The sequence below is a fragment of the Bosea sp. PAMC 26642 genome, from assembly GCF_001562255.1.
Lineage (GTDB): Bacteria > Pseudomonadota > Alphaproteobacteria > Rhizobiales > Beijerinckiaceae > Allobosea.
In genome coordinates this window covers 5,287,560-5,401,084 of record NZ_CP014301.1, presented here as the reverse complement: position 1 = coordinate 5,401,084, position 113,525 = coordinate 5,287,560, and the positions used below count along the sequence as shown (strand labels likewise).

General features: G+C 63.9%; 106 protein-coding genes, 1 tRNA gene and 1 riboswitch (2 of these 108 cut by a window edge). Of the genes, 47 read left to right on the top strand and 60 right to left on the bottom strand.

What is annotated here, in order from left to right; translation table 11 throughout:
• A protein-coding gene (locus AXW83_RS25805; protein WP_236841774.1) for a hypothetical protein crosses the window boundary here: on the bottom strand, nt 1-888 show its 5' portion. Its footprint begins 171 nt before the window's first position; 888 of the gene's 1,059 nt are visible here — the first part of the coding sequence; its start codon is at nt 886-888; its stop codon lies beyond the left edge, outside the window.
• 373 nt (nt 889-1,261) lie between these two features.
• Here AXW83_RS25805 and AXW83_RS25800 point away from each other — a divergent pair, with 373 nt between their 5' ends.
• The 3 genes from AXW83_RS25800 to AXW83_RS25790 all read left to right on the top strand — a co-directional run bounded on the left by AXW83_RS25800 (nt 1,262) and on the right by AXW83_RS25790 (nt 4,653).
• A complete protein-coding gene (locus AXW83_RS25800; protein ID WP_066621286.1) occupies nt 1,262-3,748 on the top strand; it encodes a ligase-associated DNA damage response DEXH box helicase in 2,487 nt (828 codons plus the stop codon).
• Nucleotides 3,749-3,789: 41 nt separating this feature from the next.
• Complete coding sequence (gene pdeM / locus AXW83_RS25795) at nt 3,790-4,452, top strand: ligase-associated DNA damage response endonuclease PdeM (RefSeq protein WP_066621283.1); 663 nt, start codon at nt 3,790-3,792, stop codon at nt 4,450-4,452.
• A 126-nt stretch (nt 4,453-4,578) separates the two neighbouring features.
• Nucleotides 4,579-4,653, top strand: a tRNA-Thr gene (locus AXW83_RS25790).
• A gap of 165 nt (nt 4,654-4,818) precedes the next feature.
• On the opposite strand, the gene AXW83_RS25785 is transcribed toward AXW83_RS25790, so the two are convergent.
• Complete coding sequence (locus tag AXW83_RS25785) at nt 4,819-5,184, bottom strand: hypothetical protein (protein ID WP_066619264.1); 366 nt, start codon at nt 5,182-5,184, stop codon at nt 4,819-4,821.
• A 179-nt stretch (nt 5,185-5,363) separates the two neighbouring features.
• On the opposite strand from AXW83_RS25785, the gene AXW83_RS25780 reads away from it, so the two are divergent.
• The gene (locus tag AXW83_RS25780; RefSeq protein WP_236841772.1) at nt 5,364-5,528 is read left to right on the top strand and encodes a hypothetical protein; all 165 of its coding nucleotides are present in this window, start codon (nt 5,364-5,366) and stop codon (nt 5,526-5,528) included.
• 104 nt (nt 5,529-5,632) lie between these two features.
• Here the strand turns inward: AXW83_RS25780 and AXW83_RS25775 are convergent, their stop codons facing one another.
• On the bottom strand, nt 5,633-6,310 hold the full coding sequence (locus tag AXW83_RS25775) for a hypothetical protein (protein WP_066619259.1): 678 nt from the start codon (nt 6,308-6,310) through the stop codon (nt 5,633-5,635).
• 279 nt (nt 6,311-6,589) lie between these two features.
• Between AXW83_RS25775 and AXW83_RS25770 the strand changes: the two genes are divergently transcribed.
• Genes AXW83_RS25770 through AXW83_RS25755 form a run of 4 tightly spaced genes read left to right on the top strand, consistent with a single transcriptional unit; the run spans nt 6,590 to nt 11,824 of the window.
• Complete coding sequence (locus tag AXW83_RS25770; RefSeq protein ID WP_156640446.1) at nt 6,590-6,940, top strand: hypothetical protein; 351 nt, start codon at nt 6,590-6,592, stop codon at nt 6,938-6,940.
• A 29-nt stretch (nt 6,941-6,969) separates the two neighbouring features.
• Nucleotides 6,970-8,418, top strand: coding sequence for a hypothetical protein (locus AXW83_RS25765; protein ID WP_066619251.1), 1,449 nt, complete (start codon nt 6,970-6,972; stop codon nt 8,416-8,418).
• Nucleotides 8,418-11,537, top strand: a complete 3,120-nt coding sequence (locus tag AXW83_RS25760) for a hypothetical protein (RefSeq protein WP_066619250.1) — start codon at nt 8,418-8,420, stop codon at nt 11,535-11,537. The genes AXW83_RS25765 and AXW83_RS25760 overlap by 1 nt, the downstream gene beginning before the upstream one ends.
• 2 nt (nt 11,538-11,539) lie before the next feature.
• On the top strand, nt 11,540-11,824 hold the full coding sequence (locus AXW83_RS25755; RefSeq protein ID WP_156640444.1) for a hypothetical protein: 285 nt from the start codon (nt 11,540-11,542) through the stop codon (nt 11,822-11,824).
• 195 nt (nt 11,825-12,019) lie between these two features.
• Here AXW83_RS25755 and AXW83_RS25750 read toward each other — a convergent pair whose 3' ends face one another.
• Entirely contained in the window at nt 12,020-12,508 is a 489-nt protein-coding gene (locus AXW83_RS25750) for a hypothetical protein (protein ID WP_066619248.1), read from the bottom strand.
• Nucleotides 12,509-12,730: 222 nt separating this feature from the next.
• Nucleotides 12,731-12,982, bottom strand: coding sequence for a hypothetical protein (locus AXW83_RS25745; RefSeq protein ID WP_066619245.1), 252 nt, complete (start codon nt 12,980-12,982; stop codon nt 12,731-12,733).
• 59 nt (nt 12,983-13,041) lie between these two features.
• Here AXW83_RS25745 and AXW83_RS25740 point away from each other — a divergent pair, with 59 nt between their 5' ends.
• The 4 genes from AXW83_RS25740 (at nt 13,042) to AXW83_RS25725 (ending at nt 16,188) form a co-directional block, all read left to right on the top strand.
• Entirely contained in the window at nt 13,042-13,527 is a 486-nt protein-coding gene (locus tag AXW83_RS25740) for a LexA family protein (protein WP_236841771.1), read from the top strand.
• Nucleotides 13,524-14,804 carry a Y-family DNA polymerase gene (locus AXW83_RS25735; protein ID WP_066619239.1) on the top strand — a complete coding sequence of 427 codons (1,281 nt, stop codon included), beginning with the start codon at nt 13,524-13,526 and terminating at the stop codon, nt 14,802-14,804. Before AXW83_RS25740 ends, AXW83_RS25735 begins: the two co-directional genes overlap by 4 nt.
• Nucleotides 14,804-15,094, top strand: coding sequence for a hypothetical protein (locus AXW83_RS25730; RefSeq protein ID WP_066619238.1), 291 nt, complete (start codon nt 14,804-14,806; stop codon nt 15,092-15,094). The genes AXW83_RS25735 and AXW83_RS25730 overlap by 1 nt, the downstream gene beginning before the upstream one ends.
• A gap of 368 nt (nt 15,095-15,462) precedes the next feature.
• Entirely contained in the window at nt 15,463-16,188 is a 726-nt protein-coding gene (locus AXW83_RS25725) for an SOS response-associated peptidase (RefSeq protein ID WP_066619236.1), read from the top strand.
• A 10-nt stretch (nt 16,189-16,198) separates the two neighbouring features.
• On the opposite strand, the gene AXW83_RS27440 is transcribed toward AXW83_RS25725, so the two are convergent.
• The 4 genes from AXW83_RS27440 to AXW83_RS26865 all read right to left on the bottom strand — a co-directional run bounded on the left by AXW83_RS27440 (nt 16,199) and on the right by AXW83_RS26865 (nt 17,875).
• Nucleotides 16,199-16,588, bottom strand: a complete 390-nt coding sequence (locus AXW83_RS27440) for a hypothetical protein (protein WP_156640442.1) — start codon at nt 16,586-16,588, stop codon at nt 16,199-16,201.
• A gap of 61 nt (nt 16,589-16,649) precedes the next feature.
• Nucleotides 16,650-17,135: a hypothetical protein gene (locus tag AXW83_RS25720; protein WP_066619234.1), complete on the bottom strand. Its 486-nt coding sequence runs from the start codon at nt 17,133-17,135 to the stop codon at nt 16,650-16,652.
• Between the two features lie 122 nt (nt 17,136-17,257).
• Entirely contained in the window at nt 17,258-17,593 is a 336-nt protein-coding gene (locus tag AXW83_RS25715; protein ID WP_082767410.1) for a DUF1810 domain-containing protein, read from the bottom strand.
• Between the two features lie 33 nt (nt 17,594-17,626).
• Entirely contained in the window at nt 17,627-17,875 is a 249-nt protein-coding gene (locus AXW83_RS26865; RefSeq protein WP_156640440.1) for a hypothetical protein, read from the bottom strand.
• Between the two features lie 788 nt (nt 17,876-18,663).
• Here AXW83_RS26865 and AXW83_RS25705 point away from each other — a divergent pair.
• A complete protein-coding gene (locus tag AXW83_RS25705) occupies nt 18,664-19,551 on the top strand; it encodes a dihydrodipicolinate synthase family protein (RefSeq protein ID WP_066619229.1) in 888 nt (295 codons plus the stop codon).
• On the opposite strand, the gene AXW83_RS25700 is transcribed toward AXW83_RS25705, so the two are convergent.
• The 4 genes from AXW83_RS25700 to AXW83_RS25690 all read right to left on the bottom strand — a co-directional run bounded on the left by AXW83_RS25700 (nt 19,552) and on the right by AXW83_RS25690 (nt 24,610).
• Nucleotides 19,552-21,282, bottom strand: a complete 1,731-nt coding sequence (locus tag AXW83_RS25700) for a cation:proton antiporter domain-containing protein (protein WP_066619226.1) — start codon at nt 21,280-21,282, stop codon at nt 19,552-19,554.
• 278 nt (nt 21,283-21,560) lie between these two features.
• Nucleotides 21,561-22,676: a thioredoxin family protein gene (locus tag AXW83_RS26860; RefSeq protein WP_082767408.1), complete on the bottom strand. Its 1,116-nt coding sequence runs from the start codon at nt 22,674-22,676 to the stop codon at nt 21,561-21,563.
• A 171-nt stretch (nt 22,677-22,847) separates the two neighbouring features.
• Entirely contained in the window at nt 22,848-23,267 is a 420-nt protein-coding gene (locus AXW83_RS26855; protein ID WP_082767551.1) for an Ohr family peroxiredoxin, read from the bottom strand.
• 119 nt (nt 23,268-23,386) lie between these two features.
• Nucleotides 23,387-24,610, bottom strand: a complete 1,224-nt coding sequence (locus AXW83_RS25690; protein WP_066619221.1) for an epoxide hydrolase family protein — start codon at nt 24,608-24,610, stop codon at nt 23,387-23,389.
• Nucleotides 24,611-24,801: 191 nt separating this feature from the next.
• Here AXW83_RS25690 and AXW83_RS25685 point away from each other — a divergent pair, with 191 nt between their 5' ends.
• Together AXW83_RS25685 and AXW83_RS25680 are read left to right on the top strand one after the other, a co-directional pair.
• On the top strand, nt 24,802-27,669 hold the full coding sequence (locus AXW83_RS25685; RefSeq protein ID WP_066619217.1) for an ATP-binding protein: 2,868 nt from the start codon (nt 24,802-24,804) through the stop codon (nt 27,667-27,669).
• A gap of 352 nt (nt 27,670-28,021) precedes the next feature.
• Complete coding sequence (locus tag AXW83_RS25680; protein WP_066619214.1) at nt 28,022-28,516, top strand: DUF427 domain-containing protein; 495 nt, start codon at nt 28,022-28,024, stop codon at nt 28,514-28,516.
• A 3-nt stretch (nt 28,517-28,519) separates the two neighbouring features.
• Here the strand turns inward: AXW83_RS25680 and AXW83_RS25675 are convergent, their stop codons facing one another.
• The 5 genes from AXW83_RS25675 to AXW83_RS25655 form a co-directional block, all read right to left on the bottom strand.
• Nucleotides 28,520-29,191, bottom strand: a complete 672-nt coding sequence (locus AXW83_RS25675) for a hypothetical protein (protein ID WP_066619212.1) — start codon at nt 29,189-29,191, stop codon at nt 28,520-28,522.
• Between the two features lie 438 nt (nt 29,192-29,629).
• On the bottom strand, nt 29,630-32,032 hold the full coding sequence (locus AXW83_RS25665; protein ID WP_082767407.1) for a bifunctional DNA primase/polymerase: 2,403 nt from the start codon (nt 32,030-32,032) through the stop codon (nt 29,630-29,632).
• Entirely contained in the window at nt 32,029-32,349 is a 321-nt protein-coding gene (locus tag AXW83_RS27435) for a helix-turn-helix transcriptional regulator (protein WP_156640438.1), read from the bottom strand. The genes AXW83_RS25665 and AXW83_RS27435 overlap by 4 nt, the downstream gene beginning before the upstream one ends.
• 178 nt (nt 32,350-32,527) lie before the next feature.
• Nucleotides 32,528-33,886 (bottom strand): integrase family protein, encoded by a 1,359-nt coding sequence (locus AXW83_RS25660; RefSeq protein ID WP_082767406.1) that lies wholly within the window; start codon nt 33,884-33,886, stop codon nt 32,528-32,530.
• Between the two features lie 266 nt (nt 33,887-34,152).
• Nucleotides 34,153-35,280, bottom strand: coding sequence for a zinc-dependent alcohol dehydrogenase family protein (locus AXW83_RS25655; RefSeq protein ID WP_066619203.1), 1,128 nt, complete (start codon nt 35,278-35,280; stop codon nt 34,153-34,155).
• A gap of 606 nt (nt 35,281-35,886) precedes the next feature.
• Here AXW83_RS25655 and AXW83_RS25650 point away from each other — a divergent pair.
• On the top strand, nt 35,887-36,282 hold the full coding sequence (locus tag AXW83_RS25650; RefSeq protein ID WP_066619201.1) for a carboxymuconolactone decarboxylase family protein: 396 nt from the start codon (nt 35,887-35,889) through the stop codon (nt 36,280-36,282).
• Nucleotides 36,283-36,650: 368 nt separating this feature from the next.
• Here the strand turns inward: AXW83_RS25650 and AXW83_RS25645 are convergent, their stop codons facing one another.
• Nucleotides 36,651-37,415, bottom strand: coding sequence for an IclR family transcriptional regulator (locus AXW83_RS25645; RefSeq protein WP_066619199.1), 765 nt, complete (start codon nt 37,413-37,415; stop codon nt 36,651-36,653).
• A gap of 478 nt (nt 37,416-37,893) precedes the next feature.
• Here AXW83_RS25645 and AXW83_RS25640 point away from each other — a divergent pair, with 478 nt between their 5' ends.
• Nucleotides 37,894-38,397 carry a PLP-dependent aminotransferase family protein gene (locus AXW83_RS25640; RefSeq protein ID WP_066619197.1) on the top strand — a complete coding sequence of 168 codons (504 nt, stop codon included), beginning with the start codon at nt 37,894-37,896 and terminating at the stop codon, nt 38,395-38,397.
• Between the two features lie 102 nt (nt 38,398-38,499).
• Here the strand turns inward: AXW83_RS25640 and AXW83_RS25635 are convergent, their stop codons facing one another.
• From AXW83_RS25635 to AXW83_RS25590, 9 genes are all read right to left on the bottom strand, one after another.
• Nucleotides 38,500-39,267 (bottom strand): SDR family oxidoreductase, encoded by a 768-nt coding sequence (locus AXW83_RS25635; protein ID WP_066619195.1) that lies wholly within the window; start codon nt 39,265-39,267, stop codon nt 38,500-38,502.
• A 14-nt stretch (nt 39,268-39,281) separates the two neighbouring features.
• Nucleotides 39,282-40,277, bottom strand: a complete 996-nt coding sequence (locus AXW83_RS25630; protein WP_066619193.1) for an ABC transporter substrate-binding protein — start codon at nt 40,275-40,277, stop codon at nt 39,282-39,284.
• Nucleotides 40,274-41,029, bottom strand: a complete 756-nt coding sequence (locus tag AXW83_RS25625; RefSeq protein WP_066619183.1) for an ABC transporter permease — start codon at nt 41,027-41,029, stop codon at nt 40,274-40,276. Before AXW83_RS25625 ends, AXW83_RS25630 begins: the two co-directional genes overlap by 4 nt.
• Complete coding sequence (locus tag AXW83_RS25620; protein WP_066619180.1) at nt 41,026-41,787, bottom strand: ABC transporter ATP-binding protein; 762 nt, start codon at nt 41,785-41,787, stop codon at nt 41,026-41,028. The genes AXW83_RS25625 and AXW83_RS25620 overlap by 4 nt, the downstream gene beginning before the upstream one ends.
• Complete coding sequence (locus AXW83_RS25615) at nt 41,777-43,225, bottom strand: acyl-CoA reductase (protein WP_066619176.1); 1,449 nt, start codon at nt 43,223-43,225, stop codon at nt 41,777-41,779. The genes AXW83_RS25620 and AXW83_RS25615 overlap by 11 nt, the downstream gene beginning before the upstream one ends.
• A 3-nt stretch (nt 43,226-43,228) precedes the next feature.
• Nucleotides 43,229-44,305, bottom strand: a complete 1,077-nt coding sequence (locus AXW83_RS25610; RefSeq protein ID WP_210179631.1) for a LuxE/PaaK family acyltransferase — start codon at nt 44,303-44,305, stop codon at nt 43,229-43,231.
• Nucleotides 44,306-44,407: 102 nt separating this feature from the next.
• Nucleotides 44,408-44,535, bottom strand: a riboswitch (TPP riboswitch).
• A gap of 604 nt (nt 44,536-45,139) precedes the next feature.
• On the bottom strand, nt 45,140-45,922 hold the full coding sequence (locus AXW83_RS25600; protein ID WP_066619168.1) for an inositol monophosphatase family protein: 783 nt from the start codon (nt 45,920-45,922) through the stop codon (nt 45,140-45,142).
• Nucleotides 45,923-45,924: 2 nt separating this feature from the next.
• Complete coding sequence (gene iolG / locus AXW83_RS25595) at nt 45,925-46,923, bottom strand: inositol 2-dehydrogenase (RefSeq protein WP_066621280.1); 999 nt, start codon at nt 46,921-46,923, stop codon at nt 45,925-45,927.
• Between the two features lie 46 nt (nt 46,924-46,969).
• A complete protein-coding gene (locus AXW83_RS25590; RefSeq protein WP_066619166.1) occupies nt 46,970-47,767 on the bottom strand; it encodes an SDR family oxidoreductase in 798 nt (265 codons plus the stop codon).
• Between the two features lie 118 nt (nt 47,768-47,885).
• Here AXW83_RS25590 and AXW83_RS25585 point away from each other — a divergent pair, with 118 nt between their 5' ends.
• From AXW83_RS25585 to iolB, 5 genes are all read left to right on the top strand, one after another.
• On the top strand, nt 47,886-48,761 hold the full coding sequence (locus tag AXW83_RS25585) for a MurR/RpiR family transcriptional regulator (RefSeq protein WP_082767550.1): 876 nt from the start codon (nt 47,886-47,888) through the stop codon (nt 48,759-48,761).
• A 14-nt stretch (nt 48,762-48,775) separates the two neighbouring features.
• Nucleotides 48,776-50,686 (top strand): bifunctional 5-dehydro-2-deoxygluconokinase/5-dehydro-2-deoxyphosphogluconate aldolase, encoded by a 1,911-nt coding sequence (locus AXW83_RS25580; protein ID WP_066621274.1) that lies wholly within the window; start codon nt 48,776-48,778, stop codon nt 50,684-50,686.
• 9 nt (nt 50,687-50,695) lie between these two features.
• On the top strand, nt 50,696-52,534 hold the full coding sequence (iolD, locus tag AXW83_RS25575; RefSeq protein WP_066619164.1) for a 3D-(3,5/4)-trihydroxycyclohexane-1,2-dione acylhydrolase (decyclizing): 1,839 nt from the start codon (nt 50,696-50,698) through the stop codon (nt 52,532-52,534).
• A gap of 187 nt (nt 52,535-52,721) precedes the next feature.
• Complete coding sequence (iolE, locus tag AXW83_RS25570) at nt 52,722-53,621, top strand: myo-inosose-2 dehydratase (RefSeq protein ID WP_066619161.1); 900 nt, start codon at nt 52,722-52,724, stop codon at nt 53,619-53,621.
• A gap of 14 nt (nt 53,622-53,635) precedes the next feature.
• Nucleotides 53,636-54,445, top strand: a complete 810-nt coding sequence (gene iolB, locus AXW83_RS25565) for a 5-deoxy-glucuronate isomerase (protein WP_066619158.1) — start codon at nt 53,636-53,638, stop codon at nt 54,443-54,445.
• Nucleotides 54,446-54,455: 10 nt separating this feature from the next.
• Here the strand turns inward: iolB and AXW83_RS25560 are convergent, their stop codons facing one another.
• Entirely contained in the window at nt 54,456-55,388 is a 933-nt protein-coding gene (locus AXW83_RS25560; protein WP_066619155.1) for a LysR family transcriptional regulator, read from the bottom strand.
• 82 nt (nt 55,389-55,470) lie between these two features.
• A complete protein-coding gene (locus AXW83_RS25555) occupies nt 55,471-55,896 on the bottom strand; it encodes a DoxX family protein (RefSeq protein ID WP_066619153.1) in 426 nt (141 codons plus the stop codon).
• Between the two features lie 196 nt (nt 55,897-56,092).
• On the opposite strand from AXW83_RS25555, the gene AXW83_RS25550 reads away from it, so the two are divergent.
• Nucleotides 56,093-57,025 carry a ring-cleaving dioxygenase gene (locus AXW83_RS25550; RefSeq protein ID WP_066619145.1) on the top strand — a complete coding sequence of 311 codons (933 nt, stop codon included), beginning with the start codon at nt 56,093-56,095 and terminating at the stop codon, nt 57,023-57,025.
• 68 nt (nt 57,026-57,093) lie between these two features.
• Complete coding sequence (locus AXW83_RS25545) at nt 57,094-57,714, top strand: alpha/beta hydrolase (RefSeq protein WP_156640436.1); 621 nt, start codon at nt 57,094-57,096, stop codon at nt 57,712-57,714.
• Between the two features lie 187 nt (nt 57,715-57,901).
• On the opposite strand, the gene AXW83_RS25540 is transcribed toward AXW83_RS25545, so the two are convergent.
• Genes AXW83_RS25540 through AXW83_RS25530 form a run of 3 tightly spaced genes read right to left on the bottom strand, consistent with a single transcriptional unit; the run spans nt 57,902 to nt 60,920 of the window.
• Nucleotides 57,902-59,080, bottom strand: a complete 1,179-nt coding sequence (locus AXW83_RS25540) for an ABC transporter substrate-binding protein (RefSeq protein ID WP_066619141.1) — start codon at nt 59,078-59,080, stop codon at nt 57,902-57,904.
• Nucleotides 59,081-59,126: 46 nt separating this feature from the next.
• Nucleotides 59,127-60,167, bottom strand: a complete 1,041-nt coding sequence (locus AXW83_RS25535; protein WP_066619139.1) for an N-acetylglucosamine-6-phosphate deacetylase — start codon at nt 60,165-60,167, stop codon at nt 59,127-59,129.
• A 9-nt stretch (nt 60,168-60,176) separates the two neighbouring features.
• Nucleotides 60,177-60,920: a glucosamine-6-phosphate deaminase gene (locus tag AXW83_RS25530; RefSeq protein ID WP_066619137.1), complete on the bottom strand. Its 744-nt coding sequence runs from the start codon at nt 60,918-60,920 to the stop codon at nt 60,177-60,179.
• A gap of 115 nt (nt 60,921-61,035) precedes the next feature.
• On the opposite strand from AXW83_RS25530, the gene AXW83_RS25525 reads away from it, so the two are divergent.
• A complete protein-coding gene (locus tag AXW83_RS25525; protein ID WP_066619135.1) occupies nt 61,036-62,220 on the top strand; it encodes an ROK family protein in 1,185 nt (394 codons plus the stop codon).
• A gap of 18 nt (nt 62,221-62,238) precedes the next feature.
• Here AXW83_RS25525 and AXW83_RS25520 read toward each other — a convergent pair whose 3' ends face one another.
• The 9 genes from AXW83_RS25520 to AXW83_RS25480 all read right to left on the bottom strand — a co-directional run bounded on the left by AXW83_RS25520 (nt 62,239) and on the right by AXW83_RS25480 (nt 71,723).
• The gene (locus AXW83_RS25520; RefSeq protein ID WP_066619133.1) at nt 62,239-63,285 is read right to left on the bottom strand and encodes a histone deacetylase family protein; all 1,047 of its coding nucleotides are present in this window, start codon (nt 63,283-63,285) and stop codon (nt 62,239-62,241) included.
• A gap of 122 nt (nt 63,286-63,407) precedes the next feature.
• Nucleotides 63,408-64,064, bottom strand: coding sequence for an ATP-binding cassette domain-containing protein (locus tag AXW83_RS25515; RefSeq protein ID WP_066619131.1), 657 nt, complete (start codon nt 64,062-64,064; stop codon nt 63,408-63,410).
• Nucleotides 64,061-65,737: an ABC transporter permease gene (locus AXW83_RS25510; protein WP_066619129.1), complete on the bottom strand. Its 1,677-nt coding sequence runs from the start codon at nt 65,735-65,737 to the stop codon at nt 64,061-64,063. Before AXW83_RS25510 ends, AXW83_RS25515 begins: the two co-directional genes overlap by 4 nt.
• Nucleotides 65,737-66,345 carry a TIGR04282 family arsenosugar biosynthesis glycosyltransferase gene (locus tag AXW83_RS25505; RefSeq protein ID WP_066619127.1) on the bottom strand — a complete coding sequence of 203 codons (609 nt, stop codon included), beginning with the start codon at nt 66,343-66,345 and terminating at the stop codon, nt 65,737-65,739. The genes AXW83_RS25510 and AXW83_RS25505 overlap by 1 nt, the downstream gene beginning before the upstream one ends.
• Nucleotides 66,346-66,348: 3 nt before the next feature.
• Nucleotides 66,349-67,047 carry a TIGR04283 family arsenosugar biosynthesis glycosyltransferase gene (locus AXW83_RS25500; protein ID WP_066619125.1) on the bottom strand — a complete coding sequence of 233 codons (699 nt, stop codon included), beginning with the start codon at nt 67,045-67,047 and terminating at the stop codon, nt 66,349-66,351.
• A gap of 146 nt (nt 67,048-67,193) precedes the next feature.
• The gene (locus AXW83_RS25495) at nt 67,194-68,426 is read right to left on the bottom strand and encodes an ABC transporter substrate-binding protein (protein ID WP_066619123.1); all 1,233 of its coding nucleotides are present in this window, start codon (nt 68,424-68,426) and stop codon (nt 67,194-67,196) included.
• Between the two features lie 174 nt (nt 68,427-68,600).
• Nucleotides 68,601-69,668 (bottom strand): radical SAM/SPASM domain-containing protein, encoded by a 1,068-nt coding sequence (locus AXW83_RS25490; protein WP_066619116.1) that lies wholly within the window; start codon nt 69,666-69,668, stop codon nt 68,601-68,603.
• An 86-nt stretch (nt 69,669-69,754) separates the two neighbouring features.
• Nucleotides 69,755-70,375 (bottom strand): TetR/AcrR family transcriptional regulator, encoded by a 621-nt coding sequence (locus AXW83_RS28120; RefSeq protein WP_066619114.1) that lies wholly within the window; start codon nt 70,373-70,375, stop codon nt 69,755-69,757.
• Between the two features lie 166 nt (nt 70,376-70,541).
• A complete protein-coding gene (locus tag AXW83_RS25480) occupies nt 70,542-71,723 on the bottom strand; it encodes an acyl-CoA dehydrogenase family protein (protein WP_066619106.1) in 1,182 nt (393 codons plus the stop codon).
• Between the two features lie 257 nt (nt 71,724-71,980).
• Here AXW83_RS25480 and AXW83_RS25475 point away from each other — a divergent pair, with 257 nt between their 5' ends.
• Both AXW83_RS25475 and AXW83_RS25470 read left to right on the top strand, forming a co-directional pair.
• Complete coding sequence (locus AXW83_RS25475; RefSeq protein ID WP_066619105.1) at nt 71,981-73,555, top strand: acyl-CoA carboxylase subunit beta; 1,575 nt, start codon at nt 71,981-71,983, stop codon at nt 73,553-73,555.
• 163 nt (nt 73,556-73,718) lie between these two features.
• A complete protein-coding gene (locus AXW83_RS25470) occupies nt 73,719-75,707 on the top strand; it encodes an acetyl/propionyl/methylcrotonyl-CoA carboxylase subunit alpha (protein ID WP_066619104.1) in 1,989 nt (662 codons plus the stop codon).
• A gap of 9 nt (nt 75,708-75,716) precedes the next feature.
• Here the strand turns inward: AXW83_RS25470 and AXW83_RS25465 are convergent, their stop codons facing one another.
• Genes AXW83_RS25465 through AXW83_RS25450 form a run of 4 tightly spaced genes read right to left on the bottom strand, consistent with a single transcriptional unit; the run spans nt 75,717 to nt 79,875 of the window.
• Nucleotides 75,717-76,469 (bottom strand): SDR family NAD(P)-dependent oxidoreductase, encoded by a 753-nt coding sequence (locus tag AXW83_RS25465; RefSeq protein WP_066619103.1) that lies wholly within the window; start codon nt 76,467-76,469, stop codon nt 75,717-75,719.
• Nucleotides 76,469-77,758 (bottom strand): ABC transporter substrate-binding protein, encoded by a 1,290-nt coding sequence (locus AXW83_RS25460; RefSeq protein ID WP_066619101.1) that lies wholly within the window; start codon nt 77,756-77,758, stop codon nt 76,469-76,471. Before AXW83_RS25460 ends, AXW83_RS25465 begins: the two co-directional genes overlap by 1 nt.
• 55 nt (nt 77,759-77,813) lie before the next feature.
• A complete protein-coding gene (locus AXW83_RS25455; protein ID WP_066619099.1) occupies nt 77,814-79,109 on the bottom strand; it encodes an ABC transporter substrate-binding protein in 1,296 nt (431 codons plus the stop codon).
• Nucleotides 79,081-79,875, bottom strand: coding sequence for a FadR/GntR family transcriptional regulator (locus tag AXW83_RS25450; protein WP_168166156.1), 795 nt, complete (start codon nt 79,873-79,875; stop codon nt 79,081-79,083). Before AXW83_RS25450 ends, AXW83_RS25455 begins: the two co-directional genes overlap by 29 nt.
• A 100-nt stretch (nt 79,876-79,975) precedes the next feature.
• Here AXW83_RS25450 and AXW83_RS25445 point away from each other — a divergent pair, with 100 nt between their 5' ends.
• The 7 genes from AXW83_RS25445 to AXW83_RS25415 all read left to right on the top strand — a co-directional run bounded on the left by AXW83_RS25445 (nt 79,976) and on the right by AXW83_RS25415 (nt 86,718).
• Nucleotides 79,976-81,100 carry a mandelate racemase/muconate lactonizing enzyme family protein gene (locus AXW83_RS25445; protein WP_066619094.1) on the top strand — a complete coding sequence of 375 codons (1,125 nt, stop codon included), beginning with the start codon at nt 79,976-79,978 and terminating at the stop codon, nt 81,098-81,100.
• Between the two features lie 181 nt (nt 81,101-81,281).
• On the top strand, nt 81,282-82,157 hold the full coding sequence (locus tag AXW83_RS25440; RefSeq protein ID WP_066619093.1) for a carbohydrate ABC transporter permease: 876 nt from the start codon (nt 81,282-81,284) through the stop codon (nt 82,155-82,157).
• A complete protein-coding gene (locus AXW83_RS25435; protein ID WP_066619091.1) occupies nt 82,150-82,983 on the top strand; it encodes a carbohydrate ABC transporter permease in 834 nt (277 codons plus the stop codon). The genes AXW83_RS25440 and AXW83_RS25435 overlap by 8 nt, the downstream gene beginning before the upstream one ends.
• Nucleotides 82,984-82,987: 4 nt before the next feature.
• Nucleotides 82,988-83,875, top strand: coding sequence for a DUF6772 family protein (locus AXW83_RS25430; RefSeq protein WP_442855209.1), 888 nt, complete (start codon nt 82,988-82,990; stop codon nt 83,873-83,875).
• Nucleotides 83,875-84,210, top strand: a complete 336-nt coding sequence (locus AXW83_RS25425) for a hypothetical protein (RefSeq protein ID WP_066619087.1) — start codon at nt 83,875-83,877, stop codon at nt 84,208-84,210. Before AXW83_RS25430 ends, AXW83_RS25425 begins: the two co-directional genes overlap by 1 nt.
• Before the next feature lie 73 nt (nt 84,211-84,283).
• On the top strand, nt 84,284-85,486 hold the full coding sequence (locus AXW83_RS27430) for a diaminopropionate ammonia-lyase (RefSeq protein WP_066619084.1): 1,203 nt from the start codon (nt 84,284-84,286) through the stop codon (nt 85,484-85,486).
• Complete coding sequence (locus AXW83_RS25415; protein WP_066619080.1) at nt 85,483-86,718, top strand: Zn-dependent hydrolase; 1,236 nt, start codon at nt 85,483-85,485, stop codon at nt 86,716-86,718. The genes AXW83_RS27430 and AXW83_RS25415 overlap by 4 nt, the downstream gene beginning before the upstream one ends.
• Nucleotides 86,719-86,752: 34 nt before the next feature.
• On the opposite strand, the gene AXW83_RS25410 is transcribed toward AXW83_RS25415, so the two are convergent.
• Nucleotides 86,753-87,841 (bottom strand): LacI family DNA-binding transcriptional regulator, encoded by a 1,089-nt coding sequence (locus AXW83_RS25410; protein ID WP_082767548.1) that lies wholly within the window; start codon nt 87,839-87,841, stop codon nt 86,753-86,755.
• Nucleotides 87,842-87,952: 111 nt separating this feature from the next.
• Between AXW83_RS25410 and AXW83_RS25405 the strand changes: the two genes are divergently transcribed.
• The 9 genes from AXW83_RS25405 (at nt 87,953) to AXW83_RS25365 (ending at nt 98,268) form a co-directional block, all read left to right on the top strand.
• Nucleotides 87,953-88,969: a TRAP transporter substrate-binding protein gene (locus AXW83_RS25405; protein WP_066621266.1), complete on the top strand. Its 1,017-nt coding sequence runs from the start codon at nt 87,953-87,955 to the stop codon at nt 88,967-88,969.
• A 57-nt stretch (nt 88,970-89,026) separates the two neighbouring features.
• Entirely contained in the window at nt 89,027-90,913 is a 1,887-nt protein-coding gene (locus AXW83_RS25400; RefSeq protein ID WP_066619078.1) for a TRAP transporter large permease, read from the top strand.
• Nucleotides 90,914-90,946: 33 nt separating this feature from the next.
• Nucleotides 90,947-91,486, top strand: coding sequence for a VOC family protein (locus AXW83_RS25395; RefSeq protein WP_066619076.1), 540 nt, complete (start codon nt 90,947-90,949; stop codon nt 91,484-91,486).
• A gap of 108 nt (nt 91,487-91,594) precedes the next feature.
• Nucleotides 91,595-92,866, top strand: a complete 1,272-nt coding sequence (locus AXW83_RS25390; RefSeq protein ID WP_156640434.1) for a ribulose-bisphosphate carboxylase large subunit family protein — start codon at nt 91,595-91,597, stop codon at nt 92,864-92,866.
• Between the two features lie 8 nt (nt 92,867-92,874).
• Entirely contained in the window at nt 92,875-94,155 is a 1,281-nt protein-coding gene (locus tag AXW83_RS25385) for a four-carbon acid sugar kinase family protein (RefSeq protein WP_066619070.1), read from the top strand.
• Between the two features lie 204 nt (nt 94,156-94,359).
• Nucleotides 94,360-95,112: a FadR/GntR family transcriptional regulator gene (locus tag AXW83_RS25380; protein ID WP_066621247.1), complete on the top strand. Its 753-nt coding sequence runs from the start codon at nt 94,360-94,362 to the stop codon at nt 95,110-95,112.
• A gap of 37 nt (nt 95,113-95,149) precedes the next feature.
• Nucleotides 95,150-96,121 carry a sialic acid TRAP transporter substrate-binding protein SiaP gene (locus tag AXW83_RS25375; protein WP_082767402.1) on the top strand — a complete coding sequence of 324 codons (972 nt, stop codon included), beginning with the start codon at nt 95,150-95,152 and terminating at the stop codon, nt 96,119-96,121.
• Between the two features lie 154 nt (nt 96,122-96,275).
• Nucleotides 96,276-96,854, top strand: a complete 579-nt coding sequence (locus AXW83_RS25370) for a TRAP transporter small permease (protein ID WP_066619067.1) — start codon at nt 96,276-96,278, stop codon at nt 96,852-96,854.
• 7 nt (nt 96,855-96,861) lie between these two features.
• On the top strand, nt 96,862-98,268 hold the full coding sequence (locus tag AXW83_RS25365; protein ID WP_066619065.1) for a TRAP transporter large permease: 1,407 nt from the start codon (nt 96,862-96,864) through the stop codon (nt 98,266-98,268).
• 349 nt (nt 98,269-98,617) lie between these two features.
• Here the strand turns inward: AXW83_RS25365 and AXW83_RS25360 are convergent, their stop codons facing one another.
• The 9 genes from AXW83_RS25360 to AXW83_RS25330 form a co-directional block, all read right to left on the bottom strand.
• Entirely contained in the window at nt 98,618-101,305 is a 2,688-nt protein-coding gene (locus tag AXW83_RS25360) for a DEAD/DEAH box helicase family protein (RefSeq protein WP_066619062.1), read from the bottom strand.
• Nucleotides 101,305-102,534: a DNA methyltransferase gene (locus AXW83_RS27610; RefSeq protein ID WP_250636915.1), complete on the bottom strand. Its 1,230-nt coding sequence runs from the start codon at nt 102,532-102,534 to the stop codon at nt 101,305-101,307. The genes AXW83_RS25360 and AXW83_RS27610 overlap by 1 nt, the downstream gene beginning before the upstream one ends.
• A 37-nt stretch (nt 102,535-102,571) precedes the next feature.
• Nucleotides 102,572-103,006 carry a DNA methyltransferase gene (locus AXW83_RS28000; RefSeq protein WP_250636919.1) on the bottom strand — a complete coding sequence of 145 codons (435 nt, stop codon included), beginning with the start codon at nt 103,004-103,006 and terminating at the stop codon, nt 102,572-102,574.
• Nucleotides 103,007-103,162: 156 nt separating this feature from the next.
• Nucleotides 103,163-103,546, bottom strand: a complete 384-nt coding sequence (locus AXW83_RS27960) for a hypothetical protein (protein WP_236841770.1) — start codon at nt 103,544-103,546, stop codon at nt 103,163-103,165.
• Nucleotides 103,547-103,709: 163 nt separating this feature from the next.
• On the bottom strand, nt 103,710-104,648 hold the full coding sequence (locus tag AXW83_RS25350) for a hypothetical protein (protein WP_082767401.1): 939 nt from the start codon (nt 104,646-104,648) through the stop codon (nt 103,710-103,712).
• Nucleotides 104,649-104,701: 53 nt separating this feature from the next.
• Nucleotides 104,702-105,808: a tyrosine-type recombinase/integrase gene (locus AXW83_RS25345; protein ID WP_066619057.1), complete on the bottom strand. Its 1,107-nt coding sequence runs from the start codon at nt 105,806-105,808 to the stop codon at nt 104,702-104,704.
• A 45-nt stretch (nt 105,809-105,853) separates the two neighbouring features.
• Nucleotides 105,854-106,288, bottom strand: a complete 435-nt coding sequence (locus AXW83_RS25340) for a helix-turn-helix domain-containing protein (protein WP_156640431.1) — start codon at nt 106,286-106,288, stop codon at nt 105,854-105,856.
• A 3-nt stretch (nt 106,289-106,291) separates the two neighbouring features.
• Nucleotides 106,292-106,501 (bottom strand): hypothetical protein, encoded by a 210-nt coding sequence (locus AXW83_RS25335; protein WP_066619051.1) that lies wholly within the window; start codon nt 106,499-106,501, stop codon nt 106,292-106,294.
• Nucleotides 106,502-106,637: 136 nt separating this feature from the next.
• Nucleotides 106,638-108,644: a hypothetical protein gene (locus AXW83_RS25330; RefSeq protein WP_156640429.1), complete on the bottom strand. Its 2,007-nt coding sequence runs from the start codon at nt 108,642-108,644 to the stop codon at nt 106,638-106,640.
• Nucleotides 108,645-108,906: 262 nt separating this feature from the next.
• Here AXW83_RS25330 and AXW83_RS27415 point away from each other — a divergent pair, with 262 nt between their 5' ends.
• On the top strand, nt 108,907-109,074 hold the full coding sequence (locus tag AXW83_RS27415) for a hypothetical protein (protein ID WP_156640427.1): 168 nt from the start codon (nt 108,907-108,909) through the stop codon (nt 109,072-109,074).
• A gap of 177 nt (nt 109,075-109,251) precedes the next feature.
• Nucleotides 109,252-110,772 (top strand): Shedu immune nuclease family protein, encoded by a 1,521-nt coding sequence (locus AXW83_RS25325; RefSeq protein ID WP_066619044.1) that lies wholly within the window; start codon nt 109,252-109,254, stop codon nt 110,770-110,772.
• On the opposite strand, the gene AXW83_RS28350 is transcribed toward AXW83_RS25325, so the two are convergent.
• The 3 genes from AXW83_RS28350 to AXW83_RS25320 form a co-directional block, all read right to left on the bottom strand.
• Complete coding sequence (locus AXW83_RS28350; RefSeq protein WP_082767400.1) at nt 110,747-110,950, bottom strand: DUF4113 domain-containing protein; 204 nt, start codon at nt 110,948-110,950, stop codon at nt 110,747-110,749. The two genes, AXW83_RS25325 and AXW83_RS28350, sit on opposite strands and share 26 nt — an antisense overlap.
• 84 nt (nt 110,951-111,034) lie before the next feature.
• On the bottom strand, nt 111,035-111,196 hold the full coding sequence (locus AXW83_RS27410; protein ID WP_156640424.1) for a hypothetical protein: 162 nt from the start codon (nt 111,194-111,196) through the stop codon (nt 111,035-111,037).
• The gene (locus tag AXW83_RS25320) at nt 111,196-111,579 is read right to left on the bottom strand and encodes a hypothetical protein (protein WP_156640422.1); all 384 of its coding nucleotides are present in this window, start codon (nt 111,577-111,579) and stop codon (nt 111,196-111,198) included. The genes AXW83_RS27410 and AXW83_RS25320 overlap by 1 nt, the downstream gene beginning before the upstream one ends.
• 104 nt (nt 111,580-111,683) lie before the next feature.
• Here AXW83_RS25320 and AXW83_RS25315 point away from each other — a divergent pair, with 104 nt between their 5' ends.
• The gene (locus AXW83_RS25315) at nt 111,684-112,385 is read left to right on the top strand and encodes a hypothetical protein (protein WP_156640420.1); all 702 of its coding nucleotides are present in this window, start codon (nt 111,684-111,686) and stop codon (nt 112,383-112,385) included.
• Nucleotides 112,386-112,699: 314 nt separating this feature from the next.
• Here AXW83_RS25315 and AXW83_RS25305 read toward each other — a convergent pair whose 3' ends face one another.
• A complete protein-coding gene (locus tag AXW83_RS25305) occupies nt 112,700-112,924 on the bottom strand; it encodes a hypothetical protein (RefSeq protein WP_066619032.1) in 225 nt (74 codons plus the stop codon).
• A gap of 446 nt (nt 112,925-113,370) precedes the next feature.
• Here AXW83_RS25305 and AXW83_RS25300 point away from each other — a divergent pair, with 446 nt between their 5' ends.
• Nucleotides 113,371-113,525: the 5' portion of a UvrD-helicase domain-containing protein gene (locus AXW83_RS25300; RefSeq protein WP_066621233.1), read on the top strand. It continues 2,617 nt past the right edge of the window; 155 of the gene's 2,772 nt are visible here — the first part of the coding sequence; the start codon lies at nt 113,371-113,373; the stop codon falls past the right edge of the window.

Sequence of the window (113,525 nt, the reverse complement as noted above, 5' to 3'; positions counted from 1 at the left end):
GAGGCCGGCGGGCACCCCCGTCAACCGACGCTTGAGCGCCGGCAGGAATTGGACATCGCGGGTATGATCGGCGGCGATCGCGATGATGATCGCCATGATCAGGGCATGACCGATCAGATCGATGCGCCCGAAGGGATAGACTGCGGCATTGAAGATGATGAAGAGCGCGAGCGCCGACAGCCGCCGCACGAGCGGGGTCCAGATCATGCCGAAGCCCATCGTGAACTCGGCCACGCCGGCCATCGGGATGAAGACGTCGCGCGGCAGCCCGAAGGTCAGAAACGGCTTCTCGACGACGAGGGGGTAGAACCAGTCCGGATAGGCGAACTTTTCCAGGCTCGACCACATCAACGCGATGGCGACACCCCAGCGCAGAACCTCGAACCGGTGTTTGCGCCACTCTGCGTTCGCCGAGGCCTCGAGAACGAGATAGGCGGCGACGCCGACACCGAGCGCGAGGTAATCGAGCAGGTGGAAGATGTCGTAGTCGCGCAAGGCCAGGAGCCAGAGGCCGATGATGCCAGCAGCGGCGACCGGGCGCGTCGCTCGCGGAATGACCAGCGCCGCGATCAGCAGCTGGGCCCACGAAACCCATTCTGCCGGTGTCTTCAGGTCCGGCGTCAGGTAGACGCCACCGACTGCGAAGATGGCCACGAAGAACGCGCCGATGACGAGGCATACGGACTCGTCGAGGTGTTGCCAGAGCGGGTCGGTGATCCGGTCCATTCCGGCGAGCACGGTCTCACCGACCGGCGATTTCTCGATGGCCCGGGTCGCCAGGAAGAAGACCAGGACGAGTGCGATGCCCGTCCAGAACCACAGATTGGTCAGGGTGGCGAGAATGGGTTGCGGCGGGGCGCCGACGATGTAGGGCGCGAACCATTTCACATGGGCCTCAGCGGGCACCGACCCGCCAGCCAGCGCAGCGAGGGCGCCTCCTGCAGCGACGCAAAGGCTGCGTCCGGGGGAAATCCTGCGGATGGCGGGTGGGAGCGAGAGGGGGCGCATGGTCACTCGCAAGTTTGGGTTAAGGACCGTTCCGCGTAGATCGCTGGCGGCTTCTGCGGAAGGTCGCCTTCAGTTCGGGATCACGTATCGCATCCTGCCGTGACGGTTTGACCGGCCGCAAGTGGTGACCTCCAATCCTGACAGAAGGACACGAAGGCTTCCCCTCATGGAGACCGAGATCGTCGATCTCAGCGGGCTGAAGCTTCTCGATTCTCCTTTCGTTCTCCCGAATCACATCCTATCTCTGGAGCGCATGGCTGCGCCCTCCTCCCTCCCCCCCGCCTTCTCCGCCTGGTTCGCCAGCCGTGGCTGGCAGGCGCGGCCGCATCAGCTCGCGCTGCTGGCAGAAGCCCGCGCCGGGCGCTCGACGCTGCTGGTCGCGCCCACCGGCGCCGGCAAGACGCTAGCCGGTTTCCTGCCCTCGCTGGTCGAGCTGACCGAGCGCGGGGCCAAACGCAACGGCCTGCACACGCTCTACATTTCGCCGCTGAAGGCGCTCGCGGTCGATATCGCCCGCAATCTGGAAATGCCGATCGCCGAGATGGGGCTGGCGATCAAGGTCGAGACCCGCACCGGCGATACCTCGGCCGCCAAGCGCACGCGCCAGATCGCGCGACCGCCCGACATCCTGCTGACGACGCCGGAACAGCTCGCGCTGCTCGTCTCCCATCGCGATGCCAAACCGTTCTTCGAGAACCTGCGCCATATCGTGCTCGACGAGTTGCACGCGCTGGTCACCTCCAAGCGCGGCGACCTGCTCTCGCTCGATTTGGCGCGGCTGCGAACGCTCGCGCCACAAGTGAGCGCGGTCGGTTTGTCTGCGACGGTGCGCGAACCTGCCGACCTGCAACGCTTCCTGGGCGGCGCGGAGACGCCCGCTGGGCTGGTTACCGTGACCGGAGGGGCTGCCGCGCGCATCGGCATCCTGCAGACGGCGACGCGGTTGCCGATGGCAGGGCACACCACTGGTCACGCGATGGCCGAGATCTATAAGGCCATAACCGCGCACAAGTTGACGCTGGTCTTCGTCAACACGCGCATGCAGGCCGAGTTCGCCTTCCAGGCGCTCTGGAGCGTCAACGACGACAATCTGCCGATCGCGCTGCATCACGGCTCGCTCGATGCCGGGCAGCGCCGCAAGGTCGAGGCCGCGATGGCGGCGGGCAAGCTCAAGGCCGTGGTCTGCACCGCGACGCTCGATCTCGGCATCGACTGGGGCGATGTCGATCTCGTCGTCAATATCGGCGCGCCCAAGGGCGCCAGCCGGCTGATGCAGCGGATCGGCCGCTCGAACCACCGCATGGACGAGCCCTCGCAGGCGCTGCTGGTGCCCTCCAACCGCTTCGAACTGCTGGAATGCCGCGCAGCGCTCGACGCGGTCGCAGAGGCAGCTCAGGACACGCCCGAGCCGAGGCTCGGCGGTCTCGACGTGCTGGCGCAGCATGTGCTGGGCGTCGCCTGCTCGGACGGCTTTCACGCCGACGCGCTCTATGACGAGATCCGCACCGCCTCGCCTTATGCAGCGCTCGACCGCGCCGATTTCGACGCGGTGGTGAACTTCGTCGCGACCGGCGGGTATGCGCTGCGCTCTTACGAGCGTTTCGCCAAGCTTCGTCAGGACAAGGCCGGACTGTGGCGCGCAAGCGATGCGAAGGTCATCCAGCAATACCGCATGAATGTCGGCACGATCGTTGAATCGACGATGCTGAAGGTTCGGCTCGGCCGGGCGCGGGGCGGCAAGGCCGGCCAGCCATCGCGGATCATGACCGGCGGGCGGGTGCTCGGCGAGGTCGAGGAGTATTTCGCCGAGACGATGACGCCCGGAGACACCTTCGTCTTCGCCGGCGAGATCCTGCGCTTCGAGGGCATCACCGGCAACGAGGCCGTTTGCTCGCGCGCCGCACCTGGCACCGACCCGAAGATTCCGTCCTATGCCGGCGGCAAGTTTCCGCTCTCGACCTTCCTGGCCGCGCGCGTCCGCGCCATGCTGGCGAACCCGAAGGAATGGAAGACGCTGCCCGACGAGGTCTCCTCCTGGCTGCAGGCGCAGCGGCTGAAATCGCGCCTGCCAAAGCCGGGCGAACTCCTGATCGAGACCTTTCCCCGGGCCGGGCGCTTCTACCTCGTCGCCTATCCGTTCGAGGGGCGGCTCGCCCACCAGACGCTGGGGATGCTGCTGACGCGGCGGCTGGAGCGGGCCCGGATGCGGCCGCTCGGCTTCGTCTGCAACGATTACGGCATCGCCTGCTGGACGCTGGGCGACATGAGCGCGGCGATCGCACGAGGAGCGCTCAGCCTCGACGATCTGTTCGCCCAGGACATGCTCGGCGACGATCTGGAGGAGTGGATGGCCGAGTCGGCCCTGATGAAGCGGACCTTCCGGCAATGCGCCGTGATCGCCGGGCTGATCGAGCGGCGCTTTCCGGGCCAGGAGAAGAACGGGCGGCAGGTCACGATGTCCACCGACCTCGTCTACGACGTGCTGCGCCGGCACGAACCGGAGCACGTGCTTCTCAAGGCCGCACGCCAGGATGCCGCCACGGGCTTGCTCGACATCAGGCGGCTTGGTCAGATGCTGACACGAATCAGCGGCCATATCGTGCACCAGCCGCTGGACAGGGTTTCGCCGCTCGGTGTTTCGGTGATGCTCGAGATCGGCCGCGAGACCGTCTATGGCGAGGCCGCCGACGAGATCCTGGCGGAAGCCGAAGCGATGCTGACGGAAGAGGCGATGGCGTGACGATTGCGGCCGCAAGGATCGAGACGGAACGGGTGGCCTTCATGCTGGGCCGGCTTGCGCTCGTGCCGGATCTGTCGGGCGCGCTCTGGCTGCCCGACGAACGCACGCTGATCGTCGCCGATCTGCATCTCGAAAAGGGCTCGGCCTATGCGGCGCGCGGCGTTTTCCTGCCTCCTTACGATTCGCGCGCGACGCTGGCTGCGTTGACCGCCGCCGTCCTGCGCCATCAGCCTGCCCGCGTGATCGCGCTCGGCGACAGTTTTCACGATCGCGGCGGACAGACCCGGCTCGATGCCGCGTGCCTTGCGGCCCTGTTCGGCCTGCAACAAGGCCGGGACTGGCTCTGGCTGACGGGAAACCACGATCCGCAGATCGCCGCCGCGCTCGGTGGCGAGAGCGCGGCGGCGATCTGCCTCGCCGGCGTGGCGCTGCGGCACGAGCCGGACGCGGATGAAAAGGGGTTCGAGATCGCCGGGCATCTCCATCCTGCCGCCAAGGTCAGGATGCGCGGGCGGGCGCTGCGCCGGCGCTGCTTTGCGCTCTCCCAGCGCCGCTGCGTAATGCCGGCGATGGGGGCCTATGCCGGCGGCCTCAACCTGCGCGACCGGGCCTTCGCGCCGCTGTTTCGCGAGGGTCTGAGCGCACATCTCATCGGCGACGGGCGGCTTTTCCGCATCGACCAGCGCCTGCTGCTCGCCGACTGAGAACTATTGCCGGTCCCGGGTTGCGTCGGCACCGGCCTTGTGGCATCAGGACGCCGCTTCGGAACGACGCCCGCGCTGTCAATCGCCCATCGCGAATGCTCAGACGCATCACGGCCCATCGATCCTGCTGCGGTAGCTCAGTGGTAGAGCACTCCATTGGTAATGGAGAGGTCGAGAGTTCAATCCTCTCTCGCAGCACCAGCCTTTCCCATTGAAAAATAAGCAAGATTTTGCTTCGCTCATAGTGAGCACCTCCGCCCCTTTTCAACTCAGGTAACACATCGGTAACACGCCGCGCGCGATCGTGCTCCCGAAACGAAAAAGGCCGGCCCCGAAGGACCGGCCCTTTAGCTGCCTTGTGCGGCTTCACTCGCCAGAGGTCGGGTCGATCATGGGATTGAGGCCGGCGAACTTCAGCAGCAGGCGACGGGCCATCGCGTTGTGCCAATCCAAATCTTCATCGTCACCGAGCCAGCTTGCCGGCATGACGTGGTTCAAAAGAATGCGGACCTGCGCCGCGCGATCGGCATCGGTCTCGGCTGGCAGAGCCAGGGACATTTCAACCAGAGCTGAATGCGCCACTAGATTTGCGTCGTGGCCGTCGTCGTCATCCTCCGCAATGTCATCAACTGCACCATCCAGCTCAAGCAGCTGATTTTCTGCCAGGGAGAGCATCGACGAGGTCATGTTGGCGACAGGGGCGAAGGAAGCGAGGGAGAGCTGAGCGGTCATGGCGTTTGTCCCTGGGGGTTGCGATAATCAGACAACCTGATTACCCTGTAAACATGCTCCAACATGTTTACCGTGTCAACAGGTAGGAAATGAAAATCTCACCTAGCCAATGCCGAATGGCGCGAGCAGCCCTACAAATTGGAGTACGCGACCTCGCAGAAATGTCGGGCGTGTCTGCCATGACAATCACCCGGTTCGAGAACGGCCACTCCAAAGGCTACCCTGATACATGGGAGCGGCTGGGCCAGGCGCTCGAGGTCGCCGGGCTTGAGTTCATCCCAGAGGATGCGAAGGGCGCGGGCGTTCGCTACCAGCGGCCAGGCGAGCCGACCCCTGCCCCCTAAAACGTAAAACCACCCCCTGGGGAGGGGGCGGCCCGGTTTCTCCACGCAGCCCGATGGCCGCTCGCCAAATTTTTGAATTTCCGAAAACCTCGGATGGCCAACTCCTACCCGAGCTTTCGAGCCAGGATCAAACGGCGCGACATTGTTCGCTGCACGAGCGCCCACGGCCCGAGCTCCCCAACTCTTCTTCTCGATTTCGTCGTCTGGATCGGCCTCATCAGCTGGCGGTAAGTCATGTGTGTCGGGTCAACGTTCAAGGTGATGTCCGGCATGTCATATTCGATTATCCTCTGCCACCTCCTAGCGTATCGCGCGATCTTTCTGAGTAATTGTAGCTCTTTTCGAATTTGATAGTGGATTTCGCGCAGCTGAATCTCATTAGTATTGTCGTTAGCCAGTTCTAAAATGCGGCCTTCGGCGTACAGAAGGCAGTCTTTATCTCGAATTTCCTGCAAGGATTTTTGGCCAAACCCATTTATCAACTTCAAGTATATCGCAATTTTTTCATCTGAATTATCAGTTTTCATGTCGGGCGCAGACATAAAATCAGAAATGGCTCGGTGCACCGACATACCCATGACAGGCCGCGGCGCAGAAATCGTTCCTTGCTCCAATTCCTCAAAGAGCCACCAATAATACAGCTTTCTCGCCGCGTCCTGATTGTCAGTTTTCAAATCTATCAGCGCAAAATCGTGAACCCTACGATCGAAGAAACGTATATTCCACCACTTTCCCTCCCTGGTTGTCAGTCTGGCAATCTTCCTATCTTGATCCGGCTTCATCGTCGCCGCCCCGATTATCTCCGATTTTACCCCTCTAGGATTTCTGTTATTCCGAGTCAACACGCTTACAAATATCTTTAATGTCTCTTTTTCCGCTTTTTACTTGAATACATCTTGCTAAACAAGCGACAAGGCGGAGCGTTCTGTCTCCTGCCCTCGCCTTCGCAGAATCCCATGGGTGGGAGTTTCTTCCCACCGGCAGGCATGTTACCCTAGTTGCAGTGGGCGTTCTCTCTGGTTTCGCCGCGCCAGGTCCTGAGTCGACAGGCGAGAAATCCCATGACGCAGCCGACACCCGACGGTCCCCGATGCAGGGCCCCCTTAGCAGTGGACTATGAGGCGCTAGGCGACCGCTTCGGCCGCAACCTTGCCTTGGACTTCCTGGAGCTCGGAAACGGCAAGGGCATGGAGTTTACCGACCAATGGCAGACCGGCGAGCACGCGCTCTTTCTTGAGCGCTTGGCCTTTTTGGTCCGCCTGGGAGCTTCGGTTTCGGACATCACCACGTTTGCCGATGCCGTCTCTGTCGGCCTGCATCGAACATTTCGGGAAGCCGATGCGGCCCGGGCTGAAAGGGTAGCGGGCAAGTCGAGCCGCATCTTCGTTCCCGAAACAAACTATCGCCAGTGACCGCCGCAGCGTTCCAGAGGGTCTAAACCATGGTCAATATCATCGGCCGCCGTGTCGGCATTCAGGAGAGCGGAGCTGCGGCGCCGGATGACAGTCTCGGCAAGGTCTTTGCGCAGCTTGGCAAAACGCTGGGGGCCGATCAGCTCGCCGCGGACTACAAGCGGCAGGCCACACTCAAGCTCGCCGATGAGAACGAACTGCGGAAGTTCGCGGTCGACAACATCGGCGCCGACGGCAATTTCGTTGATCCGCGATCGTCGTCGATCGCTGCTGCGTTCGGGGCAATCGACCCGGCCAAGCTCGGCCGGATGCAGGCGATCGAAGGCTACCGCACGGGAGGGCTCGACTCGCAGGCGGGCCAGCGCGCCTCCGCGGGTCTCGGCGAGTTCAACCAGACGGCGACGCATCAGCAGCGGTCGCTGCAGAACGCACTCGCGCTCAAAGACCGCGAGGAAGCCACCAAGCTGACGCTGGCCGACAACCTGCCCGAGACCGTCATGGTCGAGGGTGTCCCGACCATCGTCCCACGTAGCCAGGCCTATGGCGCTCCGGCGGTCCAGTCGAGCGACCAGGTCAAGGCTCAAACGCAGCAGCGCCTCCTGCCGACCATCCCGCAGGAGCGGCAGCAGGATTTCGCTTTCGGCGCGCAGAGCCCCGGCGAACTCGGCGTCGCGTCGGTTGGCGGCAAGACCGTCCCGGCGTTCGTGCGCCAAGGCGGCATCTATGGCGCGCAGGACGGCCAGCGCATCGAGCAGCCGGTGGAGTCATTCGGCAAGCTGACGGCGGCGAAGAGCGACGACCTCAACCCGAGCGGTGGCGACAAGAGCAAGCTGCTGGAGACGCGCGTCTCGTCGCGCACGGCCATGTCCGCCATCGACAATCTCGACAAGCTTCTGTCGACCCCGACGGCCGGCGCCGCCATCGGCGTCATCGGTCAGGGTGCCTCGATGTTCAACAATCTGCGCGCGCAGGTCGAATCGGCGAGCAAGCTGATTTCGCCCGGCTTCGCGGCGGAAGCCAACGCGCCCGGTGTGCAGCAGGCCGTCGATGGCGCCATGAGCCGTCTGTTCTCGGATCAGCGGTTCAATTCCCGCGCGCAGGCGCTCGGCGTCGAAGCCAATGTGCTGCGCTCGCAGGTACTGGACCTCGCCTACACCTTGGCCAAAGCCAAGGGCAACACGAACATCTCGAATCAGGACATCAACCACTCGACGGAGATCATCGGCGGCTCGTTGATGGACCCGATCGCGGGCCGTCAGGTGCTGGCCAACATCCGCGGCCAGATCGAGCAGGGCCAAGGCATCCGTGAGCAGGAGTACGAGCGCATGTTCGGCGCGCCGCAAGGCGCTCAGCCTGCGTCGGCGGCTCCGCACCCGGGCGTGCAGAAACAAGACGCACAGCCGCGGCAGGCACCCGATGGGAACTTTTATGTCCCCGATCCGCAACGCCCCGGCAAATATCTCATGGTGAAACCCTGATGGCTGAGCTCATTCCGGTCGATCACGATCCCTTCGCGCAGGCGTCAGCCGGCCCGCAGCTCATTCCGGTCGATCACGACCCGTTTGCCCTTGCGGTTGATCCCGCCCAGGCCCCCGCGCCACCGTCAGGCCCGTCCGCCCCCCTCGCAGCATTCCAGCCGCCGAACTTCGCGCCGCAGCCATCGCCGCAGCAGCGCGCGACGGATCCATTCTGGCAGAACTCCACACGACGCGCCGAGGAGGCGCGGCAGGACGACGCGAAGTACGAGGCCCTCGGCCAAGGGCCGCGCAAAGCTTCCAGCGTGCCGCTCGATCAGCGCGGCTATGCGCCTGTCGAGGCCGCGATCCAAGGCGGCGCTCGCACCGCGGCTGACCTCGCGGGAATGCCAGTTGATCTTATTACGATGCTGCACAATGCCGCTCGTGGCGTCATCAACACGCCCGGCGCCATCAAAAGCGCGATCACCGGCCAGCCAGACAAATCGAAGCTCTCTTTTATCGAAAAGCCTCCCGGTGGCAGCGATTGGTTCGCCGATCGCGCCTCCGAAGTCGCTTCCGCGGCCGGCGTCGAGCCGCTCGACTATGACAGCATGGATGCGCGCGGAAAGACCGCCTACCAGGCTACCCGATTCGGGCTCGCTGGCGCCCTGCAGGGATTCGGCCTCCGCGGCGTGGCTGCAGCCCGTGCTCCGTCCGACAAGCCCCGCATCGCCGATGTGCTGCTGGACGCCTATGAGGGGCAGCACGCGGGCAAAGCCGTCGCGCGGGATGCCGTCGCTGGCGTAGGAACCGGCACCGGCATCGCCGCGGCTGACACGATGTTGCCGGAGGACTATCGCGGGCCATTCACGTCGTTGCTAGCCGGCCTCACAGGCGGCGTTGGCGCCACGACGCTGAGCGATGCGCTCACGCTCGGCCCCAAGGCAACCTACGCCTGGGCAACTGCCGGCCGACCTGATCGCGACATCACCTTTAACCCCGACGGCTCCTATGTCAGCAAGGCGACGTCCCGCGACGCTGCGAAGTTCCTGCAAGCTGAAGCTGGCGGCCCGACGGCTGCTCGCGAGGCCGCCGACACCATCGGCCGCAACGCCGACGAGTTCGTCGCGATGGGCGCGCCCGTGCCCACGACAGGCCAAATTTCCGAGAACGCCGGCTTGGCGCGCGTCGAGCGCGGTGTGCGCAACACGTCCACCCCGGCCGCAACGCCGATTTTCGAACGCGATCGCGCGATCAACACCTATGCCGGTCAGCAGATCCGCGGGATGGGGCCAGAAGGCGCCGATCCGAACCAGTTCCCGAACGCAGCCGGCCAGGTCGCCGCCGACATGCGCCGCCCCGTCGAAGCCGACCTTGCCCGCACGCAGGCTGGCCAGGAGAGCATCGGCGCTCAGCGGTTGGCCGAGGGCGCTGCTCTGGCCGACGGAGCTGCGACCCGCCAGACGACGGCGAGCCAGCAGATGGACAACGTCATCACCGGCGACATGCGGAATCTGCGCTCCGAGCGGGCCGACGCTCTCCGCTCCTCGACCATCGACCCGACCAACGAAGTCCGGCTCGACGCCAACCCGATCTACGACGCGGCCGATCGCGCGCTCGAGGCCGGCGTGAACCTGCCCGATGCATTCCGCAAGCGAGTGCCAGGCGCATCGGAGCTTGCCGGCAGGCGCCCGCACGACGTCACCGTCGAGAGCCCGATCCTCGACGCCAGCGGCGCACCGATCACGCGCACGGAGACGCGCGGCGTCGCCGACATGTCCCTTACCGAGCTCAACGTTCTGCGGCCTGAGCTGGCGCAGTTGTCGGACACCTACGCAAAGGCGATCGGCAATGGGAACACGTCGGCGATCAAGCAGCGCGAAGCCGTGGACGGGCTCCGCACCGCGATCAATCATCAGCTTCGCGGCTATGCAGAGACCGGCGGGACGCCGCAGTCGGAGCGTCTGGCGAAGGGGCTGCAGGCCGGCGACGAGTTCAACGCGCGCTATCGCACGCCCGGCCCCGGCGACCCGGTCGTCGAGCTATACGGCGACATGCGCAAGGAGCGCGGGGACCTCGCCGGCCGCACTCTTACGCCGCCGGAGCAGACGGCCGGCCGCTTCATCAAGCCGCCGGCGCAGGGCGGCATCCAGGGGATGCAGTCGCTCAACCGCGTCATGGAGACGTCGAGCGACCCGATGACAATCGTGCAGGCGCGTCGCGACTTTCTGGTCGGACTTGCAGCGCAGAAGATCGTCGAGAACGGCAAAGTCAGCCCGAAACGGCTCGGCAGGTTCATCGACGAGTACGGCCCTGTGCTGGCCCATGCTCCCGAGAGCAAAGTGCAGTTCGACTCCATGATCGCCAGCGCTCGCGCCGGCAAAGCGCTGGAGGACGGCTTCACGCAGGCGGTTGAGGCGGTGAAGGGGCGGCTCAAGCTGACCGATGCCGAGATCGCCGACAGCGCGCTGGCCACGGTGATGGGCACGAGCGGCCGCAAGGGCGTCCAGGCCATCATCGGCAGCCGCAATCCGCCGGCGCAGATGGCGGACCTCGCCGCGCGCATCGAGAAAGTGCCCGGCGGCACCGACAGCCTTCGCCGCGCTTTGGCCGATTATCTGGCCGATCGCGTCACAAACACCAACCGCCAGGCGACGACCGATGGCGGGCTCCCTCCGTCCTATTCCAAGCTCGTCGGGCTCGAGAAGGACCCCGACCTCGATCGCGTCATCGCCGCGGCGTGGAAGGACGACCCTTCGGCCATGCAGGCGCTGCAGCGGGCTCGCCGCGTGCTCGAGCCGCGGGAGTTCCTCGCGACAGTCCAAGGCACCTCCGGCTCGCCGACGGCCAGCAACATGGCGGCTGCGATGCGCGTGCTCGAGCTCGGCCTGCGCACGGTCCAGGGGGGCTTCCGCGGCGGAAACACGGCCCGCAACATCAAGGTCGGGCTTGGCTCGCTTCTGAAGGGCCGCGACGAGGAGGTTGTGAACCTGGTGGCGCGCAGCCAGGTCGACCCCGCGGTGGCGCGTCATCTCTTGTCGAAGGAGCTTCCGGAGAATCCGGAGCTGTGGGCTTCCAAGATGCGCAAGATCCTGAATTGGGAAGAGGCCGCGCGCCAGACCAACGAAGAGGACGAGTGACCATGTCCACCGCAACAGACCGCCAGCGGGCTTATATGGCGCGAGGCCGTCGTTTTCGAACCATGCCGCTGGCCGATCTGACGACGCTCTTCGTCGCCGGTTATCACGCCTGGATCGAGACGTTCCCCCGCCGCGACGACTCGGTCGACGACGTCCAGGCCGAGTTCGAACTGCGCGGCGAGGCCGTGCCGTTCGATCTTGTGGAGAAGCAGATCGAGGAGATCGCAGCCCTTGTCACAGAGCTGTCTGGCTTCGCGCAGTGCGGCGCGGAGTTCATGTTGGCTTGAGATTGCAGAATGGCTTCGCGGCCATTACGCGCAATACGCTCCACCATATCGGGTCGACGATTTCAGCGACTTGTATGCTTCAGCGTCCGGCAATGACCGAACGATGAAATGGCAACAAATCGCATTTCGTGTCGCGCGAACAATCAAATGGCATCGGACGAACAATCAAATGGCAACAGATTGGTTTTTGGCTCGCTAGGTCTCCTCGGAACGCAAGGCTCGTCGCGCTAGCCGCTCAAGTTCCCGTCGGGTCTCGTCGATGAGATCCCGAGCAGCCTGAAAGCGCTCCTGCCGGATGGTCGTGTCGGCGTCCAGCTCTTTCATTTTGACGCCAAAGGCGTCGTAGACGCGCAAGAAATCCGCGGCCAATACCACTCGGTTCTTCGCCACGTGGCGACGGGCGGCCGCGGCGTGCTCATTCCATCTGCCGACGGAGGCGGAAACCGCCTCGGCTGGCCAGTGCCGGGGATCGACATGGTCAATGACATGAATGATCTCGTCGGTGTGTGCCAACGTCTCGGTCAACGCAGAAATGATCTCGCCGTATGCTTCACGGCGGATGTCCCACAAGCGCTCGCGCATAGTGCGGCGGCCAGTCAGCCACATCGTCAGAACGACAGCGCCGAGCGTTCCGGTGATTGTGCTCGCGCCTGTAACCACCGCAGCCCATGGAAACTCGGTCATAATGCCTCCCAAATAGCCGATGGATTAGCCGCTGACGACTACCTCCCGCACCCGCTTCGTCTGCCCGACCCCGTCCACCTGATAACTCAGTTCGACCGCTTTGATCGTCGCCCATGCAAAGAGCGCGCGCACCTCGGGCACCTCGTTCGGGGATAGGATGAAGCGGCCTTAAAGGCGTTGTAAACTGGCGCTCGACAGTTAGAAATCCGATTGGTCGAACTCTCACAAAGCCCTGATCTGCTCTTCGAATTCCTCCGGGATGGCCCCGTGGCGCGCCAGCACCTCGATCGAGCTGACCTCTCCGGTGTCGTCGTCAGCGACCACATGGACGACCGCCAGGCCCTCCGCCGTGCGGCCGAGGCGCTCGCCGTCCCGTAGGGCGTGATGCTTGGTCTTGGACGCCACGCGCTGGCTAGGGACCAGCCGTTTCCGGTGCGTCTTGAAGGGCTGCAGAAAGAAGGTATCGACGTTCATGGCTTGACTCCCCGGCCGGCTGTGTTCTCATTACGTTCTCATTTCAGGGAACGCAATCGATGTCTGCTCAAGCCGTCCGATACATGACCGACGGGGATCGCGTAGGGGCGATTGCGAAGCCGTGGACTGCATCGCCGGTCCATGTCGGGCCCCCCATCCTCCTCGCCGTGTACCTGCGCGCGGTTCGCGCCGGATTCCCCTCGCCAGCCGACGACTATCTCGACGCCCCGATCGACTTGACGCAGACGCTGATTCACAACGCGCCAGCGACCTTCATCATGACGGTGGCGGGCGATAGCGCGATCGACGTCGGCATCTTCGACGGCAGCCTGATCACGGTCGATCGCAGCCTGGTCCCGCGGGATGGCGATGCAGTGGTCGTCGATGTGAACGGCGAGCGCTCGATCAAGATATTTCGGATTGCCGGAGGGCGGTCGTCCCTCACTTTCGGCAACCGGCGCTATCCTGAGTACGAGCCCGGATCGGATGCCGAGATCGATATCTTCGGCGTTGTCACGAACACGGTGCGGCGCTTCCGTCGATGAGCCAGAGCTTCGCCCTCATCGATGGCAATAGCTTCTATTGCTCATGCGAGCGTGTGTTCGACCCCAAGCTGCGGCGCCGGCCGGTCATCGTCCTGTCGAACAACGATGGCTGTGCCGTCGCCAGGACGGCAGAGGCGAAGGCGCTCGGGATCAAGATGGGCGCGCCGATGTTCACAATCCGCGACCTCTGCAAGCGCGAGGGCGTGGTCGTCTTCTCGTCGAACTACACGCTCTATGGCGACATGAGCCGGCGGATGAACACGGTCTACGAGCGCTTCGCATCGGACATCGAGGTCTATTCGATCGATGAGAGTTTCCTGGATATGACACCTGTGCCACCTGAGCAGCGAGAGGAACTTGGCCGCGATCTGCGGACCACCGTCTCGACCTGGACGGGCGTGCCGACCTGCGTTGGCATCGGTCCGACAAAGACGCTGGCCAAGCTCGCCAACAAGATTGCCAAGAGCACCCCGCAGCTTCGCGGTGTCTGCGACCTCACGACTGACGAGGCCCGTCGTGAGTCGCTACCTCTCGTCGCACTCGATGATGTCTGGGGCATCGGGCGAACGAGCCAGGTCAAGCTGAACGCCTTCGGCTGCAAGACCGCTGCAGATGTGGCCGCCCTCGATCCCAAGCTCGCCAGGAAGACGCTGACCGTTGTCGGTGAGCGCATCATCCATGAGCTGCGTGGCCAGCCCTGCATCGATCTGGAGACTGTGGCGCCCACGCGGAAGGGCTGCGCGGTGACCAGGTCATTCGCCGGCCGCGTCGAGAGCCTGGACATGATGCAAGAGGCCATCGCAGCCCACGCGACCCGGCTCGGGGAGAAGCTGCGCCACCACGGCTTGGCGACAGATCACGTGACGGTGTTCTTTCACACCTCGCCGCATGATCGAGGGCCGGCCCGATCGGTCTCGACCACGGTCGAATTCCCCGAAGCCAGCAATGACACGCTGGTCCTGGTCCGCGCAGCGAAATGGGGCGCCCGCCGGATCTGGAAAAGCGGCTATCGGTACGCCAAGGCCGGCCTGATGACCGTGGACATCGTGCCGCTCGAGACATCGCAGCGCGCTCTGATCGGCGCGCTTGATCGCGAGAAGAGCGGGCGGCTGATGGACGCCCTTGACGCCTGCAACCAGAAACACGGCCGGGGCACGGTATTCTCCGCCGCAGCCGGCATAGCGCGCCAGAAGAAAGCATGGATCACGAAGTTCGATATGAGATCGCCGCGATACACGACGCGGCTCGAGGAAGTGCCAGTCGTAGGGAGGGCGTAATGACGTTCGCGTACCAGGTGGAATTGAAACTTGATCCAACGGCAGACGGTGAACGACTAAGTCGGATCGAGAGCTGGTGCACGGAATGGCAGCTTGGGTTCCGGATATTGCAGACACTCGACCGCACCGTGCGAGTAGCATTCGAAGACCCACGCTACGCCAGGGCGTTTCACTCGCAATTCGGCGGGGCCGTGGTTCCGATCGACGACGTGAACCGGGCAATGGGAGCCGATGCCGATGCGGAGGACGCTTACGACCGGCTGGCCAACGAATACGACTTCCAAGCCTGATCGTATCTTCGTGTGCACGCCTAGACAACGACGCCGAATGAACGCCTATCAATCCGTTTCCGGCCCGGCCTACATGCCGATCACTTTACTGTCCGTGCGGCGATCTCGCGGGCAACTGCACCCCAAAAGCGGTCAGCCTTTTCATTCCGCTCTGTGCGGGCTTTGCGACTGAGCCTTCTGGCGGCAAAGTATGCGCCGTCGTCCTCGTCGCGGATGAGTATGCCCGCGGACAGCGAGACCGCGCTTTTCCAGGCCCTTCGTTTGGCAAGTATTTTTGACGCAAGACCGAACATACACCGATGTGATCGACTGCAAACATCGGGTCAATTCCATCCCGAAGTTCATAATAATCGTTAGGCTTACCTCTCATGTGCAACCTGTACAGCATGACCAAGGGCCAGCAGGCGATCCGCGACCTCGCTAGGGCCATGCGGGACACCACGGGAAACCTGCCGCTGCTGCCTGGCATCTTTCCGGATTACCCGGCGCCCATCGTGCGCAACGCGCTCGATGGCGTCCGTGAGCTCGCCATGGTGCGGTGGGGGATGCCGTCGTCCAAGAGGGCGATCTACGACGCCGCGACCAAGCGCGCCGACAAGCTCCGTGCGAAAGCCAAGCCGGTCGACTTCGACGAGCTGCTGCGCATGGAGCCGGATGGCGGCACGACGAACGTCCGCAACACGACGTCTTCGCACTGGAAGCCATGGCTCGGCGTCGCCAATCGCTGCATCGTGCCTCTCACTTCGTTCTCAGAGTTCGATCACGCGGCCAAGCAAGACGTGTGGTTCGCCCTGGGCGAGGACCGGCCGCTCGCGTTCTTCGCCGGCATCTGGACGCCGCAATGGACTGGCGTGCGCAAGATCAAGAACGGGATCGAGACGACCGACCTCTTCGCCTTCCTGACCACGACACCGAATGCGGAGGTCGGTGCGATCCATCCCAAGGCAATGCCGGTCATCCTGACGAAGGCGGAAGAGATCGAGACGTGGATGTCGGCGCCATGGTCTGATGCGGCAGCGCTTCAGCGCCCGTTGGCAGATGGCGCACTGGTCGAGGTAGCGCGCGGCGTGAAAAAGGACGAGATAGCAACGTGACGCGCCTGAACTACAAAGGTATTTCGCCAGCAAATTTGTCTTTATTCGCCCATATACTGATTTTTATGCGAACTCGATCAATAAATGTAGGTATATAGGCTGTCATTTCAAATAAATACCATTGAGGCCGGTCATATTCATTGCGTTTTTCTTTGGTAGTAAACTTGGATATGTGCCACGTTCGATCGGGCGAGACTGAAACTAGGTATACCCCTCTTCGGCTCGCATCTATTTCAGCGAGAGTACGGATACTCGTCACGGCAATTGGCCTTGGGTTCCCTGCTTCATGCAACGCGGCGCCAGCCATATATGCAAACCAATAGGGCGCCCCGTGATAGCGCTTGCCGTACCAATCTTCTTCAGGTGTTCCGTCCCAACCAGCCTGCATGTGATCGAGCATTTTGGCCGCACCCTTCCCTTCCGTAGCGTCAAGCTAGCTGAAACGGGAGGATGGCGAAACATCAAGCCAACGGATCGATCTCCTCGACCTCGTCAGCGTCGATAACGACGCCGTCGATCTGCTTGCCCTCCTCCAAGGCACGTTTCTCCTCGAGCGTCGCGACCAAGCGCTCGAGCTCCTCGACGGTGTACTGGCTCAGCAATCGATCGTCGGGGCCTGATGGCTTCGCCGCGGAGGAGAAGCCGGCGCGATCTAGCACGGCCTTGGCGGCGTCCACGCGCACCCGGCCAGCCACCTTTTCGTCAAGCATGATTTCGCTCAAAACCTTGATGGCCTTTGGCGCCAGGTCATCGGCCAAGAACTTCGACAGCGACTGCCGCAGGACCAGGGAGAACTCCTGCGTCTTGGCGAAATTATAGGTTCGAACCGAGTTGGGCAGGCCTGCTCGCTTTGAGGCTTCCTCGGGGCTGCAGCCTTTGGCGATCCACCAGCAGAGCTCTCGCTGCGTTGCATCGTCGAGGCCGGTTCGGCTCGGGGGGCGGGGCATTTTTCGGATCTCCGGACTGGATACTTAACCACAAGGTTAAATCATAACGGATCCGAAACGATTTGGCCAGAACTGTGGACCTGGTGAACTTGTTCTGAGGCACTGAGGTGCCGTTTTCGGGCCTAGGCGAGCTGGTGGCCCAAAAGCAATTCTGTTCGACCGTCGGTTCTGCCGTCGCAATAGCGATCGATAGCCCGCTGGAATGAATTGGCGCTGTGAGCCGAGGCCGCGGCGAAGAGCGTCATGCTCGAGCCAAACTTCATATCGTCGGGCGAGCCGAATATCTGCTGGAGCGTCCGTCCCTCGATCGAGAGCACGACGTCGGTGCACGCGATGAGCCGACGGCCTAGCAGCGGGTGCGCGAGATAGGCGCGCGCTTCCGCCAGATCGACGATCCCGTAGCGCTGCGCGGTCGGGGAAACGCCGAGCCCGCGGAGCTGCGGGAATACGAACCACATCCAGTGGATGCGCTTCTGCCCGGCGCCAGACTTTCAGACCTTGGCGTGCCGCCGTGAACCGGACGTTCGTTCGATCGTCCAGCCATCGCGCGGGGTTGGCATCACATGTGTCATCCAGGCCCTGGGCAAATGGAAAAAGTTGGAGACTTTCAGATCACGCGCGATGATGTCGACACGGGCGATGGCGCGTTCGCAACCAGTTGAGGTGTCCCGTGAGGGCCTGCGCTTCGCCAGGCGCATCGCTCGCAACAAACTGCCCACGATACAGATGTTTTCCGGCAAGAGGGCCTCGTGGGGGAACTCGGTCGCAAACGGCGATATGTCAGCACATCCTATGGGTCACAACCGCGAGGCCCGGCTTACGGCAATTGCCGAAAACTCATGGGCAAAACCGTCTAATTATCTGCCGGCTTACCTCGCCCTCCATGGACGAAAAAAGCATGCCGGACGAAGGATCGAACATGAACTCCGAGAACTCGGTGTACATACCCATTCCGTTCTTTGAATTTATGAATCCGCATACATGGCCATCTGAGTTGCGGATCGACCGGAATTTAGACGAGTCGCTATCCGAAATTGACAGCTCAAGTTTCCTTAAAAGCTTGGAGCGATCATCGTTATGTAACAGCTCGAGCGAGCCATCAACATCTTCCACCGCTATAAGCGGCGTTGCCACAAACAGAGTCGCCAACGCTCCCGCCGCTGTCCTTCCCATAACAACTCTCCTGCCGTTGTGGCCACGAAGGCTAGCACGCAACACGCTTTGCGGTGGCTCGGCCGGCTCCTACCGGCGGCTGTGCGCGTAACTCCCTTGAACCTAGTAGATCTTCCAAGACCGGACGACCAAGCGGCCAAAAATCTGCTCCCGTTTGACGCCCGTGCGGCCAAACTGGCGGTCAAAAGCTGAATCGAGAAATGCCTCCGAACTGTGACAGATGTCGCACGCGCGACATCTGGATGTGCGCCGTCCTCACCTTATGGCCGCCCTTTGTAGATTGGTTCATAATGGGGCTGCATTCAAGCATGAACTACTTGACGCCCAATTCATGCGAGCACAGCGGGGGTGAGCTATGGAAGGTATTATTGCGTATCCCGTCACCCCCTTCGACCAGGCTGGCATTGGGGTCGACAAAGCCGCGCTGCTGGCAGTCACCGAGAACTTGCTTCGCACGTGTCCGGCGGCAATCGCGTTCTTGGGGAGCGCTGGAGAAAGCGCTTACCTTTCGGATGACGAATGGTATAGCGCGGCGCACTGGGGGATTTCGATCGTTTCGGGCAGGGTGCCTGTCATTATTGGTATCGCGGAGCTGACAACGGCGTCAGCGGTTGCCAAGGCGCGATATGCTGAAGCTGTCGGAGCAGACATGCTCATGGTCATCCCAGTCTCGTATTGGAAACTGTCGGATGCGGAGATATTCGAACATATCTCCGCCATCGCGTCTGCAACGGCTTTGCCGATAATGTTATATAATAATCCCGTCACAAGCGGAGTCGACATGCTTCCGAATTTGCTTGTTCGGCTTGTCCAGGAATTGCCCAGTGTAAAATCCATAAAGGAGAGCAGCGGGGATATAAATCGAATGCATTCTATACGTAAGATCTCTGGAGACGCGATCCCATTCTACAACGGTTCCAATCGACTGGTGTTCGATGCGTTGCAGGCGGGCGCCAGCGGGTGGTGCACCGCCTCGCCGAACTTGCTCGACACCAAGCCAGCGGAACTTTTTCGGCTGTTCAGGGCGGGTAAATTATCGGAAGCCCGCTCGCTGTTCGACGCCATCTTTCCTGTTCTCGAATTTTTGGCCGCTCGCGGGCTTCCTGCTACTGTTAAGTCAGGTTTGGCGCTGCGCGGCCTCAATGTCGGAGAACCGAGAAGGCCATTGCATCCCTTAAGCGCAGGGGAACTCATGCTGCTGCAGCGCCATCTTTCGACGCTGGCAATCGCTCAAATTGGTTGATCACGTGGCATGCGGTGAAGCCCGCGTGCCCATATGCATCCGCTCTGCTGCCGAGGCAGTGAACACGTCGCGCAAGTCTGGGTGCCTTGCAATGAAGCGGGCAAAGTCACGACTCTCGAGAATGAGGAACTGGCTGTAATCGAGCGTGGTGATATCAGCCGTCCGTCTCGAGCCTGTCATCAACGCCAGGGCGCCGAAGAATTCACCCGAAGACAATACGATAGGTCCGCCTGGCATGGATACCTCTACGGAACCCGACGAGATGAAGTACATTGCATCTGCTCGGTCGCCCTTGCGAAGTATTTTAGTTCCGGGTGGGCATGATATCGGCGTGAACAATAAACGGAGTTCATCCTGTTCAGCGCGGACGAGGTTCGCCAGTATCGGAAACAAGGCGAAAAGCGATCTCAGTTCCAACGCTTTTGCTGTCGCACGATCTTCAACGCCTTTGCGGACGGTCGCCAATTCACGCTTAAGCTCAATCAACCCGCGGTGTCCATAAGCGCTGACGCTGGCCGGCAAAGCCGTTTCAACCTTTTCTCCAAGACGCGTTGCAAAGCGGAAGACGAGCGGATTGAGCGCGATCGAGATCAGGGCACCCGCTAATACAAGGTCGCGACCCTCGGTAGGGAGCAATCCGAGGGTCAGGCCCAGGCCGACAAGAATGAACGAGAATTCTCCAACTTGGGCGACGCCAGCAGCAACGATCAGGCCTAAGGAAATCGGGAGGCGCAGCATTGCCACGAGCGCCATTGCCGATATGCTCTTGCCGACGATAATCAGCGCTACCAGTGAAAAAACGGCGAAAGGCTGCCGTATCAGAACACTTGGATCGAACATCATTCCAACGGAGACGAAGAACAGGACCGAGAATGCATCTTGGAATGGCAAGGAGTCCGAAGCCGCGCGATGACTGAAGTCGCTCTCGCTAAGAACGACGCCGGCAAAAAATGCTCCGAGTGCAAACGAGACGCCGAAAATGTGTGCGGATCCAAAAGCTATGCCGAGCGCTGTGGACAGGACTGCTAGCGTGAAGAGTTCGCGCGATCCTGTCCTAGCTACCTTTGTCAGAAGCCAAGGCAGTACTTTCGGTCCAACATAGAAAGAGAGCGCTCCGAAGGCGATCAACTTGCTTATTGTTAAGGCGATGCTTAGAATTAGCCCATCTCCGAAAGGCGCCGCAGGAACTCGATCCGGCGCGTGGCCACTTAGAGCCGGCGCCAAGATCGGAAGGATGATCAGGACGAGAACCATCGCCAGATCCTCGACGATGAGCCACCCGACCGCAACGCGTCCTGCGGGGGAGTCGATCAGGCTCCGCTCCTCGAGAGCCTTGAGAAGCACGACTGTGCTCGCTACGGCAATGCTGAGCCCCATTACAAGACCAGCTCCGGTGGGCCACCTCCAGATGAGTCCAGTCCAGACACCAATGGCCGTCATCCCGATGATTTGGCCGATTGCGCCAGGTATGGCGATCTTGCGGACAGCCAGGAGGTCAGCGGTCGAAAAATGCAGGCCAACGCCGAACATCAGGAGTATGACCCCTATTTCGGCGAGCTGTTCTGTTAAAGCGGCATCCGCCACGAACCCAGGCGTAAATGGGCCGACGCAGATCCCGGCAAAGAGGTAGCCGACCAGCGGCGGCAACCGCAGTCGGTCGGCGATGCAGCCTAAGGCAAATGCCAGCATGAAGCAGACGGCGATTGTCGTGATTAGTCCGACGTCATGCATGTGTCCTACTCCCAACAAGACATCGGCTGGCGCCCTACCTATGCAGGAATTGCGCGTATCTGATATTTGGCGCACCTCGCCAACGGCACTACGTTTCGCCGACGCGAGCGGACAAAAGAGCCGCATTCGCGATCTTGGGCGGCTAAGTACACCGTCCCGCCGCGCGAATGTACGCCCCAATAATCAGAGGCGGTCACTGCCTAAAATATTCAACACGGGCGTCTTTTGTGAAGTGGCATCCAACATAGACTAGCCCAATCACCCCACTTCCATTGGGCTCAGCCAAAGGTAAACGCAAAGACCTCAACGGAAGGGCCGAGAAATTCAATTTCGAATTGTCGATCGGTGATGTGTCCGGGCTGCCGGATCAGCTGATAGAGACGCTGCTCGTTCACTGTCCCGTTGCCATCTTCGTCAATGTCAGCCCCGTGAGTGCCACCCGGTCGCTGTCCATCGATCCGCACACGAAATTTCACAGGTTGCCCTGCTTCGCTACGGCCCATCACAAGATGAAGATCCCGAGCGTGAAAGCGGTATGCAATCGAGCCTGTTGGCGAATTTAAAGCTGCAGCTTCGTTTTTCACCGTCCAGTCGCCAGACAGCCCCCATTCGTTCAGCCGCAATATTTCAGGCAACCGGTAGTGGTGGGGCATGTTCCGCGCCACTGTGCCAGTTGAGATGAAGCCCTGCGCCCGCCCATACCCCACATAACGCTCCGCCGATTTCAGGCTGCCCCAGTCAGCGGCAGCTTCAATACCGCTTGGATCGACTGCGACGATTTTCCGATCGGTCTCGGTCCCAGCCTCGGCCAGTAGTTGTTGAATTACCATCTCTGACTGTTCGTATGAGCCCTCGCCGAAGTGATGATGCCGAACGCGGCCTTGCGCATCAATGAAATATAGCGCCGGCCAGTAGTTGTTCCTGAACGCTCTCCATATGGTATGATCATTATCGACTACTACAGGGTAATCGACCCGCATTTCTTTCACGGCCCAACGAACATTGGCTATGCTTTTTTCAAAGGCGAACTCGGGCGCATGAACGCCGATCACCACTAGTCCCCGATCTTTGTATTTTGCGGCCCAAGCACGAACATAGGGGAGTTGTCGAAGCCAATTGATGCACGTGTAGGTCCAGAAATCGATAAGGACGACTTTTCCCTGTAGGGCGGCCGCTGTAAGGGGCGGTGAATTCAGCCATTCGTTTGCACGTTCGAGAGAAGTGACTTCGGTGCGATCGCCGGTGCGACCTAGGCCAAGACCGTGAAGGAATGGAACCTTGATTTCTGCTGATGTGATCGGCGACGACAATTTCTTTTCCTCTGCAAAACCCGCGGTCGGTGGCAGGAAATATGAAGCGATTAAGGTGGCAACTATCTGATGGCTCCTGTTCATCGATCAAAGCCTTCTAAATTAAGAGAGACGTGCCCAATGGTTCGATGACACTGTCGGGATACAGGGTGGGAGCTTTCCTAGGGCTGCGGGAAAAGGCTGGTCTGACCTGCATCGCTACCCCTTGAAGACTCATGCTTGTTCTCTCTTCGTGTCGCTGGGATCAGTTTGTCATCAGGCCAGATCCAGCGTCACATCGAGGCGGAGAGAAAAAGCTTTCGAGAATGGGCAAATCTGGCGGGCATCATTTGTTAAATTCTGGCCGACAGATCTTTCAATGCCGGGCAAGCTAACGTACAGTCGTGCCGTAAGAGTGTAACCATCCGGTTCAAAAGTTAAATCTACTTCAGCACGGATGCTCACCTCGGCCGGAAGCGCCACCTTCCTCTTTAAGGCGACAAGCGCGATCGCGCTGGCGAGAGATGCCGACCATCCCGCTGCGAGAAGTTGTTCGGGATTGGTTCCGATGCCGGTCGAGCCTGGCGCGGAAAAACGAATATCGAGAACCCCGTCCGAACTTCGCGCGATGCCACTTTCTCGGCCACCAACTGTGTCCGTCCTCGCTATGTATATCACCATCGGAGTATTGCTCACCGGCAATCCCCTAGATTTCCGCAGGATGGCGCGGGACAATGCCTGAGTGCGACGACGATATTTTCGGCCGACGGCGCACTCTGGATGCGGTGTGTTTCTCTCTGTCAGCTTAGGTCGATCTAATTTGTACGGAGCGACTTGAAGCCGACGCGCAGTTCTTCTGTAAGAATTTTTGGTTGCTCCCAAGCCGCAAAGTGCCCGCCCTTGGCAACCTTGTTGTAATGAATAAGATTGGGATAAGCTTTTTCCGCCCAGCTTCGCGGGGTCTGGTATAGTTCGTCGGGGAACACGCTGACGGCCACAGGAACCTTGACCCCCTTGGGACTAAAGAAGGCCAGCTTGTTTTCCCAGTAGAGGCGAGCTGCCGAGACGCCAGTGTTCGTGAGCCAGAACAGCGTGACGTTGTCGAGGACGTCATCGGGCGTCAGCCCCTCCGGCGTTCCATCGAACGATCTTGCGATTAAATCCAGGCTGCGGGCGTCGTGGTCGATCATGAAAGTCGCAAGACCGATCGGCGAGTCCGCGAACGCTGCCGCAGTTTGCGGACGCGTTCCCATCCAGAACGCGTAGTAGACATTCTTGTAGAAAAAAACGAGCTGGTCGTACGAACTTCTTTCTTCATCGGATATGCCAGATGGGGCCGGAGCACCCGAGAACGAAGCTTGATCGATTTCCGTGGGTATAGCTCCGGGCATATTGACATGGATGCCGACCAGCTCTTTTGGTGCCTGAACGCCCATCATTTCGGTAACAACCGCACCCCAGTCGCCGCCCTGGGCCACATATTGCTCGTAGCCCAAACGCTGCATCAGGGCGATCCATGCCCTGGCGATCCGCTCGGGACCCCACCCCGTTTTTGCTGGCTTGCCGGAAAAGCCGTAGCCAGGCATCGACGGGATCACGAGGTGGAAAGCGTCCTCCGGAGTGCCGCCGTACGCGGTGGGGTCCGTGAGAGGCCCGATGATCTTGACCTGTTCGACAACCGAGCCCGGCCACCCGTGCGTTATGATGAGGGGCAGAGCGTTCTCGTGCTTGGAGCGTATATGCATGAAGTGGATGTCGAGCCCGTCGATCTCGGTGATGAAGTTCGGCACCGAATTGATGCGCGCCTCGATCTTGCGCCAGTCATATTCCTTCTCCCAGTAAGAAAGGACCTGTTTGATCGTCTTTAGCTGGACGCCCTGCGACTTGTCGGAAACGGTCTCCTGCTCCGGAAGCCGCGCATGGGCCAACCGGCGACGCAGGTCAACGATGTCGGCCTCCGGAATGCTCACCTTGAATGGACGGATTGCCGCGTCCAGATGGGGCTGTTGATTTCGGTCACGTGCTTCCATCACAGACATGATTATCTCCTCGCGAGTACGGGTTGGACGGCAGCACCTCGGTGCTTCCGAAACTTGCTCCCATCCTGCGGAGACCGCCCGTTATGCATTGTTAGATTTTGTTATGGTCTTGAATTCGCCTCGTCTCGTACGGGCGTGGCTAAGATCGGGCGTCTGAGGTAGGGTGCGAGAAACGGTTAGAGGCCTGCGACATGACGACAGGGGGCGGCCCGGCCGCCTACGAAATCTCGTTCGGACCATTCCTGTTGCGAGCGAACGAACGTCTCCTTACTAAGGAGGGGGTCGTCGTCGAACTGGGAGCTCGCACGTATGACTTGTTGATTGCGTTGACGTCTGCTCCAAACGAAGTCATTAGCAAGCAAGATCTCATTGCACGTGTTTGGCCCGAGGTCGTTGTCGAGGAGGGCAGCCTCCGATTTCATATGAATAGCCTCCGAAAGGCGCTTGGCGACGGAAGAGAAGGCGCTCGCTTTATTAAAACGATGTCCGGGCGCGGCTATTGTTTTGTTGCAGCGGTTTCACGCGCATTGACCTTGCATCTGCCGGCTGCGGCATCTTCCAATTTCCCTCACGCAAATCTTCCCAGCCGACTGAACCGAATAATCGGCAGGGACGAGGACGTCCTCCAAATTACTGGGCAGCTCGAAACATGCCGTCTTGTCACCATTGTCGGGGCGGGTGGTATCGGGAAGACAACGGTCGCCATTGCGGTAGGACACGGGCTAAGCGACGATTTCGAGGGCGCCGTCCTGTTCGTCGACCTTGGTATGCTCAGCGACGCCCGCCTTGTGACTACTGCGATCGCATCCATGCTGGGCATACAAGTGGGGGCTGGAGATGCACAGACTAGCTTGATCGCGTTTCTGCGGAATAAGCGGGCCCTTATCGTCCTTGATACATGCGAGCACGTTGTCGAGACGGTGGCTCTGCTTGCCTCCAGTTTGGTGGAAGCGGCATCTCAGGTTTACATCCTTGCGACCAGCCGCGAGCCTCTCAAGATCGAAGGAGAACGCGTCTACCGACTTGATTCACTTGCTTGCCCGCCCGATGATCGAACGGCGTCAGAAGCGGCGATCCGCCAATTTCCTGCGACTCGATTGTTCATCGAGCGTGCGGTGGCAAACGACACTCATCTTGCTTTGGACGAAGCTGATGCGCCGATCGTCGCGGGCATCTGCCGCAAGCTGGACGGCGTCGCACTGGCAATCGAATTGACGGCGAGGCGAGTGGAGGCATACGGCGTCAGGCAGACAGCCGCGCTTCTCGATCAGCATCTGACGCTCCAATGGACAGGTTCTCGCACGGCGCAGCCTCGACACAGGACGCTGCAGGCCACCCTCGACTGGAGCTATGAGCTCCTGTCTGAGCTGGAGCGTGCCGTACTCCGTCGACTTGCTGTGTTTGTCGGTCACTTCACCCTCGACGCCGCGGTCGAGGTCGTGGCGAGTTCCAACCTTGACCGTTCAGCGGTGCTCGGAGCTGTTGATAGTCTCGTCGCCAAGTCCATGGTCGTCACCCGCCCGATCGGCGCAATGTTGCGCTATCGGCTTCTGGACACGACGCGCGCCTATGCACTTGCGACCCCCCTCCAAGCCCACGAGCGCGCAGATCTCGCTGTTCGACATTCAATCTACTACCAGCGCTGGCTCGCGCAGAGTGCGGGCGACTGGGCGAGCAAGACGACCGGGGCAGAACGTGCGTCTTATTTTGCTGCGCTGAACAACGTCCGCGCCGCTCTGGAATGGTGTTTTGGTGAGGACGGCGAGATCGCCATCGGGGTGAAACTGGCCGCGGCCGCTGGCCCTGCGCTTCTTGCTATGTCGTTGATGCCTGAAGCGCTCCGCTGGTCGCGATGTGCCATCCTTGCGCTTGACGACAACTCACGGGGAGGCGTCGACGAGATGCATCTCCAAGCCGTTTTCGGGATTGTGGCGACGCATCTCTACGGAAAAATCGACGCAGCGTTGGTGGCCCTGAACCGTGGACTCGAAATCGCCGAAGCGCGGGGCGACGTCGTCAATCAGGTCGGGCTTCTCAGCATGCTGCGGACCTTCTACTTCCGCAGCGGAGATTTCAAAACCGCCCACGCGTACGCACGCCGCTGTAAAGGCTCAGCCGACACGATTCAGGATTTCGCCGCGTCGGCACAGGCTCGGTCCATTCTAGGAAGGTCGCTCCACCTGGCTGGCGACCTAGCGGCCGCGCGCGTCGAGCTCGAGGCCAGCCTACTCGATTGGACGGTGGCAGGCAGGACAACGATCTACCTCTCCCACGAACTTCATTTTCCTAGTGAGGTGACGATGGTAAGAAATCTCTGGCTGCAGGGCTTTCCAGATCAGGCGACAGAGCGCACTCACAAAGTTATCGAGAGCGCGGTGAGAACCGACCGGCCTGCAGCGTTGACCGTCGTCTTGGGATGGGCGGTCTCGGTCTTCCTATGGACTGGGAATTGGGAGCACGCGCAGGAACACATCGACGCCTTAATCTATCAGGCGGAGACCAATTCGTTGGGACCATTCATCGCCGCGGGACGGGCCCGCAGGGGGGAGCTCGCCATCCTGCGTGGCGCGGCAAAAGAGGGCGTAGAGGATCTGCGAGCGAGCTTGGCGACCATTCACTCAATAGGCTACGAGGTCCTCACCACGGAGTTCAATATCTCGCTCATCCGAGGATTAAAGGCCGTCGGGAATGTCGCCGAGGCCGCAGAGTTGGCCGAGCGTACTATCCGAAATGTGGAGAGGAAAGGCGACGATCTCTACATGCCGGAACTTCTCCGCATAAAAGGGAACGTATTACTTGCCATATCGCAGCGGCATGACGAGGCGCAGGCGTGCTTCCGACGATCTATCGACATGAGCCGTCTTCAGGGTGCGCGAGGCTGGGAACTCAGGACGGCCACTGATCTCGCCAGAATGATGAACGAAGATGGAAACCCTTACCAAGCCCGCAAGCTCTTAGAGCCAGTGCTCGGGCTTTTCGTTGAAGGAGAGGGCACTGCGGATGTTAGGGAGGCGGAGCAGGCCTTGGCAGAAATAATAGGCTCTGCATCTTTCATATGAAAAATGATTGGCTCGAAAGCGGACTACATTCCGCACTCGGCTGTCTCCGCTGTGACGTCATATCAAAAAAAATGACGTACATCTGCCGGACGTCTATGGGAGTCATCGTCCCTTCAGTTCCGGCACGCTCCGCCGCCTGCGGACTGACAGCCCGGCCGCGGGAACGCCGCAGGCAAGCCTTGACTATCAGACATCCCGCCGGTGATTGCCCAAAACCGGACGTTGCCAGAGTCGGCTCAGGGTCGAATTTATCCCGTTGGCCGCTCTCCAGAGAGTGGACTTTCGGCGTGAACCAAGCCGTCCGCTTTTGTCCCGATCAATCCACTAGTCGATGGATTGGAGAGGATTCCCAATGAACGTCACGCGCGACCCAACCGGGCCAGGTCAGGAGAGCGTCTGGTCATTCCCGCGGCCCGCAGTCGCCGAAGCGTGCTCACACCACATCCTGATCCGACATCGCGGCCAAACGATCGCGGAGGCCAGGGACTCGGTTCGCGTCATCGAGACGAGCCATCCGCCGACTTACTATCTCCCGCCCGACAGCATTGCCAATGCGCGGCTCATACCATCGCCGCATCGCTCCATCTGCGAATGGAAGGGGCAAGCCAGCTATGTCGATCTCGAGCTCGGCGGCGAGACGTTACAGCAGGTCGGGTGGCTCTACCGATCGCCGACGCCAGCATTCCGCATCCTGGCCAACTTCATCGCGTTCTACGCCGGACCGTTCGATGAATGCCTGGTCGACGGCCACCGAGTGACGCCGCAGCCCGGCGGCTTCTATGGCGGTTGGATCACGCCACTCGTTGCCGGACCATTCAAGGGGATTCCAGGCAGCCGGTTCTGGTAGGCGTCAGAAGGTCTGTTGCGATCGGAGGCGCATCCGCCGTTCGACTTCCATCTTCGCGATCTCCGACAACGGCACGCCGAGCATCCATGCCGCTCGTTGATGGGCCAGCCGCGTTTTGCGGATATGACGCTGTTCGGCTTGGAGAAGATCACCAAGGCTGATGTCGGGCGGCACCGGCTGCCCCATGGCTGCAGAGAGCCTCTGGATCCGGCGGACGCGCAATGCCGCCAGTCGGCGCCGCTCGGCAGTCTCGGCCCGCTGACGGGACTGAACAGCCTTCCGGCGATCTTCCTTCGCCTGTTGGAGGGCCTGAACAGCCTGTTCGCGATCTTCCTTCGCCCCTTGCGGCGCTATGGCAGCGCGGCGGGCCCGTACGGGCTGGGAGATGCTGCCAGGCTTCTTGCAGGGGTGGCAACGCCGACGGAGCGCCTCACGCCGGATCTGAGATCGGGTCACATACTGAATAAAGCTGCCGCGGCAATCGCAGCATTGCGCTCTGAGCTCATATTCCAGAATGCAGAAACCGAGCGGCGTGTCGATCGCACGCAAATCCTCGCATTTGAACCGCTGCCCGAGCGAGAGGAAAACGTCGCCGACCTGGAACCGAAGCTTCGTTACTCGCTGTGCACGGCTCATCGGCTTCTTGGCGGGGACGGTTCTCTCAGGGCGCTTCATCGAGTGATCTCCTGGATGGAAAGCAATCGGATCCGCCGCTCGATCTCAATCGGGATCATATCCGATAGCGGAACGCTGAGCATTTTCGCCGATCGCAGATGCCCCCGTCGCAGGCGCCGGATGCCCTTCCCCTCCGCAACGATGGCCATGGCCAAGGGCTTGCCACCCGCGGCGAGAGCCGCTTTGACCAATCGAGCTAGGTGCCTCGCGTCGCGCGCCTTCGTTGCCTTCTCCGTCGCGCTTCGAAGCCGCCGCTCACTTGCGTGTCTCGCCACCGGCTTCGTCACCCGCATCGGCTCCTTGCAGTCGTCGCAGCGACGGCGCAGCCGATCGGCCTTGATGTCCGAGCGAAGGGCCACCTGCCAGAATTGGCTTGTGCAGTCATCACAGCGAGCCAGAAGGCGATAGCGATGCGAGACACGGCCAGACAGCGGCTTCTCAACGCCGAAGCATTCGAACGGCTGGCCATAAGATAGGATCAAGTCGCCGCTGTGGAACCGCTCGCGCTTGTCTCGCGTCGCTCTCGACATCGGCCGGCGCGACCTGCCCTGAATCGTAACCGAACGGCGGAGCGTCATGGCCGATCTCCCCCGCCCAACATCGCGATGGTAGAGCCGGCAGCGGAAGCAGTGGAAGTCCCCCTATAGGGGGACTTCCGACTTCCGCTCTTCCAACTTCATCCACTTCCGTGACTTCCGCCGCTTCCGGAACAAGAGCAAGCCATTGGTTAGGTTTGACTTTTTTGACTGCGCGTTTCTTTTCCAGCGCGTGCCGAGACTTCCGGATGCTCTCTTTCGGATCTGAAGCGGCACTTCCGCTTTTTGCCCATGCCAATTCGGCTTCAGCCATCCATTCTGCGGTGGTCAAAACCGTCTCGAAGGGGCCTTTTCGCCGAATAGCGGTCCAGAATGCCGCTAAAAGCGTCTCCTCCAGCGGCCCGAGCACTGGGCGCGCCAAATCCGCAGCCGAGAAATTTGCAGGCTGGATCGCGCCAACCTGTTCGCCATTCGCGATGGTCACCCCGACGCTTTTGAACCAGAGCGGGTCAGCGCCTCGGGGTGTCAGGTTGTGCTTGGCGCTATCCAGTTTGGTGTACCAGGATCGGTCCTCTGGCCGCACTTTAAGAGCATTCGCTTCCGACTGGGTCATCCTGTCCAAGGTATAAGCCAGACGCACGACCCCGCCTTGAGACCCCGCGCCACGCCAGGAATTGACATCTCCGGAATGCCCCTCGGATGAGGCCCCCGCCGGTTTCCGTGTGTGTGCAACGACCATAACGGCGCAGTTCCCGCGTACTGCAATTTCGCGCAAGGTCCGCAGGACACTTGCCATTTCCTTATTGTTGTTCTCGTCAGCTTCATGAAGTTCAACCAACGGGTCCACGATGAAGACGTCGATGCCGTTGCGCTTGATCTGCTCGATAATGCGTTTGACTTCCGGCGCGGTCTTGATCGCCCCGCCTGGGCTTCGTGTCGCGATCATAAGTGGACGCTCGACGCCGCTGTCGACGAAGAGGGCCGGATCGCCGTCGATGTGGAGTTGCTCGGGGCAGATATTGTGGAGTTGCCGGATGGCGGCGTTCCGGCGTCTGAGCTCAGCCCCGTCGTCTTCCTGATTCCAGTACCAGACCTTTGCCTGCGAGGGCACCGCAACGCCGATAACGTCTGGTCTTCCGGTCGCTATAGCGTGGCCAAGCGCAAGTCCAAGGCTGGTCTTGCCCATACCACCAGGGCTGATGAGCGCGGTGACGAAGGTTCTGGCGAGCAGCGCAGGCACGATCCATTCCCGTGGCGGGATCAGCGCTGGATCTGAGCACGAAGTCGGCGTCGGCTTTGGCCATTCGTCGTCATCGGTTCTAACAATCGGCTTCTGGTCGATCTCCTCATGTTGGAACTCGACATCGGCGCTGCTCGAGCCGATCGGGTTATGCCTGTAATCCGCGGCGTGCTGTACCCGCTCGCGGATGTGCTCCTCGGACCTCGGCTCCGGCCGCCTGTCGTTCCAGTGCTCAACCATGAGACCGCACGCCGTCTCGATGGTCACGCCGTAATCGAGCACGCCGTTGGCGACGCTGTAAGTGCCGTGCAGCGGCGCGCGGCTCACCAGATAGTCGGTCGCGCGGGCAATGGCTTCCGGCGTATCGAGATCGTCATCGTTGGCGGCCGGCGCCTGCGTCTTTACCGGCCTTGGACCGCTCACCACCGGCAGGAGCCAGTCGGGCGCGCTTGCGTCCTCCGCATCGATCGCGACCGCGTAAGCCTTCCCGTCGATGACGGATCCAGGGGCCACGACGTAACCGCCATCGCCCCTTATATCGAGCCCTTCTCCGAGTGTTGAGGCGCTGTTTCGAACATAGACCCCCTCGGGGGTAGTGAGGTAGATGTGCTCCCCTCCCGTCGGGGTGCGCACCGTCAAGGACAGCGGAAGATCGTCATTCCGCAGTTCGAGCGCCTCCAGAGATAAGGAACCGTTCTTACCGTTCTTGTTGTCGACGTCGACGACGAGCAGGCCTTCGCCCGTCGCGATGCCGATATTATAATCCAGCGGGTCTCCGCTGAAAGCCTCTGACCAGAAGCGGTGTACCCGCTCGGGGTCGGACGTGGCCCTGGTGAGACCCCCTTCGACCGCCGGCGTCTTTCCGTTCGGAAGCAGCGGAAAAACCCGACGACCTTGCTTTGCCAAGGCGACCGCCTGACGCCGCCTAGCTTCAGGATGGATTGCTTCACTAACTGGTTTAGTGTTAGGCTGCATCTGCAGAGACTCGATATTGCCTGGCGTTCCGCTGGCCGGCGGCGTCAGGCTTTTTCGTTTCGGGGTGGCGACGTCGAGCGTTCCACTCATCGTCCTGAGCCGGCACCGCTTAACCAGGCGCGGACCTCGCCAAGGCGGTACCGCGGCCGCCCTTCAACTTTGAACTGCCGGGGGCCACGTGGCTGTTCGCTGCGCGCCCATAGGCGAAGGGTGACGGTTGCGAAGCCGCTCAGCGCGGAGACTTCGGCGATCGTGACCACGGTTTCGTCCGGGGCGTCGGTGATGCCTTGCAAAGGCACGCGGCGACGCGAGCGGCAAACAACCGCTTCGCTTGCGGGCTGCGAAGCCGGCGCTACGGCCAGCGGAATGTCATTGGGAGACTGGAAACTTTCAGACTGCATTTGCATAGCGATGCTCCTCATTTCAGGAGCGGAGGCTCGGGCTGATCAATCGCCCTATTTCGCTATTTCGCAGTGTCCTATTTGGTTCAGCTCGACCCGCCGCAGGGCGTTGTCGGCAGACACTATGCCCCATCGCTTCCTGAACTGCAACTCCCTGATCCAATTCGCTAATTGTCGAAACCGCTTAAGATGCTTTTGCCTGGGATGACGACGGGACTCGCGCTTTCCGAGAGCTCAGACGCACAACGTTCGACTGTTCCGGCGCAGGCCCGGCCGCGAGCGCCTCGACAAAGCCCGTCCATTGTTTCGCAGCATCAACGCGCGCCTGCCAGCGGTCGTGCTTGTCATAGATCCGGTCCAACTCGGTGCCGCGCTGGTGGCCGAGCATCATCTCGGCCGTGTCCTCGTCAACACCAAGCCGCGTCAAGCCGGTTCGCATCGTGCGGCGGAAGTCGTGCAGCGTGAATTGAACGCCTGACGCCTTGCGTACCTTCGCGACGTGCTGCGTCCAGCCGCTCATCTCGCGACCCGTCAGAGGCGAGGCAAAATACAGCCGCTCTTGGGTGAGCTCGCACCCCGCTAGGATGCTTCGCAGCATGGGTGTCACCGGAATGCGATGCGATCGCCCCTGCTTGGTATGGTAAGGTGGCAGGTCGAGATGGCTGCCCGCGTCCATGCTGACTTTCAGCCGCGCCATCTCCGCACGTCTGGCGCCCGTCAGGATCATGGCGCGGATGTAGCGTCCTAACACTGTCTCGGGCGCCGCGGCGTGCCAGATGGCCGTGAGTTCGGCGTCAGTGAGGGCCCTGCCCTTCTCCTGGGTATCGATGCGCTCGGCCTTCGTTGACCGCTCCCGCCGCAAACCGGCTAGGACATTGAACGGGGCGAGCCCCTTATTTGTGCACCACTCAAGCCAGGTTCGCGCGTGGCGACGAAAATCTGCTGCGGCGCCAGGCTTTTCTTTCGCCTCGAGCTTTTCAATGAGGGCGGTTAGGTCAACGCGGCGAAGCGTGGCGACATCGCGCGCTTTCAGGCTGGCGAGGTTGCGGCGCAGCGTGCTCATGGCAGTGGTGACATTGACGTACCGCCGGCGCTTCAGCGAGGCCTCGTAGTCATCGAGCGCGGCCGACACTCTCGCCTTGTCCTGGCGTCCGGTCTCGCGACGGGTTGCCGCGGGATCCTGCCCCTTCGCGACCTTGCCGGCTTCCACCTGCGCAGCCTCGCGAGCCTTCTCGACTGAGAGCGCAGGCCAGGCACCAAGTGGTAGTTTGACGGGATTGACGCGCCGGCGCTGGCCGTCGCCCGTCTCTGTGTATGCGCCAGGCGGACGATAGACGTAAATCCAGGCGCGGCGGGCTCGGCCGATACGCAAGGCCAGTCCCGGCATCTTCTCATCCCAAACGATGAGCTCGCCTTTATCCGGCGACGGCAATGCGCGGATCGACGCCTCGGTCATCCGCAGCTTGCTTGGTTCGCGGCGCTGGGCGGCGACAGGCGCAGGTTCTGAACTAGGGGGATGCATTTCGACCTCCGGTAACAGCATGGTAACACACGCCGCTGATGGTCGCCATCACTCCGTATCGCTCAGTATCGCTACTATTACGGCGGTTTCACTGGAATTTTATCAAACCGCACCATGGCCTATCACCATAGGCATTCACTTGGTAATGGAGAGGTCGAGAGTTCAATCCTCTCTCGCAGCACCAGCGATCCTTTTTGATTTCGCCATCGACAATTTATCTTCTTGCGATCGGGCCATCTCGATCAAATGCAAGATATTGCGGCGTGGTACTCCTGCAGGAACCTGGTTCAGAAGGTGATGACGTGGCGCACGACCTTGCCCTGGTCGAGCAGGTCGAAGGCTTCGTTGATGCCGTCCAGCGGCCCGGTGCCCGAGAGCAGCCGGTTCACCGGCAGACGCCCGTTCAGATACAGCGACATGAAGCGCGGGATGTCGCGCGGCGGCACGCAGCCGCCCATGTAGCTGCCATGGATCGAGCGCTCTTCGCCGACCAGATGCACGGGCGGGATGACAATCTGCGATCCCGGTGCGGCAAGACCCGCGGTCGCGGTCTTTCCGCCCCGCTTGGTGATCTTGTAGGCCAGGTCGAAGGCTTTTACGGAGCCCGCCATTTCGATCGCGTGATCGACACCGCCTTTCAGCGACGATCTGACCTGTTCGACGATGTCGGGGTCCGAGGCGAGATAGGTATCCGTCGCGCCAAGTTCGCGGGCCAGGTCGAGCTTGTCCTGCGCCAGATCGATCGCGACGACGCGCGAAGCCCCGCTGGCGACCGCGCCGAGGATCGAGGACAGCCCGACGCCGCCGAGGCCCACGACCGCGACGGTCTCGCCCAGCTTGACCTTGCAGGTGTTCACGACCGTGCCGACCCCGGTCATGACCGCGCAGCCGAACAGGGCCGCGTCGACCATGGAGATATCCTCCTCGATCTTGACGATCGAGCGCCGCGAAATAACGGCGTATTCGGCAAAGGCCGAGACGCCGCTGTGGTGATAGGGCTCCGCCCCGTCGTCGCAATGGAAGCGGCGCTCGCCTCCCAGCAGCGTACCGGCGCCATTGGCCGCGTGGCCTGGCTCGCACATCTGCGCCCGGCCATCCATGCAGGACAGGCAATGACCGCAGGTCGGCAGGAAGCTCATCACCACGCGATCGCCGCGCTTCAGATCGGTGACGCCGGGACCAGGCTCCTCGACCACGCCTGAGCATTCATGCCCGAGTACCATGGGCGTCTGACGGGGACGGTCGCCGTTGATCACCGAGAGATCGGAATGGCAAAGACCGGCCGCCGCGATCTTGATCAGGACTTCGTTCGGCCCCGGCGGATCGAGCTCGACCGTCTCGATGCTCAGCGGCTTGTTGGCGCCGAACGGTCTCTGGATAGGGGACCGGCGCAGGACCGCGGCTCGGATTCGCATGTTTCCTCCTCGGGCGCCCAATAATTGCGTGGTCTTGGGTCGAATGTTTTGTTTCAGGCCGAGATCGATTGTTCTCGGGACGAGCTTATCCAGCCATTTTTAAGCAGTCAATCAGACAATCGAATAGGAAGTTCGGCCGTTCACGCGACGCCTACTATGGCGCAACATGCCGCCGACGACGATAGTCCTGCCAACGATCCAAATCATGCGCCAGGCGCCGACGGCTTACTACTTCCGAAGGGCCAGACATTAAATCGACTGAGATCAGACAATCAGTCAACTCCTTGACGGTGTCTCGAGCCTCGATAAGTCTAGGAGGTCGATAGTCCGACGACGATCAGCCGCGATCGGGAAGCGCTCCACAGAGGGCGCGATGCGACAAAGCGATAGGGGGTGAGATGAACAAGAATGGGTGCCGGCGAAATATTCCCGCGTTTGCGCGAACCGCTGGCGCAAGGCCGCCGACGGGCTGGGACGGGAATCCGACCGCACCGTACTCGCCGCCGCGAGCACGGTCCTCCCGACAACGATGCTGTTTGCAGTTCCATCCCGGCCTGTAGCCGGTACCCCTTCCTGTTCTCCGCAACCGATGAAAAGGGTTTTGCCATGTCCCGTAGCGAACAGTTCGAGAAGGGCTTGAAAGTCCGCCGCCAGGTGCTCGGCGCCGATTATGTGGACGGCAGCCTCGCCAAGGCTGACGACTTCATGATGGCGTTCCAGGAAATCACGACGGAATGGTGTTGGGGTTATGCCTGGACGCGGCCGGGCATCGATCTCAAGACCCGATCCATGCTGAACCTCGCGATGCTGACGGCGCTCAGCAAGCCGGTCGAGCTGAAGCTTCACGTCAAGGGCGCTCTCGCAAACGGCGTGACGGTGGACGAGATCAAGGAAATCCTGCTTCAGGCCACGGTCTATTCCGGCATCCCGGCAGGTCTCGACGCCTTCAAGGCGGCCCATGAGGTGCTAAAGGCCGAAGGCGCCATCCCCGCCGAGAAGTAGAGAGCGTAGTTCCCGTCATCCCGGCTTGACCCGGGTCCATAGGAAGACTCCGGAGCTTTACACTGGACCCAAAGTACCACAGACTTTTTCCGAAGGTGATATTCCATCGCCAGGATGCGGAGATGTTGTTCGCGACGGAATGTGCATTCAAATCGTCCCGATCATGGCAGCCCCGAGCCCTTCGCAACGAACTTTTTGACACGGCCGTCGAGTTAGCACCGTGGACGACGGCTCACCGTCACGTCACGGATTTTATCAAGCATATACCCGCGGCGGATGCCGGCGGCATCGGCGGATAGATCGGATGAGGCACGTTCCCAGATCCGCCCGTCGTCCCCCTCAAACGGCGGGGGACCGGGTCGCGGGGCTTAAGGGAAGATCGAGCGCGCCTCACCCCCCAGAGAGGACGTAAGCTGGCGTGCAGCCCGCATCACGGCAGCGCGAATGGCCCGCAAATGCTCTTTGTTGTGAAACCGCGTGATCGTACCGGTCACACAGAGCGATCCGATCAATCGGCTGCCGGGCCCGAAAACCGGTGCTGCAACGCCGGCGATCTCCGGATCCCGCTCGCCAAAGCTGTCGATAATAAGGTCCTCTCCAGTATGCCGCCCGGGCCCGTTCGCAAACCGGGTCAACACATGTCCCGGAGCCCCAACGTCCAGCGGCAACAGCGTGCCGACCATGACATGCTCCCGGACACGTTGCTGGCCATCGGACCGCAGGAGCACGAGACGGCTATCGTTCTCCCTGATCTCGAACATGGCGTCTTCATCGGTTTCCTTGGCGAGATCCTTGAGGACGGGCTCGATCACCGCGCGAAGATTAAGCGACTGATCGTACACTTGCCCGAGGTAGAAAACAATGGATCCGAGCGTATACCTTCCATCCGGAAGCTTTGACACGAAGCGATGGTCCTGAAGCGTCGCAAGCAAGCGCAATAGGGTACTTTTATAGTACCCCGTGCGCCGCGATAACTCGGCCAGGGTCAAACCGCTATCGTTGACCTGAAATGCCGTCAGAATATTGAGGGCGCGTTGAACGGAGGCAACGCCCAACGCTTTCGCGTCGGAGCCGGGTTCGGAGGCCATGTCGCCGCGCCCTTCCTCATGGCTCGATCGGTTCTTAACAACCATGGCACCTCCAAATATTATCGAAACAGAAAATCGGTTCTGTCTAGCAGAATAAAATTGATCAACCAGTTTGACGACGCAGTTCCGAAGCACGCGGTCGCCAATCGATCGTGTTTGGACCGAGCCCTTTCCCGTGGCAATACGTCCGAGTGTTGAGGTGAACTAACGCAATCTCGGTGCATTCGTATAATGACGGCAAATCCGAAGACCGAGATCGCGTTAATCACGGAAACCGCGACGATTGGGTCCTGGCGACGAAAATCGCTAATCCCATGGGCCGGGCAGCACTGATCGCAACATCGAGACCGTCGAAACGGCAGTTCGCGAGCGCATCCCGCGCCGCGCTCGGCTATCACACGCTGCAGCGTAAGGTCTGACCCCTCAGACCGACCATTCGGAACGCCGTGCCTGCGTACGGCGCTCTCACATTTCCGCGGCTGGTGGCCCGAGCGCATCGTCTCCGGCTAACGTCGCCTGGTATATGGCGCGCAACAGCAAGCGCGGCGTTGGACCCGACAAGCTCAACCAGCTTCGCCATGTCCGCTTCCTCCAGAATGCGGGAGGGCTGCGGAAGCATATGGAAAAGCATCGGGCGCTCCTTGTCCCGAAGTTCACAGCTGTCCAGGACGGCCTGTCGCGTCGCCTGACAGGCACGGGCGCCGCCACCTGGTCGGCCCCTCAGGGTGGTTATTTCATCAATGTCGAAACCCTGCCGGGCACGGCACGCCGCGCTGTGGGCCTGGCCGACGAGGCGGGCGTCATGCTCACGGTCGCCGGTTCGACCTGGCCCTACGGCCGCGATCCTCAAGACAGCAACATCCGCATTGCGCCCAGCTTCGCTTCGCTGGGGGATGTCAGGCTCGCCGCGGAAGTGATCGCGCTCTCGATCCTCCTGGCAGCGGCAGAGAAATGCCAGGGCGGGGCGTCGATAGCTGTGCAGACCGCGCCAATCGGCCGGCCGGAAACTAACATCCCGATACGCTGAGTACCTCCGGTCGTCACATTGGTGGTATCTTCGTGCCGACACGCGAAATCACACCTCGTGCTATGCTGGGTTGAGTCGACCCTCGGCATTCGCGTTGTTGCGTCAAGCCATGACCAGCCCACCGTCGACATGCAAAGTCTGGCCGGTCATGAATTCGCTCCAGTCGGAGGCGAGGAATAGCACCGGCCCAGCAATGTCCTCCACCGTCGCGATGCGCCGCAGCGGCGTCTGCGCGATCAGGGCGGCACGGACGTCCTCGCGGGTCGAGCGGCTCGCATCGGTCGGATAGACCAGCCCCGGCGCCACGCAGTTGACCCTGATGCCGAGCGGGCCGAGTTCGGCTGCGAGCGTGCGGCTGAAGCCGATCAGCGCGGCCTTTGCCGTGGTGTAGTCGTGATAGGGAATCGAGGGGCGCGCCACGAGATCGCTGGCGAGGTTGACGATGCTGCCGCGGCTGCGCCTGCGCATCAGCGGCAATGCGGCCTGGCAGATTGTGTAGGCGGCCTTCACCGAACCGTCGATCTGGGTCTGATAGGCCGACCATGGCGTTTCCCAGAAGCGCTGGCGATCGTCGGGATCGAAGACATAGGGCGCGAAGGCGTTGTTCACGACGGCGTCGAGCCGGCCGATCTCGTCGCCGATGCGCGCCATCATCACGCCGACCTGAGCTTCGGAGGTCACATCGGCCGCCACGGCCAGCGCCTGCCCGCCGAGAGCCCCGCAAGCCTCGACCACCTCGTTGGCTGCGGCCTCGTTGCGCAGGTAGTTGACGACCACGAAGGCGCCCTCGGCTGCGAAGGCCTTTGCGATTGCAGCGCCGATGCCCCGGCTTGCGCCCGTGACCAGGACGGATCTGTCCCTGAACTTCATGATGCCAGTTCGCCTTATGGGATCAGGTCGGTCTTGACGACCTGTGCCATGTCGAGCGGCCTTGCGATCAGGCCGAGCTTGGCGAAGGCGTCGGCTCCCTGCTGCATGACATGGTCGTCGAAATGGCCGAGGCCCTTGCTCGCGGTGGTGGCGGATACGCTCGAGAGATTGCGCAGCTTGATGATTTCGAGGTTGAGGGCCTCGTCGCGGCCGTTAATGGCGCGCTCGACGGCGATCTTGGCGGCGGCCTGCGGCTCGGCGATCATCCAGGCGGCGCTGTCGCGATAGGCGGCGAGGAAGCGCTTCAGCACATCCTTCTTCGCCTCATAGGTCGCCTGGGTGACGACGAAGATGTCGCTGGGCAGATTGAGATGGTCCTTGACCTCGATCACGTCGACCTCGGGCAGGCCCTTCATGCGGCCGACGAGGAGGCCTGTATCGGTGGCGGCCGTGGCGTCGACCTGGCCCTGGATCAGCGGGGCGAAGTTCAGCAGGCCGGTGACCTCGATCGTCACGTCGGCCTCGGTCAGGCCGACCTGGTTGAGCAGCACCTGCAGGTTCTGGCGCGTGCCGCTCGACAGGCTATAGACGCCGATCCGCTTGCCCTTGAGGTCGGCCGGGCCCCTGATGCCCTTGGATTTCGGCGCGACCACGTTGAAGACGTTCTGCGGATAGATGTTGTAGATCGCGACCAGCTTCTCGCCCTTGTCGAGCGCGAGGTAGAAGGCGGCCGGGTCGGTGAAGGCGATGTCGGCCTTGCCCGTCAACATGGTCTGGATGGCGGAGCCGCCGCCCGTTCCGGGCACATAGTCCAGCGCGATGCCCTGCTTTTTGAAGAAGCCCTTGTCGGGCTCGGCCAGCAGATTCGTGATCTCGCTGATCGGCTGGCTCCAGCCCGCGACGGTCACCTTGTCGAGCGTCTGCGCCGATGCGGACACGAGGCTGGCCGCTCCGGCCAGGCCGGCGAGGGCCAATGCGAACAGGGTGCGACGACGATAGGATGCGGTCATGACGAGCCTTTCAGATGATGGCGCAACAGCACGCCTTCGAGGGCGAGTGCGGCTTGATAGAACGACATTCCCAGCAGGGTGATCACGATGAAGAGCGCAAACATCAGGCTCGAATCCATCACGCTCTGGGCCGCGATAATCGAGGCTCCCAGCCCCGCCCGGCCGCCGATGAATTCGCCGACGACCGCGCCGACCAGCGCGAGGACGACGGCCACGCGAAGCCCTGCCAGAATGACCGGCAGCGCGCTCGGCAGCTTGAGGCGCCAGAGCGTCTGAAAGCGCGTGGCGCCGAGCATCCGGAACAGTTCGCGCCGCGCCGGGTCGGTTTGGGCGAGCCCGGTGACGATGTTTTCCATCAGGGGAAAGAAGCAGATCAGCGCCGTAATCACGACGGTCGAGGTCATGCCGAAGCCGAACCAGATGATGAAGAGCGGCCCGAGCGCGAGCTTGGGCACGACCTGGCTCGCGACGATGTAGGGATGAAGCAGGCGGCGCAGGACAGCGACCTCGGCGAGTACGATCCCGGCGAGCAGCCCGATCGCGCAGCCGAGCGCCAGCCCGAGCGTCATCTCGGTCGCGGTGATGCGCAGATGCGGCCAGAGCCGCCCGCTGGCGATCTCCGACCATAGCGTCGCCAGCACGCTCGATGGCGTCGGGACGATCAGGGAGGGCACGCCCGCGAGGCGGCAATAGAGTTCCCAGCCACCGAGCAGGGCGAGCAAGAGAAGGGCAGAGCAGAGCCGGGCGATCATGCTGCTGCGTCCATCGCCTGCCGCAACTCCCGGCAGAGCGCGTTGAAGGGCTGGCCGTAGCGCAGATCGCGTCCGCGCGGGCGGGGCAGGTCGATCGTCAGCTGATGGTGGAGCCGCCCGGCCGCCATGACGGCGACGCGATCGCCAAGATAGACCGCCTCCGCAATGTCGTGCGTGACGAAAAGCGCGGTCATGCTGTGCTCGGCGCAGAGCGCGAGCAGGTCGTCCTGCAACTCCTCGCGGGTCAGCGCATCGAGCGCGGCGAAGGGCTCGTCGAGCAGCAGCAGGGCTGGATCGGCGACGAGCGCGCGCGCGACCGCCACGCGGCTCTGCTGCCCGCCGGACAGCTCGTGCGGGTAACGGGCCGCCAGACCCTCCAGCGAAACGCGCGCCAGCAGGTCTAACGCCTTGTCATGGTCTTGCGGGCGCAGCCGTCGTTTCAGCGAGATCGGCAGCAGGACGTTGTCGAGTACGGTAAGCCAATCAAGCAGGGTCGATGACTGGAAGACGAAGCCGATGCGGGGGCCCGGGCCACGCAGGACGAGGCCGTCGATACGCACGTCGCCCTCGTCGGGCAGGAGCAGCCCGGCAGCGAGCTTCAGCAGGGTCGTCTTGCCGCAACCACTGCGCCCGACCAGACAATGGACGGCGCCGCGGGGGATCGTCCAATCGACGCCATCGACCGTTGCGGGCTCCGCTCCATGCGAGAAGCTGACTCGCTCGATCGCGACGAAGCTCTCCGAGGCTTCAATCGACATAAGGGGCAAATCCCTCGGCCGCCGCCTCGGCGGACTGCTCAATCTCCGTCATGGTAACGAGGTCGAGCAGGTTGAAGCGACCGTCGTGATGCCAGCCGGCCTCCGGCGAGGTCATAGCGCCGAACGCCGCAATGCGGGTGACCCCGGCCTGTCCCAGCAGGTTCGCGAGGTGGAAGAGCTCTTCGGGGGCGGCGGCCACGCCGGCGGTCTGCAGAAAGCGGCGATGCGGCGCGACCAGCGCAACGGCCTCGGCCAGGGTATCGACCGCGACAATCTTGATCGTGCGGCCGAGAGCACTTGGCGACAGGGCTTCAGGCCCGTCGACGCAAACCACGGCCCAGTCGTCGGCCGGATCGCCAAGCAGTTCGCGGGCGCCGGCGAGCACGCGAAGTTCCTCTGCATTTCGCCATAACGCGACGCCACTTGCCTCCGCGATCGACAGTGGGCCGCGGGGATGCTTTCGCGAGATGCTGGCCAGCTCATGCGCGACATAGGCCGCAAACTCGCGTGGCGAAACGCGGCCCCCGCGTTCGACGAACAGCATCTGGGGCGAATAGCAGCCCTGCTGATCGTAGCTCATCACGTCATGGGCGGCGCGGCGCGCCAGCTCTCCGGCCTTGCGCGTGTCGAGGGCCGTCCGCGAGACTAGGCCGAAGCCGATCTTGTGTCCGTGCGGCAGGAAGCGCGTCGTGACGGGCACGCGCTCTCGCATCGCAGAGAGCGCGTCGTTCCCGCCATAGGCAACGATCACGTCGGCTTGCGCGAACCATGCGCGCTCCTGAGCCTCGTCGCCGCCCTTCCACCAGATCACGGCGAGGCACTCGCCCAGCCTGGGGTCGATCTCGGCCAGCAGCTTTGCGAACCAGCCGGCCATCAGCGGCTCGGCGCTGGGCAGCTTGCCGATGGTTCCGGCCTTGACCAGCAGGCCGGAGATCAGGCTCCACAGCGGCAGGCCGGGCACATTGCCGGCCCAGACATGCAGCAGGAGTTCGGGTCCGTAGGCCTTCGCGAAGCCACCCTTGGGGCGCGGCTGGAATTCGTCGAGGATCGGCGGATCGGCGAAATCCTCCGCCAAGAAGCGCTTAAGCTGAGGCTGGCGGAAGGTCTTCAGGTAGCCGGTCAGTCCGAGCCGGACCATCTCGGGATCGTATCCGGTGACGATCGGCAACAGCCGTTCGGCCTTGCGGCGCAGGGGGTGGGCGCGATCGAGCAGCTGCGCGATCGCCTCGTCGATGACGGCGACGATCTGGGTGACGCTTAGTGTCGCGAGATAGGCGCGCGCATTGGCGCGGATGCGCGCGGCGAGTGCCTCGCCCTGTTCGGGCGTCAGCATCGGCACGCTGACATCCACGCTCTCGCCCCGCGCGCCGAAGCTCAGCGTCCGCCAGGCCACGTCGCCCACTGAGAGCCCCGGCAGATGGCCTGCGACCTCGTTCACCGCCTAGCCCCGCGCGGCCCTGAGGAATTCCTCGACCGCAAGGGAACAGCCTTTCGAATCGGCGCCATCGACGCGGCCGAGAAGTTGGAAGCCGCCCGGCACGACGACGCCGGCATCTTCCGTGAGGATCGCGGACACCGAATTGAAATGGGCGAGGTCGTGATGCACCAGGACGCCGGTCGCGCCCTCCGCCACGTCCTGCCCCGTGAGCGGATCGACCACCCGGCTGCGGATCCAGTGCGGTCCCGATTTCACCGGCGGGCAGGCCTCGTTGCCGCTGTCGTAGAACTGGGTGCTGAGCTCGGTCATGCCGTACATGTTGATGCACAGGCTACGCGGCACGCCGAGCGTCTCCGAAAGGGAGTCATAGAAATCGTCGGCGCCGACCTCGCGCGACTGGCCCTTGAAGCCGCCGGTATCGAGGATGCGGCTGCCGTCCGGGAGACGAAAGCTGCGTCCCTGACGGCGCAACTCGTCGATCAGATGCACGAAACTGTAGCTCGCGCCGAGCAGGGCATAGGGTTCGCCGGAGGCTTCCGCCTGAGCCAGGGCCGCCATAAGCCGGTCCATATCGAGGCCGGCGTCGCCGATCATGACGGCGCTGTCAGGCATTCCGAACTCGCGCAGCGCCAGCGCCAGATAATGCGCCAGGGACGAATTCGGCATCGCCACTTCGTCGGGAAACAGGATGCCCATGCGGATGCGCTCCTGCCCCCGCATGAAGCGCTGCCGGAAATTCAGGATCATCGAGAGGTCGTAGACCGCAAGCGTCGGGTGATAGCTGCGGCCCCTGACGGCCCTGGTGGTGCCGCTGGTCATGAAGACATGCGGGATGTCGTTCGCCGGCCTGCAGCTCAGTGTCAAATCCTTGAAGGCGGTGATCGGGACGGCCGGGATGTCGCGCCAGTGCCGGACAGTCAGCGTGGTCCGGCCCCGCTGGATCGCGAACCGGCGATAGGGCTGGTTATGCTCGAACTGGTAGGCGAAGACCGACAGCGCCAGCCGGTCGAAATCCTCTTCCGTGGTATCCTGCCGTTGCAGGAACGCCAGCAAGGCCTCGATGATCGTCGCTTCGGTCACGGCCGTCAGTCCACCTTCGCACATGCGCCGCCGCAGCCCCGACGAGGCCGAACGACAGCGGTCGGTCCACCAACCCGCGCAAAGATGGAAATGGGGCGTCGCAACGCCCGATGTCCCGCATCCCTACGCCGGTATGAACCGGATCAGGTTCGGAGGGTCACCGCGTTGTCCGGACAGCGTCCGGGCCGGCGGAATCTCAGCCTCCTAGCGAGGCCCCCCTGGGAACAGAGTCAGGATGAGGTGTGCTTCACCCAGATGTCAAGAATGAACGAACTCGTCAGCCCATCTCAAGTCAGGTCAAAGCACCGCTCGCCACTGGTGACTGTTCCAATAGAGCTGCGCGAAAGGATGCGTGCCACAAGACTGAAGCTGAAAGCGCCGGGCTTGCCGGCTGAGCGACTTTGGCCGGCGCGCATGCTGGCAAGCACGCCTAGAATACAGGCTTTGGATCCGTCTCGAACTCCCGCTTGGCATCTTTCTCGCGGACAGGCTCGGCCTTCTCGGGACGCGGATCGATGTAAGCTTGACCGACATGTCGCTCACCGCAGCCTGGGGCGACCTGATCTTGTCGACTTCGTCCGACGAAAGCTTGTTTCCCTGACCGTCTCGCATGGCGACCTCCCGGTTGCCCCCCAGCAGCACAACGATCGTATCCACCGCGTGTTCCGGCAGCCGAGCCTGAAAGCGCAAGCGATCGATGAACTTGCAGGCCACGTTCTACGCGTGGCGTCATCCGCCCGGTTGCGGCGCGGGCATCAGAAGCGACGCTGCTGGCAGAGGAGAATTCACGAAGTTCGATCCAGTCGATGCAAAGATCGACTTTTATCGTGCCGGTTAAAAAATCCCCGTGATCGCCCTGAGGTCCTCGGCAAGACCGGGCGTACAGCACAGGATCGGATTGCCGGTCCTGATCCCGTCGCCAGCAAAAAAATCATTGACCGCCGCACCGGCCTCAGAGGCGATGACGATGCCCGCCGCCACGTCCCAGGCGTTGATGTGGAGTTCGCCATAGCCGTCGGTACGTCCATTGGCGACATGGCAGATGCCGAGCGCGCCCGAGCCCGATCGCTTGATCGAGGCGCCCGCCGCATAGCCGCGTTCGATCGTGGCGAGGTAATTCGCGGCCGGAATGCGCGTCGACCAGCCGAGTTCGACATAGGCGCGGGTGATGTCGCTGCCGCCCGACACCCGGATCGGCTGGCCGTTCATGGTCGCGCCCCGGCCGCGCCGGCCGACATAGACCTCGTCGAGCGCGGGCGCCGCGATGATGCCGATCTCGGGCACGCCTTTCAACAGGAAGCCGATCGAGATGCACCAGTTGCGGTCGCCGCGGGCGAAATTCGAGGTGCCATCGATCGGGTCGATGATCCAGACCGCGTCTGAGGCCTCGCCGCCGCCCTCCTCGCCGATCACGGCATCGGCCGGGAACAGCACGGAGAGCCGCTGGCGCAGGAACTCCTCCACCGCGCCGTCGGCGACGGTCAGCCAGTCCTGCGCGCCCTTCATCGTGATGCCGAGGCTGTCGCGCTTGTTGAAATAGTCGAACGCCATGACGCTTGCCTCGGCGACGAGGCCGAGCACGGCGTATTGGCGCAGGTCGAGTTCGGCCGGGGTCATGGTCAGATCGTCTCCAGCGCGACGGCGACGGGCTTGCCCGTTCGGAAGGACTCGGTGGCCGCATCGGCGAGGATCTGGGCCCTGAGGCCATCTCGGCCCGAGGGCGTCGGCGCCTTGCCCCCTGTGCAAGCCGTGACGAAGGCGTCGAGTTCGGCGCGATAGGCGGCGGCATAGCGCTCGAGGAAGAAGTTCTGCACCGGATCGGCGCGGAAGCCCTGCCCCGTCGCGCTCTCGACCGTGGTCTCGTGGATGTTGCCGGCGCGCAGCATGCCCTTCGAGCCGTGGACCTCGATGCGCTGGTCGTAGCCATACGTCGCGCGGCGCGAATTCGAGATCTGGGCGATCCGGCCCGATGCCGTCTTCATCAGCACCGCTGCGGTGTCGACGTCGCCGGCTTCGCCGATCGCCGGATCGACCAGGGCCGAACCCAGCGCGAAAACCTCGATCGGCTCCTCGGCCAGAAGGAAACGGGCCATGTCGAAATCATGGATCATCATGTCGCGGAAGAGCCCGCCGGAGCGCGCAACGTATTCGACCGGCGGCGGCGAGGGATCGCGCGAGATCACGCTGACGATCTCGATCGCGCCGGCCTCGCCCGCCCGCAGGCGGCTTTCAAGGGCGGCGAAATTCGGATCGAAGCGGCGGTTGAAGCCGATCATCAGCGGCTTGCCGGATGTCTCCACGATGGCGAGGCAGCGGCGGATGCGGCCGGCGTCGAGATCGACCGGTTTTTCGCAGAAGACCGCCTTTCCGGCCGAGACGGCGGCCTCGATCAGGTCGGCATGGGTGTCGGTCGGCGTGCAGATCAGGACGGCGTCGATCGAGGCGTCGGCCAGGATGGCCTCAGCGGTCGCAACCTTCGCGCCCGTGGCGGCCGCCAGCGAGGCTGCGGCCTCCTGAGAGGCGTCGGCCACCGCAACCAGAGTAGAATCGGCGCGCGCGGCGACGTTCATCCCGTGAATCCGGCCGATCCGCCCGGCGCCCAGCAATCCAAATCGCATCGTCGTCTTCTGTCCTGTCGTCATGGTCGAAAAGAGAGCCTCGGCATCAGTCATGTGCTCCGAGGATCGACTGGTCGAAATCGATATTGGCACCCGTCATCAGGCCGGATTCGGCCGAAGCGAGATAGGCCACCGCCTTGGCGACCTCGCGCGGATCGAGCAGGCGTCCGAAGGGCTGCTTGCCTTGGGCCTCTTCGAGCCAGCCATCCTGCGCGCCATGCCGCTTGCGCATGATCGCGTCCTCGCCCGGCGTCGCCATCCAGCCGATATTGAGGCCGTTGACGCGGATGCGGTGCGCGAGCAGCCCATAGGCCGCGTTCTTCGTCAGCGCCGCCAGCGCGGCTTTCGAGACGCTGTAGGCCGACAGGAAAGGCTGGCCGCCATGGGCCGACATCGACTGGATGTTGACGATCGCGCCTTCGATCGACAGGCGGCGCATCGCTTCGGCTGCATCCTGGATCAGGAAGAAAGGCGCACGCAGATTGACCGCCATGATGCGCTCGTAAAGGTCCGGCGAGGTATCGAAGATCGAGCCTCGGTCGGTGTCGCCTGCGGCGTTGACGAGAATGTCGATGCGGCCAAAGCTCGCTTCCGTAAAGGGCACGATCGCCCGGACCGATTCGAGATCGGCGAGGTCGGCGGCATGGAAGCGGGCGTCGCAGGTGGCGCTGCGAAGCGAGGCTGCGACCGCCTCGCCGCGCTCGCGGTTGCGGCCGGTCAGCAGCAGGCCGCCGAGGCCTCGGCTCGCGAATTCGCGTGCAATGGCTTCGCCCAGTCCCTGGCTGCCGCCGGTCACGATGGCGGTCTTGCCGGTCAGGTCTCTGGCAAAGCCTTCGCTGGCCACCTTGCGTCACGCTCCCACTGCATAATTTTGATACGAATGGATTGTTTTATTCTCCGATTGGAATATTCATTCCATCCATCCGCAGCCGAAGTCAAGGTTGCTCCTGCCGGAATGCTTCATGCCAGTTGCGCCCCTCCCCGTCGCATCAAAAACCGTTTCAGAGCCCGATTTCGACGGCTTCGTCACGCTTTTGCGCGAGCGCAGGGCGCGATTGCCGAAGCGGCTGAAGCAGGTCGCCGACCATGCGCTGGCCCATCTCGACGACATGGCTTTCGGCTCAACGGCGCAGATCGCCGAGAAGGCTGGCGTGCAGGCATCGACCCTGGTCCGTTTCGCGCAGGCGCTCGACTATTCCGGTTTCAGCGAGTTGCAGGAGGTCTTTCGGGCACGACTGCGGCGACAGGCCGTCGATCACCGTGAGCGCCTGGCGGCGTTGCGTGCCGGCGAGGCGGGCGAAGGCGGCTCCGCCAAACTGCTGGAAGGCTTCATCGCCGCTGGCGAGGCATCGCTTGGCCAATTGCGAGCGACGATCGACGGCGAACGGCTCGATGCGGCGGTGACGCTGCTGGCCGGTGCGCGCACCATCGTGCTCATCGGCTCGCGGCGGATGTTCCCGGTCGTCTCCTATCTCGCCTATGCCTTCGGCAAGCTCGGCATCCGTGCCGTGCTAGTCGATCAGATCGCGGGCCTCGGCCCAGAACAGGCCGCGATCGCCGCTCTCGACGACGTCGTGCTGGCGGTAAGCTGCGCGCCTTACGCACCGGCCACCGTCGAGATCGCGGCAGCCGCACATCGCCGGGGCGTGCCGGTACTGGCGCTGACCGACAGCGCACTCAGCCCACTCGCCGAGAACTGCACGCACTGGCTGGAGGTTGCGGAGGCCGATTACGGCGCCTTCCGCTCCATGGCCGCGACCTTCGCGCTGGCCATGACTCTCGCCGTCGCGACAGCCGAGACATCAGGCGTTTCCGCCGCTCCCGACCTCGCCGGATGAAGGCCGAAACGCGCATGTCGACCTCCCTCGCTCCTGCTCTGGACGTGATCGCCATCGGCCGATCTTCGGTCGATCTCTACGGCCAGCAGATCGGCGGCCGGCTCGAGGATATGGGCTCCTTCGTCAAGGCTGTCGGCGGCTGCCCGACCAACATCGCCATCGGCACGGCGCGGCTCGGCCTGCAATCGGCGGTGATCACCCGCGTCGGTGACGAGCAGATGGGGCGCTTCATCCTCGAACAGCTTGCGCGAGAGGGCGTCGAAACGAAGGGCGTCGTCACCGACCCGACGCGCCTGACCGCGCTGGTGATCCTGGGCGTGCGCGACGAAAAGACCTTTCCGCTGATCTTCTACCGGACCGATTGCGCCGACGCGGCGCTGGCGGAGAGCGAGATCGACGAGGCCTTCATCGCATCGGCCAAGGCGATCGTCGTCACGGGCACTCATTTCGCCATGCCCGGCCCCGCCGCCGCGCAGAAGAAGGCGATTGCGCTGGCCCGCCAGCATGGCCGCAAAGTCGTGTTCGATGTCGACTACCGTCCGAACCTCTGGGGCCTGGCCGGCCACGCCGCGGGCGAGGAGCGCTATGTTCGCTCCGACGACGTCACACGCCATCTCCAGCAGATCCTTCCTGATTGCGACCTCGTCGTCGGCACGGAAGAGGAACTCCACGCCGCCGGCGGCTCGGAAGACACGCTTGCGGCCATCCGCACGATCCGCGGCCTGAGTTCCGCGACCATCGTCTGCAAACGCGGGCCGATGGGCTGCGTGGTGTTTCCCGGCGCCATCCCCGGCTCGATCGAGGACGGCGTCAAGGGACCGGGCTTCCCGGTCGAGGTCTACAATGTGCTCGGCGCTGGCGATGCCTTCATGTCGGGCTTCCTGCGCGGCTGGCTGCGCGACGAGCCCATCGAGACCTGTTGCGCCTGGGCCAATGCCTGCGGCGCCTTTGCGGTATCGCGGCTGCTGTGCTCGCCCGAGAGCCCGACCTTTCCGGAATTGCAGTATTTCCTGAAACACGGCTCGCCGTATCGCGCGCTGCGCAACGATATCGAGATCAATCACATCCATTGGACGACGACGCGGCGGCCGCAATCGCCCGCGATCATGGCGCTCGCCATCGACCATCGCTCCCAGCTGGAGGAGATGGCCGACGCCGCAGGGGCCCTGCGCGAACAGATCGCGGCCTTCAAGACGCTGGCCGTCGCGGCCGCCGCGCGCGTTGCGGCCGGACGACCCGGCTTCGGCATGCTGATCGACGGCAGCCATGGCCGCGAGGCGCTGTTTCAGGCCGGCGACCACGGCTTCTGGATCGCGCGGCCGCTCGAACTGCCCGGCTCGCGCCCGCTGGCATTGGAGACCGACGTGACAGGCTCGCTCGGCGCGAGCCTCGCCGAATGGCCGGTCGATCATGTCGCGAAGTGCCTTTGCTTCTACCATCCCGACGACGAGCCCGCGATGAAGGCTGCGCAGGAGGCGGTGCTGAAGCGCGTCGCGCTGGCCTGCCGGCAGGTCGGGCGGGAGCTGCTGGTCGAGATCATCGTTTCGAAGCACGGCCTGCTCGGCGACGACACCACGGCCACGGTGATGGAGCGGCTCTATGCCATCGGGATCAGGCCCGACTGGTGGAAGCTGGAGGGCCAGCCCTCGGCCGCCGCCTGGGAGGCGATCGACGCCGTGATCGCGCGGCGCGACCCGGCCTGCCGCGGCGTGCTGTTGCTCGGGCTCGATGCGCCTGAAGAGATCGTCGTGCAAGCATTTCGCGATTCCGCTGCGGCCGCCACGGTCAAGGGATTCGCCGTCGGGCGCACGATCTTCGGCGAGGTGGCGCGCGACTGGCTGTCGGGCGCGATCGACGACGAGGCCGCGACCGCGATGATGGCGCAGCGCTTCGGCCGGCTGGTCGAAGCCTGGAAGGCGCGGTAGGAGACGGACATGGGCACGATCAGGCTCACCATGGCGCAGGCGCTCGTCAGGGCGCTCGGCCAACAGAAGACCGTCATCGACGGCGAGACCCTGCCGCTGTTCGCGGGCGTCTGGGCGATCTTCGGACACGGCAACGTCGCGGGGCTGGGCGAGGCGCTGCATGGCGCGCGCGACACGCTGCAGACCTTCCGCGCCCATAACGAGCAGGCGATGGCGCATGCGGCGATCGCCTTCGCAAAGGCGTCGCGCCGGCGTCGGATGATGGCGGTGACGAGTTCGATCGGCCCGGGCGCGACCAACATGGTCACGGCCGCCGCCGTCGCCCATGTCAACCGGTTGCCGGTACTGCTGTTGCCGGGCGATGTCTTTGCGAGCCGCCGGCCCGACCCGGTGCTGCAGCAGATCGAGGATTTCGGCGACGGCACCGTCTCGGCCAATGACTGCTTCAGGCCGGTCTCGCGCTATTTCGACCGACTGACGCGGCCCGAGCAGCTGATCCCTGCCTTCGAGCGGGCCATGACCGTGCTGACCGACCCGGCCGAATGCGGGCCGGTGACGCTGGCGCTGTGCCAGGATGTCCAGACGGAAGCCTTCGATTATCCCGAAAGCCTCTTCGCCGAACGGGTCTGGAGCCCGCGCCGGCCGCGTCCCGACGAGGCCGAACTGGCGGAGGCGGTCGCGCTGATCAGGGCGGCGAAGAGACCTTACGTCGTGGCCGGCGGCGGCGTGCTCTACAGCGAGGCCGAAACGCAGCTTGCCGCATTCTGCGCGGCGCATGGCGTTCCCGCCGGCGAGACGCAGGCCGGAAAGAGCGCCCTGCCCCACGGCCACCCGCTGAATCTTGGCGCGATCGGCGTGACCGGGACCGGCGCGGCCAATGCGCTGGCGCAGGAGGCGGATCTGGTCCTCGCCGTCGGCACGCGGCTGCAGGATTTTACCACGGGATCGCGCTCGCTCTTTTCCAACCCGGACTGCAGGATCGTCGGGCTGAACCTGCAAGCTTTCGATGCCGCCAAGCACAAGGCGCAGCCCCTGGTCTGCGACGCGCGGGCCGGGCTCGCCGAACTGACGCGCGCGCTTTCGGGATATCGCGCACCGGCGGGCTGGACCGCGCAAGCGCAGGCCGCGCGCACCGATTGGCTCACAACGGCGGCGCGCTATACCGCGCCGGGCAACCAGCCTTTGCCGAGCGATGCGCAGGTGGTCGGCGCCGTGCAGCGCTGGAGTGAACCGTCGGATGTCGTGCTCTGCGCAGCCGGCGGCCTGCCGGGCGAGTTGCACAAGCTTTGGCAGGCGGGCGCAGCCGGCGGCTACCATATGGAATACGGCTTCTCTTGCATGGGCTACGAGATCGCGGGCGGGCTCGGCGTCAAGATGGCCGACCCGGCGCGCGAGGTCGTCGTCATGGTCGGCGACGGCTCCTATCTGATGATGAATTCCGAGATCGCGACCTCGGTGATGCTGGGCCTGAAGCTCACCATCGTCGTGCTCGACAATCGCGGCTTCGGCTGCATCAACCGGCTGCAGAATGCGACAGGGGGAGCACCCTTCAACAACCTGCTCGCCGACAGCCGCCACGAGACGCTGCCGGCGATCGATTTCGCGGCCCATGCCGCCTCGCTCGGCGCGATCGCGCGCAAGGTCGGAAACCTCGCCGAACTCGACGCCGCGCTGGCCGAGAGCCGGTCGCATAAGCGCACCAGCGTCGTCGTGATCGACACCGACCCGGCTCTTTCGACCGATGCCGGCGGGCATTGGTGGGAGGTGGCCGTGCCGGAGGTTTCTGAGCGGGCGCAGGTTGTCGATGCACGCGAGCGTTATGAAGACGCGCTGCGCAAGCGCCTATGACCCAAGCTGATATGTGTCTTGCCGTGGAAATCCCGCGTCATCCCGGACAAGCCGCGTAGCGGCGCCGATCCGGGATCCATCATAGGGTACGCCGGTGCTCTACGATGGATCCCGGGTCTGCGCTTCGCTTGCCCGGGATGACGGCGTGTTTCCATCGCATCATGACAGGCCGCAGAAGGACCAAGACATGCCTATCCGCATCGGCGCCAACCCCATCGGCTGGTCGAACGACGATCTTCAGGAGATCGGCGGGGCGACCTCGCTCGAAACCTGTCTTGCCGAGGCAAAGGAGGCCGGCTTCGTCGGCATGGAGCTCGGCCACAAGTTTCCGCGCGAGCCTGCGGCTCTGAAAGCGGCTCTCGAACCGTTCGGAATGGCCTGCATCTCGGGCTGGTATTCGGCCGAACTGCTGCTGCGCGATGCCGATGCGGAGATGACGCATCTGCGGCCGCATCTCGACCTGCTCAAGGCGATGGGCTCGACCGTGCTGGTCTTCGCCGAGACCTCGAACGCGATCCATGGCGACCGGTCGAAGCCGCTATCGCAGCGGCCGATCCTGAAGGCGAGCGAGTGGGCGCGCTTCGGCGAGCGGATGACGCAGGTGGCCGAACGGACATGGGCCGAGGGCGTCCGGCTGGTCTATCACCATCACATGGGAACCGTGGTCGAGAGCGAGGCCGATATCGACGCCCTGATGGCTTCGACCGGCGATGCGGTGCATCTGCTGCTAGACACCGGCCACGCGACCTGGGGCGGGGCCGATCCGGCCGTGCTGGCGGCGCGCTATCGCGAGCGGATCAGCCATGTCCATGCCAAGGACGTGCGCAAGGCGGTGATGGCGCAGGCGGCGACCGGAAACTGGAGCTTCCTCGACGCCGTGCTGGGCAAGGGCGATGAACTCGGCGTCTACACCGTGCCGGGCGACGGCGTGGTCGACTATCCGGCGGTGTTTCGGGCGCTGCCCGGCTATTCCGGCTGGGTCGTGGTCGAGGCCGAGCAGGATCCGGAGAAAGCGCACCCGCTGACCTATGCCAAGAAGGGCGTCGCCCATCTCAAGCAGAGCCTGAAGGAGGCCGGGCTGATCTAAGCCCGGAGACCGCCATGTCGAAACTTCTCATCAAACCCTGCGCTCCCGATACTGAGGGCTGCATCCATGAGGTCACGCCGCAATCGGCCGGCTGGAGCCATGTCGGGTTCGCCGTCCACCGGCTGACCGACGGCCAGAGCCTGTCGCGCGAGACAGGCGACCGGGAAATCTGCCTCGTGCTGCTCTCTGGCAAGGTCGCCGCCAGCGCCGGCGGGGCGGAGTTCGGCGTAATCGGCGGACGCAATTCGCCCTTCGAGCCCGATCCGTGGTCGCTCTATGTGCCGGCGGGCTCGTCCTGGCGCGTCACGGCGCAGGGGCCTTGCGAATTCGCGATCTGCTCGGCGCCGGGCAAACCGGGGCGCGAGCCGCGCCTGATAGCGCCCGGCCGAGTCGAATGCCTGACGCGCGGCAGCGGCACCAACACCCGCCATGTCCGCAACATCCTGCCCGAGACCGAGCTCGCGGACGGATTGCTGGTCGTCGAGGTGATCACGCCCTCCGGCAGCTGGTCGAGCTATCCGCCGCACAAGCACGACCGGGACGCTCTGCCACAGGAATCTCTGCTGGAGGAGACCTATTACCATCGGCTCTCGCCGCCGCAGGGCTTTGCCCTGCAGCGCGTCTATACAGACGACCGCTCGCTCGACGAGACGCTTGCGGCTGAGGATGGCGATGTCGTTCTGGTGCCGAAGGGCTACCATCCGGTCGCGGCGCCGCATGGCTACGAGCTTTACTATCTCAACGTGATGGCCGGGCCGAAACGCGTATGGAAATTCGCCAACGACCCGGCGCATGAGTGGATGCTGAGCCGCCCGGCCTCCTGAATTCCGCGTGTCAAACGACCGTCGCCGAAATCCCCTTCCCGCCCTCGATCAGCGGCTTCAGCCGGCCGATCTCGGCTGCGACGAAGTCGAGGAACAGCCGCACGCGGGGCGAATGCCTCAGATCGGGATGGGTCAGGAGCCAGAGATCGGCCGAGAAGCCGGGATCGGGCGCCGCCAGCCGGATCAGGCCGGGTTTCGTGTCGGCGATGAAGCAGGGCAGGAAGCCGATGCCGATGCCCGCCTCCACCGCCTCCGCCAGCCCGAGCACGGTGTTGACCTTATAGACGATGCGCTCGGGCGCGACATGCTCGGCAAGGTATTTGACCGCCTTGAGGCCGGTGAACTGATCGCCGAGCGAGACCCAGTTGCGGCCCCACAGCGCCTCGATCCCAGCATCCGTCTCACCGACAAAATCGGAAGCGCGACCATAGAGCGCCCAGGCGATGCGGGCGGCGCGGCGGCCGACCAGCGTCTCCGGCGGGCGGTCGGTGGCGCGGATCGCGACATCCGCATCGCGCTTGGAAAGATTGAGAGACTGGTTGCTGAGCAACAGGTCGAGCCGGATATCGGGACATTGCGCGAGGAAGGCGGCGAAGATCGGCGTGAGCAGATCCACCAGCAGCGTGTCGTTGGTGGTGACGCGCAATTCGCCGGCCGGCTTGATCTCCTGGCCGGCGAGCCTGATCGCGAAAGCGCTGATGTCGCTGTCGAAGCGCTCTGCGAGCAGCGTCATCTCCTCGCCGGCTGGCGTTGCGACATAGCCGCTGCGATGGCGCTCGAACAGCTTCAGGCCGATCGCCTCCTCGATCTGGCCGAGGCGGCGGAACACCGTCGAATGGTTCAGCCCGAGCGAGGTCGCTGCTGCCGGCAAGGCGCGTGTTTCGGCGATCGCCTTGATCAGTCGGAAGTCGTCCCAGGCCAGCGTCTTCGTCGCAAGGTTCATGTGCGGCACTCTCGGGCATGGCTTCGCCGCCATCAAGGGCAAGCCTCGATGGCGGCGAAACGCAGCGTAGGGACAGGCAGTCTCAGGCCGAGACGGGCGTGCCCGCCCAGGCAAGGCGTGCCGGCTTCAGCGCTAAGGCGCCGTCGCCGATCAGGCCATGGGCGAGCGCTGCGAGCGCCAGGAAAGCCGGGTACTCCCAGCCGCCATTGGGGGCCTTGAAGACCCAGCCATTGGGGGCATGAACCATCAGGGCGCCGAGCAGCACCGGCAGCAGCAGCAGCGAGACATAGCGGCCGTAGAAGCCGGTCAGGATGGCGAGGCCGCCGAGAAGCTCGGCCAGGATGATCGGCCAGGCAAGGAACGCCGGCAGGCCGACCTGTCCAAGGAAGCCGGCAAAGCCGGCGGGCGTGAAGATCACGAGCTTGAGATAGGCGTGGGCGATGAACATCAGGCCGAGCGCGACGCGCAAGGCCAGCGCGCCGTAAGGGGCGAGGCGATTGTCGATCATGGGTCAGTCTCCAAAGAGACCGGGCTGGTCTCGGTTCAGAAAATGATCCAATCTCAACGCAATGCAAGAAGCTCGAATTCAATCTCGGTATTGCGTCAACGCAATGTACCGCCACTGGCGTTTTCGGTCCGCAGAGCCAATCTTCAGCGCCAACGGGGCTTCGGCCTTGGCCTTTCTCACCTGGAGGATCAGCATCATGCAGATCAACGGCATCCACCACGTTACCGCGATCGCCGGCCCCGCGCGCCGCAATCTCGACTTCTACGGCCGCGTGCTCAGCCTGCGCCTGGTCAAGAAGACCGTCAATTTCGACGATCCCGGCACTTATCATCTTTACTATGGCGACGCCGCCGGCGCGCCGGGCACCATCCTGACGTTCTTTCCCTGGGAGCATGCCGCTCCCGGCCGGCTCGGTGTCGGCGAGACGCAGGAGACTGTGTTCCGGGTTCCGGCAGGCGCGATCGGCTACTGGACGCATCGCCTCGTGGCGCATGGCGTTCCCCATGATGCGCCGGTGAAGCGCTTCGGCGAGACCGTCCTGTCCTTCCGCGATCCCGACGGGATGCGGCTGGCGCTGGTCGGTGTTCCGGGCATCGAGAACGAGACCGCCTGGGACGGCAGCGACATCCCGCCCGAGTCGGCGATCCGCGGCTTCCACAGCGTCAGCCTGCTGCTCGACGACGCCGCCGCGACCGGCACTATCCTGAGCGACGTCTTCGGCTTCAGGGAGATCGGCCGCGAGGACACCACCATCCGCTATGGCGTGGATGGCGGTGTCCTCGGCAAGGTGGTCGACCTGCGGGTCGCAGGCGGGTTCCTGCCGGCCCGGCAGGGCGCGGGCTCGGTGCACCATATCGCCTTCCGCGCCGCCGACGATGCGGCGCAGGAGGAGATGGTGCGGCTGCTGGCCGAGAACCACGGCATCCGCACGACGGAGCAGAGGGACCGGAACTACTTCCGCTCCGTCTACTTCCGCGAGCCGGGCCGCGTCCTGTTCGAGATCGCGACCGACGTCCCCGGTTTTGCCGTCGACGAGCCTGCAGCGACCCTCGGGCAGGCGTTGAAGCTGCCGGCAGGGCTGGAAGCCCAGCGCGCCCGCATCGAGACACTGCTGCCGGAACTCGCCTGACATCTGCCGCCCCGCGTCCCTGCGATGCGGGGCGGCAACTGCCCTGCCCTCTTATCTGGAGAATCACGATGGACGCTGTCGCGACCACGAACTTCATCCACGTCTTCGAGCCGGGCACGGACGCAGGCCGCGCGCCCTTGCTGCTGCTTCACGGCACCGGGGGCGACGAACGCGACCTGCTGCCGCTCGGGCGCATGGTGGCGCCGGGCGCGAGCCTGCTCTCGCCGCGCGGAAAGGTACTGGAAGGGGCGATGCCGCGCTTCTTCCGGCGGCTGGCCGAGGGCGTCTTCGACGAGGCCGACCTGACCGCCCGCACGCATGAACTCGCGGATTTCGTGATGGAATCGCGCGAGCGTCACGGCCTGCCGGCACCGATCGCGCTGGGCTTCTCGAACGGCGCCAACATCGCCGCGAGCCTTTTGCTGCTGCGGCCGGAGGTGCTGGCGGGGGCTGCGCTTCTGCGGGCCATGTCGCCATTCCGGCAGCCGCCGAGCGCCGATCTCGCCGGCAAACGCGTGTTGATGCTGTCGGGCGCGCTCGACCCGATCATTCCGGCCGCAGATTCCGAGTGGCTGGCGAGAACGCTGTCGGGCAACGGGGCCATTGTCGATCACCGCATCCTGCCGACCGGGCATGGCCTGTCGCAGGCCGATGTCGGGCTGGTTCGGGACTGGCTCGTCAAGGGCTGAGCAGGCGGCACCACCGCCGTCATTCCGGGGCGGCCCGAAGGGCCGAACGCGGAACCCACGACCGGGTGAGGTTGATTGACCGGGTATCCGTTCTCACGGAGCCCGGTCGTGGGTTCCGGGTTCTTCGCTACGCGAAGCCCCGGAATGACCAAGGTGGCACCGATCAACTCGATGCCGATCGGGCGCCCTACTTCGCGCGCTTCGAACCGACCAGTTCGTCCCATTTGCGGAAGGCCACAACCATCTTCTCGGGCTTCAGCGGCAGTTCGATCGGGTTGTTGGCGATCAGGTCGGCATATTCGGGCCGGCCAAACTCGGCGATGACCTTCTGGCTGGCTTCGGGCGCAAGCGAGAGCGGCACGTTCTTCACAGCCGGGCCGGGATAGAGATAGCCCTCGTCATAGGAATAGGCCTGCATCTTCGGCGTCAGAACGAAGGCCATCATGTCGAGCACCACCGCGAGGCGGTCGTCCGGCACGCCTTTGGGTACGCACATGAAGAAGGCGTCGGAGACCCAGTGGAAGCCCTTCAGGGTCTGGATCTTCGCTTCCTTCGGCACGATGCCGAGCGCGCGCGGGTTGATGTCCCAGCCGGTGGTCGAGATGATGATGTCGCGCGAGCCCTCGCCGAACTCCTTCATCGTCGCGCCCGTGCCCGCCGGGTAATATTCGACGTATTTTCCAAGTTCGGCGAGATAAGCCCAGGTCTTGTCCCAGCCGCCGACCGGGTCCTGGGGATCCTTGTCGCCGAGGATGTAGGGCAGCCCCATCATGAAGGTGCGGCCGGGGCCGGAATTGGCCGGGCGGGCATACATGAAGCGGTTGGGGTTGGCCTTGGCCCAGGCGAGCAGTTCCTCGGCCGTGGTCGGCGGCGCCTTGACCCGATCGGGCATGTATTCGAGCAGCGGCCCGGAGGGATAGTAGTTCACGACGACGCCGAAGCCGTCGCCCTGGACCTTGTGCAGGTTCAGCGCGGCGGGCTCGTAATTCGCCTCGATGTTCGGGAATTTGTCGGCGTAATCGGGCAGGATCTTGAGCCAGAGCTTCTGGTCGAGACCGGCGGCCAGCCCGTCGCTGCCGGTCAGGACGAGATCGAGATCGGCGCGGCCGGCCTCCTGCTGCGCCTTGATCTTGCTGGCGAGTTCGGGCGCCGGGGCCTTCACGAAGGCGATGCGCGAGACCAGCTTGGGGTTGGCGGTTCGGTAGTCCTCGAAGGCCTTCTGCATCAGCGCAAGAGCACCGCCGACATCGATCACGCTGATCGTGACGGGCGCGCTCGGCAGTGCCGGCGAGGCCGCGAAGGCGGCCGGCCCGCCGGCGGCGATCGCGCCGATGCCGCCCAAGACGGTGCGGCGGTCCAGTCCCATTGTATCGCGTTTCATCCCGGCTCTCCCCTTATGTGTTTGCGACAGGCTAGCTGACGGCCATGTCCAGGCCGTAGCGGCGTTCGATCGGGCCGATGCGTATGCGCCGAACCGCGAGATCCGCGCTCCATTCGACCTCGCTTTCGGGCTCGGCCAAGCCGTAAGCGGCGAGCGCGGAAGCAAGCAAAGCGAGCGGGGTCCTCGAGGCCATAGCCAGCGCCTCCTCGACTGTAGCCAATCCCCAGGCAACGAGATTGCGGACTGCTTGGTCGAGGCAAAGTGCCGAACCTGCAAGGGAAGTAGCACCGGGCAAGCGGACCGCGCCACTGGGCGTGCGGTCGATCTCCATGCCGGCGAAGCGATAGCGGCCGGGCTTTGCCGCGGCAGCGGCGACGGCGTCCGTCACCAGGATGGAGCGGGCCAGCCCCTTGGCGCGCAACAGCGATTGCAGCGCCTTGGGATGAAGATGGATGCCGTCGGCGATGAAGCTCGCCTGCAGCCGGTCCTCGGCCAGTTGCGCGAAGATCGGATTTTCGAGCTTGTGCATGGACTGCGGCATGCCGTTGCCGAGATGCGTCACCAGGCGCGCGCCGGCATCAGTTGCGGCGGCGACCTGGGCGAAATCGGCGGCACTGTGGCCGAGAGCGACGATGACTCCCTGGTCGGCAAGCGTCGCGGTCAGGGCGAGTGCGCCATCGATCTCCGGGGCAAGCGTGACCATCAGGATCGGCCGCGACACCAGCCCTTGCAACCGGGCGACGAGCGCGGGATCGGCGGCCGTCATCGCCTCGGGCGGATGGCAGCCACGATGGCCCGGCGCCGGGTTCAGGAACGGGCCTTCGAGATGATAGCCGGGACACATCGCGGACCCGAGCCGGCTGCCGGAGATGGCGGCATCGAGGGCAAGGAAGCGTGCTTCCAATTCGTCGGGATGGGCGGTGATGATCGTCGGCAGGCAGGTGGTGACGCCGGTGGCGAGCATCGCCTCCAGCGCGTGATCCATTTCGGCCGGGGTGATCGTGCCGGAATTGAAATCGATGCCGGCGAAGCCGTTGACCTGGAGATCGACAAGGCCGGCCGAGATCGTCATCGATCGCCCTCAGCCCTTGCGCAGCAGCGAGGCTGCCGGCGGATCGAGGAACAGCATCGTGTTGGGGTGCGTCTGCAGGATCGAGGCCGGATGCAGCGGGCTGACAGGCCCCTCGATCGCATCGCGCGCGGCCTTCGCCTTGCGTTCGTCGGAGACTGACAGGACGATCAACGCGCTCTTCATGATCTGGCGCACGCTCATCGAGATCGCACGCTCGGGAACCGACTCGAAAGTCGGGAACCAGCCCTCGCCGAACTGCTGCTGGCGGCAGGCCTCGTCGAGCGTCACGACGATATAGGGCTCGTCCGTGTCGAAATCGGCGGGGGGATCGTTGAAGGCGAGGTGGCAGTTCTCGCCGATGCCCGCGAAGCAGACATCGATACGCCGGCCCGCGATCAGCGCATTCAGGCGCCGCGTCTCGGCCTCCGGATCGCCCTCGCCATCGACCGGGATAAAGGTCGGCACGTCGCTCAGGGGCGCCATGAAGCGCAGGCGCAGATAGCGTCGGAAGCTCGCCGGATGGGCCTCGCTCAAACCGACATATTCATCGAGATGGAAGGCTGTGACCTTGCTCCAGTCGATATCAGGCGCCGCGACGAGTTGCTGAAGTACCTCGAACTGGCTGGCGCCGGTCGCAACGATGATCGTCGATTCGCCATGCCGGGCAATCGCATCGCGGATCGCCGCAGCGCCGAGCGCGGCGGCCTGTGCGCCAAGGCTGTTCTTATCGGGAACGACGCGGATATCGAGCATGTATTTTTGAACCGTATTGATCGAATTGGTTTGGAAACTTGCGATACCAGTCTAGAAAAGCCCTCGGATTCCGCAATCACTATTTTTGAACTGATTGGTTTGAAATGAGGCAATCATGGCGCTGGTGACGATCGAGGACATCGCCCTCGCCAATCCGCAGGAGCGCGACCGCGCCCGGGTCTACGGGCTCGTCGCCGGCGGGCTCGCCCAGTCACGCGCCGAGGCAGGGCGGCTTTCGGGCCTGCGCTCGACCACGATCTCGCGCGTCGTTGCAGATCTCGTTGAACGCGGACTCCTGATCGAGAGCGTCGGCGGCAATGCCGGGCGAGGCCGGCCGGCGGGCGTGCTCATCGCCAATGCGCGGCGCATCGGCGGCTCGGTGATCCATGTGGTGAGCCAATCGCTCGCAGGCGCGCTGGTCGATCTCAATGGTCAGGTCATCGCGGAGCGGATGGTGCCGATCGCGCGCGAGGCCGACAACGGCGCGATGGCACAAGCGATGGCGAGCCTGGCCGCCGACCTGCTTGCAGCGACTCCCCACGGCATGGCCCATGCTGGCACGGTCGTGTCGCTCTCGGGGCTGATCGACCTGCGGCACAAGCAATGGGTCATGGCCTCGCGCTGGCCTCGCATGCGCAGCCTCGACATCGCCGCGCTGCTCGAACCCATCGCCGGACCGGTCGAGATCTGCCGCAACCTGGATGCCGAGCTGCGGGCGCGGGTGGCACGCGAACCGGAGCGCTTTTCCGGGGGGACATTGCTGCTGCACTGGGGCTGGGGTATCGGGCTGGCGCACGCTGTCGATGGCGAGCCGCTGGCGCCGGCGGGGGGACCGTTCGGCGAGATCGGTCATTGGCGCTTTTCAGTATTGGACAAGCGTCGCTGCGGCTGCGGCAACACCGCTTGCCTCGAAACAGGGGCGGCGCTCTGGGCGCTGCTGCCGGTGCTGCAGGAACGCTGGCCTGAACTCGGAGAGGACGAAGACGGGCTGGCCGAGGCGCTGCCCGCCTGCGATCTGCTGGGCGTTCCCGAGGTCAAGGAGGCGGCGCGCATCCTGGCGCGGGCGCTTGCCAACGTCTGCCGGCTGCTTTTCCCCAGCCGGATCGTCGTCAGCGGGCCGCTCGTCGCCAACGCAGCGCTCTGGGCGCATTTCGATGCGCTGTTTCGGCAGGAGGGCGCTATGGAGGGGCTCGCGGTCCCGCAGCTCTCGGCAGTCCGCGCCAGCCAGAGCTACGAAATCCACGGTGCCGCCGCGCCCCTGCTCGGCCGTGCGGCGCGAGCGCTGCTGGCGGGGCCGTAACGGGTGACAGACTTAAGGTCAGACGCCGTCGAACCCGGCAATGAAGGCATCGAGGCAGCTGCCGATAGCCTCGATCGCATAGCCGCCCTCCTGCACGACCAGCGTCGGCAGGCGAAGCGCCGCGACCTTGGCGCCGATCGTGCCGAAATCGGCGCTCTCCAGCTTCAGAACGCCGATCGGGTCGTCCTTGTGGGCGTCGTAGCCGAGCGCGACGACAAGAGCCTGCGCGCCGAAGTCACGGATCGCCCGCCCGGCCCGATCGACGGCGGCATCCATCTCGGCGCCGCCCGCCCCATGCGACAGTGGGAGATTCAGGTTGAAGCCTTCGCCGGGCCCGTTTCCGCGCTCGTCGTCATAGCCGGTGAAGAAGGGGTAATAGTTCGTGGGGTCGGCATGGATCGAGACCGTCAGCACGTCGTCGCGGCGGTAGAAGATCTGCTGCGTGCCATCGCCGTGGTGGGCGTCGACATCCAGGATCGCGACCTTGGCGAATGTCGAGCGGAGGCGCTGCGCCGCGACGGCCGTGTTGTTGACGTAGCAGAAGCCCGTCGCACGGTCGGCGCGGGCGTGATGGCCGGAGGGGCGGCACAGCGCGTAGACGGCGCGATCGCCGGCCAGCACGGCGTCTGCCGCGGAGACGGCGGTCTCGGCCGAGCGCAGGGTCGAAAGCCAGCAATGCTCGCCGACCGGCACCGAGAGATCGCCGAGATACCAGCCGAGCTGGCCCATGATGCCGGTCGGGCGGCAGGGCGGGCGCACCGCCTCGTCGGTCCGGCCGCTCCAATAGGGAAAGGTGTTGGGCCAGGCTTCCGGCCCACGCTCGGGCAGTTCCTGCCAACGCTGCCAGATGGTCTCGAGGAAACGCACGAAGCCGGCGTCGTGGATCGCCAGGATCGGATCGACGCCGTGCGCGGCCGGCAGCTCTGGCACGATCCCGTGCTTGTCCAACGCGCCGAGCAGTTGCGCCGTTCGTTCCGGCAGGTCCTTGGGCGCGACGATGCGGCCGAAGCGCATATATTGCTGGGGATCGTGGAGAGCCTGTTCGGGATGGTAGAAGGCGCGCATGCGGGTCAGATCCTCGACGACGTGACGTGAATGGTTCGGCGGCCGATGCTAGCAACGCCACGCGGCGCGGTCAGCCCCGGCCGCGCGGCCAGGGCCTGCGCCTGAAACAGACCAGGCTCCGATCATGCAAGCCGGAGCACATCCCCGCCCGCGGCCTGCGCATCCTGCGGATCGTGCGTGACCATGAGGACAGGCAGCGCGCGACGCCGCGCCTGCGCAAAGATCATCTCGCGAAAAGCGGCCCTGAGTTCGCTGTCGAGCTTCGAGAACGGCTCGTCGAGCAGGAGCGCACGCGGCTGCGAAAGCAGGACACGCATCAAAGCGATGCGGGCGCGCTGCCCGCCCGAGAGGGTGGCGGGATCGCGTTCGCCGAAGCCCGACAGGTCGGCATCCGCCAGCGCCTGCTCGACGAACCGATGCCGTTCGGCCTTGTCCCTGATCTGCGCCGGCACGCCGAACAGCAGATTCCCCGCGACCGAGAGGTGCGGGAACAGCAGATCATCCTGGAAGAGCAGGCCGATGCGGCGCCTCTCCGGCCTCAGCGCCGCCACGTCGACGCCGTCGAGCAGCACGGCGCCTTCTGCGCGGAAGACCCGGGTGTCGAGGAAACCGGCGATATAAGCGAGCAGGCTCGACTTGCCGGACCCACTGGGACCCATGACGGTCGCGACCGAACCGGGCGCGACGGTCAGGGCCAACCGCCCGATCAGCGGCTCGCGACCGAGGCCGATTGCGACGTTGCGCAGTTCGAGCGCGCCATTCGGGGTTTGATCGCTCACAACAAACCTCTGCGGTTGCGGAAGACGAGGCGCGGGAGCGTCAGCGCGATGCCGTAGCAGGCCAGCGGCACGACCGATTGCATGAAGCCGAGGACTCCGATGGTGGCGCGGTCAGCCCCGCTCGACAGCGTCAGGGCATCGGTCGTGATGGTCGATATGCGGCCGGCGCCCGCGAAGATCGTCGCCAGATACTGCCCGATGCTGACGGCGATTCCGACCGCAGCCGCGATCAGGATCGGCCGCAGCAGCATCGGCAGCTTGATCGCCAGCAGGACGCGCCCGGGCGACGCTCCAAGGCTCGTTGCGCTGCGCGCCAAGCGCGGATCGAGCGCGCGCCAGGGATCGGCAAGGCTCAGGAAGACGTAAGGCAGCACGAAGACGAGGTGCGCCCAAACGACGGCCAGCAGCGTGCCGTCGAGCCGCAGGCGCACGAGCGCGACCTGCAGGCCGAACAGGAAGGCGATCTGCGGCACGAGCAGCGGCAGATAGAGCAGCCAGAGCACACCATTGCCGGGCCTGCGGGCTTTTCGCGATTCATGTTCGAGGCAGCCGAGACACAGGGCCAGCGCGACCAGCGTCGCGGCGCAGGCGATGGTCAGCGTGGTCGCGAGCCCCGTGGCAAGACGTCCGGACATCCCCATCCAGGCATCGAAGCTCCAGACACGCGGCAGGGAGGATGCGAATGGCCAGCTGCCCGCGATCGACCAGAGAGCGAGCCCCAGCAGCGCGAGCAGGCCGAGGCTGAGGATGAGCGTGGCGAGGCCGGCGAGCATCGGTAGGACGAAATCGGCGAGGCCAGAGCGCCCGCCTCGCGTAATCCAGCGGCGGCCGGCGCGCGCGATCAGATGCTCGACTAACAGCGACAGGACCAGTCCGGCGATGACGATGCCGAGCTGGAGGACACCCGTCGCGGCGGCGGGCAGATATTGCGCGAGGTCGTAGTCTGAGAACCAGCGCGTCGCGAGCACGGCAAGCGGCGGCGGGGTGCCCGGCCCAAGTACCAGCGCCTGATCGACCACCGACAGCGAATAGGCGATGACGGCATAGAAGGGCAGGCGGATCTGCGGCCAGAGCTGGGGCAGGACGAGCTTCAGCCAGGCCGTCGTGGGAGCATAGCCCATGGCGCGGGCGCAGGCGACGAGTCGGAGGGCCGGAACCTGGCCGAGCGCGGCCGTCAGCGTGATCGCGAGATAGGGTATCTCCTTGACGAGCAGACCTGCGACCAGCGCCAGCCCATGGGGATCGCGAATGGTGACGAGATCGCCCGGCGGGCGGGTCCAGCCGGTGAGTTCGGGCGAGATCACGCGGACGATCCAGCCCGAGGGCGCCAGGACGAAGGCGAGGCCGAGCGCGACGGAGGCGTGCGGCGAGGCGAGAAGCGGCGTCAATGCGGTCTGGATGCGGGCGAACCAGCGCGTTCCCGAGAGCATGGCGACGAGCGACACCGCCCCGAGCAGTGACAGCAGGCTCGCCAAGGCGCCGACGCCCAGCGTCAGTTTTAGCGCCGAGGCGAAGCCCGGCCAGGCGAAGAGGGTGCGGAAGGGATCGAGCGAGAGCTCGACCGCGCCGATGGCAGGGAGATAGCCGAAGGCCGGCGCGATCGTGCCCGCGAGCCCGACGAGGACGGGGCAGAGGAACAGGAACAACGTCAAGGGTGGCACGAGGCGCAGCATCAGCGCGTCCTGCCATGGACCGGCAGGCGCTTCCAGCGGCGCCAGTCGTTGGCGTCGTCGACATCGAACAGGGTTGCCGCGAGCGCGACGCTGCGGCTGGCGAGATTGGCGCGCGTGTCTGCAAGGGCGTGCGGGCTCGACCAGCGAACACGCTCGAAAACGCCGGCCGGCCGGAAACCGGCCCTGAGGCCGACCAGCCAGTAGCCGCCATCTTCCGCCGGGCCGAAGACGGCATCGTGGCTGCGCAGCGCGTCGAAGGCGGCCGCTATATGGGCCGCCGTAATACCCGGAATGTCCGAACCGACCAGCACGACAGGCCCGTGGGGGGCCGCAACGAACTGCTCCAACATGCGGACCCCGAGATCGCCGCGCGCCTGCGGGCGACGGGCGAGCGTGGGCGGCCAGAAGCAGGCTCTGGTCGCGCGAGGCGGATCGACGGCCAGGATCGTACGCCAGCGCGGATCACCACCGAGGCGGCGCAACAGAGCCGCCATTGCGGTCCGGTAGAACCGCAGCGCCTCGATGGCGCCGATCTGCCGGGCGAGCCGCGTCTTGGCGCGTCCGACGATCGGAGCCTTGACCATGATCACGAGCGTGCGGGTCTGCATCGCTCAGCCGTAGAGTTTTGCGATCAGGCGCGGCGGCACGCCGGCGAACCAGAGCGACAGGCAGACAAGATTGCGCAGGGAGCGGCGGCGGTAGCCGTCGCGGCGATAGCGGGCGGCGCTGGTCACGGCCCGAACGTCAAGAATGTGCAGGCGGCGGCGGCCGATCCGGCGGACGAGGTCGACATCTTCCATCAGCGGCAGCGGCCGGAAGCCGCCGATTTCGTCGTAGAGTTTTCGCGAGATCAGCAGGCCCTGATCGCCATAGGGCAGCGCCAGAATGCGACTGCGCCAGGCGACGATGCGTTCGAGCCGGCGCGCGGCAGGCGCGTCGTCATCGAGCGCGAAGGCGAAGGCTGCGGCGCGGTCCTCGCCCTCGCGCGTGATGAAGGTGGAGACGGCCTGAAGCCAGCCCGCGTCGAACGTCGTGTCGGCGTGGAGGAACAGCAGCCAGTCGGCGCGGGCGGCGCTCGCCCCGCGTGCAAGCTGTTCGCCCCGTCCTGCCGGGCCGGGGAGGACTGCCGCGCCGGCCGCTTGCGCGAGTGCAACCGTGTCGTCGCGCGAGCCGCCGTCGCTGACGATGATCTCGGCAATGAGTCCTTCCGTCCGGGCTGCGTCGAACTGCGCGAGCGCGGGCGGCAGCAAGGCTGCGGCGTTCAGCGTGGGGATGACAATGCTGACAAGGGAAACCGAAGCAGCCGCCACTTGATCAAAATCCCACAGCCCTCATCCTGAGGAGCGGACGCAGTCCGCGTCTCGAAGGATGCTTCAGTGGGCGCTGGAGCATCCTTCGAGACGCCGCTTTGCGGCTCCTCAGGATGAGGGCTGAGGACGGGATGCGGCGAGCGCCCTCACCGCACATAGCGCTTCTCCCACTCGGCCGTGATGCGGGTCATCCAGGAGGGGTGCGGCTCGGGCAGGACGGTGCCGAGCTCCGCATTGGTCGGCAGGGCGGGAACGCCGTCGGGGCGCGCGAACAGAGAGCGCTTGTCCTGCGGCACCTTGTCGAGATCAAGCACGGTGAAGTTGCCCATGTTGCGCGGGTTCTGCGCGCGTCCTTGAGTCGCCGGTTCGAGCAGGAAGTTGGAGACCACCATCGCCGCCTCGGCATGGGCGGCGTTGTAGGGAATCGCGACGAAGGAGGTGTTGCCGATGGTGCCGCGCTTGAGAACGAAGACGCGGGCGCTGGTGGGCAACTGTTTGTTGGCGATGCCGGTCGCCGCGTCCGCCGGGCTGAAGGAGATATAGAAGTCGATCTCGCCATCGACGAAGAGCTGGCGCTGGGCCGGGCCGGTCTCGGGGAACTCGCGGCCCTGCCGCCAGAGGCTTGGGCGAATTTCGTCGTACCAGGCCCAGAGCGGCGCGGTCATGGCGGCGAAGACGTTATCGTCGGCAATGCCGTCGAGGATTTCCGGATTGGGCGCCAACTCGTAGAGCGCCTGCTTCAGGAAAGTCGAGCCGAGGAAGTTGCGGATATTGGGATGGGTCAGTCGGCCGGGGTTGGTCTTGGCCCAGGCGACCATGTCCTGCGTCGAATAGGGCAGGCTGGCGCGGCTGCTGCGGGCGTTGTCGTAGACATAGACCACCTGCGCCATGCGCCAGGGCGTCGCCAGCCCATCGACCGGGACCGTGAAATCGACGATGTTGGAGCGCTTCTTCGTGGTATCGACATAGGCCCAGTTCGGCAGCGCCTCGGTATAGGGGCCGTAGAGCAGCTTCTGGTTCTTCATCGCCAGGAAGTTGGGGCCGTTGATCCAGATCAGGTCGACGCTGCCGCCGCTGTCGCGCCCGGCCTGCTTCTCGGCGACGACGCGGGTGACGGCCTCCGAGGTGTCGCGCAGGCGGACATGCTCGATCGTGATCCCAAAGGCCTTCTTCACCTCCTCGCCGGCCCAGGCGATGAAGCTGTTGGTGCGCTCGTCACCGGCCCAGGCGTTGAAATAGACGGTCTGGCCGCGCGCCTTGTCGAGGATCGTCGGCCAGTCCGCTGCGGCGACTGATTTGGTCTGGGCTTGAGCTGAGGCGGCGAGGTGCAGGACCCCAGCGCCGGCGGCGAGGCGAAGCGTGTCGCGACGGGTGATCATGGGCAGGCCCCTTGCAACAAATCTGCTCGACGAACACCGTCATCCCGGACGCAGCGCAGCGGAGATCCGGGATCCATCATAGAGTGCCGTCGAGCCTTAGGATGGATCCCGGATCGGCGCGGCTTCGCCGCTTGTCCGGGATGACGGCTGATTTTATGGTGACGAACAACGGCATCATTCTGCTGCCATCCTGCGCCCGCCGACCAAGCGCTCCTCGCGGATGCGGGCGATGACGGGCCCAAGCACCTCCTCGTGGAACCTGTCGCAGCCGATGCAGAGATTGCGGTATTCGCCACCTTTCGGCTGCACCGTCTGCGACTTGGCGAGGTAGGTGTCGAGGCTCCAGCCGTTATGCAGACCCATACGCTCGGGATGGCCGGAATTGATCGCTTCGTAGACCGGATTGCCGACGAGCGAATCGAGGATGCCCTCGAGAGGCTCCTCGGTCAGATTGCCGATCGGGAGCTTCGTTTTCATGCAGCAGGGATAGATGTCGCCCGCCGCATCGATCGCGACCTCGGAGCCAGAATAGCGATGGTTCAGGAAGCCAAGGCCTCCCGACCAGCGGTTGCAGAAGTTGTCGGACATGGTCGCAGTCGAGAGGCCGTTTTTCCAGGCCCGCCCGCGCGGCCAGAGTTTTCCGATCCAGGCATCGGGCGTGGCCCCGAAAAAAGAGAAGAGCGGTCCATCCTCCTCGTGCCAGCGCCGCGTCTGATGCTGCAGGCCGGAGCGCTGCATACCGACGGCCTCGAACCAGTCGACGAGGCGGGCCTGCAGCGGGTCTCGCTTGGCGCCTTCGAGGCCGACATGGAAATCGTCCATGCCAGCAACAGAGATCATCCAGACGCCGCGCGCGACGAGTTCGTTGATGATCTTTTCGGTCAGCAGGTCGCCGGTCGTCTGGACCACGACATTGACGCCGCCCCTGTCGGCATAGCGCGCCCGCAGCGCGTCGAGCAGAGGATAGAGCGCCGGCTCTCGGATCGGGTCGATCAGCACCTCGCCGCCCGACAGGATGATCCGGCCGCGCCGCTCCTGCCAGCCACCGCCCGGGACAGGCTGCTCGAGGTCGAGATAGCTCATGCGCTCGGGCAGGTTCTCGACAACGCGCGGCCAGTTCTGCAGCGTCTGGCCGACCACGTCACCGAGCGCGTTGCGGATATAGGGCCGGAATTTGTCCTCGTAGCAATGCACGCATTTGCGGTGGCAGGCCCAGGTGATCGACCAGTAGATGGATTCCATGCGGGCTCCGTAGGCTGCTGCGCCAAGACAAGGCGACGCAGCTGCGAGATCTGTACCGCATCACAGCACGGTCGACGGCGGTTCGGCTATGGTCTCACGGCATCGTTACGCGGCGCGATCAGGACCGCGAATTCGCCAGCGAGGCCGGCGATGTCGAAGCGGCCGGGCCGGTACCAGTCGGTCGATCCGTTGAGCGCGCCGAGCAGGAAATAGCGCAACGTCTCCGGCGCACGCTCGGGTGGAATCGCGCCCGAAGCCTGAAGCTCGGCGATGAGGTCGCGCCATACGTCTTCATAGGCGCGGCGGACCTGGCGGACGCTCTCGGGCGCGGCGACGGGGCCGAAGGGGAACGCCTTGATGCTGGCCGAGGTGTAATCGCCATGCCCGTGCAGCGCGGTGAGATGGGCGCAGATCGCCGCTTCCAGGCGGGAGCGAGGCGAGGCCTCGACGGTCTCCGCCAAGGCGAGTGAGACCGCCTCATGGACGAAGCGGACGCCGTCATTGGCGACAGCTTCGACGATCTCCTCCTTCGAAGCGAAATGGTAGTAGAGGCTCGCCTTGGCGATGCCGACCGCTTCGGCCACCTCGCGCAAGGTCGTCTGGTGATAGCCACCCGAGCGCAGCAGCCGCGCGGCGGTGTCGAGGATGAGCCGACGGGAGGGGCTTTCTGTCTTCTCGCGCGGAGATTTCTCGACCGCCACGCTCATGCAGCACCTTCGTCATTCCGGGGCGCGCCGAAGGCGCGAGCCCGGAACCCATAAGCACGGGTCCCGACAGAAGTGGCGCGGACAACGTCGTGCATTTTTCTAAGGAGCCAGTGTTTATGGGTTCCGGGCTCGCTGCTGCGCAGTGCCCCGGAATGACGAGGAATGCTCACAGCCGCTTTGCGACCTCTTCCAGCATGACTTCCGTCGCGCCGCCGCCGATCGACTGGACGCGGGCGTCGCGGGTCATGCGCTCGATCGTGCTTTCGCGCATGAAACCCATGCCGCCATGGAACTGCAGGCAAGCATACATCACCTCGTTGACGAGCTCTCCGCAGAGCGCCTTGACCATGGATACTTCCTTGGTGGCGTCGAAGCCCTGCGCGTCGAGCCAGGCCGCGTGATAGACGAGCTGGCGCCCGGCCTCGACCCTGGCGGCCAGCATGGCGAGCTTCTGGCGGATCGCCTGCTTGTCCCAGAGCGGCGCGCCGAAGGCCTTTCGCGTGCGGACATAATCGAGGGTGAGATCGATCGCGGCCTGGGCCTCGCCGATCGCCATAGCGCCGATCACGGTGCGCTCGTTCTGGAAGTTGCTCATGATCGCGTAGAAGCCGCGCCCCTCCTGGCCGAGGATGTTTTCCGCCGGGATGCGGCAATCCTCGAAGACCAGCTCGGCGGTGTCCGACGAGCGCCAGCCATGCTTGTCGAGCGCGCGCGAGACGCGGAAGCCCGGCGTGCCCTTCTCAACGAGAAAGATCGAGACCGATTGCGACGGCTTGGCCGAGAGGTCGGTCTTGGCGGCGACGCAGTAGAGATCGGCATGAACGCCATTGGTGATGAACATTTTTGCGCCGTTGAGCACATAGCTGTCGCCCTCGCGCCGCGCCGTGGTGCGGATGCCCTTCACGTCCGAGCCGGCATCAGGCTCGGTGACCGCGACCGCGACGATCTTCTCGCCGGCGATGATGCCGGGCATATGCGCATCGCGCTGGGCCTGGCTGCCGGCATTGGCGATGTGAACCGAGGCCATGTCGGTGTGGACGAGCGCCGTGATGGCGACGCCCGAATAGGTCGAGCGGCCGAATTCCTCGGCGAGCACGACGGTGGCCATCGTGTCCATCTCGGACCCGCCATATTCGGCCGGATAGCGGATGCCGAAGAAGCCGAGCGCGCCCATGCGCTTCAGGACCTCGCGCGGCACGAAGCCCTGCTCCTCCCACGCGTCGGCATGGGGCTTGATCTCGGTCTCGACGAAGCGGCGGACCTGGTCGCGCAGCGCCTCGTGTTCTTCGGTGAAGTAAGGCGAGCGGCGCGGAGCTTCGCCCGCGTTCAGCTTCTCGACTGCCGACATGATGCACTCCCGTGCTTGACCTGCGCGGTTCATTCCGCCTACCTAACGGACGGTAGGTGAACGGAACGGGGAGATCAAGCCGCTTTCAGTTCGCTCGCAGAGAGACAAGACGCGCCGTCATTCCGGACAAGCCGCGCAGCGGCGCTGATCCGGAATCCATCATAGAGCCCGCCGCGCCCTATGATGGATTCCGGGTCTTCGCTGCGCTTCGCCCGGAATGACGCGCCTTTGATATGAAACGTCGAGGCGTGGGCCGCATGTCAGAGACTATATCCCAGACTGTTTCCCCTCCCCCGCTCGCCGCGATGCTCGACACCTTGCGCGAACGCCACGCCCTCGTGGCGAGCGGCGGCGGCGACAAGATGCGTGCCCGCCACGAGCAGCGCGGCAAGATCATGGTGCGCGAACGCATCGACCTGTTGCTCGACCCGCAAACGCCGTTCCTCGAACTCTCGCCGCTCGCAGCCTGGGGGCTCTATGGCAACGAGGTACCCGGCGCCGGCATCGTCACCGGCATCGGCATCGTCCAGGGCCGCGCCTGCATGCTGATCGCCAACGACGCCACGGTGAAGGGCGGCTCCTTCTTCGCCGAGACCGTGCGCAAGCATCTGCGCGCGCAGGAGATCGCGCAAGCTCACCGCCTACCCTGCCTCTACCTCGTCGATTGCGGCGGCGCCTTCCTGCCCGAGCAGGACAGGGTCTTCCCCGACCGCGACCATTTCGGCGGCTCCTTCTACAACCAGTGCCGGATGTCGGCGGCGGGCATTCCGCAGCTCTCGATCGTGTTCGGCGGGGCGACGGCGGGCGGGGCCTATATCCCGGCGCTTTCGGACGAAGTGATCATGGTCAAGGGCACCGGCCGGATCCATCTCGGCGGCCCGCCGATCGTAAAGGCCGCGATCCACGAGATCGTCGATGGCGAGACGCTGGGCGGGGCCGAGATGCATACGCAGGTCTCCGGCGTCGCCGATCATATGGTGCTGACGGAAATGGAGGGGCTGGCGAAGCTGCGCGAGATCGTCGGTTCGCTCGGCGATGTCGGGATTCTCAACGAGCCGCCGCATGAGCCCGCTCCGCCGAAGCTCGATCCGGCCGCTCTCGTCGATCTCGTCCCGACCGATCTGCGCCGGCCCTATGACGTTCGCGAGGTGATCGCGCGCATCGTCGACGACAGCGCCTTCAACGCCTTTAAGCCTGATTATGGCGCGACGCTGGTGACGGGGTTCGCCCGCATCCACGGCCATCCGGTCGGCATTATCGCCAATAACGGCGTGCTGTTCTCGGAAAGTGCCGTGAAGGGCGCGCATTTCATCGAGCTTTGCGACCAGCGCCAGATCCCGCTGCTGTTCCTGCAGAACATCACCGGCTTCATGGTCGGCACGGAAGCCGAGCGCGGCGGCATCGCCAAGCATTCGGCCAAGCTGGTCTACGCGGTCTCGAATGCGCGGGTGCCGAAATACACCGTGCTGATCGGCGGGTCGTATGGCGCCGGCAATTACGGCATGTGCGGACGCGGTTTCCAGCCGCGCTTCCTGTTCTCATGGCCCAATGCCCGGATCGCGACGATGAGCCCGGAGGTTGCGGCGAACGTCGTCACCGAACTGCGCCGCCAATCGCTGAAGGGCACGGCCGACGAGGCCGCGATCGCCGAACTGGACGCGAAAACACGCGCGCAGTTCGAGGAGCAGAGCGACCCCTATTACGCCACCGCACGGCTCTGGGACGACGGCATCATCGAGCCCGGCCAGACGCGCGATGTGCTGGGGCTGTGCCTGTCGCTGGCGGCCGGCGAGCCGCGCGATACCTCGCCCCGTCCCGTCTACAGGATGTGACGGTGATGGCGGCGAACCACCTCTGTCATTCCGGGGCGGCCAAAGGCCGAACCCGGAACCCACGACTGGGCAAGTGCCCTGAAAGCGCAACAGCAAAGGCTCGCCCGGTCGTGGGTTCCGGGTTCTTCGCTGCGCGAAGCCCCGGAATGACAGGCGTGCGCTGATGTTCTCCACCATCCTGATCGCCAATCGCGGCGAGATCGCCTGCCGCATCATCAAGACCTGCCGGACGCTGGGCATCCGCACCGTCGCGGTGCATTCCGAGGCCGACCGCGACGCGCTGCATGTGCGCATGGCCGACAGCGCCGTCCATATCGGCCCTGCCCCGGCGCGAGAAAGCTATCTGCGTGCCGACAGGATCATCGAAGCCGCGCTCGCGACCGGCGCGCAGGCGATCCATCCCGGCTACGGCTTCCTGTCGGAGCGGCTCGACCTGATCGCCGCCTGCGAAGCCAACGGCATCGTCTTCATCGGCCCCAATACCGGCGCGATCGACTCCATGGGCGACAAGATCCGCTCCAAGCAGATCGCACGCGATGCCGGCGTGCCGGGCGTGCCCGGCTATGACGGCGCCGACCAGTCGCCGGACGTTCTGCGGGCCGAAGCGCTGCGCGTCGGCTTGCCCGTGATGGTCAAGGCCTCGGCCGGCGGCGGCGGCAAGGGCATCCGCAAGGTCGAGGACGAGGCGGAGTTGGACAACGCCATCGTCGCGGCCGGCCGCGAGGCCCAGGCCGCCTTCGGCGACGGGCGTCTTCTGATCGAGAAATTCGTGACGCGTCCGCGCCATGTCGAGGTGCAGGTCGCGGGCGACCGGCACGGCAATGTCGTCCATCTGTTCGAGCGCGACTGCTCGGTGCAGCGCTCCAACCAGAAGCTTCTGGAGGAGGCGCCGGGACCGAACCTGCGTCCCGAGACGCGCGCGGCCCTGCACGATTACGCGCTGCGGCTCTCGCACGCGATCGGCTACGACAATCTCGGCACAGTCGAGTTCCTGGTGGATGCGGCGACTGAAGCCGTGTTCTTCCTGGAGATGAACACACGGCTGCAGGTCGAGCATCCGGTCACCGAGGCCGTCACCGGGCTCGACCTCGTTGAATGGCAGATCCGGATCGCAGCGGGCGAGCCGCTGCCACTGGCGCAGGAGCAGATCACCTGCACCGGCCATGCGATCGAGGCCCGGCTGACGGCCGAGCGCGCCGATGAGGGTTTTCGGCCCGACACCGGGAGGATCGCCCTGTGGCGCGAGCCGGAGGGCGTTCGCGTCGACAGCGGCGTCGCGGCGGGAAGCGAGGTCTCGACGCATTACGACTCGCTGCTCGCCAAGATCATCGCGCACGGACCCGATCGCGGCGCGGCCCTTCGCAAGCTCGGGGAAGGGCTCGAACGCCTCGTCGTGCTCGGCCCCGGCACGATCAGGCCATTCCTGATCGATGCGCTGCGCCAGCGCGTGTTCGCAGCTGGCGAGGCGACGACGTTGTTCCTGTCCGAAACCTGGCCCGACGGCTGGAAGCCGCAGCCTGTCGATGAGGCCATGCGCAACGCCGTCGCGGCGGCGATCTGGCTGACCGCCCGCAAGCCGGCACAGGCTGCGGGGCCGTGGGGCTCGCTCTCGGGCTTCCGCCTGCTTGCGCCTGCAGGCCGCCCGGCGACGACGCATCTCTCGCTGTCGGTCGCGGGGCAGTCGATGCCGCTTGCTATAGAGACGCATGGCGGCGTCCTGCGCGTCACCAGCCCCGGCGGCACGCATCACGTCGCCACTCGCGGCTACGGACCGGATTTATGGACCGTGACGGTCGATGAAACCAGCAGTCAGGTCGCGGCCGTCTGCGACGCCGGCGGGCTCGTCCTGCGGCATGGCGGCTTCGAGGGCCGCATCGGGATCATGCTCGCGGTCGAGGCGGCCGCAGCCGAGCGCGGCGCCGGCGGAGAATCGGGCGACAGCGTCCGCGCCAGCATGCCGGGCACGGTCGTGGCGCTGCATGTCGCCGAGGGCGACAGCGTCACGGCGGGCCAGGTCGTCGCCGTGCTGGAATCGATGAAGCTGTTCATGGAGCTGAAGAGCCCCGCCACCGGTACGATCAAGCGCCTCGCCGTAAGAGCCGGCGCGACGGTCGCCGCCGGCGACATGCTGATCGCGATCGAGCCGGACTGACGGGAGAAACTACAATCTCGCGCCGCCGTCGACGGCGATTTCCGCGCCGTTGATGTAGCTTCCGGAAGCCGAGCACAGCAGCATAACGGCACCGGCGCAATCCTCCGGTGTGCCGATCCGGCCAAGCGGAATGCGCTCGCGGACGATCTGCCCGTAGCCGGGTTTTGCGAGCACGGCCCGGTTGCGATCCGTGGCGATCGCGCCCGGCTGGACGATGTTGAGCGTCACGTCGGGCGCACGCAGCGTCCGGGCAAGGTTGAGGATCATGCTCGTCTGCGCCGCCTTGGTGGCGGCGTAGAACAGGCAGTCGGCGTTGGGGCGAGTCTCCTGAACCGAGCCGATCGCAACGACCCGGCCGAACCCACGTGCGATCATCCCGGGAAGAAAAGCGCGGATGAGGCGGGCCGTCGCGAACAGGTTGACCTCGCTCTGGATCTGAAGAGCCTCGTCACTGACCGCGTCCCAGCTTTCGCGAATTTCTACCGAGGCGCAGAGGATGAGGATATCGGGCTCGCGTTGCGCCGCCTGCAGTTCGGCCAGCATGGCGGCTGGCGCCGCCGAATCTACGAGATCGGCGATCAGGCTCGACGCCGAGGCGCCATCTGCGAGCAGCGTCGCGGCCGCCGACTCGGTCGCTTCGCGGTCGCGATCATGCAGGACCGCATGGGCCCCGGCCTGCGCCAGCGCCGTGGCGATCGCCAGTCCGATCCCGCGTGCGCCGCCGGTGACCAGCGCGACGCGTCCTGCAAGCTCTGCCGCCATCAGCCGAGCAGCGGCTTCACGCGCTTCACCGCATCGTCCATCGCGGTCTGCGGCGGCTTGATGCCGAGCACCGCGGCCTGCGTTTCCTCAAGGAAAATGTCGTGGGCGCGGGCCTGCTCGTCGAAGGCCGGCAGATGGATGCGCGAGGCCTTGAGCGCCGCCGCCTCGTCGGCCGCATAGGGCATCGCCGCCTTCAGTTTCTCGTCGGAATAGGTCGAGACACGGGTCGGGCCGTTGCCGTTCAGGGCCATCGCCAGCGTCCCGGATCTGGCGGAAAGCGCGCGGATCATCTCCCAAGCCAACGGCTTCTGCTTCGCGTTCTTCGGGATTGCCAGTGACCAGAACTCGGTCGTGGGCGCGTAGGGCGTCTTGCCCTTGAGATCGGCTGCCATCGGCGGCAGGAGCGACTTGAAGCGCCCGCCATATTTGCCCTTGCTCGGGTCGTTATAGGTCACTAGCCGGGCGAAGGGGTTGATGGTCATGGCCGCCCGCCCCTGCTGCATCACGGTGGTGATCTCCTCGTTGTTCACCGTCGCGAAGTTCCGTGGCAGTACGCCGGCCTTGTAGAACTCCGCCAGCACCGTCAGGGCCTTTATCATCGGCGGCTCGTTGGCGACGAGCTTGCCATCCGTGGTCATGTAGTCACCGCCGAAGCAGCGCGCGAGCGTCAGGAAGTTCGAGGCGAAGATTGCGGTGAAGGCCAGGCCATGGACCTGGCTGCCGTCGTCGCGCTTGAAGGTCAGCTTGCGGGCGAGTTCCGCCAGCTCCTCGAAGCTCGCCGGCAGCGTGGAGACGCCGCGCTCCTCCAGCAGCGCCTCGTTGTAGATCAGCGCGTTGGTGGCGTGTCGCACGGGGATCGCGTGCAACGCGCCGTCGAGCCTCATCGGCGCGACCAGTCCGGGCGCGAAATCCTCGAAGGCTTCGATCGGCGCATCCTTCATCAGCGCATCGAGCGGCTCGAACAGCTTGAGATTGCGCGGCACGGCGCGGCCGTTGAGCAGATAGGCGACGTCGATCGTGGTCTCGCTGAGCGTGACCTCACGCAACAGGCGTTCGTGGATCGCGTTGACGTCCCCGAACGTCACCCAGTTGACGGATGCGCCGGACTGCTTGCGCCAGGCTTCGGTGGCGTCGCCGCCGGGGCCGGTGGTCGCCGAGGTCTGGTGGACGCGGTGGCCCAGCGCAGTGACGGTCTTTGCTTGGGCGCGCGCGATTCCAGGCAGTCCGAGCGCGGCTGTTGCGCTGCCGGCCATCAGGCCGAAAGCGCGACGCGAGATGAGTTTGGACATGGGTTTCCTCCGGATGTTTAGCCCACGCTGTGTCGCGTGCTGGCGGTTCGGTCTCTCAGGCGGGGAGCAGCGGCTGCACGCGCTTGACCAGCGAGGCCATCGCCTCCTCGGGCGTCTTCATGCCGAGAACCGCGGCTTCGGCTTCCTCCTTGAACAGATCGCCGGCGCGCGCCGCCTCGTCGAAAGCCGGCAGCGGCACGCGCGCGACCTTGAGCACCTTCAGTTCCTCGGCCGCATAGGGCACGGTCTTGCTGAAGGCCTCGTCGGCATAGGTCGAGGCGCGCACCGGGCCGTTGCCGTTGAGCGCCGCCTTCAGGGTCGCCTCCTTCGAGACCATCGCCTTGATGAAGCTCCAGGCGAGATCCTTGCGCTTCGCGTTCTTCGGGATGACGAGGCCCCAGAACTCGACCTTTGCGGGCGCAGCGGCATATTTGCCCGCCAGCGTCTTCGAGGTCGGCACCGCGACCGTCTTGATCCTGCCGGGGAATTTCGACTTCTGCGGATCGTTGTAGATCCGGTTGCGGCCCATGCTCTGCAGGCTCATCGCGGCGCGGCCGGTCTGCATCCAGACATTGACGTCCTCGGGTGAGAGCGTCGCGAAGATGCGCGGGAAGGCACCCGCCTCGAACAGGGCGCGCAGCAGCTTGATCGCGTTCAGCATCGGCGGCTGATCGGCGACGCATTTGAAATCGGGCGTGATGAAATCGCCGTCCCAGGCGCGGGCGATGTCGATCACGTTGGGATAGGTCACGCCCGGCATGCACAGGCCGACGGTGGCGGTGCCGTCCGCCCGGCGATAGGTGCAGGCCTTGGCGATCTCGACCATTTCCTCGATCGAGGCCGGCGGCCTGGAGAAACCCTTTTCGGCCAGGATCTCCTCATTGTAGTGCAGCCCCGACGAGGCGTGGCGGAACGGCACGGCGAGCTGCTTGCCGCCGACCTTCATGCCCTCCGTCAGCCCCGGAAAGATGTCTGCGGCATCCTCGATCGGATCGCGCCTGAGATAATCGTCGAGCGGCTCGAACAGGTTGGCGGCGCGCGGAATGGCCTGCGTGTTGAGCAGGAAGCCGACATCGACCGAGCTTTCCGACAGGCTCGCCTCGCGGAACAGGCGCTCCTGCAACGGGCCGGTGTCGAAGGTGGTCCACTGGATCGTGGTACCGTTCTTTTGGGCCCAGTCCTTCGTGATGTCGCCGCCCTGCGCGCCGGTCGAGACCGTCTGCATGACGCGGTGCGCGAAGACGTTGAGCGGCCCGGCCTGTGCGAAGGCCGGAGCACCGAATCCGGCGAGGCTGACGCCTGCCATGCCGCCGATAAGCTGCCTACGGTCGAGCCCTGTGCTTCTGGTCATGAGTATCCTCCCGGGATGTCGCGAGTTCCGCGATGGCGGCTTCTGCCGCTTCGAAATGCTTGTTCATGGCGAGGGTAGCCGCCTGCGCGTCGCCTGCCCGGATGGCATCCACGACGAGGACATGACGTTGATAGGTCCGGCGCCAGTCGGCCTGCGTGCGCGCCTCGCGCGAATTGAAGATTTCCATGACCTCGCGGATCACCGGCCTCAAGCCCCTGATCTGGAAGTCGAGCAGGCGATTGCCGGAGGAGGCCGCGACCGCCTCGTGAAAGTCGAGATCGGCCTCGATCCAGCGTGGCACGTCACCGAGCGCCGCCTCCATTCTTGCGAGGATGAAATCGAGCCGTTCGACATCGGCGTCGGAGCGCCGCTGCGCGCTATGGGCGGCAATCGGCGGCTCGAGGATGCGGCGCAGCTCGACGGCCTCGGTCAGGCCGGTCTTGCGGCCGCGCACGGCGAAGCGAAAAAAGCGGTCGAGCGGAGCGGCGTCGAGCGCCTGGACCCGGGTGACCTTGCCCTGCTGGATGTTGACCACCCCCATCGCAGCGAGCTGGCGGATGGCCTCGCGCGCGATCGGCTTGCTGACGCCGAAGGAGGCGGCGATGCGCGCCTCCGAAGGCAGTGCATCGCCCGGCTTCAGCCTGCCGTCATGGATCGCCTCGGTGATGCGGGCGATCAGGGCGTCGCCCAGCCGCGTCGGCACGACATCGGTGCCGCCGAACGGGTCGGCGTCGATATCGGCAAGCACGTCGGCGCGGTTCAGCACGGTCTCCATAGCCAGATGATTGACAGATACCGCTCATGTTTGCAACTGAGTAACCTATCAGTTAGGTTGAACTCAATCGGACACAGAGCCGCGAGACCGCATGACCGCCCGCTGCATCGCCAGAATCGAATCCCATCCGCTGCGGGTTACGCTCGCCAAGGCGCAGCGCACCTCGCAAGGCGACTTTCCGGCGATCGAGATCGTCGTCGTGGAGGTGACGACCAGCGACGGACTCGTCGGCGTCGGCGAGGCGCTGGCGCGGCGGGGCGCGGCCGGCTATGCGCGGCTGATCGACGAGGTGCTGACGCCGCGGCTGCTCGGCAAGGACCCGGCCGACCGGCGCGCGCATTGGAAGGCGATGCGCGGCGCGCTCACAGGCCGGCCCGGCGGCCAGCTCGTCGAGGCGATCTCGGCGATCGACATCGCGCTCTGGGACATCGCCGGCAAGGCGGCAGGCGTTCCGATCCACAAGCTGCTCGGCGGCATCGGCAGAACCGACGTCGCAGCCTATGCCTCCTCGATCAACTGGCTCGACGACACCACGGTCGAGGCCGAGGTCACCGCTGCGCTGCAGGCCGGCTTCCGCGAGATCAAGGTAAAGCTCGGCCACCCGCTGAAGGACGCCGTGGCGCGCGCGAAGTTCATCCGCAAGCTCGCCGGCGACGACATCGCCCTCTATGTCGATGCCAATTGGGCCTATGACGTCGATGACGCGATGGTCGTCGGCAAGGCATTGTGCGATCTCGGCTACGGCTTCTTCGAGGAGCCGATCCTGCCGCATGACCGCGATGGCTATCGGCGGCTGGCGCAGCATCTGCCGATCCGGCTCGCTGCGGGCGAGAGCGACTATGTCGCCTCCGAGGCGCTGAACATGCTGCAGGACCGCTCGATCGGGCTGATCCAGCCCGATGTGACGCGCTCGGGCGGCATCACCGAGACCTGGCGCATCGCCGAACTCGCTGCGAGCTTCAACACCGCTTACGCCCCGCATGTCGGCTGGTCGGGCGCGATCTGCGTCGCCGCCAGCCTGCAGCTCGCGGCGGCAGCCGAGACCTTCCGCACCTTCGAGTGCATGGTCTATGCGAACCCGCTGCGCGACGCCTTCACGCAGCCGGTAGTGGGCGAGGGCTTTCAGCTGGTGGATGGCAGGCTCGCCGTGCCGCAGGGTCCGGGGCTGGGGATCGCGATCGATCGCGACGCGCTCAAGCGCTTCCGGATCGCGTGAGGCGGGCTATGGATTCCAGCACCACCAGCTGTTCCAACCTCCGCCGTCATCCCGGACAAGCGGCGCAGCCGCGCCGATCCGGGATCCATCATAAGGCTCGTCGGCGTTCTAGGATGGATCCCGGGTCTGCGCTTCGCTTGCCCGGGATGACGGCGCGTTTGATCGCAAGGGTTGGCAACCCATGACCGCCCGCACGCCACTGTCAGCCATCGCGCTCGTCGGCCCTGTTCAGCTCATGGTCGGCTGCGTCATCTTCCTGCCGGCGATCTACGTGTTCTGGCTCAGCCTGAACCAGTCCTCCTTCGGCCAGGCGGCGACATTCGTCGGATTAGCGAATTACGCGAAGGTGCTGGGCGATCCCTATTTCTGGCGGGCGCTGGTCAACACCGTGATCGTCGTCGCGATCGTCGTGCATGTCGAATTGCTGATCGGCCTCGGCATGGCGCTGTTCTTCGCGTCGGGCGTGCCGTTCCGGCCGATCCTGCTCGCCATCGTGCTCGCCCCCTATGCGGTCAGCGAAGTCTCGGCGGTGGTGATGTGGCGCTATCTGTTCGAGCCCGAAGTCGGGATGATGAGCCAGATGCTCGGCTTTTTCGGGCTGCCGCCGATCGAATGGGCGGTGAACCCCAATCACGGCCTCGCCATGGTCAGCCTGCTCTCGATCTGGCTGCATCTGCCCTTCAGCTTCATCATCATCTACGCCGCCCGGCTCTCGATTTCCGACGAGCTCTACGAGGCCGCCGCCATCGACGGTGCGACCGGCTGGGCGGCGTTCCGCCGCATCACCCTGCCGCTGCTGATGCCGGCTTTGCTGATCGCAGCGCTGTTTCGCTACATCTTCGCTTTCCGGCTGTTCTCCGAGGTCTGGCTGATGACAGGCGGCGGCCCGGCCCGCACCACGGAGGTGATGGCCGTCTACCTCTATCTCGAAGCGTTTCGCTACAACGCCTTCGGCTCGGCTGCGGCCACCGGCTGGCTCCTGGTGCTGGCCTCGCTGCTGCTCGCGCTGGTCTATCTCCGCAGCATCTACAAAGAGATGTTCCGCAAGAATGCGTAAGCTCTCGCTCCCACGCCTCCTCCTGAAGCTCGCCGGCGTGATCGCGATCGTCGCCTGGTCGCTGCTGCCGATCGCGCTGATCGTGATGTCGTCGTTCAAGTCCGACCGCGACATCTTCTCCCTGACCTCGCGCTTCAGCTTCATGCCGACGCTGGCAAATTACGAGATGCTCTGGAGCCGCTGGGGCGATTTCTTCTTCGGGCTCTGGAACAGCTTCCTGGTGACGCTGGGCGCGACCGTGCTGGCGGTCGCCGTCTCGCTGCTCGCCGGTTTCGCCTATTCGCGCCACGCCTCGAAGGGCCTGCAGGCCAGCGCCTTCTTCCTGATCTTCATCCGGCTGATTCCGCCGATCGTGATCACCCTGCCGCTGTTCCCGGTCGTGAACCGGCTCGGCCTCAACGACACGCATCTCATCCTGATCGTGCTCTACGCGACCTTCTTCGTCTCGCTCGGGACCATCGTGATGCGCACCTTCATCGACCAGATTCCGCGAGAGCTGGACGAAGCCGCGATGATCGACGGTGCCTCGCAGTTCCAGATCATCCGGCGCGTGATCTTCCCGCTGGCGGCGCAGGGCATGCTGGCGGTCGCGGTCTTCGTCATCGTCTACGCCTGGAACGAGTTCCTGTTCGCCTTCATCTTCACGACGACCAAGGCCAAGACCGCGCCTCTGGTGATCTCGGAGATGATCGGCGCGGTCGAGGGCGTCGAATGGGGCGTGCTCTTCGCCGCCTCGACCATCCAGCTGCTGCCGGTTCTCGCCTTCGTCATCCTCATGCAGAAGCACCTCGTGGCGGGCCTGACCGCCGGCGCAGTGAAGGGATAAGCCCATGACCCAGCTCGACGACATGCGCCGCGCCATCCGCGAATCCGATCCGGCTTTGAGCCGCTTCGACCCGCTGCCGCGGATCATCTGCCTCGACGATTTTGACCGTGGCATGTGCGGCTGGACCCAGCTCGTCGGCAATTACGAGGACACGCTCGACGCCATGCTGCCGGGCTATGCCCAGCACAGCCACGCCATGCTCTCGACCCTGCCGAACTGGGATTTCGGCTCGCATGGCGGCTTCGACGGCTCTTATGCGCTGAAGATCGCGACACGGCCCAAAAAAGGCGCGCAGAACGTTGCGATCAAGCGGCTGACCTTCCGCAAGGCCGGGCCGATCCGGATCGAGACCTATTTCACCTTCAAGCCGGAAGCGACCGACCTCGCTTTGTCGGAAACCGACATCCGCTCCTTCGGCTTCCTGTACGATCTCCAGGTCGGCGACCGGCATGGGGCCGGCGGCAACCGCGTGATGCCTCATCTGCGCTTCCTCAACGCCGAGAACGGCGTGCATCTGCAGAAATGGCAGTTCAAGCGCAAGACCACGCCGATCCAGCCGATCGGCGCCGCCGGCAAGACGATCACGCATTACCACCTCGCGCCGACCGACTGGGAGGACCTGCCCGGCGGCGAGCAGCGGCTCTGCTACAACGAGATCCCGACCAAGGTGAACTGGCACTATCTGCGCTTCGACTTCGACCTGGAAACGATGCAGGCCACAGGGCTGCAGGTGAACGACCGGGCCTTCGACATGAGCGGCTACGAGCCGATCCGCATCCCAGCGATGAAGAACCTCTGGTGCATGCTCAATATCGGCTTCTTCGCCGAGACCGATACGGACAAGCGCGCCTTCGCCTATCTCGATTCCGTCTGCCTGTCGGGAGACTTCTGATGCTGCCCGAAAACCTCACAGCCGTCGTCGCCCGCAACGAGATCTGGACCGGGGAATCCGCAACGGAGCCGTATGAAGCCGGCTGGGCCAAGGAGGCGGTCGTCTTCGTTCGAGCGCTGAAGGAGCCGAAAGGGGCGTTGCCGAAAGCGCGCATCGAAATCTCGGCCGACGGCATGCATTGGGCGCCGGAAGGATCGGAGTTCGCCCTGCCGGGGGCCAAGGATGCGGTGGTCTTCCAGCGCGTCGCCCATTTCGGCAATTTCCTTCGCGTGGCGGCATCGCTGCCGACAGGCGCGGAAATCGTCGTCCTGGTCACACTTCATCTGAAGGCCTGAGGGCGACCGCGAGCAGGCTTTCATCTCGCAGAAGATGCGGTATCGGTCGGCAAGCGATCGAAACGAGGCTGCGATGTTCCTGCTCAACCGGCATTCCGAATACAGCTCCGCCCTGCACCCGTTCGATGCGGAAATGCTCGGCCCGGAAGGGGCCGACGCCGTCGAGAGCCATCTCGTGCAACGCGACGGCCACGTTGCGACGCCGCTGCACGCCTTGCCGGGGCTCGCGTCCGAGCTTGGAATCGGCGCGCTGCATGTCAAGGACGAGGGCTTCCGGCTCGGTCTCGGCAGTTTCAAGGCGCTCGGCGGCGCCTATGCCGTTGTCCGTCTGGTGCTGGAGGCTGCCGAAGAACGGCTGGGACGCGGCGTCGCGGTCTCCGAGATAGCCGCGCCTGAGGTTCGCGCCATCGCATCGGAGATGACCTTCGCCTGCGCGACGGACGGCAATCACGGCCGCTCGGTGGCGCAGGGCGCGCAACTCGTCGGTGCGCAGGCTGCGATCGTCGTGCATGGCGGCGTCAGCGAGGAGCGAATCGCGGCGATCGCGCGCTTCGGCGCCCGGATGATCCGCGTCGGCGGCACCTATGACGACTCGGTCGTCGAGGCGGCCCGCATGGCCGATGAGAATGGATGGGCGGTCGTCTCCGACACGTCATGGCCGGGATATGAGCGCATTCCGGGCCTGGTGATGCAGGGCTATACGGCGCTAGTGCGCGAGAGCCTGCGCCAGCTGCCGGCACCGCCGACCCATGTCTTCGTCCAGGCCGGCGTCGGCGGCGTCGCGGCGGCCGTCGCCGCGCATCTCTCGCTTGTACTCGGCGAGCAGCGGCCCGTTTTCATCGTGGTCGATCCGTCCCGCGCGGCCTGTATCTTCGAGACGGCCAAGGCCGGTCATCCGGTCAAGGTCGCCCATGGCGAGGCGACCGTGATGGCGATGCTGGAATGCTACGAGCCCTCCCCGCTGGCCTGGCGGGTGCTCTCGCGCGTGGCGGATGCGTTCATGACGGTCGAGGACGAGGACGCGGTCGCGGCGATGAACCGGCTTGCCCGGCCACAGGCCGGCGACCCCGCCATCGTCGCGGGCGAGAGCGGCGGCGCCGGTCTCGCCGGAGCGGTCCGCGCGACGGCCGACCCTGCCATCCGAGCCGCTCTCAAGCTCGACGGACAGTCGCGCATCTGGGTCGTCAACACCGAGGGCGCCACCGATCCGGGCCGGTACCACGAGCTTGTCGGACTGACGCCCGAGGCGGTGCTGGCGGCTGGAAGCGCCGCGTGACCGCGCCACTGCTCGATACCGATCGTCTGCTCTCGCGCATCCGGGAACTAGGCGGGATCGGGCGCGACAGCGACCGTCTCATCCGGCTGGCAGCTTCGGACGCGGACAAGGCCGGGCGCGACCAGATCGTCGCCTGGCTGGGGGAGACCGGCCTTGATGTCGCGATCGACCGGATCGGCAACATCTTCGGAGTCTGGTCCACGCTTGGCAATGCAGCGCGCGCGCCGGTGCTGATCGGATCGCATATCGACACCGTGATCGACGCCGGCATCTATGACGGCTGCTACGGCGTGCTGGCCGGCCTCGAAGTGATCGCCGCGATGAAGCAGGCGGGCCTCGCGCCGGCACGGCCGCTGGCAGTCGCGGCCTTCACCAACGAGGAGGGCGTGCGCTATGCGCCCGACATGCTCGGCTCGCTGGTCCATGCCGGCGGCCTCGACATCGAGACGGCGCTCGCCGTCACCGGAACCGACGGCAGCGTACTCGGTGCCGAACTCGCTCGCATCGGCTATTCTGGACGACTCGAGCCCGGGTTCCTGAAACCCCATGCCTATATCGAGCTGCATATCGAGCAAGGGCCGGTGCTGGAACGCGAGGGTTTCACGATCGGCGCGGTCGCCAGCCTGCAGGGGATCTCCTGGCAGCGCATCGCCATCGACGGCGTGGCCAACCATGCCGGGACGACGCCGATGGCGATGCGCCGCGATGCCGGCGTCGCCGCGGCACGCGTCGTCACCTTCCTGCGCGACCGGGCTCGCACCGCCAATACACCGACCGTCGCGACAGTCGGGACCATGGCTTTCGAGCCCAATGCGATCAACGTCATACCATCGCGCGCGACCTTCACGGTCGATCTGCGCGACCCCGATCCGCAGCGCCTGCGCGATGAGGAGGCGGCGCTGGCGGCGTTTCTCGACGAGGTCGCGGCGGGCGAGGAGGTGAGCGTATCCGTCGAGCGGCTTGCCCGCTTCGAGCCCGTCGTCTTCGACGAGGGCATCGTCGTCGCGATCGAGGCGGCCGCGAGGGCGCGTGGGCTCAGCTGCAGGCGTATGGTGTCTGGCGCCGGCCATGATGCGCAGATGATGGCGCGGATCGCGCCTTCCGCGATGATCTTCGTGCCAAGCGTCGGCGGGATCAGCCATAATCCCGCGGAGTTCACGGCCGAGGCGGATCTCGTTGCGGGCATTCAGGTCCTGCTCGACGTCGTCATGCGGCTTGCGATGGACGAATAGGCCGCCGTCCAAGGCGACCTGACGAACAGACTGTCTATGGCAGGTTTTCCCGCAAAACGATCTCGGTACGGGGCCGCTCGATGCCCTGCATCGCGGGCCGCCCTGCCCTGAGATTGGCGAAGATCGCGATGCAGTCCATCAGCGTCGCCTGCGGGTTCTGGGTGATGACCGCGTCCATCGCTCCGTCGATCAGGAGGCCGCGCGTCTCGGGCGTAAGCCCGTGGCCGACGAAGACGACCTCGCTTTGCCGGCCGACCTCCTTCAAGGCCCGCGCGATGCCTTCGGGCCCGCCGCCGATATTGTAGATCCCGGCGAGGTCGGGATGCTGGGCGAGCAGCGTCTTGGTCTGGCGATAGTTCCTGGCCTCCTCGTCATGGCCTTCGCGCAGGCCGACGACCTCGATGGCTGGATAGAGCTCCTGGAACAGATGCAGGAAGCCCATCTCGCGCTCTTCATGGGCGCGGTAGCTCAGGCTGCCGGCGATCATCGCGACCTTCGCCGGGCGCGGGCCGATGAAACGCGCGATCAACTGCGCCGCGGTTCGCCCCACCGAGCGATTATCGAGCCCGACATAGGCCGCCCGCCGCGTATTGGCGACATCCGAGATCAAGGTCACGGCCGGGATGCCGCGATCGGCCAGCATATCGACCGCCTCGCGCACCGTCGGATGCTCCAGCGCCATGAAGGCGATGCCGTCGACGTCGCGGCCGACGCGCCGGAGATGCTGTGCGAGCAGGTCCGGCTTGAAACTCTCGATGAAATCGACCCGCGCCCGCATGTTGAAGGAGGCGAGCTGGTCCTGGGAGCCGCCGATCAGCCGCCCGAGCAGACCCAGGAAGCGGTTCGTGCCGGCCGGCAGCAGGAAGGCGAGACGCAGCGGCTTCAGCGCACTCGCCGGCAGCGCGCCCTCCATCACATAGCCGAGCTCGCCGGCTGCCTTCAGCACGCGCTGTACCGTGATGCTGCGCACGCCCGGACGCTGGTTGAGCACGCGGTCGACGGTCGCGGTCGAGACGCCGGCCAGCCACGCGACGTCATCGATCCGCGCCGTCTGCCTTCGCTTGGGCACAGTGTCCGCCAGGGCCTCGGCTGCGTCGAGATCATCGAGGGCCGGGCCGTTCATCCAATCAAAACCCATCAAAAATTGAGCTTGCCGACCATCAAGCACAATTCCTATCGTCGAGGCAAGAAGACGACGATCAATCAGGTCGCGCCGCGACCAAGGGAGGTTACGATGACTGAATTGACCCGCCGCAGGGTTCTGCGCACGCTTGCCGTCTCGTCCGCGCTGCCGCTCATCGGGATGCCGCATGTCGCGCGCGCCGCCGAGATCGAGCTGAAATACGGCAACAACCTGCCGCTCAGCCACCCGCTCAACATCCGCGCACAGGAAGCCGCCGAACGCGTCGCCAAGGAAACCAACGGCCGGGTCGAGATCAAGATCTTCCCGAACAACCAGCTTGGCGGCGACACCGACATGCTGAGCCAGGTCCGCAATGGCGGCATTACTTTTTTCACGCCCTCCGCGCTGGTCATCGCGACGCTGGTTCCGGTCGCCGCGATCAACGCGGTCGGCTTCGCTTTCGCCGATTACGACCAGGTCTGGAAGGCGATGGACGGCAAGCTCGGCGCCCATGTCCGCGAGGCGATCTCCAAGCTCAACCTCTTCGCCTTCGAGAAAATGTGGGACAACGGCTTCCGCCAGATGACCACCAGCGGCAAGCCGATCGAGGCCGCCAAGGACATGGCCGGCCTCAAGATCCGCGTGCCCGTCAGCCCGCTCTCGATCTCGATGTTCAAGTCGCTCGATGCCGCACCCGCCAGCCTGCAGTTCTCCGAAGTCTATTCCTCGCTGCAGACCAAGGTCGTCGATGCGCAGGAAAACCCGCTGCCGATCATCCAGGTCGCCAAGCTCTTCGAAGTGCAGAAGAACTGCGCGATCTCGAATCATATCTGGGACGGCTTCTGGTTCATCGCCAATGGCCGCGCCTGGCGCGGCCTGCCGCCCGATATCCAGACGATCGTCGGCAACGCCATCAACGATGCGGGCGTCAAGCAGCGCGGCGACATCAAGGCTCTGAACGAGACCGTGCAGGCCGATCTGCAGTCCAAGGGGCTGGCCTTCAACAAAACCGACCCCGAGAGCTTCCGCGCAAAACTGCGCGATGCGGGCTTCTACAAGGAGTGGCAGGGCCGCTTCGGCACCGAGGCCTGGGGCCTGCTGGAAGAGGCGGTCGGAAAACTCGCCTGACAATCCTGGGGCGAGCCTAAAAGGGCGCGTCAAAAGCACCACAGGAAACGCTCCACCATGGATATCCAGGCAGCGACATTGCCCGTGCAGACGACCGTGCCCGTAAGCGGGTTCGGTCGGATCGCGAACCGCCTCGACCGCGTGATCGGCGGTGTCGTCGAGGCGGCCGCGGCCACTCTCGTGCTTGTGGAGATGATCATTCTCGCGGCGGGCGTGACGGCGCGCTACGTCTTCCATGCTCCGTTGGTGTGGTCGGACGAACTGGCCTCGATCCTATTCCTCTGGCTGTCCATGCTGGGCACCGTCGTAGCACTGCGGCGCGGCGAGCATATGCGCATGACCGGCCTCGTCAGCCGCGTCTCGCCCGGCACACGCGCCCTGCTGGAAGCGCTCGCGATCACGGCCGCGATCGCGTTCCTGTTGATGATCATCCCGCACGCAATCGAATATGCCGAGGAAGAAAGCTTCATCGTCACGCCGGCACTCGAGATCAGCAATGCCTGGCGCGCGGCGGCGTTGCCCGTCGGCATGGGGCTGATGCTGCTGGCGGCCAGCGTCAGGCTGCTGCGGTTCGGCTCGCTCAAACCCGTCCTGATGGCCGTGGTGGTGACGGCTGTGCTCGTCGCGCTGTTCTGGCTCGCCGGCCCGATGCTGAAGCCGCTCGGCAAGCTCAACCTGATCGTCTTCTTCGTGGGCGTCGTGGCGCTCAACGTCTTTTCGGGCGTGCCGATCGCGTTCTCCTTCGCACTCGCCACCTTCGGCTATCTCTCGCTCACCACGACGACGCCGCTGATCGTCATGGTCGGCCGGCTCGACGAGGGCATGAGCCATCTCATCCTCCTCGCCGTGCCGCTGTTCATCTTTCTGGGCGCGCTGATCGAGATGACCGGCATGGCCAAGGCCATGATCCAGTTCCTCGCCTCGCTGCTCGGCCATGTGCGCGGCGGCCTGTCCTATGTGCTGGTCGGCGCGATGTATCTGGTGTCGGGCATCTCGGGCTCGAAGATCGCCGACATGGCCGCGATCGCGCCCGTGCTCTTCCCAGAGATGCAGAAGCGCGGCGCCAAGCCCGGCGACCTCGTCGCCCTGCTCTCGGCGACGGGCGCGCAGACCGAGACGATCCCGCCCTCGATCGTGCTGATCACCATCGGCTCCGTCACCGGCGTCTCGATCGCGGCGCTGTTTACCGGTGGGCTGCTGCCGGCGCTCGTGCTGGGAGCGGCGCTCTGCGTCGTCGTCTGGTGGCGCTATCGCGGCGAAGATCTCAGCCATGTCGTGCGGCAGTCCAAGCGCGAGATCGGCAAGCTCGCACTGATCGCGCTGCCGGCCGTGGCGCTGCCCTTCGTCATCCGCGCCGCGGTGGTCGAAGGCGTCGCGACCGCGACCGAAGTCTCGACCATCGGCATCGTCTATTCGATCCTGGCCGGGCTGCTGCTCTACCGCCAGTTCGACTGGCGGCGCCTGCCCAAGATGCTGATCGACACGGCCTCGCTGACCGGCGCGATCATCTTCATCGTCGGCTGCGCCACTGCGATGGCCTGGGGGCTGACGCAGTCTGGCTTCTCGCAGGATCTGGCGCGGGCCATGGCGTCGGTGCCCGGCGGAACCTGGGGGTTCCTCGGCATCTCGATCGTCGCCTTCATCATCCTCGGCTCGGTGCTCGAGGGCATTCCCGCGATCGTGCTGTTCGGGCCGCTGCTGTTCCCGATCGCCAAGCAGATCGGCGTCCATGAGGTCCACTACGCCATGGTGGTGATCTTCGCGATGGGCATCGGCCTCTTCGCCCCGCCTTTCGGCGTCGGCTATTACGGCGCCTGCGCGATCAGCAAGGTCAATCCCGACGAGGGCCTGAAATATATCGGCGGCTACATGCTGGCGCTGTTTTTGGGCCTGCTCCTCGTTGCTGCCGTGCCGTGGTTCTCCACCGGCTTCCTGAAATTCTGACCCCCGTCATCGCGTAATCACAAAGGTATCCCCATGAGCCGCTTCTTCGGCGAGATCCGCCAGGCCGGATACGTCGTCCCCGATATCGAGGCGGCGATGGACTATTGGAGCAGCGTGCTCGGCGTCGGGCCGTTCTTCTACAATCCCAAGGTGCCGATCAGAAACTACCGCTACAAGGGCGAGGCCTACGAGCCGCACAACTCGGTCGCGCTGGCCAATTCCGGCCCGCTCCAGATCGAGCTGATCCAGTGCCGCAACGACGTGCCGTCGATGTACAAGGACTTCACCGATGCCGGCCATTCCGGCCTGCAGCACGTCGCCTACTGGACCTCGGACTACGACGCCGATCTCGAGCGGTTGACGAAGCAGGGCTTCAAGGCGGTGATGTCGGGCGAGGTCGGCGAGCGCGGCCGCTTCATCTATTTCGACACGCATTACCACCCCGGCACGGTGATCGAACTCTCGGAGGTCGCAGGCCCCAAGGGCGAGATGTTCCGCCTGATCCGCGAGGCCGCAGCGACCTGGGACGGCAGCGACCCGGTGCGGCCGTTTCCGGATCTGAGCAAGCTTTGATCTCATAGCAAAGCGCGTCATGGTCGGGCTGACCCGACCATCTCGGATACCAGTCATGAGATTTTCAGGCCAAGCCCGAGCATGACGCTTCACGAACGGATGATGCCGATGAATCCAAACCGTTTCGAAGCCACCTATCTGATCGAAACCCCGCTCGACCCTGCGAAGGTCGCAGAGATCATGGCGGGGGAGCAGTCGAGCGGCACCTTCACCCGCGTCGCCGGCGAGACCGACGAGTTGCGCAGCCGCACTCGCGCCGTCGTGACCCGCATCGATGAGCTGGACTCCGTCGCCACGGCTAGCCTGCCCAATGCCTGGCTGGCGAAGAAGGGCGTCTCCGGCCCCTGGCGCCGCGCCCGCGTCGCGATCTCGTTCCCGATCGACAATGTCGGCGCCAATCTCGCGACTCTGGCCTCCATCGTCGCCGGCAATCTCTACGATCTGGGCGAGGTCACCGGTCTGCGGCTCGACACGATCACCTTGCCGGCCTCGTTCCGCAGTCGATTTGCGATGCCGCGTCAGGGCATCGCCGGAACACGCACTCTGACAGGCGTGATGGAAGGCCCGCTGGTCGGCTCGATCATCAAGCCCAATGTCGGCCTGAGCCCGCAGGAGACCGCAGCGCTGGTTGCAAAGCTCTGCGAAGCCGGGCTCGACTTCATCAAGGACGACGAGATCTCGGCCGACCCCGTCCATGCCCCGCTGGCACAGCGCGTACCCGCCGTGATGGAGGCGGTGCGGAGGCACCAGGACCGCACCGGCAAGGCGGTGATGGTGGCCTTCAATATCACCGACGAGACCGATGCGATGCGCCGCCATGCCGATCTGGTGACGCGCGAGGGCGGCACCTGCGTCATGGCGAGCCTGAATTGGTGCGGGTTTTCGGCGATCGAGACCTTGCGCAGCGCCACCGATCTGGCGCTCCACGGCCACCGCAACGGGTTCGGCGCTCTCTCGCGCCACCCCATGCTCGGCATTTCCTTCCAGGCCTATCAGACACTCTGGCGGCTGGCGGGCATCGACCACCTGCATGTCCATGGCCTGCAGGGGAAATTCGCACAGGCGGACGAGGAAGTGGTCTCCTCGGCCCGCGATTGCATCACGCCACTGAGCGATGGCATCGACGACCGCGTGCTGCCGGCGTTCTCATCGGGGCAGTGGGCCGGCACGGCGCAGCCGACCTGGGATGCGATCGGCAACGACGATCTCCTGTTCATGGCGGGCGGCGGCATTCTCGCTCATCCAGGCGGCCCGGCGGCCGGCGTCGCCAGCATCCGCCAGGCCTGGGCGGCCGTGGCGAGCGGCACCCCTCTGCAGGAAGCAGCGGGTAGGCATCCCGAGCTGCGCCAGGCGCTGGATTTCTTCGGCAAGGCAGGCTGAGGTCTGCGATGGCGCGCGTTCCGCTCTATGGCTGGTATGGCGACGATTTCACCGGCGCGACGGATACGCTGGCGACACTGGTCGAAGGCGGGCTGCGCGCCCTGCTGTTCCTCGGCCTTCCGACGCCCGCGCATCTGGCCGCCGCCGGCCCGCTCGACGCGATCGGCGTCGCAGGGGCGACCCGAGCCATGGCTCCCGACGCCATGACGGCGGAGCTCGACCCCGCAGGCGCATTCTTCGCGGCGCAGGGCGTCGCCCTGATGCATTACAAATGCTGCTCGACCTTCGACAGCGCTCCCGGGACCGGCAGTCTCGGCGCGGCGATCCGGGCGCTGCGACGGCATTTCCCCCAGGGCCCGGTCCCAATCGTCGGCGGCCAGCCCAATCTCCGCCGCTACTGTCTTTTCGGCCAGCTCTTCGCGGCCGCCGGTATCGGCGGCGCCGTCCACAGGATCGACCGCCATCCGACGATGAGCGTACATCCGGTGACGCCGATGCACGAAGCCGACCTGCGGCGCCATCTCGCGGGTCAGGGTGTCGGGCCCATCGAGTTGCTGGACTACCGGGCTTATGACGGCAGCGTCGAGGCTCTTTGGGTTGAAAAGTTCGCGAGCGGCCCCGAAGCAGTGCTACTCGACGTCTCGCGCCAAGCGGATATCGCCGTCGTCGGCAGGCTGCTGACGCAGCAACTCGCAGCAGGGGCGCTGCTCGCCGTCGGTCCGAGTTCGGTCGCCCAGGCCTTTTTGGCCGGGTCGATGGTCGATGTCTCCGGCCGCACCGCCGTCGTCGCGGCGACGCCGCGTCGCGACGGTCCCGTGCTTACCCTAGTCGGAAGCCTTTCGCCCGTGACGCGCGAGCAGGTCGAGGCCGCCTCGGGATACCACAAGCTGGCGATCGATCCCGGCCGCCTCGGCGATGCCGGCTACCGGAACGATCTGCTCGACGCGACCATCTCACACCTCGGCACGGGCGACGTCATGCTGATCACGGATCGGCCCGACGGCGCCCCGCAGGACGCCGCCTCCGTCGCGGCGGCGACGGCCGCGCTGCTGCGTGCGATCGTCGAGCGCGTGACGCTGTCTCGCCTGATCGTGGCCGGCGGCGACACGTCGAGCCAGGCGATCCAGGCGCTGGATATCTGGGGGCTCGGCTACCGCGCCGCCTGCGTACCCGGCGCACCGCTCTGCCGCGTCCACAGCGACCTGCCGCAGCTGGACGGCCTCGACATCATCCTGAAGGGCGGCCAGATGGGACCGCCGGATTTCTTCGACGTGGCGGCCAGGCAATGAACTGTCGGTTCCGGCGACCGGTGCCACTTCGATCGTCAGCAAGAGCCTGATCGAGCCATGCATCCGCGGACAACCTTTCTGCCGAAAGCCGCGTTCGCATCGAAACTTGACTTCGGCCACTTCGAATGTTCCGTTACAGAAATTGGCCTGACCAACTGGCCAATAACCCGCAATGTCGGGACAGGAAACGCCAAGGGGTTCGCTGTGCCGCTCGAGGCTGTCGAGTCGCCACGTCTGTATCGCCAGATCGCCGACCAGCTGCGCGGGCTGATCGAGCGGCGGGAATTCCCCGTCGGCTCGCGCCTGCCTGCCGAGAGGGAGCTGGCGGAGAAGCTTGGCGTGTCGCGGCCCTCGGTCCGCGAGGCCTTGATTGCGCTCGAGGTCGAGGGGCGGGTTCGCATCCGCATGGGGTCCGGCGTCTATGTCGTCGACCGGCCGCCAATGCCCGCGACCGCCTTGTCCGAAACGCCCTCCGAGGGGCCCTTCGAACTGCTCAAGGCCCGCGAGCTGATCGAGAGCGCCGTCTGCGTCGCCGCGGCTGGCAGTGTTTCACCCGCGGATCTCGTTACGATCGACGATATCCTGCACCGGATGAGCGATCCGGACCTGTCGGGAGACGAACTCGTCGCGCTCGACCGGGCCTTTCATGTCGCGGTCACCGGCATCATGCGCAATGCCGTGCTCGTGCGCTTCGTCGGCGAGCTCTTCGACAAGCGCATAAACCCGTATTTCCAGCAGCTTGCCCGCTATTTCGAGAATGTGGCGTCCTGGCGAGCCGCTCTCGTCGAGCATCACGACATCAGGAATGCGCTCGCCGGCCACGATGCAAGGGCAGCCGGCGAGGCCATGTCGCGCCATCTGAGCAATTCGCAGGAGCGCTTTTCGCAGAGCTTCGGCGAAGCTGGACCGATCAACGGACAGGCGAGCGTCAGCGCCCGTCCGCGCAGACAGAATTGACGCCGACCTACAACAACACTCCAGGGAGGAGACGACAATGAAGACCTATCTGACACTCGCGGCACTGGCTGCCGGACTCAGCCTGCTCGGCGCGCCCGCACAGGCGCAGACCAAGCTGAAATGGGCGCATGTCTACGAGACGTCCGAGCCCTTCCACACCGAGTCGGTCTGGGCTGCAGACGAATTCAAGAAGCGCACCAATGGCCGCTACGAGATCACCGTGTATCCGGCCTCTCAGCTGGGCAAGGAAACCGACATCAACCAGGGCCTGACGCTCGGGACCGTCGATATCATCATCTCGGGTTCGAGCTTCGCGGCGCGCGCCTATCCGCCGATCGGCGTGACCTATTATCCCTTCACCTTCCGGGGTCCCGACCACCTGCTCGCCTACACCAAGAGCGACGTCTTCACCGAGATGGCCAAGGGCTATCAGGAGAAGAGCGGCCACCAGATCGTTTCGGTGACCTATTACGGCACGCGCCACACCACCTCGAACAAGCCGATCAAGGCTTGCGCCGACATGAAGGGCCTCAAGATCCGCGTGCCCGACGTGCCGGCCTATCTCGCCATGCCGCGCGCCTGCGGCGCCAACACCGCCCCGATCGCCTTCGCCGAGGTTTATCTCGCGCTGCAGAACGGCACCGTCGAGGCGCAGGAGAACCCGCTGACGACGATCGAAGCGAAGAAATTCTTCGAGGTCCAGAAGCACATCGTCCTGACCGGCCACATCGTCGATCACCTCAACACGGTCGTCGCCAAGCAACTCTGGGACAAGCTCTCGCCCGAGGACCGCAAGATCTTCAGCGAGGTCGCGCAGGAAGCCTCCGCCCGCGCAACGAAGAAGATCCAGGCCGACGAGGTCAAGCTGGTGCAGTTCTTCAAGGACAAGGGCCTGACCGTGACCGAGATCGACAAGGCCGACTTCCTCGCCAATGTGCAGAAGAACGTCACCTTCGAGCAGTTCGGCTATCGCAAGGCCGACTGGGATCGCATCCAGGCGATCAAGTAAGCCTCGACCGGCTCCTCGCGGTGACCCGCCCGTCATTGCGAGGAGGCGAAGCCGACGAAGCAATCCAGAGCCGCCAAGCGGGATCGCCTGGGTTGCTTCGCTACGCTCGCAATGACGGCCAAGACCTCGACCGACCTTAAGACTGGACCGGCCCATGACGACAACGCCCGAAATCCACACGCCGGTCACCAGCGAGGAACTCGCCCACGTCTTCGACGAGGCGGCGCCGCCGGCCGATCTCTCAGGCTACGGCATCGAGGACTGGATCACGCTCGCCGCCTTCTGGGTCATGGTCGGCTCCGTCATCCTGCAGTTCTTCACCCGCTACGTCCTGAACAACTCCTTCGCTTGGACCGAGGAGATCGCGATCTACGCTCTGGTCGTCGTGGTCTTCCTCGGCGCATCGCTCTGCGTGCGGGCCTCGCGCCATATCCAGGTCGATTTCCTTTACCGCTACATGTCGCCGGGGCTCGGCCGCGTCATGGCGACCTTCGTCGATGTCGTCCGCGTCGGCTTCTTCGCCTACGGCACCTGGCTGATGTACAAATACGCCTCCCTCATCCCCGACGAGATGATGACGACGATCGACTTTCCGAAGTCGGTCATCTTCAACACGGTCGTTCTTGCCTTCGCGCTGATGACGCTGCGGGCACTCCATGTCGCCTGGCAGAACTGGCAGCGCGGCTATTCCGTGCTGGAGAAGCCGGAAGCTTTCGACGGCTCGGAGGCCTGAGACCACCATGCTGATCCTGCTCGGTTCCTTCCTTGCCCTGATGATCCTCGGCGTGCCGGTGGCGATCGCCATGGCCGTCGCTTCTCTGACCTTCATCCTGATCTCGGGCACCGTTCCCGATGTCATCCTGGCGCAGCGCATGATCGCCGGCGTCGAGAGCTTCCCGCTGCTGGCCGTGCCGTTCTTCATCCTGGCCGGCAACCTGATGAACATCGCAGGCGTCACCGGCCGCATCTATGCCTTCGCGGTCGCGCTCGTCGGCTGGATGCGCGGCGGCCTGGCCCAGGTCAACATCATCGGCTCGGTGATCTTCTCGGGCATGTCCGGCACCGCCATCGCGGATGCCGCCGGCATCGGCACGATCGAGATCAAGGCGATGAAGGACCACGGTTATTCCGCCGAGGTCGCGGTCGGCGTCACCGCGGCTTCCGCCACGCTGGGGCCGATCATCCCGCCCTCGCTGCCCTTCGTCATCTACGGCATGATGTCGAACACCTCGATCGGCGCGCTCTTCCTCGGCGGCGTCATCCCCGGCGTGGTGATGACGCTGTTCATGATGGCGACGGTGGCGATCTTCGCGCGCATCTACAAATGGGGCTCGGACTCGGCATTCTCGTGGCGCGAAATCGGAACGGCCGGCATCGAGGTCGCGGTGGTACTCGGATTTCCGATCGTAGCCTATGGTCTGATCTGGGCAGGCCTGTCGGACAACCTCGCCATCGGGCTTGCGCTCGCGCTGCTGCTCGGCCTCGACTATTATTTCGACTTCTCGGCCGTGATGGCGCTGATGACGCCGGTCATCCTGATCGGCGGCATGACGATGGGTTGGTTTACGCCGACCGAAGCTGCGGCAGCCGCCGTGATCTGGTCGCTGTTCCTGGGTCTCGTGCGCTACCGGTCGATGACCCTGCGGACGCTGACGAAGGCGACCTTCGACACGATCGAAACCACGGCCTCCGTGCTGTTCATCGTCACCGCCGCCTCGATCTTCGCCTGGCTGCTGACGGTGTCGAACACCGCGCAGATCATGTCGGACGCCATCCTCAGCCTGACCCAGAACAAATGGGTCTTCCTGATCCTGGTCAACTTGCTGCTGCTCTTCATCGGCTGCTTCCTCGACACCATCGCGGCGATCACCATCGTGGTGCCGATACTTTTGCCAATCGCCCTCAAGCTCGGCGTCGATCCGATCCATTTCGGGCTGATCATGACGCTGAACCTGATGATCGGCCTGCTGCATCCGCCGCTCGGCATGGTGCTGTTCGTGCTGTCGCGCGTGGCCAACCTCTCGGTGGAGCGGACCACGATGGCGATCCTGCCGTGGCTGATCCCGCTCTTTGCGGCACTCTTCGCGATCACCTTCATCCCCGAGCTGACGCTCTGGCTGCCGCGAACGATGGGGATGTTGCGCTAGCGCGGGTCCGATGACGCCCGGCGCCGGGTCAGGCGCCGGATTCGAACCGAAGAGCGACAAGGCGGCCCAAACCCGCTTTGGCGATCAGTAGCGGTCATCGTCGGTGAACGCAGACTGGCCTCTCCCGGTTGGCCGAAGAAGCGCCATATCCACAGGCCGTCTCGCTGACGGGGCATATCGGGAAAATGGTGCGCTTGAGGGAACCTCAGAAACGAGTTAAATTATTGATTTGTATCATACTTGAAGGCATTTTATCGTGTAAAGGCCAACAAAAAGGCCAACATTCCGGGCGAATGGAAGCGGTTTAGAGCGGCCGCCAGCGATCACGGACGGCAGATCGTCGCACCAATCAGCCCAACGGCTCCACCCCGTCAAAAACCGCCACCGCCTGATCGAAGCGCTTCAGCGCCCGCTTTTCCCATTCCTCCTCCGGCACGAAGAGCGCCCGATAGACAACACCGTCTTCGGTGGCGCTGGCGTCGGCGCACCAGAGCTTCAGGCGTCGCCATTTCTCCGGATCGTTTACGTCCTCGCGACCTTTGGTTTCGACGATCCAGACTTCCTTGTCCGATCGCTTCACCAGGAAGTCGGGGATGTAAGACGATATCGATCCGTCCGCCGTCCGGTATTCGATGCTGAAGCCGGTGTGCTGCGCATTCTTGGCGAATGACAGGATGTCCGGGCAATCGTCGAGAAAGCCCGCGAACGCCAGCTCCAGAGCGCTGTCGCCTACCACGCGGTTGAATAGGCTGCGCTTGGGCCGCATGTCATCTTGCTGCTTCACCACCATCGGCCGGGCGTGCGACAGCTTGATCCGGTTCTCCACGCGAGACGTGCCGCGATCCACCACTGTCAGTTCGTTGATCGCCTTCTTGAAGCCGCGCATGATCGTGGCCACCACCTCCGGTTCGGAGAGATTGCGCAGCACGTTCAGGTCGTCGAGCGGCACCAGCTTTCCGAAGAGCCGTTCCGACACGAAGCCCTTCAGTTTGCCGAAGAGGATTTCGAAGCCCCCCACCAGCCGCATATCGCGGCGGATGGCGTTGGCGAAGAAGCCGATTACGTTCTGCGGCGTCGGCGTGAAGCCTTCGCCCATTTCGGTGACGTGGCTCACCGTGTCGTCGTCGATATGCTTGAAGACGATCTGCCGCTGCTCCGCCGGGCTGAAAGCCTTCAGCGGCATGGTGCGGTGTTCGATGCTCGCCGGATCGAGCTGCTCCAGGTTCTTGTATTCGCGCTCCAGCCGGCGCGTCAGAACCGGCAGTTCGATATCGAGCGATTGGATGTCCTTGTCAGGGTTGTCGAGGTCCACCTCCACCACCATCGGCCCGGCTCCCGGCGTCCGGTCGCCCATGGGCCGCATTTCCAGCTCGACGCCTTCGCTGCGGATGCCCTCCACAAAATCCATGAAGGCCGGCGTGCCGATCACGCTCACCTTCTCCTGCACATCCTGCCCCCGGAACATCCGGCGCAGGCCGCGCCCCAGCGTCTGTTCGGGCAATATCTTGGCTTCCGAGCTATAGGCGCGCAGCCCCACGATTACGGTGACGCCCTGCACATCCCAGCCCTCGCGCAGCACCATGACGGACACGACGGCGCGGTTCTTGTCCTCCGTCTTATCGATATCGCGGCTGGCCTGGCGCAGGCGGTCTAGCTCCTCCTTGCTCTTGCCGCTGGAGGATTCCGAAATGTCGCCGTTGGCCTTGGTGTGGATCACCAGAACCGCGTCGTTCAACTCAGTATAGGTCTTGCCGAGATAGTCGGCGACGGCATCGCAGTTGCGCGTATCGTCCGTCATGACGAAGAGCACCGGCTTGCGGCCGACGCGCGACAGCTCTTCGAACGACTTCTGCCACTCGCGGTAGCCCAAGTGGAGAAAGTCCCGGTAACGTTCGCTGAAGTCGGCGGATTGGTGCTCCTCCAGCTTGGCGCGCGAGGCGAGGTCCGGGACCACTGGCGTCTTGACGACGCCCTGATGGATGGCCTCCACAAGCGGGTAATCGGACACGGTCTGAACGAAGATTGCGCCATTGCTGTGCTTCGGCGTCGCCGTTACGTCGAACTGCGCCGCCAGTCCGCCGCCTTTCTGCACTAGCGCGTTATGAATGTCCTCGATCGCGCGGAACCAGGCATTCCGCTCGTGAAGGTGATGCGCTTCGTCGTTCAGCACCACAAGGTCGCTCACCTCCCGGACGATGCGGCCGAGGTCCACCTGGCTGTCGGTCGTCTTCGTCACCGGCCTGCGGCCGAGGAAATAATCCGTTGTGTCTACGTCATCGAAGGACGGCGCGCGGCCGTCGCCATCGAAGACGCGATGGATATTGGTGAGGAACAGGTTCCCCTCCGCCGGGACATGCCCGATCTGGTCCTGGATGTGGACGCTGATCTGGAAATCATCCTGCCAGTTCTGTCCGTCGTGGCCGTTCTCCGGCAGAAGTGGATCGGCGAAGAAAATGCGCCCGCCCTCGAAATCCGTGCGCAGCCGATCCAGCACGATGATGTTCGGTGCGACCACCAGGAAGTTGCGGGACAGCGCGCTGTCCGCCTCGTATGCCTTGTGGAAATAGCTCCAGACGATCAGAATCGACATGACCTTGGTCTTGCCAGCACCGGTCGCCAGCTTCAGCACGTAGCGCGTCCAATTCTCCAGGAACATCTGCTTGGAGACGGCACCAGACGAATCGAACTTGATCAGCGCGTAGGGGTCGTGCGCCTTCGCCACCTCAAAAAGCCAGATCGCTGTCTCGACAGCTTCGCGCTGCGCGAAATACCAGCGGAAGCGTGCCATCGTCCCGTCGCCCTGCGGCACGACATGCGCAGTCTGGAACCACCACCGCAGCAGCGCGCGCGTGGTGCGCGATGCGCCGGAATAGCCGCTCAATCGCCAGTCCGTCACCTTGCGGCGGATAGAATCCACCAGCGGCGGCAAGAGGTTCTGAAGGCCGGCGTTTCCGAGCATTGCCTCGCCGGGATACCAGCGATGATCCGGATCGATGATCGCGAACGGATCCTTGGGAAAGTCGGGATGCACCGGCATTAGACCACTACCTCCACCACCTTGGTCGTGTCGTTGCCGAAGATGTCGATCACCTTCACGGCGATGGCGTATCGCCCTTTCGCCGGATAGGTGTGCGGGGCTGATGTCAGCTCCAGCTTGCGGTCGCGGCGCGTGCGGAAGCTCTGCCACTCGTTCTCGAAAATGTGGCCGCCCGTCCATTGCGGCCGGTCCACCATCCGGCCCGATGCGTCCGGTAGCGTGACGGTGATGACCTCTTTCTTGGCGTGGTAGTCGAAATCGACGGACCAGTAGTCGATCCAGTCCGTCCATTGCTTCGTCAGCACCTCGCGCGAGACGGTTCCGTCCTTCGCCTTGGCGATCTTGACGACCTGGCCCTGATCAACCGTTACCTTGGAGCCGCCGGGCTTGAGTTCGCCAGTCAGCGCGTCGGCGTCGTCCTGGCGATAGGATACGCCGAAATCGGCCAGCGTTACGGTCGCTTCCAGCCCCTTCACCTTCGGAGCCACTTCGAGATAGGCCACGTCGTAGAAGACGACCTGCCCCTTGGCCACGGCACGCTTGTCGAACACGTCCTTGGGAATATAGCGCAGCGCGAGACGCACGCCCCTTGCGGCGGCGTCCTCCGTCGCCTGCGGGATCAGCCCCATCTCGAATTCGAAGCCGATGCAATCGACGGCGGTCGCCCCCAGCTTGACGGCCGCCTCCACTGCCTCATTGACGGCGGCGCGCGTGATCGGCGCATCCACGGGGCCGACATGCACCAACGTGCTGCCCCTCGCGCCGTGGAACGGCGGCGATTGCGCGAGGCGCTGCGCCTTGTAGGCCGAGAGGATCAGCGCGAGGTAATCTTCCTCCTTGTGGGCCGATTGCGCCCGGCGCTCCGCCTCCGGCAACGTCGGATCGATGCCGGCGAAGAACTGGCGCTCATATTTGCCGAGGTTGAGGATGTCGAAGGACCGGTAGGGCTTGCCCTGCGCCTTCAGTTCCCGCTGAACGCCGATCAGCCGCTTGCGCGAGGTATGGATGGCGAAACGGCCCAGATCGCAGCCGATCCATTTGCGGCCAAGTTTTTCCGCAACGGCGAGAGTTGTGCCAGATCCGCAGAAGAAATCAGCGACAAGGTCGCCGGGATTAGATGATGCTTTTAAAATTCGCTCCGCAAGGCTTTCCGGCTTTTGCGTTGAATACGCTGTATCTTCAGACGCCTGTGAATTTATCGGGCGAATATCAGTCCAAACGGACTGCAAGGCAACACCCTCTGACTCATCTAAATATCGCTTATACTCAGGAATTCCTGAGCTTGTATAAATTCAATCTCCCTGAATTATGCAAGATTTGCATATTCTCTTTTGTCCATCGCCACGTTCTAGTATTTCCATTCCATTCATATGTAAGATTTGGTCGATTTCTATTTTGATTTAAACAGTTATCTTTCCTATATTTGCGACCATCAGAATCACTGAATCTATATTTATTTGCTATATATTCGTCGCTCAGAGGCTCAAAAAGTTGATTCCAGATTACATCGTCTGAATTGGAGTAAAACAAAATACAGTCGTGGGTCGCCGGATAGTAATTTCCATGACTGCGAGAAGATACGCGTTTCCAGATAATCTCACGTCGACAATTTTTCTGAGTGAAAATTTCGTCCAAAATATTCCTTACAAAATGATTTATTTGAGGACCAATATGAACATACAAGCTCCCGTCATTCGCCATCAATTCTTTAATTAAATTAATGCGTTCATAAATCATAGCTATATAGGAATCAACGCCGCGACCCCACGTGTCCCGATATGCGACATCTTCGATGACACTTGGTTCTTTTGAGAGGCTGTCGCCGTCGCCGACGTCAACCTGCACTGAGAAATCAGCTCATATGTCAAAGGGCGGATCGATATAAACCAGCTTCAGTCCACCAGCGTTTTCAATCTGTTTCCGCAGCGGACCATTCTTCAGCGACGACAGCACTAGCTTGTTGTCGCCCCAAATCAGCTTGTTGCTCCAGCCGCCGCTCTGCCGTCCGCCTGCGCCAAGCTGGAACAGGTCGCCTACGGGGCCGGCGCTTTCTGCGCGCGGCTCGTCGATCTGTTCGATTGTCTGGAACGGCAGCACCACGTTGGCGACTTCCGAGGTCTTGCCGGGCCAGATCAGCTCCGTCTCGCGCGATTGTGCGAAGAGCTTCCAGCGGTATTTGTCAGGCAGCGGCTTCCCCGCCGCCACCAGCGTGGCGACTTCGGCCTTCTCGTCTTCTGTCAACACGCCGCGCCCCACCCCTGCCGATTCTTAATTCGCCGATCTTTGGCGAGAACGCCAATGGGTTCAACCGTTCCAGATCGGCAAAGATCGCAAGGGCCTCCAGTGCGATGCACTAAATTGATCGATGGCAGGAATGCAGGAGATCATTTCACCCGCTCATTGGTTATCGGTCGGCGGTCAAGTCCACTCCCCGCAAAGCCGCAATCCATTCCTCGAAATGGTCGATACCGTAGGCATTCTTGGCCAAGTTGCACGCGAGGTGTGTGATCTGAACATTGTCTTCGCCATATGAACCGTTCGCGCTATCGATCCGATCAGCGGATGGTTGCAACATCCGGTTTGTCGTGCTCGCCAGGAGGGCAGCTCCGCACAATGCGCAACTTCCCCCCTGGCTCTCCTGCCAGAGCTTCGTGATGAGGGCCGAAAGATCCGAGAAATTTGGAGCTGTGCGCTGCGGATTGATCCGCACGGACAACTCGCCGCCCTTCTTGACGCGCTCGATGATCAGCATCGTCATGCGGTAGACTTCCTGCTTCACGGATGCAGGAAGCTTCACGCTCGCGCTGGCTCGCATTTCGAGATAGGCCACGACATCTGCCGCGAGGTTAAGTCGGATCGGTTCAATTTCGAGCGTCATGACGGCTTCGCGCTCGGTCTCGAATGCCTCTACGAATCTGCCTCGGTTCCTAGTTTCCGCGAATGACGCGTATGCGTGGGGGATCACCTGCCGAGCGTATGGCAATGGCGAACTGACGAAGTTCGCCGCATCCACGATGGCGAGCGAATGTGGCCAGCGGTCGCCGTACTCCTCAAGAGACGCCGACCAACTATCTGGCGGGATGATTCGTTTCGTCTCATGGATGCGGTTTGGCTCGGGCACCACAGCCGATAGCAAACGGGCGCGGTGCGCAGGATCGTGCGTGTTCTCGCTCGTCGTCCCGACGTAGATGAGCACATCCCGACCTGGCTGGAAGCGATTACTGAGCTCTATGCCCACGGATCGTTTCGTGAAGGACACGGCAGGCCAATAATCGGTTAGGGGACCCCACTCGCTTTTCAAGAAAACGTGGCCGTCCGGTTGCATCATATCAGCTACGCGCATGCCGTCCTCCCAGCGACACGCTAGCCGTTGTGAGAACGCTTTGGCGAGGACGATTAGGCTGATGCCTTCTGGAGATGTTGTAGAACGCGCTGGATCGTCGCTTGCGTCAGCGGCTCGTGGTTGTTGTCGTTCTTCTGCGCCAAGGCCTTCAGAATGTCCGCCTGGCGGTGCGCCGGAACCGCACCATAGCTCGTCAGCGTCGTCAGCACATCCTCATGGCCAAGGTTCTGAGACCACGCCTTCATCTCTTCCGGCGTCCGGCACAGCGTCTGGCCAAGGGCGCCAAGCGTGCTGCGGAAGGAATGCGGGTTGTGGTAGGGCAGGCCCGCCGTTGTAAAGGCTTGGCGAAAGATGCGGCGGATAGGTTCGGCATTGGACCAGAAGCGGCGGTCGAGGCCGGTCGGCGCGAAGCTGCCAGCGGCATCGAAACCGACCGCTGTCGCCGGAAACAGCGGATCGTCGGGAGAGAACAACAGCCTCTCCGCAAGATGCGCCGTCCAATCCGCTACAATTGTGCCTAGGTCGTCGCCGACGGGAAAGAACGCTGTCTGGTAGCTCTTGCTGAATTTCGTCCGCACGCCCTCACGCGGCTCATGAATGACTGCCCTGCCAGCGGCATCCACATGCTTCAGGCGGAAGCTGGCGATGGCATTGTCGCGAGCACCGGACACGATGGCGAAGGCGATCAGTGCCCGGTCGCGCTTTTCAATGTCCGTCCCCTCCTGCATCAACTCGACGACGCGCCGGATCATCGCGAGGCTCGGAACAGGGCGGTTGGCGGCGCGTGGGGCGGTCGCTATGCGAGCCTCGCCGGCCGTCAGATTGAAATACTCCAGGTCGCTTGCGATCATGCGTCGATACCCGCTCCGGCCGATCAGGAACTTGAAGAGCTTCTTGACCGCCATCAGCCGCGCATGAGCCGTCGCTGTTGCCAGAGGCTTGCCAGTCTCTGCGTTACGCTGGTCCTGAAGCTGGCGCTTGAAAGCCACCGCCTGCTCACGGTGGAACAGCGCGAAATCCTTGTACCGCGTCGAGCGCTCGAATTCGGCGATGGCCGCCGCCGCCTGACTGACGGACGCGTCGGACTGCCCATCGGCATGCCGGAGCCACGAAATATATTCGCGCTTGATGCGCTCGTTTTTCGGGTGGTGTTTTTTCATGGCGATCGATCCCTTTGGGAATGTGTCTTTCAGACAGGGGTTGACTCACTCGGTTATGCGTGCGGGAGCCTGTTTGATCGTCACGTCCAGATCGGCACGAAGAGCGTCGAGATGCTTCAGCGAAACCCGCTTGTGCATGGGCGTGGTGCATACCTCGCACAGCGCCTGGAGATTGCCGGTCGGGCCCCCGGCGATGACGAGATCGGCCATGCCCAGAGCCGGGCTGCGGGGCACATGGCAACGAAAGCAGTAGCACTGCGCCAGCCGGCACTTCTGCGCCGGCGCCTTGCGCTCCGAATGGAATGCGATCAGGTCTGCACCCTGGATTAGGTAAGGCTTCCGGTCCCTGATCGCCGGTAGCCCGCCCTTTAGCCACCTTGCCACCGTGCCACGAGCGACGCGCAGGATGCGGGCGGTTTCGGCGATGTCGTAACTCTGATGCTTGCTGATACCGCGCAGCACCGCACCGCGACGGGGCATCGATCAGCGCCCATAGGCTTGCTGCGCAGGCTGCGACGACGCGTCCAGGCTGTCGATATAGCGCTGCACCTCGCTGGCGCGGATAAACGTCCGGCGCCCATTGCGGACGATGAAAAGCCGACCGGCTGTCACTTCGGCATAGCCCTTGGTGCGGCGCATCCCGACCATTGCGAAAGCTTCGGCAACCGGAATCAGGCGATCGATGTTGGACATAGGTGGTCTCCAATGTGGCCGCGTGAACGTCTGCGGTGACACTGGAGAGAGCGCGGTATGCGACGTGCAGGAACGGGCCGACCGCTATCGACGGTTCCTGACTGCATTTGACCGCGTTTGACGCGGTCTTTGGAGACTAGCGGAGGCCGCGCAGCGCGCGCTGGATCGTGGTGTCGCCATATCGCTGACCGCCATGTGCCTCTGCCCAGACGTTGATTCTAGCATTTCGGGTCTTCACAGGCAGGTCCCGCCAATCGACTTCCGGCCACAGTTTCTCGACAGCGCGCCGGATCATCCGATGGGCTGGCGTGTCGCCGCTGTCGCCAATGACGGCAGTTCTGGTCAAGCCGGCTGACGCTATTTCCTCAATGTCCGTCGAATTCACCGTTACGTTCTCGAAAGTCGTATCGCGAGGCCAGCCGGGCTCTGATCGGCCAAGTTCCAAGGCACTGCGCAGCAGATCGAACCAGACGCCTTTCTCGCCTAGTAAGTAAGCGAGCGGCGTGGGCTTGCCTTCGGTGTCAAAGATAACCGGCGCGTCGCGGAACCATCGCGACTCCAGCCGCTCCGGCGCTTGTCCCTTTTTTGATCCGAATGCTGAGAGCGAACCGATCGCGATCCTGTGCAACAAGTTTGCGGTAGCCGTCGTAAGCGCCTCTACCATCGACTTTTCCAGACAATCGGGCGGCGGGTCCATCCCGTCCCATGCCAGCCAGGCGGCGGCGTCCGATACAGTCAGCGGGCCGGGATCGCCTGTCATCCGCTTAGCCGCACCGGCGATGAATTCCCGCACGCTGTCGGCTGCCCAAGGGAGGGCAACAGGCGCATAATCGCGATGCAAGCGCGCTATCGTCGAATATTCGTTGGCCAGCCATCTGAGGAACCCCAGCCGCTCGAGGGTGACGCTTTCCCAATGATGCTGGCGACGGGCTCCTTCCGCTATGTCGCTAATCGTGGGGTTATGGACTGGGATAGGTCCAAAAACTCTCATTTCGACGAAGTAGCTTGATGGTATGTCGCGGATGTCGGTCGCGACGCTGCCATATGGAACGCCGCGAAATCGGACGCGCTCTTCAAGCCCAGCACGCGTCAACGCCATGTTAAAGCGATCGATAGCCGGGTCGTCATAGTCGCTCGTGCCGGGCGCTTGGTGCGCTAGCAATGCACCCTGCCGCCGCCACCGCCCGTCTTCGCCGGTTGGCACCTCAAATTCGTTCAGCGCTGTATTCGAGGAATGGAATGCCCATCCGTCCTGCACAAAGCTCAGGACAACCTCCAGCGGCAGCCACGGCGTGAGAGGCAATGAAGCGAACCGACGCCACTTTTCGACCTCCGGCTCGCCGTCACGCATTGAAACCTCAACAGTGTTTGAAGGCCACTCCCGCAAGACGTCAGCTCGGCTGACAGTCACGTCGTCCCATCTTGGCCCGTGTGATCCTTCGCGCAGATACTCCAGAGTGTTGAGACCATCTTGGAATGGTAAAAGATCTTGCCAGAGAAAGGCAGGGATGGGCTTACGCGCGCCGTCGCGACGGCCAGACGCGATCAGCAGCTGTTCCTGGAGCGCGCGCCACAACAAGCGTTTCGCCTCCGTCGCCGTCATCGTGCTGACAGAGCGGACCGACTGTGCAGCGTCGAAACTGTCTCCTAGCAACAACCGGTCGATCGCGGCTGGCTTCCAACTTTTGATCTGCCAACTCTTAGCGATGAGGTATCCATTCAGCGCCCCGTCCTTCGGCAAACCAACGTTCGACTCGCAGTACCAATCTTCGTGAGCCGCCCTGTAGGCGGACATTTGCAGCGCAACTCGTTCCCAGTCGCGAGACATCATCCAAACCATCGCCATAGGCAGAGACCAATAGGCGTCTTCACGGGGGTCGAATTTGGCGATGTCGGGCTTGTTGGCCAGGGGCCCACAATCGAGTTCAGCGGCCAGGCGTTCGGCCGCGTCATCGTTCAGCAAGCCCAATGACGCCGCGTGCAGGAGCGCTTCTTTGATTGCTATTGGCACGCTTGATTGAAGCCCAAGAAGGCGAGCGGACGATAAGTCTTGTTGCCATTTCTCATGCAAGTCCCCGCGATGGGAAATTGCCGCCGCGATTTTGGCCAAGGCTTCCGAGACATCCATATCGCCGCCCGCCAATGACCTCACCTAGCTTAGCTTTGAGCCTGAAGACCAACCTACATTGCACCCTGCCAATCTGCCGCGGTAGAGATCAAACTGAAAGGGTACTGCCGGCGCACGGGCCGCAATGTCCGAAGGCGATCCAACTCGGACTCGACTTTGGATCGGTCGCAGCGACAGGGGTTGGCCCATTCATGACGCGTGGGGTGTCTGGTTTCGGGCAATTTGGTTTGGCGTACCTTGCCGGCATTACGGCGTCGCCGCACGACGTTCGGCGAGGTTGACGACGCATGGCCCGGACGTCCTCCAGATCGACGGCGACGAGCTGAAGCTTGTTCTCGATCACTCCGAGGGCAATGCATCCGACGATGTGACGGAGGGGGCCTACAGCAAGGCGCGCCGGCTGAAGCGCAAGGCGGCCATCCTCACTGCCTGGTGCGACGGCTAAGGTGGAGCTTGGAGACCTAGACGCGCTCAGGGGCGCCATGCGGGCCGTCCGGCTGGAAAAGGAAGCGATTACGGCGGCGAAGAAGGCTGTGCGGTAGGTCGCCTGATCACGACCTATTTCCCATCGGTAGCGTGACATGGCAGACGATACAGGCAAGCAGCCGGGGTATCGTCTCAGATGTCGAACAAGCAGGTGATCTTTCATGGCGTCCGGAATGAGGACAGCGCCACTTGGACATTGACCCAAGACCAGGCGGGCTTTCAGGAGCTCACCTTTGAAGCCAATCTGATCCACAACGGCGCTGCTGACCTATTCGGCGCCGGAAATTCCAAGCCAGCGCGCAAGAAACATCTGCTGGCTGACTACGCCCCCCAGACCCGCCTTCTCAGAACCTACCCAATTTTTACTAAGGCGGGCAGTGTCTACATGCTCGATGCGAAGTATGGGGACATAGAGAAACTGGCGATTGAAAACCAACGCTCCATCAAAGAGCAAATCGATGACGACGAAACGCAGACCTCATCCGCGTCTGACCTCATAGATCTTCCCTCGGGCTTCCAACGCTCAATGAATGAAGGGTTCGGCCTGATATACCCGTTACGGTATATCATCGAAGCCTTCGACGGCATTGAAGGTGTAAGCGGCATCGTATTCTGCCGCGATACCGAGATCAGCCGAGACGGCGCCGACATTCGCCTCCCGTTGGCCCATTACCACGAGGTCCGAAGGGCGATGAAGCGCGCACACGATGCCGCGCTCGCATTCGCCGCAAGGGACAAGGCCGCCTATGTGACCTCGGAACTGACCGACAAGGTCCTCAAGACTGTATCCGCTGATGCGTTTCGCCAAGGGACGGATGTGCTGCGGGAGAAGGTTGCACATGCGCTGAGTGGGAAGCGCTCGCGTGCTCGCAAAACAGCCAACGCTGAATCCGCCGTCAAAACCGTGCGGGCGGCCGCCAAGGACCTCGCCACCGACGCTCCGGAAGAGTTGTACAAACTCAACAGAGAGATAGAGCTGGTTAGCCTGACGAGGCTGATCGAGGTCTTTAAGGAGAAGATCAGCAAGCAGCTCAGCGAGAGCCACTGGCAGAAGTTCCTTACGGCTAACCCCTTCATCCTGAAGCTTGCTTTCGGATATCCGGTATCGATTTTCGGCGAGCAGGTCTCGGTCGGCGGTGGGAAATTCAAACTGTCCACGGGCAAGATCGCCGACTACCTCGTTCGTTCCGGTCTGCTGGGCAACGTCTCGCTGATCGAGATCAAAAAGCCTTCCACCAAACTTCTCGACAAGGCCGCGTACCGCGGAGAGGTGTACTCGCCCTCAAAGGAGCTCTCGGGCTCCGTCACGCAGATACTCGACCAAAGATATCGCCTACAGCAGGAAATAACCCAGAAAAAAGAGAATGAGGATATTCGAGATATCTGGGCTTACGCCGTCCAATGCACTGTGATTGCAGGCAGGATTCCAGATGCGAAACACGAAAGGAAATCGTTGGAATTGTATCGAAGCAATCTGAGGGACGTCGCCGTCGTCACCTTCGATGAGCTTCTCGAAAAGCTGAACTCGCTACATGAGTTCCTGTCGAGCAATTCCAACGCGAGCACAATCGAGCCGGTCCTTCTCGACGATGAGGATAGCTCCGATGAGCCCGATGCCGATTGGGAGGACGTCAACTGGGAGGAAGACGACGCATAGCGCGATTGCTGCTCACGCCCTCCCGACGACCGGGACCTCTCCCAGCCGCGTCGTGTAACGCGGCGACCGCATTTTCGAAATTCGTGACCCAAGCCTTCTGCTGGCGAGCGATGCCGGTGGCCGCCAAGAAAACAGTTCCGCGTCTGTGCTTGTGATTGCAGGCGTCCAAGGCCTCCATCAGCCGGCCGCTCTTTTCGCGATTATTGGCCCGCTTCTGGCCGGACTCCTCCAGATAGATCTGCTCCTAGGCGGCTACTGCCCGCTAGAATTCCAGTTCCACCGGGTCGTCAACGTTCTTCCCCTCGACCTTCGCGAGTTGCGCGAAAGCGATCTGGTAGAGATCCGGTCGCTTCTCCTTCACGTTTTTCATGAAGGAGCGAAGCATCCCAGCATCGTTGCAGGTCATAGGGTCCCAGTCGGCCATTACTTCGCTTCCATGGCGGTCAGCCCGCCAACGACCAAGCCGGCCGCCAACGCCGCCATGCTGAGGAGCAGGTAGCCGTTGAAGCCCTTCATCACGATCGACAGCAGCGCGAGGACGCCCACGACTGTGACGTAGATCGCGATCGTCGCGACGCCGACGGTCTGCCGGTTGGCCCTTTTGACAACCAGCAACGTCAACCAGACTGCGGCGCCGGCGGCGACGACGCCTCTGATGAACTCAGGTGCGATCACTCGCCAGATGATGGTCATCAGTCCGTCGAAAAACGGAATCCAAGATCCATCCGACCGCATACCGAAGCCGATATCGCTCAGGAATGTGTAGACGATCACGGCCAGGCCGCCGACAAAATAGCCCGGCACCATCAAGACGATCGCAAGCGCGATCGCCAAGGCGTTGGACAGCCCGCTTGGCGCCGGAGCGCTTGCATCAGTCATCTTGAATTCCCCACAGTCCGCGGAGACGTTACTTGCGGGTCAAAATGCACGCAATGGATGAAGCAGGCTGGAGGGGGGATTTCGTGGGGCTTCTAGACGAACTCAGCATGCTTTTCCGTGGGCGCGGCAGGGAGCAGAATAAGGTCGAGCCACGTCCCGGCACCGTGCCTTGGCAGTCTGCGTTCGTACCGCCCGCGGGCGCGCCGCTATCAACCGGCGGCTCGATCAAGGGCGATCGAACCTCGGTCCACTATACCGCGTGGACGATCTTCCTCGAGGGCTTCGAGTTCGGCCGGAAATGGACCGTCGAGGGCGTCGGCGAACAGCTTGATAAGATCATCATCCACATGCACGTGCGCATGGAAGAAGGCATCTCACCGTTGATGCCACCCCATCGGATCGTCAGCATCATCGTCGAGCCGGGATATGCGGATCGCAAAGGTCACCTCGTCGGCAACCTCGCCCTGAACGCAGAATTCGCGAAGGCGCCATTCTTTACGCTGCAGTTCGGTCCAATGGGCGGGATGCCGAACGCCACGATAATGATGCCTGTCGACAAGAAAGGCATAGACGCGCTCCTTGCTGCCCTCTGGGCCTCGGATGCCGTCGTCCTAACGCTTCACGCAGGCGAAACCGCGGACGACATCGTTCTACGCGTGCCCCTCTACAACGACCCGAGCTATCGCGACGTCTACAACCTCGTCTACGACCGCGTCGCTGGCAAGGGTCCGTAGGATGGGCTTGTTCGACTTCCTCAAGCGCAAGCCCGAACCGCTTCCCGAGGCTGACACGGAGATGCAGGACAACGTGCGCTTGATCATCACGGCTCACGCCAGCCGGCCGAAGCTACTGACCGGTTTCGGTGCGGCGCTGTTTTCCTGCGGGGTCACGAGGAGGCCCCTCCCCAAATCGCGATGGCGATATCGGCCAGCCTCACGACCTCGTTGATCACGAGGCTGTCGCCGTCCTCACCCGAAAACTCATGATAGCGATTCGTCTTTCGCGTGCCTGGACTTGCGGGTTCACGGATCTACCGTAGCGTGCGATCTCACTGATCGAGTGTGAGCATGACGATCAGCACGTTCCCCTCGTCGCGGGGCTTGCCGCCGGCGATCTGCAAGAGCGCATCGATCTCGGAGGTCCGCTGGTCGAAAAGGAACGCGACCTCGTCACCAATCGCGCCTGCCGGCTTCATCAGGTTCTTGAGTCCGGCGCGAACGAGCGGATCGATCTTGGCGTCAAGCTGGGCCATCCGCAGGCCGGCGTCGGACACTCCATAACGCAGAGGGCCGAAGGATTTGGCTGCCTCATCGGGCGTGCACCTCTTTGACCTGGGCGATCTGGAAAAGTTCGCGAAGGCCTGAAGAAGCCTTTAGTCAGCTTTCCACGCCTTTCGCGAATAGGAACGGACGTGCATTTGCGCGGACCAATCCGCATGAGTCCCCTCATCCACGCCTCGTGCAATGGCATCGAGAGATTACTTTAAGTAATATGGCGGAGCGTGAGCGTCCGCTTTTGGGCAGGGCGCCAATGCCCCCCAGTGGCACCCAGCTATGGCGCGGATGAGGTATATTGGCTGACGCGATTTGCCGATTCAGAATCATATGCCATCAGGTTTCGGTGGAGGCGTGGGTGAATCCTGACGATGATGATCGATGGACTGTTGGTTGAATTCGCACCACGCGGTGCGCCGACAGTCGGGCCGGGGCCGACTTGGCCGTGACCGAGTGGAAGCCATCTTTCTTGGGGCGACGACTGACGGGATCGCCCAATTGGCGCTTGCTACTGGACGGCCCTGAACTAACCCTGACGGTGGAGGGCCGCACGCACCGGGTCAATGTCGAGGTAGAATCGGCTTACCGCGTCCAGCCCGG

Excerpts from the sequence above, each read along its gene's own strand:
- AXW83_RS25800 (WP_066621286.1), top strand. The coding sequence starts at position 1,262 with ATGGCTGCGCCCTCCTCCCTCCCCCCCGCCTTCTCCGCCTGGTTCGCC.
- pdeM (WP_066621283.1), top strand. The coding sequence starts at position 3,790 with ATGCTGGGCCGGCTTGCGCTCGTGCCGGATCTGTCGGGCGCGCTCTGG.
- AXW83_RS25785 (WP_066619264.1), bottom strand. The coding sequence starts at position 5,184 with ATGACCGCTCAGCTCTCCCTCGCTTCCTTCGCCCCTGTCGCCAACATG.
- AXW83_RS25780 (WP_236841772.1), top strand. The coding sequence starts at position 5,364 with ATGACAATCACCCGGTTCGAGAACGGCCACTCCAAAGGCTACCCTGAT.
- AXW83_RS25775 (WP_066619259.1), bottom strand. The coding sequence starts at position 6,310 with ATGAAGCCGGATCAAGATAGGAAGATTGCCAGACTGACAACCAGGGAG.
- AXW83_RS25770 (WP_156640446.1), top strand. The coding sequence starts at position 6,590 with ATGACGCAGCCGACACCCGACGGTCCCCGATGCAGGGCCCCCTTAGCA.
- AXW83_RS25765 (WP_066619251.1), top strand. The coding sequence starts at position 6,970 with ATGGTCAATATCATCGGCCGCCGTGTCGGCATTCAGGAGAGCGGAGCT.
- AXW83_RS25760 (WP_066619250.1), top strand. The coding sequence starts at position 8,418 with ATGGCTGAGCTCATTCCGGTCGATCACGATCCCTTCGCGCAGGCGTCA.
- AXW83_RS25755 (WP_156640444.1), top strand. The coding sequence starts at position 11,540 with ATGTCCACCGCAACAGACCGCCAGCGGGCTTATATGGCGCGAGGCCGT.
- AXW83_RS25750 (WP_066619248.1), bottom strand. The coding sequence starts at position 12,508 with ATGACCGAGTTTCCATGGGCTGCGGTGGTTACAGGCGCGAGCACAATC.
- AXW83_RS25745 (WP_066619245.1), bottom strand. The coding sequence starts at position 12,982 with ATGAACGTCGATACCTTCTTTCTGCAGCCCTTCAAGACGCACCGGAAA.
- AXW83_RS25740 (WP_236841771.1), top strand. The coding sequence starts at position 13,042 with ATGTCTGCTCAAGCCGTCCGATACATGACCGACGGGGATCGCGTAGGG.
- AXW83_RS25735 (WP_066619239.1), top strand. The coding sequence starts at position 13,524 with ATGAGCCAGAGCTTCGCCCTCATCGATGGCAATAGCTTCTATTGCTCA.
- AXW83_RS25730 (WP_066619238.1), top strand. The coding sequence starts at position 14,804 with ATGACGTTCGCGTACCAGGTGGAATTGAAACTTGATCCAACGGCAGAC.
- AXW83_RS25725 (WP_066619236.1), top strand. The coding sequence starts at position 15,463 with ATGTGCAACCTGTACAGCATGACCAAGGGCCAGCAGGCGATCCGCGAC.
- AXW83_RS27440 (WP_156640442.1), bottom strand. The coding sequence starts at position 16,588 with ATGCTCGATCACATGCAGGCTGGTTGGGACGGAACACCTGAAGAAGAT.
- AXW83_RS25720 (WP_066619234.1), bottom strand. The coding sequence starts at position 17,135 with ATGCCCCGCCCCCCGAGCCGAACCGGCCTCGACGATGCAACGCAGCGA.
- AXW83_RS25715 (WP_082767410.1), bottom strand. The coding sequence starts at position 17,593 with ATGTGGTTCGTATTCCCGCAGCTCCGCGGGCTCGGCGTTTCCCCGACC.
- AXW83_RS25705 (WP_066619229.1), top strand. The coding sequence starts at position 18,664 with ATGGAAGGTATTATTGCGTATCCCGTCACCCCCTTCGACCAGGCTGGC.
- AXW83_RS25700 (WP_066619226.1), bottom strand. The coding sequence starts at position 21,282 with ATGCATGACGTCGGACTAATCACGACAATCGCCGTCTGCTTCATGCTG.
- AXW83_RS26860 (WP_082767408.1), bottom strand. The coding sequence starts at position 22,676 with ATGAACAGGAGCCATCAGATAGTTGCCACCTTAATCGCTTCATATTTC.
- AXW83_RS25690 (WP_066619221.1), bottom strand. The coding sequence starts at position 24,610 with ATGTCTGTGATGGAAGCACGTGACCGAAATCAACAGCCCCATCTGGAC.
- AXW83_RS25685 (WP_066619217.1), top strand. The coding sequence starts at position 24,802 with ATGACGACAGGGGGCGGCCCGGCCGCCTACGAAATCTCGTTCGGACCA.
- AXW83_RS25680 (WP_066619214.1), top strand. The coding sequence starts at position 28,022 with ATGAACGTCACGCGCGACCCAACCGGGCCAGGTCAGGAGAGCGTCTGG.
- AXW83_RS25675 (WP_066619212.1), bottom strand. The coding sequence starts at position 29,191 with ATGAAGCGCCCTGAGAGAACCGTCCCCGCCAAGAAGCCGATGAGCCGT.
- AXW83_RS25665 (WP_082767407.1), bottom strand. The coding sequence starts at position 32,032 with ATGAGTGGAACGCTCGACGTCGCCACCCCGAAACGAAAAAGCCTGACG.
- AXW83_RS27435 (WP_156640438.1), bottom strand. The coding sequence starts at position 32,349 with ATGCAAATGCAGTCTGAAAGTTTCCAGTCTCCCAATGACATTCCGCTG.
- AXW83_RS25660 (WP_082767406.1), bottom strand. The coding sequence starts at position 33,886 with ATGCTGTTACCGGAGGTCGAAATGCATCCCCCTAGTTCAGAACCTGCG.
- AXW83_RS25655 (WP_066619203.1), bottom strand. The coding sequence starts at position 35,280 with ATGCGAATCCGAGCCGCGGTCCTGCGCCGGTCCCCTATCCAGAGACCG.
- AXW83_RS25650 (WP_066619201.1), top strand. The coding sequence starts at position 35,887 with ATGTCCCGTAGCGAACAGTTCGAGAAGGGCTTGAAAGTCCGCCGCCAG.
- AXW83_RS25645 (WP_066619199.1), bottom strand. The coding sequence starts at position 37,415 with ATGGTTGTTAAGAACCGATCGAGCCATGAGGAAGGGCGCGGCGACATG.
- AXW83_RS25640 (WP_066619197.1), top strand. The coding sequence starts at position 37,894 with ATGGCGCGCAACAGCAAGCGCGGCGTTGGACCCGACAAGCTCAACCAG.
- AXW83_RS25635 (WP_066619195.1), bottom strand. The coding sequence starts at position 39,267 with ATGAAGTTCAGGGACAGATCCGTCCTGGTCACGGGCGCAAGCCGGGGC.
- AXW83_RS25630 (WP_066619193.1), bottom strand. The coding sequence starts at position 40,277 with ATGACCGCATCCTATCGTCGTCGCACCCTGTTCGCATTGGCCCTCGCC.
- AXW83_RS25625 (WP_066619183.1), bottom strand. The coding sequence starts at position 41,029 with ATGATCGCCCGGCTCTGCTCTGCCCTTCTCTTGCTCGCCCTGCTCGGT.
- AXW83_RS25620 (WP_066619180.1), bottom strand. The coding sequence starts at position 41,787 with ATGTCGATTGAAGCCTCGGAGAGCTTCGTCGCGATCGAGCGAGTCAGC.
- AXW83_RS25600 (WP_066619168.1), bottom strand. The coding sequence starts at position 45,922 with ATGACCCCGGCCGAACTCGACCTGCGCCAATACGCCGTGCTCGGCCTC.
- iolG (WP_066621280.1), bottom strand. The coding sequence starts at position 46,923 with ATGCGATTTGGATTGCTGGGCGCCGGGCGGATCGGCCGGATTCACGGG.
- AXW83_RS25585 (WP_082767550.1), top strand. The coding sequence starts at position 47,886 with ATGCCAGTTGCGCCCCTCCCCGTCGCATCAAAAACCGTTTCAGAGCCC.
- AXW83_RS25580 (WP_066621274.1), top strand. The coding sequence starts at position 48,776 with ATGTCGACCTCCCTCGCTCCTGCTCTGGACGTGATCGCCATCGGCCGA.
- iolD (WP_066619164.1), top strand. The coding sequence starts at position 50,696 with ATGGGCACGATCAGGCTCACCATGGCGCAGGCGCTCGTCAGGGCGCTC.
- iolE (WP_066619161.1), top strand. The coding sequence starts at position 52,722 with ATGCCTATCCGCATCGGCGCCAACCCCATCGGCTGGTCGAACGACGAT.
- iolB (WP_066619158.1), top strand. The coding sequence starts at position 53,636 with ATGTCGAAACTTCTCATCAAACCCTGCGCTCCCGATACTGAGGGCTGC.
- AXW83_RS25560 (WP_066619155.1), bottom strand. The coding sequence starts at position 55,388 with ATGAACCTTGCGACGAAGACGCTGGCCTGGGACGACTTCCGACTGATC.
- AXW83_RS25555 (WP_066619153.1), bottom strand. The coding sequence starts at position 55,896 with ATGATCGACAATCGCCTCGCCCCTTACGGCGCGCTGGCCTTGCGCGTC.
- AXW83_RS25550 (WP_066619145.1), top strand. The coding sequence starts at position 56,093 with ATGCAGATCAACGGCATCCACCACGTTACCGCGATCGCCGGCCCCGCG.
- AXW83_RS25545 (WP_156640436.1), top strand. The coding sequence starts at position 57,094 with ATGGACGCTGTCGCGACCACGAACTTCATCCACGTCTTCGAGCCGGGC.
- AXW83_RS25540 (WP_066619141.1), bottom strand. The coding sequence starts at position 59,080 with ATGGGACTGGACCGCCGCACCGTCTTGGGCGGCATCGGCGCGATCGCC.
- AXW83_RS25535 (WP_066619139.1), bottom strand. The coding sequence starts at position 60,167 with ATGACGATCTCGGCCGGCCTTGTCGATCTCCAGGTCAACGGCTTCGCC.
- AXW83_RS25530 (WP_066619137.1), bottom strand. The coding sequence starts at position 60,920 with ATGCTCGATATCCGCGTCGTTCCCGATAAGAACAGCCTTGGCGCACAG.
- AXW83_RS25525 (WP_066619135.1), top strand. The coding sequence starts at position 61,036 with ATGGCGCTGGTGACGATCGAGGACATCGCCCTCGCCAATCCGCAGGAG.
- AXW83_RS25520 (WP_066619133.1), bottom strand. The coding sequence starts at position 63,285 with ATGCGCGCCTTCTACCATCCCGAACAGGCTCTCCACGATCCCCAGCAA.
- AXW83_RS25510 (WP_066619129.1), bottom strand. The coding sequence starts at position 65,737 with ATGCTGCGCCTCGTGCCACCCTTGACGTTGTTCCTGTTCCTCTGCCCC.
- AXW83_RS25505 (WP_066619127.1), bottom strand. The coding sequence starts at position 66,345 with ATGCAGACCCGCACGCTCGTGATCATGGTCAAGGCTCCGATCGTCGGA.
- AXW83_RS25495 (WP_066619123.1), bottom strand. The coding sequence starts at position 68,426 with ATGATCACCCGTCGCGACACGCTTCGCCTCGCCGCCGGCGCTGGGGTC.
- AXW83_RS25490 (WP_066619116.1), bottom strand. The coding sequence starts at position 69,668 with ATGGAATCCATCTACTGGTCGATCACCTGGGCCTGCCACCGCAAATGC.
- AXW83_RS28120 (WP_066619114.1), bottom strand. The coding sequence starts at position 70,375 with ATGAGCGTGGCGGTCGAGAAATCTCCGCGCGAGAAGACAGAAAGCCCC.
- AXW83_RS25480 (WP_066619106.1), bottom strand. The coding sequence starts at position 71,723 with ATGTCGGCAGTCGAGAAGCTGAACGCGGGCGAAGCTCCGCGCCGCTCG.
- AXW83_RS25475 (WP_066619105.1), top strand. The coding sequence starts at position 71,981 with ATGTCAGAGACTATATCCCAGACTGTTTCCCCTCCCCCGCTCGCCGCG.
- AXW83_RS25470 (WP_066619104.1), top strand. The coding sequence starts at position 73,719 with ATGTTCTCCACCATCCTGATCGCCAATCGCGGCGAGATCGCCTGCCGC.
- AXW83_RS25465 (WP_066619103.1), bottom strand. The coding sequence starts at position 76,469 with ATGGCGGCAGAGCTTGCAGGACGCGTCGCGCTGGTCACCGGCGGCGCA.
- AXW83_RS25460 (WP_066619101.1), bottom strand. The coding sequence starts at position 77,758 with ATGTCCAAACTCATCTCGCGTCGCGCTTTCGGCCTGATGGCCGGCAGC.
- AXW83_RS25455 (WP_066619099.1), bottom strand. The coding sequence starts at position 79,109 with ATGACCAGAAGCACAGGGCTCGACCGTAGGCAGCTTATCGGCGGCATG.
- AXW83_RS25445 (WP_066619094.1), top strand. The coding sequence starts at position 79,976 with ATGACCGCCCGCTGCATCGCCAGAATCGAATCCCATCCGCTGCGGGTT.
- AXW83_RS25440 (WP_066619093.1), top strand. The coding sequence starts at position 81,282 with ATGACCGCCCGCACGCCACTGTCAGCCATCGCGCTCGTCGGCCCTGTT.
- AXW83_RS25435 (WP_066619091.1), top strand. The coding sequence starts at position 82,150 with ATGCGTAAGCTCTCGCTCCCACGCCTCCTCCTGAAGCTCGCCGGCGTG.
- AXW83_RS25430 (WP_442855209.1), top strand. The coding sequence starts at position 82,988 with ATGACCCAGCTCGACGACATGCGCCGCGCCATCCGCGAATCCGATCCG.
- AXW83_RS25425 (WP_066619087.1), top strand. The coding sequence starts at position 83,875 with ATGCTGCCCGAAAACCTCACAGCCGTCGTCGCCCGCAACGAGATCTGG.
- AXW83_RS27430 (WP_066619084.1), top strand. The coding sequence starts at position 84,284 with ATGTTCCTGCTCAACCGGCATTCCGAATACAGCTCCGCCCTGCACCCG.
- AXW83_RS25410 (WP_082767548.1), bottom strand. The coding sequence starts at position 87,841 with ATGAACGGCCCGGCCCTCGATGATCTCGACGCAGCCGAGGCCCTGGCG.
- AXW83_RS25405 (WP_066621266.1), top strand. The coding sequence starts at position 87,953 with ATGACTGAATTGACCCGCCGCAGGGTTCTGCGCACGCTTGCCGTCTCG.
- AXW83_RS25400 (WP_066619078.1), top strand. The coding sequence starts at position 89,027 with ATGGATATCCAGGCAGCGACATTGCCCGTGCAGACGACCGTGCCCGTA.
- AXW83_RS25395 (WP_066619076.1), top strand. The coding sequence starts at position 90,947 with ATGAGCCGCTTCTTCGGCGAGATCCGCCAGGCCGGATACGTCGTCCCC.
- AXW83_RS25390 (WP_156640434.1), top strand. The coding sequence starts at position 91,595 with ATGAATCCAAACCGTTTCGAAGCCACCTATCTGATCGAAACCCCGCTC.
- AXW83_RS25385 (WP_066619070.1), top strand. The coding sequence starts at position 92,875 with ATGGCGCGCGTTCCGCTCTATGGCTGGTATGGCGACGATTTCACCGGC.
- AXW83_RS25375 (WP_082767402.1), top strand. The coding sequence starts at position 95,150 with ATGAAGACCTATCTGACACTCGCGGCACTGGCTGCCGGACTCAGCCTG.
- AXW83_RS25370 (WP_066619067.1), top strand. The coding sequence starts at position 96,276 with ATGACGACAACGCCCGAAATCCACACGCCGGTCACCAGCGAGGAACTC.
- AXW83_RS25365 (WP_066619065.1), top strand. The coding sequence starts at position 96,862 with ATGCTGATCCTGCTCGGTTCCTTCCTTGCCCTGATGATCCTCGGCGTG.
- AXW83_RS25360 (WP_066619062.1), bottom strand. The coding sequence starts at position 101,305 with ATGCCGGTGCATCCCGACTTTCCCAAGGATCCGTTCGCGATCATCGAT.
- AXW83_RS28000 (WP_250636919.1), bottom strand. The coding sequence starts at position 103,006 with ATGGCGAATGACGGGAGCTTGTATGTTCATATTGGTCCTCAAATAAAT.
- AXW83_RS25350 (WP_082767401.1), bottom strand. The coding sequence starts at position 104,648 with ATGCGCGTAGCTGATATGATGCAACCGGACGGCCACGTTTTCTTGAAA.
- AXW83_RS25345 (WP_066619057.1), bottom strand. The coding sequence starts at position 105,808 with ATGAAAAAACACCACCCGAAAAACGAGCGCATCAAGCGCGAATATATT.
- AXW83_RS25340 (WP_156640431.1), bottom strand. The coding sequence starts at position 106,288 with ATGCCCCGTCGCGGTGCGGTGCTGCGCGGTATCAGCAAGCATCAGAGT.
- AXW83_RS25335 (WP_066619051.1), bottom strand. The coding sequence starts at position 106,501 with ATGTCCAACATCGATCGCCTGATTCCGGTTGCCGAAGCTTTCGCAATG.
- AXW83_RS25325 (WP_066619044.1), top strand. The coding sequence starts at position 109,252 with ATGTCGAACAAGCAGGTGATCTTTCATGGCGTCCGGAATGAGGACAGC.
- AXW83_RS28350 (WP_082767400.1), bottom strand. The coding sequence starts at position 110,950 with ATGGAGGCCTTGGACGCCTGCAATCACAAGCACAGACGCGGAACTGTT.
- AXW83_RS27410 (WP_156640424.1), bottom strand. The coding sequence starts at position 111,196 with ATGGCCGACTGGGACCCTATGACCTGCAACGATGCTGGGATGCTTCGC.
- AXW83_RS25320 (WP_156640422.1), bottom strand. The coding sequence starts at position 111,579 with ATGGTGCCGGGCTATTTTGTCGGCGGCCTGGCCGTGATCGTCTACACA.